Genomic DNA, 114736 nt, shown 5'->3' on the forward strand with positions numbered 1-114736 from the left:
TCTTGGCTCAACCGCTTCCGGCATCTGCTGATTCGCTGGGCCAAAAAACCGGAGAACTACTTGGCCATGCTCCACTTTGCCTGTGCGCGCATTACGTGGTACAATTGTCTTTTTGGCTGACCCTCATTCCCTATTCGGATAGACTCTTAGTGCTGCTGACTGAAACAGATTGCGCCGGATGCTGCTTTTACTAGTGGCATCCGGCGTTTTTTGTGGCCGTTGCCTTACTTGCGCTTCCACTCTGCTCTTAATATGAACGAGTCCCGGCTCCCCACTTCCTCCGCTCCCCAGTATCCCCGCTACGCTATCATCGTGGCCGGGGGCAGCGGCACGCGCATGGGCACCGACCGGCCCAAGCAGTTTCTGGAGCTGGCCGGCGAGCCGGTGCTCCTGCACACGCTGCGGCGGTTTGCGGCCCCGGCCCTGGGCATTCGGGAGTTGATACTGGTGCTACCGGCGGAACAGTTGGGTACCTGGCAGGAGCTATGCGGGCAGTACGGCATCAGTATTCCGCATACCGTGGTGGCGGGTGGGGCAACGCGCTGGGCCTCCGTGCGGGCGGGCCTCAACCAACTGGCTGGGGCGGATCCAGGCGTGGTGGCCGTCCACGACGGCGTACGTCCCCTCACCCCGCCAGGCGTGATTGAGGCCACGTACCAAGCCGCCCGCAACCACGGGGCGGCTGTGGCGGCCGTGGTGCCCAAAGACTCGGTGCGCAACCTCAGCCAGCAGGGCAGCTACGCCCTGAACCGCGCCCGCCTGCGCCTCGTGCAAACGCCCCAGTGCTTCGACCTGGACCTGCTGCGCCGGGCCTACCAGCTGCCGGAGCTGAGTACGTTCACCGATGACGCCAGCGTGGTGGAGGACCTGCACCCCATTTCCCTGGTTGAAGGCGACTACCGCAACCTCAAAATCACAACTCCCGAGGACCTGTTTGTGGCGGAAGCCTTGCTGCGAATGAGGGATTCGGTAACTGATTGAGTTGTTTTTGACCGGATGACTGAGCATGGTGGTTCACCCGCCGGGGGACTGGCCCGGGCAGGTCGGTGGCACTCAGGATGACAGACGGTATATTTACCCACCCATTCACCGAGTTACTCCCTCGCTTTATGTATTCCTGCCTGCTCTACGAAGTGCGCCCCGACGGCGTCGCGACCATTACTCTCAACCGCCCGGACGTATTTAACGCCTTCAACGACGCCCAGAGCTACGAGCTCCAGGACGCGCTCAAGCAGGTGGCCCGCGATGCCAGCGTGCGCGCCGTGGTGCTAACGGGGGCCGGCCGGGCCTTCTGCTCGGGCCAGGACCTGAAGGCCGCCAAGGAGGCTGAAGCCGCCGAGGGGCAGCCCCGCTCCTTCTACGATTCGCTGCACCAGCGCTACAACCCCATCATCCGGGCCATGCGCGCCCTGCCCAAACCCCTGATTGCCCGCCTCAACGGCGTAGCGGCCGGGGCCGGCTGCTCCCTGGCTCTGGCCTGCGACGCCATCGTGGCCTCCTCCGACGCCTCGCTGATTGAAGTGTTCATCAATATTGGGCTGGTGCCGGATTCGGGCTCGTCGTGGTTTCTGCCGCGCCTGGTGGGCACGCTCAAGGCCTTCGAGCTGTGCACGCTGGGCTCCAAGGTAACGGCCGAAGAGGCCTTGCGCCTGGGCCTCGTGAGCCAGGTAGTCGCCCCCGATCAGCTCGATGAGGCCACTTACGGCCTGGCCGCCCGCTACGCCGCCGCGCCCACCAAATCCATCGGCCTCATCAAGCAGATGCTCAACAAAGCCAGCGCCGCCACCCTGGACGAAATGCTGGACTACGAAGCCCACTGCCAGCAGATTGCCGGCGAATCGGACGACTACCGCGAGGGCGTGCAGGCGTTCCTGGAAAAGCGCAAGCCCGAGTTCAAGGGCAAGTAAAAGCGGTCATTCCGACACTCTGCGCACCATGCGCAGAATGTCGGAATGACCGCTTTATAACGATCCGCCTACAGTCGGCGGCCGACCTGGATGGTGCGCGTGACGCCGTTCACCGTGATGGAGGCCAGGTTGTCGCAGGCCTGAGTGCCGGTGGGGTCGTAGTTGAGCAACAGCTCCTTTTCCTTTGAGGTCAGCACTTTCACCGTGCCCGCCACGAAGGTACGGGCGCAGCCCGGCTGAAGCTTCTTGATAAGCGGCTGCTGAATGGTGGCCGTGTAGCTTACGCCCTTGCGGTTGGTGCCCGCCATCTGGCCCGTCACGCTGTACTCATCATCGGCAATGGTGCGGGTGCCGAAGCCGGCGGTGCGGGTGTATAGGCGTTGCGAAGTCCAGCTGTGGGTGCCGGCCGAGGTAGCTACGCTGGCATTCTGCACGTCGAGGCTCCAAGAGCCCTGGCCCAGGTTGCTGATGGTACGGGTGCCGGTGTGCTGGTTATCGTTGCGGAAGTAGTTGACCAGCGTCACGGTTACCGCGCTGCCCTGCTGGCGGTATGGGCCGCTAAATACGGCCACGATTTTACCCCGCCGGGCCACCCCGTTCGGACCCGCGCAATTGGTGGTCCCAAAATCGAGGGTCAGTGTGCGGGTGGGGGCATCGTAGGTGCGGGTGGCGCACCGGCCGGCCACGCGCAGCAGGTCGTCGGATTCGGCGGCGGGGCTCCCGGTTACGGCCGCATCGGTGGGCGAAGCGGCATCGACCAGGTCGGCCACGGTGGCGTTTTCATCCTCCGCCAGGCTCTGGTCTTCGGCCGATACGGCTAGGTCGGCGGCCTGGGGCTGCTCGTTGGTTTTGTCGCAGGAGGCGAGTAGCAGGGAGGAACCGGCCAGGGCGGCCAGGCTCAGGGTGCGGAGTGCAGAGCGTTTCATGGGAAGTGGGGAATGAGCGTGAAGACAAGTGAAGACAGCGGCGGGAAAATCGATTTTCGGGGGTTGGAGGCGGCAGCGGCGGGAGAGTTTAATGAGCATGGGAACTTTTTTTACAAAATGCCCCCCGAACCCCGTCCGGCTAGGCGCGTATAGTTCCGAATAGCTTTTTCCCCTTTCCAATTCCCTGATCCTATGCCTATTTCCTACCGTGCCTGCGCCCTGTTGCTGCTACCCTGGTTGGCCGCCTGCTCGGGGGGCGAAAGCAACAAAGACCCCATCTTCGACGCCAAATTCCAGAACGAAAAGCGAATCGGGCAAGAAAATGTCACGAAGCGCCAGATCAAAGATGCGGAGTTCGTGGTGGAAACGGCCAGTCGCAAAATGGAGCTGCTCGAAATCAGCCAGATTGCCCAGCGCAAAGCCGCCTCAGCCGATGCGCGCTACGCTGCCCAGAACGTCATCAACCAGACCAACGGCCTGCTGACGGTCCTTAAAACCCTGGCACAGCAGAAAAATCTGGTTTTGCCCACCGGGCTGGGCGAAAGTCAGGCTGAGCAGGTAGGCGAACTAACGGCCCTCAACGATACGGCCTTCGACCGGAAATACGACGAGTTGCTGGCCAAGCTGGTCGATCAGGACAGTGACCAGAACGAGAGCATGGCCAAGGATGCCTACGATGGTGATATCCGGCAAGCAGCCACCCGGCAGCTAACCGTTTTGCAGGACCTGAAACGCGCCTCCGAAGCACTGCACGACAAGCTCAACCCATAAAGTCACGCATGCTGTCCCATTCTCCAAAACGTTCTGACTCTATGAAACCTCGCTTTTTCTCCCTCCTTCTTTTTAGCGCCGGCCTCACGCTGGCCAGCTGCAACACCGACCAACGCACCGATGGCACCGCCGGCGAAGCCGTGAGCGACATGAATGCCGCCGCCGCCGACGGGGGCGTTCAGGCTGATGCCGTAGTCATCGACAATGATGCCGGCCCCACCGTGAGCGCCGACGCTGACTCCCTTGCGGCCGCTGACTCCCCTGGGGCTCAGTAGCCAGAACAGCCAACGCCGCCACCGCCCTGCTTTCCCTCTGCCTAACCCCTTCTTTGCCGGTATGAAACGCACGCTTTTGCAGCAGGCGACGGCCGCCGCCCTGCTGACCGCTACCGCCTCCTGCAACAATTCCGATTCGGTGGAGCAGGCCCAGCAGCAGAATGAAGCTCGCGACGACGCGGCTACCGCTGACACCAACATGGGCGACGTAGAGCAGGAAGGCATGGACTTCGATACCGAATTCATAACCCACGCCGCCAGCGGAGGGATGCTGGAGGTTGAACTCGGCACGGCCGTGGCCGCCAATGCGGCTTCGCGCGAGGCCAAGGAATTCGCCAACCAGATGGTCAGTGACCACTCCAAAGCCAACGCCGGATTAAAATCCCTGGCTGCGCAGCAGCATCATTGTACTGCCCACTACCCTCAGCGACGACCATCAGAAGGTGCTCAAAGACGTGACTGAGGAAAAAGGCCTCGATATGGACAAGGAATACCTTAGGAAAATGGTAAAGGACCACGAAGAGGATGTGCAGGAATTCACGGAAGCTTCCGTGAAAGCCTCCGACCCGGCTATCAACGCCTTTGCCACCAAGTAGGTACCCGGGCTGAAGCATCACCTGGAAATGGCCCAGCAAATGAGCGTCTCCCTCAAAAACCGCAAGTGATATTCGGTTTTCCTTGAATAAAGAAAGCGGCCGTGCTGGATAGCACGGCCGCTTTTTAGTGTACATATGCTTCTACGGCCCGTGAGTTGCGGGCTGACTACCCGGCCGGTGGGACGAACGAGCAGAGCCACAACCTACGCCGTTCATGACGCTAACGGTGAACCGTCAGGGCCTCGGCTGGAATGGAAGTGGTGGTTGCCGTCAGGTTTTTCTTCATCGACGCCTGGTTGCCGGCTGCCGGCTGAGCAGGCGTTGTGGGTGGCTGAATAACCGCTTCAGGAGCCAACGCGGTAGCTTTGGAAACGGCCGACTCAGGTGGACCAACGAAAATAGCAATGGCCAGCAAAACCGGGAACACAAGAACTTTCATACGGGAGGGAAATAGGACGAAGGGCTTAAACTACTAAACTCCCGGAGGTTTATCAAGTGCTGAAATCCCCCGGGAGTTAAATTATAGTCGAATCGCCCTATTCTATTATTCCGCAGCTCCGGCGTAGCGGCTCATTTTCAGCTCTTCGGCCAGGAAACGGCTGGTATGGCCCTTACCCGACTTGGCCACCTGCTCGGGCGTGCCCTGAGCTACCACGGAGCCCCCCCCGGCCCCGCCCTCGGGCCCGATATCGATGACGTGGTCGGCTACCTTGATCAGGTCCAGGTTGTGCTCGATGATGAGAACGGAATTGCCTTTATCCACCAGTTTCTGGAGCACCACCGAAAGGTGGTTGATGTCCTCGAAGTGCAGGCCGGTGGTGGGTTCGTCGAGGATGTAGAACGTTTTGCCGGTATCCTTCTTGCTGAGCTCAGTGGCCAGCTTCACGCGCTGGGCCTCCCCGCCCGAAAGCGTGGTAGCCTGCTGGCCCAGGGTGAGGTAGCCCAAGCCTACTTCGTTCAGGGTCTGGATTTTGCGCAGAATGCGGGGCTGGAACTCGAAGAACTCCACGGCCTTTTCCACCGTCATGTCGAGCACGTCGGTAATGGACTTGCCCTTGAAGCGCACTTCCAGGGTTTCGCGGTTGTAGCGGCGGCCTTTGCAGGTTTCGCAGGGCACGTGCACGTCGGGCAGGAAGTTCATCTCGATGCTGCGCATGCCGGCTCCCTCGCAGGTTTCGCAGCGTCCGCCCTTCACGTTAAAGGAGAAGCGCCCCGGCCCGTAGCCCCGAATTTTGGCCTCGGGCAGGTTGGCGAACAGCTGGCGGATTTCGGTGAACACGCCGGTGTAGGTGGCCGGGTTGGAGCGCGGCGTGCGCCCAATCGGCGACTGGTCCACCTCAATTACCTTGTCGATGAAGTCCAGCCCTTCAAGCTTATCGTAGGCCAGCGGCTCGCGCTTGGCGTTGAAGAAGTGTTGGTTGAGAATAGGGTAAAGCGTATCATGAATCAGGCTGGATTTACCCGAGCCCGACACGCCCGTAACGGCCACCAGCTTGCCCAGCGGGAACTTGACGGTCACGTTTTTGAGGTTGTGGCCCTTGGCGCCCTTCAACACCAGCTCGTTGCCTTCGCCGGCCCGCTTCTTCTTGCGCAGCTCAATGTGCTTCTGCCCACTCAGATATTGCGAGGTGAGGGAGCCGGAGGTAAAGATTTCGGCGGGCGTACCCTGGGCCACAATCTGGCCCCCGTGAATGCCCGCGCCGGGACCGATGTCGAGCACGTGGTCGGCGTGCAGAATCATGTCTTTGTCGTGCTCCACCACAATCACCGAGTTGCCCAGGTCGCGCAGGTGTTGCAGGGCCTTGATAAGCCGCTCGTTGTCGCGCTGGTGCAGGCCAATGCTGGGCTCATCCATGATGTAGAGCACGCCCACGAGCTGGGTCCCGATTTGGGTAGCGAGGCGGATGCGCTGGCTTTCGCCGCCCGAAAGCGTCCGCACCGAGCGGTGTAGGTTCAGGTAGTCGAGGCCCACTTCGAGCAGGAAGCCGATGCGCTTGCGGATTTCCTTGAGCAGCTCCCGCGCAATCAGGTTTTGGCGCTCCGAGAGCCGGTCTTCCAGCCCCTCAAACCACACGGCCAGCTCGTTCAGATCCAGCACCGATAGCTGCCCAATGTGTTTGCCGGCAATTTTGAAATGCAGGCTTTCCTTTTTGAGCCGGTAACCGTGGCACTCGGGGCACTCCTGGGCCTGGGTATACTGCTGAATCCACTCCCGGATGTTGTCGGATTCCGATTCCATCTGGCGGCGCAGAAACGGGATGATGCCCTCGAAGGGCTCGGTGTAGTTGGCCTTTTTGGGGTCGGCGTCCTCGTCCTCGGGCACGCCGTAGAGCAGGCGGTTCACCAGTTCGGCGGGCAGCTTCTCGATGGAGGTGCTCAGGGAGGCCTTGTTCTTCTTGAGAATCAGGCCCAGCTGCTGGAAAATCCAGATGTCGCGGTACTCGCCCAGGGGCGCGATACCGCCGCGGCTGATGCTGAGCTTCTTGTCGGGCAGCACCGTTTCCTCCGTTATTTCCTGCACCTGGCCCAGGCCGTTGCAGGTGGGGCAGGCCCCGTAGGGCGAGTTGAAGCTGAACGTGTTGGGGGCCGGGTCATCGTAGGCAATGCCGGTCACTGGGTCCATCAGGAAGCGGGAGAAGAACTGGGTATTATCTTTCTTCTGGTCGGCGTCGAGCACCAGCATGGTGCCTTTGCCCTGGCCGAGGGCGTTCTGCACCGAGCCTGAGAGCCGAAACCGGTCCTCCTCCTTCACCACCAGCCGGTCAATCACGATTTCGATGTCGTGGATTTTATAGCGGTCCACTTGCATCTTGGGCGTGATGTCGAGCAGCTCCCCATCCACGCGTACCTTGGTAAAGCCCAGCTTGGCCACCTGCTGAAACAGCTCACGGTAATGGCCCTTGCGGCCCTTCACCACCGGGGCCAGCACCGCCAGTTTGCGGCCGTCGTACTCTTTGAGGATGTAGTTGATAATCTGGTCGTCGCTCTGCCGGATCATTTTCTGGCCCGTGGCGTAGCTGAAGGCTTCAGCAGTGCGGGCGTAAAGCAGGCGCAGGAAGTCGTAAATCTCAGTGGTGGTGCCCACCGTGGAGCGGGGGTTGCGCGAGGTGGTTTTCTGCTCGATGCTGATCACTGGGGACAGGCCCTCAATCTTGTCCACGTCGGGCCGCTCCAGCCCACCCATAAACGAGCGGGCGTAGGCCGAAAACGTTTCCATGTAGCGGCGCTGGCCCTCGGCGTAAATCGTATCGAACGCCAACGACGACTTGCCCGAGCCCGAGATGCCGGTAAACACCACCAGCCGCCCGCGCGGAATCTTCACCGAGACATTTTTGAGGTTGTGCTCCCGGGCACCATACACCTCAATGTATGGCGCTTCCAGGTCGGCGGGGCCGAGGAGCTGGCCGCTGATGCGGGCCTGATTTTCCAGCACGGCCTCGCTCACCTGCTCGTGGCGCGGCACGGCCTGCACGGCAGCGGTGCTGTGGTGGTTGGTGCCATCGGCCACGGCGGCGGCGGTCGGTTTTGGGCGGGTAGCTGCTTTGGTAGGTTTGGCGGGCTTCGGAGCTTTCGCCGCTGGCTCCGGTTTCGGGTCAGCCAACGCCAGGCCTTCGGCCTTGGGCACCTGGGCGGCTTTGGGAGCAGGAGACGTAGCGGAAGCGGCGGTTGTTTTCTTGGCCATGCGGCAGCGGAGCGGATAAGTCTGCAAAAGTACGTAAAACGCGCCCGGCAGGCTACTCCCAATAGTTTATTTACCAGTTGTTTTAGTGCCAACTGCCTAGGAAGTATACCCGGCCGGAGCGCGAGCAGGTGGCCTGTAACAAGTCTGCCCCCGGAAAGGTCCCGCTGCCCACCCAAGTTGACGCGTAGCCCGCTGCCGGCCGCAGCTGCTCAGCCATTTATGGTTCGGCTTTTGCGTACGGGGCAGGCACACCGCCTTTAGCTCCTGAACTCATGAACACTTTGCTCAAATCGGGTCTGACGCTGGCCCTGGGTCTGCTGCTCTGCGGCAGCGCGGCGCAGGCGCAGGTCGCCGTTTACGCCGGCTCACCCTACCAGGGGCCAGTTGCGCCGCCCAACGTGCAGTACTACTACATTCCGGAAATCGACGGCTACTACGACCTCTACGCGCAGTCCTACCTGTTCTACGATCCGGCCTACGGGGCCTGGGTCAGCTCGCCGGTACTGCCCCGCCCCTACGCCAGCTACGATCCGCGCTTCTTCCACCCTCTGGCCATTCCGTACGTGGGCCGACAGCCCTGGAGCTACCTGCCCGACCACCGCGCTTACTGCGGCCGCTGGGGCGTGCAGCCGGGGCGTTACTACGGCTCCCGGTGGCCCGGCCACGGCTACGCGGTGGCCCCGCACAGCCGCTATGGCCCGGCCTATTACGGCCACCGCCCGGCCTATGGCACCTCCGGCCACGCCCGCCAGCACGATGAGGACCGCGACAACCGGGACGGGAATTATGGCCGCCAGAGCCGCGACGACCGAAACGACTATGATAACCGGCGGGGCAGCAGCAGCCAGGAGGGCCGCCAGGACCAGGGCCGTTCCGAGCAACGGGGCAATGCCGGCTCTGCCGGCAACGGGCAGCCGGAACAACACATTCAAAACAACCGGGGGCAGCAGCCTTACAACGGCCGGCGCGGCCGATAACTTCCAGGCCCCGGCCCCAGCCTAACTAAACCGGCAACGGCGCGTTAAGGGCCGCAGCTGCAACAAGCTGACGGCTCTGCTAATTTTCTCTTCTTACCCCACTTCCCACCATGACTTTACTACCCAAATTCGCCTTTGCGGGCTTGCTCCTGCTGTCCGTAGGTAGCCTCACGCAACCCGTTCAGGCCCAGGTGACCATCAACGTAAACCCGCCTTCCTGGGGACCAGCCGCCCCGGCCGGCACGCAGTATTATTATATCCCGGAAGTAGGGGGCTACTATGATCTGCGCGACCAGCAATACGTTATTCTGCGGGAGGGCAAATGGAAGAAGGCCAAGGTTGTGAGCGGCTACTCCACCAGCGCCTTTCATCCGGTTGTCATCAACTACGTGGGTGCCCAGCCCTGGGTGCTTATCAGGGAGCACAAGGTGAAATATCCGAAGGGCGGCCACCCCCACGGCTTGCCGCCCGGCCAGGCCAAAAAAGCCCGGGTAGTGTATGCTACGCCCGTCGGCCAGCCGGTATATGTGGTGGAAGGCAAAGGCAAGGGCAAGGACCACGACAAAGGCAAAGGGCACGGCAAGGGCAAGCACTAACCGGCCTGCTTCCCCGTAGCAAAGGCGGTTTCTCTTCGTGAGAAACCGCCTTTTTCTTGTTTGTTGCGGCTGCTTTATCCCAGCAGGGCGGCCCAGTGAAGCTTGCGGCGGGCGGCCGTGGGCGTGGGCATCCGGCCGGCGCGTAGCAAGGCTTCGATGACCATCATATCATCGTCGCGGCCCATGGCGGCGGCGGCTACCAGGCGGTTTTGATGGGCATAGAGGGCTAGGAAATTCTGGCGGCGCACGTCGCCGTGGAAGATAATTTCGTCCCACCCGGGGGCGTGGCCCGCGTAACGGAGGCTCTTGCCGTATTGCTGGGTCCAGAAGAACGGCACTTCGGCGAAGGCAGCTTCCTGGCCCAGCATGTTGCGGGCCGCGCAGGCTCCCTGCTGCTGGGCCACCCGCCAGTGCTCGATGCGGTGCTGACCCAGGCCGGCCGCCAGCGGAAAAAGCGCCACATCGCCGGCCGCGTACACGTGCTCGGCCGCGCACAGGCAGGCATCCACGCGCAGGCCACCGTCTTTTTCCAGCTCGAAGGCGTGTTCCAGAAAATCGGTGGCGGGCCGCACGCCCACGCCCAGCACCACCAGATCGGCGGACAGGCGCTGGCCCGAGGCCAGGCGCACGGCCGTTACGCGGCCGTCTTCGCCTTCCAGGGCAGTCACTTCGGCTTCGGCCTTAAAGCGCACCCCGTGGCGGCGGTGCAGGTTGCGGAACATGGCCCCGATTTTCGGCCCCAGCACCCGCTCAAAAGGCTCTTTCCCCTGGGCAATAACGGTGATGTGGCGCTTCCCATCGGCCAGGCTCGCGGCGACTTCCATCCCAATAAAGCTGCTCCCAATGACGACGACCCGCTCCGCTTTGGCAGCCGCCTGCCGGAGCTGGTCGGCATCGGCGGCCGAGCGCAGGGGCAGCACGCCGGTCAGGTCGTGGCCGGGGAGTTTGGGCAGACGGTTGGGTTGGGAGCCGGGGGCCAGCAGCAGCTTGTCGTACTTCAGCGGGTCGCGGCCGCTCAGTTTCAGCTGGCGGGTATGCAGGGTGAGGCCCGTGGCCCGGGTATCGGTCAGGACTTCGATGCGGTGCTGTTCGTAGAAACCAGGCTGGCGCAGTGGTAAAGCACTTTTATCGGCTTTGCCGGCCAGGTAGGCTTTGCTGAGTTTGGTGCGGTCGTAGGGCGCGGCGGCCTCGCTCGTGACCAGCACCAGGCGTCCGCCGAAGCCTTCGGCGCGCAGCGTCTGGGCCGCGAACTGCCCGGCCGCGCCGCCGCCCACCACCACGAACGTGCGCTCGTCGGGGGCGGCGCTGCTGAGAGGCGGCGCGGTGCCGCCCACCAGGGCGGTGGGCGTAGCATCGGGGCTGGCGGCAGCGGCGGCCGGTCTGGCGGGCAGCGTGACCCAGATTCGCCCCTCGGCCACGCGCACCGCGTAGCTGGGCAGGCTGTCGAGGGCCGGGGGCTGGCAGAGGTGGCCATCGGTGACGCGGAAACAGGCATGATGCCAGGGGCAGACGAGCTGGTCGCCGATGAGGCGGCCTTTTTCCAGCGGCGCCCCGTAGTGGGGGCAGTGGGCGGCCAGGGCCAGGTATTGCCCCGCGCGGCGCAGTAGCAATACATCGGTATCGGCGGCGGAATAGGTGCGCATTTCGCCGTCCTGGAGGGCGTCGGCGGGGGCAAGGTCGAATTCGGAAGGCATAAGGCAGAGGGCAGAAACGGGCGTAGCGGATGCTTTGCCAACGCAGACCAGGAAAGCCAGGTTGTGCCGGACCTTCCTGCTGCCAACGCGCCGTATATCCTTTCCGCACTCAATCCGTTCACGCCCGCCTGTCCCAAGTCCGCCATCCACCCATCCGGCTCTCTGGGCCGGCCTGCGCGTGGGCAACCCCTGCGTGTTGGTATACCGGGCGCCCGGCACCTCCGCCGAGTGCCGCGTGCAAGGCGTGGTGGCCGGCCTGCGCCGCCGGGGCCTGGTGGAGTACGTGTGCCTGGCCGACGGCTGCGAACTGCGCCTCGACTGGCTGGTAGCGGGATGAACCGCCCGGAGCGGCGGGCGGGTTGAGCCGCCCGCCGCTCCGGGCGGTTCATCCCGCTGGCTGGTTTGCCCGTAAAACGGTTTTCCACCAATTTCCCCCGCCATGTCTGCTACCTATCAACCCATTAGCTGCTCGTTCTACGACGAGCTGGAGGCCCGCGCCACCAACGGCCAGCCCTGCACGCTCACCTACCGCACCGAGCCCGACACCCCACCCAGCACTTACCACGGCATCATCCAGGACCTCTACATCCAGGAGAAAATAGAATACCTGCGCCTCGCCGACGGTTTCGAGCTGCGCCTGGATAACCTGCTGGCCGTGGATGACAAGGAGTTGCGGAATTACTGTTGAGAGAACATTTTATCTTATAGATTGCTCCCCTCCCTTGGCAGGCTATCTGAATACGCATGAAATATATCTATCTGACCCTCATAGCAATATTTACTCTTTCCTCCTGTTCTGAGCCGCAGCAAAACCGGAAATACCTGTACGATTTGCGGTTGTTAGAACAAGTTCGGTGGTCCGGGGACCATTTAACGCCTATTCCCGACTCTTTTGCCACTCTGGTCACTGTACAAGCAAAGCATGGAGCATCAACACGCTATAGATGGTCGGCCCAGGGCAGAGAAAGGTTTGGCGCACTCATCCAAAATCCTTCTGGCACCTTACCGGTACAATTATCTGACAGCCTTTATTATTTGGTTCAACAGGCTTTTGCTAATATTCCAGCTGATTCGGACGAGCATCTCAAAGCCGTAGTTGAATCATCCGATAACACAGCCCGCAAAATAGAAATCAGCACATTCGATGAGCATACGAAGGCTGCTTTAACAGATGGTAATGCTGGACAACATACCAACGTAATCCTCTTCTTACTCAAACAGTCAAAGAAGCCTGACTTATAAGTTATAACCACAATGGCCACCCCTTCACAGGAGCGGCCATTGTCATAAAGCATCAGCGCAATCAACGCCTAATCAGCGCAAATTCAGTCCTTAAAATTCCGCGCTGCCGGGGAAGCGGGGAAAGGGAATCACGTCGCGGATGTTGGCCATGCCGGTGATGAACAGGATGAGGCGCTCGAAGCCCAGGCCGAAGCCAGCGTGGGGCGCGGTGCCGTACTGGCGCAGCTCCAGGTACCACCACAACTCGTGCTCGGGCACCTGCATGGCCGCCATGCGGGCGCGCAGCTTGGTCAGGTCCTCTTCGCGCTGGGAGCCGCCGATGATTTCGCCGATGCCGGGGAAGAGCACGTCCATGGCCCGCACGGTTTGCCCGTCGTCGTTGAGCTTCATGTAGAAGGCCTTGATATCCTTGGGGTAGTCGGTCAGGATAACGGGCTTCTTGAAGTGCTTTTCTACCAGGTAGCGCTCATGCTCGCTTTGCAGGTCGGTGCCCCAGTCCACGGGGAACTCGAACTTCTGCTTGGCTTTCTTGAGGATTTCCACGGCCTCGGTGTAGGCCAGGCGCTGGAAGTCGTTGTCGACCACGAATTGCAGGCGGGTGAGCAGCTCCTTGTCGTACTGCTCGTTGAGGAATTTGAGGTCGTCCTGGCAGTGAGCCAAAGCGTAGCGCACGAGGCTCTTGAGGAAGTCCTCGGCCAGGTCCATGTTGTCCTGGAGGTCGTTGAAGGCCACTTCGGGCTCAATCATCCAAAACTCGGCCAGGTGGCGGGCGGTGTTCGAGTTTTCGGCCCGGAAGGTGGGGCCGAACGTATACACTTTACCCAGGGCCATGGCGGCCACCTCGGCCTCCAGCTGCCCCGATACGGTGAGGTTGGTTTGCTTGCCGAAGAAATCCTGCGCGTAATCGACGCCCGCCTTGTCCTCCGTCAGGGGTGGGTTCTGGTCGGGTAGGGTCGTCACGCGAAACATCTGGCCCGCGCCCTCGGCATCGGAACCCGTGACGATGGGCGTGTGCACGTAGCAAAAACCGTGGTCGTTGAAGTACTGGTGCACGGCAAAGGCCATGGCGTGCCGGATGCGCAATACCGCCCCGAACGTGTTGGTGCGGGGGCGCAGGTGGGCAATTTCGCGCAGGAATTCGAGCGAGTGGCCCTTCTTCTGCAGTGGGTACGTGGTGGGGTCGGCCGAGCCGTAGACCGTGATTTCGGTGGCCTGGATTTCCACGGCCTGGCCCTTGCCCTGGGAGGCCACCAGCTGGCCGCGTACAGCAATGGCGGCCCCGTTTTCCACGCCTTCGGCCCGCAGCTTTTCTTCCGGAAACTGCTCGGCGTTGGCCACCACTTGAATGGAATTGAAGCCCGAGCCGTCGTTGAGGGCGATGAACTGCACGTATTTGTTGCCGCGGCGGGTGCGCACCCACCCTTTCACCAGCACCTCACGGTCGAGGTCTTGGCTGCGCAGCAGGTCCTGCACGCTGGTTTTTCGGAGGTCAGACATGGAAGTAGTCGTATTTGAACTGTAAAGGTAGGACTGTAGCGCGAACCGCAGAACAGGGAGCACCCTGGGTTTCGGGGCAAACATCCCCACGGCTTCATTCCGGCAGATGCGCGGCCGAGACTTGGCGCTGCTTCCCACACACTTCGGCCCGCGCCCCAACTTTTTCCCCCAAAACCAAGTACAGAAAGGCCTATATTTGACCTAACTTCCCCGTTTCCTAACCCGGCGGGGCGTACCGTTTTTTAGCGTATGCAACGACTGGACATGAAGCAGCTTCTCTCGCAGAAGCTGAGCCCCCAACAGATTCAATTTATCAAGCTGCTCCAGATTCCGACGGCGGAGCTGGAGGCGCGCATTAAAGAGGAACTGGAAGTGAACCCGGCCCTGGAAGAAGGCGAGGAAGAGCCGGAGGATGAGTTCGACGACCTCGATAGCGACGACGGGGACGAGGAGTTCGACGACCCCGATGCCGAACTCGATAACCCCGACAACACCCTGGACGAGGATTTCGACGGGGAGCAAAGTGAGGAGCAGCCCGAAGTAGAGCTGCCCGTGAAGGAGGAAGTACCCGAGGTTGCCGAATCGTCGTCGGAATCCGATGACCTGGATTTGAGCGACTACCTCAACGACGACGAAATCGCGGGCTACAAGATGCAGGGCGACGGCCCGGGCGAGGACGAGGACGATCGGGAAATGCCCTTGGCCGACACCAGCGGCTCGCTCATGGACAGCCTGCTCAGCCAACTGGGCTTCTCCAGCCTCGATGAGTACCAGAAGACCATCGGCCGCCAGCTCATCGGCTCCATCGACGGCGACGGCTACATCCGCCGCGACCTGTCGGCCATTGCCAACGACCTGGCTTTCTCGCAGAACCTGGAAGTAGCGGTACCCGAAATTGAGGGTGTGCTGCGCGTCATCCAGACCTTCGACCCGGCCGGTATTGCCGCCCGCGACTTGCAGGAATGCCTGCTGCTGCAACTGGAGCGCCGCCCCTCCGATGAGACGGTGGAGCACGCCGAGCACATTCTGAACGACACGTTTGAGGAGTTCACCAAGAAGCACTACCAGCGCATTCAGCAGAAGCTGGACCTGGAAGACAACGAGCTAAAGGAGGCCATCGGCCTGATTCTCAAGCTCAACCCCAAGCCCGGCGGCAGCGGGCCGGTGGGTGGGGGCAAGATTCAGTACATCATCCCCGACTTTTTGCTCAGCCACGACAACGGCCAGTTCAACCTCACGCTCAACACCCGCAACGCCCCCGACCTGCGGGTTTCGCCGGCCTACACCGAGATGTTCCGGGCCTACGACAAGGCCTCCAAGAAGGACAAGAAAATGAAGGAGGCCGTTACGTTCGTCAAGCAGAAGCTGGACTCGGCCAAGTGGTTTATTGATGCCATCCGCCAGCGCCAGAACACGCTGCTGCGCACCATGGACGCCATTGTGCGCTACCAGCGCGAGTTTTTCGAGGAGGGCGACGAGAGCAAGCTGCGGCCCATGATTCTGAAAGACATTGCCCTGGAAATCAGCATGGACATCAGTACCGTGAGCCGGGTGGCCAACTCGAAAGCAGTGCAGACGGAGTTCGGAATTTATCCGCTCAAGTACTTCTTCTCCGAAGGCATTGCCACCGACTCGGGTGAGGATGCCAGCTCGCGGGAGGTGAAGTACATCCTGAAGGAAATCATTGAGGGCGAGCAGAAGAAAAAACCGCTTTCCGACGACAAGCTGGAGAAGATGCTCAATGCCCGCGGCTACAACATTGCCCGCCGCACGGTGGCCAAGTACCGCGAGCAGCTCAACATTCCGGTGGCCCGCCTGCGCAAGGAGCTTTAAGGCGACGTACGGCATGTACTTGCGGCGGCCCGGGCTGAAATCCCGGGCCGCTTTGCGTTAGAAGCAAATGCCCTTCGCGGGGTAGCGGCGGCCGTTGGCGGGGGAAGCGGCGACGTTCGGCGAAGTGCCGCGTGGCGGGCAATCCGGCCGGGGAAAGCGGGGCGTAAATTGAAGCCTAACGCCCGCTTTTCACACACCTTGCCCCCCGTGCTCATGTCGCTGCTTCGTACGATTCTCACCGTTTCGCTCTTCTCATTGCTGCTGGCCGTGCTCGGGGGGCCGCTGGTGTTGCGGGCGGCCACGGGGCCAGCCCGGCGGCAGCTGGAAGCCGCCCCGAAAGCCGTTCGCCTGGACGCGGGCAGCCTGCGGCCCTTGGCGGCGGCGCCCGCCCTAGGAGGCCAGCCTTCCTGACCTCGCCGGACCGAATGGGCACCCTGACGTATCTTCGCCAGGTTCCGTCTCTATTTTCCGGCCCCGTGTCCCGATTTCCGGCGACGGTACTGTCCGCGGTGTTTCATCCGCTGCTGGTGCCGTCTTACTTGTTTTACGTGGTGTGCTACCAGCTCCCGGGGGTGCTGATGCAGCCGGCCCTGCCCGAGCGGTGGCTGGTGCTGGCCGTGGCGGGCGGCTTCACGCTGGTACTGCCGGCGCTGGCGACCGGCCTGCTGGTGTACCTGGGCTTGGCCGACTCGGTGGAGCTGCGCGCCCGGGAGCAGCGCGCCTGGCCCCTGTTGCTGGCCGCGCTCAGCTTCGGGGCCGCCGCCTGGCTGCTGCACCGCCCGGCCTTGTTCGACGCCCTGCTGTTTGAGATGATGGCCGGCATGAGCCTGGCGGTACTGCTCACGTTTGGCATCACGCTCCGCTGGAAAATTTCGGCTCACGGCGTGGGCATGGGCGGGGCGCTGGGCCTGCTGGGGCTGCTGCACCTGAGCGGCAGCGCCGGGCTGCCGGGCGTCTGGTGGCTAGTGGGCACGGCCGCGGTGGCCGGAGCCGTGGGTAGTGCCCGGCTGGCGCTAAGCGCCCACACGCCCGCGCAGGTGTGGGCCGGCCTGGCACTGGGGCTGGGGTTGGTGGCCGGCCTGGGCCTGGGCCTGAGTCTGGGCCTGAGTCTGGGGTAGGCGCGGCGGCGCGGCGCAGCGGCCGGCCCCGATTTTTGGGGCCGCCGAAACTACGTTATCTTCCGGCTTCGTAGGTTGCCTGCGCTCCCGCGTACTTGCGGGGGCGGGCCTTTTAGCCGGCCCTGCCGTTCCATCCTTATCCCGCCGCTATGTCTTCCACCGCCTCCACCCCGCCCACGCCCGAATCGTTGGTGGCCGAACTGGAACAGGAGCGCCGGGGCCGGCTGGCGGCCGAGGTGCAGGTCCAGACCTTGCGCCGCCACCTGGTTTCCACCCAGCGCACCGTGGGCCGCCTCACCGACAGCATCACGCGCCTGACCCAGAACCTGCGCGTGGGGGTGCTGGTGGCCCACCAGAACGGGATGGTGGCCCTGCTCAACCAGGAATTCTGTGACCTGTTTGGGGTAGAGGAAATGCCGCCTTTGGGCATGCTCGACCACCCGGTGCAGCCCGTGCTGGAATCCCTCATCGCCCACACCCGCCGGCCCGAGCTGACCCGCCAGCGCCTGGAGAGCATGCGCCAGGCCGATCAGCGGGTGCTAGGCGAAGACCTGGAGCTGGCCGACGGCACCGTGCTGGAGCTGGACTTCATTCCGCTCAACGGCCAGGATGAGCTGGTGGCGGCCGGCTACATGCTCTCCTTCCGCGACGTTACGCAGGCCCGTCGCGCCGAGCAGTACCTGCATTCGCTGTCCCGTCTTCCGGGGCAGAACCCCAACCTGGTGCTGCGCCTGCACGCCGATGGCCGCCTGCTCTACAGTAACCCCGCCGCCGACACCCTGCGCCAGGAATACCTCAACCCCCGGCGCCAGCCCGAACTGGCCGGCCAGCTCTACCAGGCGGCCCTGGAGTCGCTGGCGACCAACCGGCTCACCCAGCGCGAGGTTCAGTTCGTGGACCAGTGGTTCCAGCTGGCCATTACGCCCTTCGAGGATGACCAGTACGTGAACCTGTACTTCACCAACATCACCCCGCTCAAGGAAGCCGAAAAGCGGCTGGTGGAGCAGCAGCAGTTCTACGAAACGGTTCTCAACCAGCTCCCGGCCGACGTGGCCGTATTCGATGCCGGACACCGTTACCGGTTCGTGAACCCGGCCGCCATCGGCAACGCTGAGCTGCGCCAGTGGATTATCGGGCACGATGATTTTGAATACGCCACCTACCGCAACCGCTCCGACAAGATGGCCCGCGACCGGCGTGCCCGCTTCGAGCAGGCCATCCGGCAGCGCACGGTGCTGGCCTGGGAGGAGCGCCTGAAAACCCCCACGGGGGACCGGCTGGCGCTGCGCCACATGCAGGCCGTATTCGACCCCACCACGGACGAGCTGCGCATGGTCATCGGCTACGGTATTGATATTACCGAGCGCCACGCGGCCGAGGAGCGTCTGCGCCAGCGCGAGGCGGAGCTCCAGGAAAACCAGGCCTTCGTGCGGGCCGTGGTCGATACCACGCCCAACATCATCTGGGCCACCGACGGGCGGGGCAAGGTGCTGTTCAGCAACCGCGCCTTCGACGACCTGATCAAGCAAAGTGCCCACCGGGAGCCCGGCATCGCCCCCAACAGCCGGGTGGCCGCCGAAGCCCAAGAGTTCATTATTTCCGACGACTACGTGCTGACGACCGGCCGGGAGCTGGTGAAGGAAACTACTTACACCCTGCGCGACGGCACCGTGCTGGACCTGCAAACGGTGAAGCGCCCGTTGTACCGGGGCGACGGCAGCCTGAATGTGCTGGGCGTGAGCACCGACATCACGGAGATGAAAAAGGCCCGGCAGACCCTGGAAAACAGTGCCAAGCAGTACCGCGACCTGATGCACTACTCCCAGGCCCTGATCTGCACCCACGACTTGAACGGCGTTCTGCTGTCGGTGAACCCGGCGGCGGCCCAGCTGGTGGGCGTGGTACCCGAAATGCTGATTGGCCGAACCCTGCATCAGGTGATGAGCCCCAACCTGCATTCCAAGCTCGACCTGTACCTGCAACAGTCGCGGGAGCAGCAGGCAATAACCGGCCTGATGACGCTCAACGGCCCCGATGGACGGCTGCATCACCTCATCTACGACAACTACCGGGTAGAGGAACCCGGCGAGGAGCCCTACGTGATTGCCTACGGCCAGGAAATAACGGAGCGCATCCAGGCCGAGCAGGAGCTGGTACGGGCCAAGGACGAGGCCGAAAATACGGCCCGGGCCAAGGAAAACTTTCTGGCCAACATGAGCCACGAAATCCGGACGCCCATCAACGGCATTCTGGGCATGGCCGGGCTGCTGGCCAAAACCCCGCTCGACGAGTCGCAGCAGGAGCACCTGCGGATTCTGCGCAACTCCGGCCGCCACCTGCTCACCGTCATCAACGACGTGCTGGACGTGGCCAAGATCGAGGCTGGCAAGCTGGAAATGGAGCGGGTCCCGTTCGATATCTGCCAGTCGATTAAAGAAAGTGTGCAGACGCTGGCCTACCGGGCCGAGGAAAAGGGCATCGACTTCCGCCTCAAGCCCCTGCAACTGCCCCGGCCCATCGTTATCGGCGACCCGGGCCGCCTCAACCAGATTCTGCTCAACCTGCTCAGCAACGCCGTCAAGTTCACCAACCGCGGTTCGGTGGAGCTGGGCGGCCGCCTGCTGCACGAAACCGAGGACGAAATCGGCATCGAGTTCTGCGTGCGCGACACGGGAATCGGCATTTCGGCCGACAAGCAGGAATCCATTTTCGAAAACTTTTCCCAGGCCTACGCCGACACGTCCCGGCGCTTCGGTGGCACGGGCCTGGGCCTGACCATCAGCCGCCGCCTGGTGCAGCAGATGGGCGGGCGCATGTGGGTGGAAAGCGAGGAGGGCCAGGGCAGTACGTTCTTTTTCAGCCTCACCCTGCCCAAAGGGGGCGCCACGCTGCCTACCGTCGTGCCGCTGCCCAAGCCCGATTACACCGTTCTGCACCACAAGCGCGTGCTGCTGGTGGAAGACCACCCCGTGAACCAGCAGCTGGCCGTGCTCATTCTGGCCGGCTGGCAGGTAGAAACCCACGTGGCCTCTGATGGCACCGAAGCGCTGGAGCAGCTCGAAGCTCGCCTCTACGACGTGGTGCTGATGGATATTCAGATGCCCGGCATGAGTGGCCTCGACGTAACCCGGCTGCTGCGCCAGCACCCCGACCCGGCTCGCGCCAACACCCCCGTTATTGCGCTTACGGCCAACGTGATGCGCTCCGACAACGAGATATACCGCGCCGCCGGGCTCGACTATCTGTCGAAGCCCTTCGAGGAAGATGACCTGTTTCGCAAGCTGGAAGCCAACCTGCGGCCGGTGCCGGTGGCCCAGCTGGAACAGCAGCCCCCGGCCCCAACTCCGGCCGCCCAGGTGCCGCTGCCGCTGGCGGCCGAAACCCCGGCCCCGGCACCCGCCGAAGAACCGCTGTTCGACCTGAGCCGCCTGCGCGACATGGCCCACGGCAGCACCATTTTCATGCAGAAAATCATCGGCTCTTTTCGTACCCACACGCCGCTGGTGGTGGCGCAGTTGCAGGAGGCGGCCGCCGCCGCCGACTGGCCTGCGGTGGGCGCCCTGGCCCACAAGCTCCGGCCGTCGTTGCAGTTGCTGGGCATCGAGGCCACCTACGCCGCCGTGGGGGTGCTGGAGCCCTTCTCGCGCCCTGAACCGGCCCCCGCCCCCCGCCCCGATACCGAGCTGCTCGTCCTCACCCAGCAACTAACCACCACCCTGACCGCCGCCGTGGAGCAGCTCGGCAACGCCCGGGTGGAATAGGTGAAATGGTGAGGTGGTGAGTTGATGTTGGAGAGTCCTGACTGCGCCGCTTGCGCAAACAGGACTCTCCAACATCAACTCACCACCTCAGATGCGGTTGAGCTTGCTGAAAAAGGCCTCCTGGTAGGATTTGCCGATGGGCACGTGCTGGCCGCCGGGCACCACAGCCGCCCCGTCCTCAATGGCCTCGATGCGCTTCATGTTGAGAATGTAGGAGCGGTGCACCCGCACGAAATGCTCGAAGGGCAGGCGCGCATCCAGCGACTTCATGGTAGTGTAGACGATGTACTTCTGCTTGTCGGTTACGATGATGACGTAATCCGACAGGGCTTCGATGTAGAGCACCTCATCGAAGTTGATGCGCACCATTTTGCTGTTCACCTTCACAAACAGGTCACTGTCGGCGGGGGCGGGGGCGGGCGCAACGGCGGCGGCAGCTACCGGGGTGGCGTGCTGTTGCAGGGCCCGCTGCACAGCCCGGCTGAAGCGGGCATAATCGAAGGGCTTGACCAGGTAATCCGTCACCCGCAGGTCGAAGGCATCCACGGCGAAATCCTCGTGGGCGGTGGTCAGAATCACGATGGGCGGGTCGGGTAGCACCCGCAGCAGGTCCAGGCCGTTGAGCTGGGGCATCTGGATGTCGAGAAACAGCACGTCGACGCGGTTGCCGGCCCGGAAATAGTTCAGGCCCTGCAAGGCGTCATCCATCGACACCACCATTTCCAGCGAGTCGGTCAGGGAGATATAGTGCTCCAGCGTCAGCCGGTTGATTTCTTCATCATCAATAATAGCACAAGTCAGTAAAGGGCCGGGAGCAGACATAACGGAGCGCGAAAAGTGGAGTAGGATAAGTGGCGGCGGCAAAGCGCGCGCAACCAAACGGAGCGGGAGGGCCAGCGGCCGGCACCAAAGGAGGCAGTTGGCTCGTAGCTAAGCTACTGTTCTGCCCTTTGCCAATCAAATTTAAATAACGGGGGAAGGCAGGGCCTTTCTTTTTGAACCAATCCGCCAGCGTTCGGACGTACGCAGCGCCTATGTTCGCCGGATTGCCCGCCCCGGGTCCCGATCTGGGCCAGCCATTTTTTTCCGGCACACCAGCCGTGGCGGGCGCCTGGCTGGTAGCAGCGGCCCGCCCCCGGCTCAGCGCCGGGCCATTTCCTGGGCCACCAGGTCCTGCACCTCCGGTCGTTGGTAGTCCTGCTCGGTCTGAATGTGGGGCATGAGGCGCTGCATAATCTGTTCCTGGGCCTGCCCGTTGGCCAGGGCCTCGGCGTAGGGCAGGTGCGAAAACGTAACCTGCGAATACAGGGGCAGCCACTTGTCGGGGTACTGGCCCGAAATTTTGCCTTCGATTTTCTTCTGCAACAGAAAGCGCGGATCGGCCACCCGGTCGCGCATCTCCTGGAAATTGTACACGGCCAGGTCGGCCATGGCATCGGCATCGGGCTTGCGCGAGACTTCAAACTCGTGGAAAATCTGCCCCCAGTCGCGGCCGTGCTGTTGCAGCAGTTGGTCGAGCACGGTACAATCCTCGAAGCCCGCGTTCATGCCCTGCCCGTAAAATGGCACAATGGCGTGGGAGGCATCTCCGAGCAGCAGCACGTCGTGCTGGTAAGTCCAGGGGAAGCAGCGCACCGTGACGAGCGAGCTGGTGGGGTTGTCGAAGAACTCGGTTTCCAGCTCCGGCATCAGGGGCACGGCATCCGGGAATACGTCGGCGAAGAAGTCGCGCACTTGGGCCGGCGTCTGGAGGGTGGCGAAGGAAACGGGGCCTTCGTAGGGGAAAAACAGGGTGCAGTTGAACGAGCCGTCGAGGTTGGGCAGCGCAATCATCATATACTGGCCCCGGGGCCAGATGTGGAGCGCATTTTTTTCCAGGGCCCAGGTGTTGTCAGGTCCGGCCGCGATGGTGAGTTCTTTGTAGCCGTAGTCGAGGTAGTGCTGGGAGTAGTTGAAGCGGTCGGTGCGCTGCAACGCACCGCGCACGGCCGAGTAGGCCCCATCGGCCCCGAACAGGCGCTGGTAGGGCACGGTGCGGGCCTGACCGGTGGCCACGTCCAGCATTTCCAGCTCCTGGCGGCGCACATCTACCCGGCGGCACTGCTGGTTGAACTGCACCCGGATGCCCGGCTGCTGCTCGGCTAAATCCAGCATCCGGCGGTTCAGGCCGGCCCGCGACACGGAGTAGATGGCCTGGCCGGCCTGGCCGTAGGGCTGGTGGGTGAGGTTGCCGGCCGGGTCGTGCATCACGCGCCCGTGCATAGGAATGGCCACTTCGCGCACGGCCTCGGCAATGCCCACGCCTTCCAGCGCCCGCCAGCCCCGGTCGGAGAGGGCCAGGTTGATGGAGCGCGCCTCCACGGGTGTTGCGCCCCGGATGTCGGGGCGGCGTTCGAATACGTCCACTTGGTGACCGTGCCGGGTCAGGTAGAGCGCTAACAGGCAGCCAACCAGGCCGCCCCCCATCACGGTAAGCGTTTCGGCGGGCTCGGCAACAGGGGCAGGTGAGGTCATGGCAACGGCGGAAAAATCGGCTAGCAAAGGAACGGTAAGCGGAAAGGCGAATGTAACCCATTCCGCTGGCATCGGTTAGTCGAGCAATACCCCCCGTTAAACGAGTGAATAGCCTATACTGGTGGGCACCCCAAAATAGCCGCCGGACATTGCTGTACTTTGGATTATCGAATGATTCTTCCCCGTTCCGCTTCTCCGGTTCCATGCTGCTCTACCCCGCTACCGATTGGCCGCTCCTGTTCCCGCTCCCCCACCGGGCATCCTCGGGTGCCCTCACCGAAGTATGCAGTCCGGCCGATGCGGAGGCTTGGCCGCGCGTTCGGGAGCCCAACCCGTGGGTGGTAGCCGGTTGGTACGATGAAGGCCGGATATTGCAGATTGGAGACTACCTGATAGGAGATGAAAACTGTTCTTTGCTCTACGGACTACCCATTATCAGGTACTGAGCCCCGAATACCGATTAGCTAAGCAGCGCTTGGAAATAGCCAAACCCATTGAGTAAACACCATTTGCCCCCTTCGCTAAGCCGGGGCAAGCCCCCCGCCGGGCAGTAGGTTATTCGGCATGCCTACTTTATATTTGCAGCCCTCTTCCCTGACCCGGATATTTTTTTCATTTTTTTGCACTTTTTTAGCATGAGAAAACTCTATCGTTTTCTATTTTTCTTCCTGTTGCTGCTGGGCACGGTGCTCACGGGCCAGGCGCAGGAAATGGGCTCCGTTGCGGGCACAGTCCAAACGGAAGCCGGCGAACCCATGCCCGGGGCCACAATTTTTATCCGGGGCACGTTCATCGGCACCAGCACCAACCGCGACGGCCGGTTTACGCTCCGGACCGATTTCAGCGAGGGGCCGGTCACGCTGTCGGTTTCCTTCGTGGGCTATGAGAGCCGCGAGGTAACGCTGACCAAGCCCGACAACGCGGTGAAGGTGCAGCTCAAAGTGAACCCCACCCAGACGAACGAGGTAATTGCCTCGGCCTCCCGCGTAGAGGAGGGCATTTTGCAGGCCCCGGTAACGGTAGAAAAGGTAACCTCCCAGCAGGTGCTGCGCCTGCCCCCGCCCGACGTGCAGGTGGGTCTCAACCACTTCAAGGGCATTGATGTGAACGGGACGAGCATGCTGATGAATTCGCTGAGCACCCGCGGCTTCAACTCGCCCAAATCGGAGCGCCTGATCCAGCTCACCGACTACTTCGATACCCAGTCGCCCTCGCTGAACGTGAATGCCGGCAACCTGACGGGTTTGCCGGAAATCGATATTGAGAGCATCGAAATCATTCACGGTCCGGCTTCGGCCCTCTACGGAGCCAATGCCTTCAACGGGGTACTGCTTCAGAACTCGAAAGACCCCTTCGTGAGCGAGGGCCTGAGCGTGCGCGTGCGCGGCGGCCAGCGCAGCTTTTTTGATGGCCAGCTGCGCTACGCCCAGAAAATCGGCGACAAGTTCGCCTTCAAAATCACGGGCGCCTACCTCACCGCCAACGACTGGCTGGCCAACAGCACGGTGGCCACCAGCAAAAGCGTGGAGTTCCGTAACAATGCCCAGGGCTCGACGCTGGGCTACGAGGCCGTGAACCGCTACGGCGACGTAGCCTTTAAGGTACCGGCCGATTACCCGTTCGCGGACCTACGGCCCAAAACCCTGTTTATGCCGGGCTTCGAGGAGAAAACGTTGGTTGGCAGTGATGACCAGGCGAAGTCGCTCAAAATCCACCCCACGCTTTCCTACCTGGTAACCAACTCGATAAAGATGACGGTAGGTGCCAACTACAACCGCGGCACGGCCAGCTACCAGAGCTCCAGCCGCTACCGCCTCAAAGACTTCGGCACCAACCAATTCCACGGCGAAATTAAAGGGGAACGGTGGTTTGTGCGCGGCCAGTCGGTGCAGGACTACGGTAACAACTCCTACGACCTGAACCTGCTGGGCTCCTTCATTCAGAATTCGCCCATTGCCACGGGCAGCGGCACGACGTACGCCCAGCAGTATTTCAGCACCTACCTGACCACCTACGGCGGCGCACGCCAGGCTGGCCAGACGGATGCCCAGGCTCAGACCACGGCCCTCAACGCGGCCGCCAAATTTCAGATTGATCCCAACTCGGCGGCCTTCCGCAACCTGCGCAGCCAGATTATTGCTGACGCGACGCCCGGTAAAGGCGCCCGCCTCAACCCCAGCTCCCTGCTGAACGAGGGCAACGCCCAGTACAACTTCAAGCTGACCGAAACGGCTGACCTGATCGTGGGCGCGGCCTACCGTAAATTCCGCCTCGGCTCAAATGGCAACCTGTTCAGTGACGAGGAAGGCCGGATTCAGAACCACGAATTAGGGGCTTACAGCCAGCTCACCAAGAAATTGCTGGATGAGCGCCTGAAGCTGGCCCTGGCCGGCCGGGTAGACGACTTCAAGAACTTTAAGCCCGCCTTCTCGCCCCGCGCTTCGGTGGTGTATTCGGCCGACGCGGCCCGTCAGCATAACTTCCGGGCCAGCTACGGCCGGGCCCTGCGCTCGCCCACCCAGCTCGACCAGTATATTCAGCTCGACGTGCGCCAGGTGCTGCTGCTGGGCAACGTGGACAATGGGTTCCAAGGCTATACCCCAGCCAGCATTGGCGCCAATATTCAGCCGGTATCAACCGACATTGCCTCGCTGAAGCTGGAGCGGCTGAGTACGTACGAAGTAGGCTATAAAGGAGCGCTTGGTGACAAGTTGGTGGTGGACGTTAATTACTACCGCAACTACTACAACGACTTTATTGGCGCTCAGCGCTTCATTGGCAACCGCGACGGCAGCCGGCCCACATCGGACCAGCTAACGTTTGAAAGGTCGCGTACGGCTACGAAGGCACCGTTCGGTACGCCGTTTCAGGAAGCCAGTTCCCCGACCCGTGTGTTGCAGGTGTGGACCAACGCCAACCAGGAAGTGCGCACTCAGGGAGCCGCCTTGGGCCTGACCTACGCTTTCGCCCCCTTCTTCAACCTGGCCGCCAACTACACGCTCAACGTGCAGGACCGCTCCGACGTGACGGATGCCGAGTTCCAGACTTATTTCAACACGCCCAAGCACAAGTATAATGTAGGAGCCAGCGGCTCGGTTATCAACCACCTGAGCTACTCGCTGAACTACCGGTGGGCCCAGGGCCACGAGTACGGTACCCCGTTCGCCGTGGGCCAACTCTCGGACTACAGCGCCACGGATGCCTACTTGAGCTACAATTTCGTGCAGACGGGCCTGACGGTGCAGGCCGGGGCCTCCAACCTGTTCGATGCTACCAATGTGCAAGTGTACGGCGGCCCGCAAATCGGCCGGCTCGCGTACCTGGGCTTGCAGCTCGACATCAAGTAAACGGCTCTTACCACCCGTTGGGTCGTACCCGAAAGCGCCCTTCTTCTGCCTGGCAGAGGAAGGGCGCTTTCGGGTACGACCCAACGGGACCCTCTTTTCCCATTAATAGAAACATGTCCGAAGATGGGAACGAGGGCGGCTCATTCGCCCCAGACAAAGGTCGGGTTCACCTGTGTTTCTACACTGTTTGCCGAAAATAATCAGAAGCGCGCGCGGGTGACGCTACGTTTGCAGCCCTGAATTCACACACCTCCGGCATTCGCGCCTCATGACCTCTCTCTACTCATCCTCTCTATTAGCCGCTGCGGCCCTGCTGCCGCAGCTGGCTTTCACCACCCCGCTCCCTGTTCCGGCCCACCCGGCCGCCGCTACCCGCCTCACCACCCCAGACGCGGCCGAAAAAACGCTGGCGGGCAAGGTGCTCACCGACAAAGGCGAAGCTTTGCCCGGAGCCACGGTTTTCATCAAAGGCACCTTCGTTGGCACCAGCACCGACCAACAGGGCAATTTTCAGCTGAATGCCACTTTCGAGAACGGCCCCGTGACGCTGGTGTTTTCCTACGTGGGCTTCGATACCCGCGAAATCCGGCTCCAGGCCCCCGATCAGGCCATCAATGTGGGCCTCTCGCCCAGTGCCACCCTGCTGAACGAAACGATTATATCGGCCTCGCGCATCGAGGAAAGTATTCTGCGCGCCCCGGTTACGGTGGATAAACTTTCGACCCGCCAGATTGAGCGCATCACCACGCCCGAGGTACTCAGCGGCCTGGGCCAGCTCAAGGGCATCGATGTGAGCTCGGCCTCCATGCTGTTTACCAGCGTGAGCACCCGGGGCTTCAACACGGCCAAATCGGAGCGCGTGATTCAGCTGGTCGACTACATGGACACCCAGCTGCCCTCCCTCAACCTGAGCCCCGGCAACCTGGTGGGCATTCCGGAGCTCGATATGGAGAGCATCGAAATTATCCACGGTCCGGCCTCGGCCCTCTACGGGGCCAATGCCCTGAGCGGGGTTATTCTGTTCAACTCCAAAGACCCCTTCGTGTACGAGGGGCTGAGCATGCGCCTGCGGGCCGGCCAGCGGGATCTGCTGGACGGGCAGCTGCGCTACGCCCAGAAAATAACCGACAAGCTGGCCTTCAAGGTGAATGCCAGCGCCTTCCGGGCCAACGACTGGCTGGCCCAGAACTACGGGGCAACCCAGAGCTCGGTAAACCCGGCCGGTTCGTCGTTGGGCTACAATGCCGTAAACCGTTATGGTGAAGGGGGCTATACCTTCAGCCCCTTCCAGAAACTATCGGACGATACGGCCCCCAACAACACCAACGCCAACCCGGAACTGTACGGCAAAACGGCTTACCTGCCCGGCTTCACGGAGCAGCAGCTGATTGCCAACGACAACCGCACGTCGTCGTACCGGCTGCAAGGCATGGTTTCGTACCTGCTGCGCGACGACCTGAAACTGACCGTGGACGTCAAGCACGCCGAGGGCACGGCTACCTACCAGAACCTGAGCCGGTTCCGGGTGAAGGGCCTGGGCTCGAACCAGTACCGCGCCGAGCTCAAGAGCAGCAAAGGCTTCGTACGGGCGTATAGCACCGAGGATTTCTCGGGCAAGTCCTACGAGTTCAACCAGCTGGGCACCCTGATTCAGCAGGCGCCCACGGCTGAGGGTGGTTTCCGGAGCTATCAGGACCGGTTTTACTTTACCTACAACGACGCCTACGGCAAGGCCCGCCAGGCGGGCATGACGCCGGATGCGGCCCTGACAGCGGCCCAGACGGCCGCCAGCGCCACCCAGCTCGCCCCCTCCGACCCGCGCTTCAGTACGCTGCGGGAGCGAATCATTCAGGATAAGAACCCCAGCACCGGGGCCCAGCAGTACTTCAATTCCTACCTGCACGACCTCAGCGCCCAGCGCCAGTTTATGCTCGGCCAGGGTGGCACCAACCTGGTGGTGGGCGGGGCCTACCGCCAGTACCGCCTCGGCTCCGATGGCCTGCTGTTCAGCGACCAGGATGGCAAGCGCATCGTGAACTACGAGTACGGAGCCTACGGGCAGCTCACCCAAACCGTGTTCGAGGAGCGCCTGAAGCTGGCCCTGGCCGGCCGGATCGACGAGTTCAAGAACTTCAAGCCGGCCTTCTCGCCCCGGGCTTCCGCCGTGTACTCGGCCGGCGAAAACAAGCAGCATAACTTCCGGGCCAGCTACGGCCGGGCGTTCCGCTCGCCTTCGCAGCTGGAGCAGTACCTGTACAGCGACATCCGCAGCGGCCTGTTGCTGGGCAACATCGGCAACGGGTTCCAGGGCTACAACACCACCCTGTTCGCTTCGCCCCAAACCCTGGGCGCGGCCTCGGCCGACCCGGCCCGGCTGAAGACCTACGAGTACAACGCCGCGCCGCTGCAACTGGAGCAGGTGAAGACGGCCGAAATTGGCTACAAAGGCGCGCTCATCGCCAACCTGTACGCCGACGTGAGCTACTACCGCAGCCGCTACGACGGCTTCATCGGGGCCCAGCTGTTTGTGGGCAACACCGATGGCAGCCGCCCGACCACGGCCCAGCTGGCCGCCGGCTATCCGACGGCCTACTCCAACCAAAGCCAGCCCACCCGCGTGCTCTACACCTACGTCAACAGCACCCAGGAAGTAAAAACCCAGGGCGTAACGGCCGGCCTGGCCTACTACTTCCGCCGGGCCTTCAACCTGACGGGCAACTACTCGCTCAACGTCCTCGACAAAAGCAACCTGCCCGCCGGCTTCCAGACGTTCTTCAACACGCCCAAGCACAAATACAACGTGGGCGCCAACGGCCAGGCCGGCAACCTGAGCTACTCCGTGAACTACCGCTGGGTGCAGGGCCACTTGCAGGAAATGCCCTTCGCCGTGGGCACCATCCAGGATTACAGCACCACCGATGCCTACCTGGGCTACCTGGTTCCCAAGCTGGGCACCACCTTCCAGGCCGGTATTTCCAACGCCTTCAATGCCAATAACAACCAGGTGTTCGGCGGCCCCCAAATCGGCCGCCTCGGCTACCTGGGCCTGCGCTTCGATTTGCAATAGGCTGCTTAGGACTTAGGACTTAGGACTTAGAAGGTACTGCAACGCCCCCGCGACGGTTGTCGCGGGGGCGTTTTTTACTGGCGGGCGTCTGCTCCGCATGAGCTAAACAATTAGGGGCTAAACAATTTGAAATTGTTTAGCCCCTAATTGTTTAGCTCATGCGGAAGCGGCAACTCCGCTTACCGGGCACTGTCTACCAGCCGGAACGTGAGGTTGAGGCGGGGGCCGACGGGGCGGGCGGTTTTGGGCAGGGCGTGGAGCCAGTTCTGCTGGGTGGGGCCGCGCATCAGCAACAGGCTACCCGAGGTGAGCGGCAGGCTCAGGGCCTCAGCGGCCACGCCGGGGCGGGGCTTGAGACGGAAGGTACGGGTAGCGCCCAGCGTGAGCGAGGCAATAACGGGCGCGGAACCCAGTTCGGGCTCGTCGTCGGCGTGGTAGCCCATGCTATCCTGGCCGCTGCGGTAAAGGTTGAGCAGCACGCTGTTGAAGCGGGTGCCGGCGGCGGCCTCCACGCGCCGACGCAGCTGGAGCAGCGGGGCAGTCCAGGGCAGGGGCTCCAGGCGCAGGCCCGAGTACTGGTAAGTAGCGGCCGGGTCGCCGTACCAGGCCGTGAGCCGGGGCTGCATCACCTGCTTGCCGAACAGCCGGATGGGCTGTTGCTGCCAGGGCACGTCGCAGGTGAGGTGGGCGAGCAGCGCGGCGGCGGCGGCCGGGGCCAGAAAGGCGGCGTCGAGCAGCAGCTCGGCGGCGGGCAGGGGCAGCGGGCGCAGGGGCATTGGCGGGGTGGCGCGGGGTGGCGGCAGACTTGCCTACTCCTTCAGCAAGCGCTCTAGCTGCTTCATCTGCTGCTGCACCTCCGGGGGCTGTTGCTTTTGCAGGTAGGGCATGGCGTATTGCAGGGCCAGCGAAAGCAGGAAGCACACGATGATGGGCAGCAACAAACTGCGGCCCCGGTAATTTTCGGTGGCAATATAACGGGGCCAGAACCAGCGCACATACACCAGAATGGCCGGCACGTTGAACAGGAAGTAGCCGATGATGGGCGACACCCCGCCGCGCACAATCACCAGCATCACCAGATTCAGCATCAGCACGATGTAGGCCAGCACGAACACGACCAGCAAGGCCAGCCCCCGAAACTGCCGCAGGCGTACCAGGTTCAGCCCCAGCAGCACGCCGCCCCCAATCATGGTAGACATGGGCAGGATCGAAAACAGGGCAATGGTACCGGGCGAATACAGGGCGGGGCCGGTAGGCTCGGCGGCTACCACCTCGCCGCGGGCCACACGCCGGGCCTGGTCCTGGTCGGCTACTTCGGCCCGGGCCACCGATTCGCGGCGGTCGGTTTCCTGCTGGCTGGTCTGGAGCGCGGTAGTCAGGGCGACGGCGTTGGGCTCGGGGGTGCCCCGCCGGGCCAGTTCCTCCAGGGCCGCCAGCACGGCTTCCTCCCGGTACTGATACCGATTGTCGACGTAGTCGCGCAGCTCGGCGGCAGTTTTGCGGCTCATTTTCGCCGCGTAGTCTTCGGCCATGATAGTTGTTGGTTGTCAGTGAGGAGTTGCCAGTTGTCAGTTGTCAGTTGTCAGTTGCCAGTTGTTAGTTGCCAGTTGTTAGTTGTCAGCGTTCAGTTGTCAGTTGCCAGTTGTCAGTTGTCAGTTGTCAGTTGTCAGTTGTCAGGATGTTCGATAACTGACAACTGGCAACTGACAACTGACAACTAACAACTGGCTTACTGACGGGACGCCCATTCGGCCAGCACCTCGCCCACCCGGTACACGTCCTCGAAGGTATTGTAGAGCGGCACCGGGGCCAGGCGGATAACGTTGGGCTCGCGCCAGTCGCCGATTACGCCCACGGCCATCAGGTGCTCGAACAGGTCGCGGCCGTTGCGGTGCACCAGCAACGAGAGCTGACAGCCGCGCTGGGCCGGGTCGGCGGGGGTGATGATTTCCAGCTGCTCGCGGCCCAGACCGAGGCGGGTAATGAGGAACTCCAGGTAGCCCGTAAGCAGCTCGCTTTTGCGGCGCAGGGCGGGCATGCCCCCGGCGGCCTCATGCACCTGCAAAGCGGCTTCGTGCACGGCCATCGTGAGCACGGCCCCGTTGGATAGCTGCCAGCCAGCCGCCCCGCGCATGGGCTTGAAACCCTTCTTCATCTGGAAGCGCTCCTTCTCATCGTAGCCCCACCAGCCAGCCAGGCGTAGCAGCTCGGGCTGATCGGCAAACCGCTCGTGCACGAACGCGCCCGATACGCCGCCCGGACTGGAGTTGAGGTACTTATAGGAGCACCAGCAGGCGAAATCCACGTCCCAGTCGTGCAGGTGCAGCTCCACATTGCCGGCCGCGTGGGCCAGGTCGAAGCCCACCCGCGCGCCCACGGCGTGGCCGGCGGCGGTAATAGCGCCCATGTCGTATACCTGGCCGGTGTAGTAGTTGAGCCCGCCCATGATGACGGTGCAGAGCGAGTCGCCGAGCTCCTCGATTTTGGCCAGAATATCCTCCGTGCGCAGGGTGTGCTCGCCGGTCCGGGGCACCAGCTCCACAATGGCCTCGTCGGGCGCGAAGCCGCGCTGCTGCACCTGCGTTTCGAGGGCGTACTGGTCGGAGGGGAATGCGCCGCCTTCCATGAGCACCTTGTAGCGGGTGGCCGTGGGCTGGTAGAAGGTGATGAGCAGCAGGTGCAGGTTGGTGGTCAGGTTGTTCATCACCACCACCTCCACGGGCTTGGCCCCCACAATGCGGGCCGAGGCTCCTTGCAGCCGCTCATGGAACTGCATCCAGGGGGTTTCGCCCTTGAAATGGCCTTCCACGGCCAGGTTCTGCCAGTTATCAAACTGCCGCTCCACGGCGGCGCGGGCCGTGCGGGGTTGCAGGCCCAGGGAGTTGCCGCAGAAGTACAGGCACTCGCCCTGCCCATCGGGGCCGGGCGGAATCAGGAACTGCTGACGGAATTCGCGCAGCGGGTCCTGCGCATCGAGTTGGCGGGCAAAGTCGAGGGTGGGTTCGAAAGTCATTACCAGCAAAGATACCACACCCCGGGCCGGGCACCTAGCCGGCCACCGCCATGATTTTGGCCACCTGCGCCGGGGGCAGGTCCAGCCAGTCGAGGGCGTTGCCGCTCAGCAGGCGGGCCTGCACGTCGGCGGGGTAGCTCAGGGAGCGGATGAGCTGGCCGGGCACGGCCTCGCCCAGCGGGAACGGGTAATCGGTGCCCAGGGCCACTTTATCGGCCCCCAGCGTGCGTACCAGAAAGTCGAGGGCCTGGGGGTCGTGCACGAGCGAATCGACCCAGAAGCGGCCCAGGTACTCGCGGGGGTTGCGGGCGTTATCCACGGCGCACAGGTCGGGGCGCACCTGCCAGCCGTGCTCGATGCGGCCAATGGTAGCCGGAAACGAGCCCCCCCCGTGGGCTACGGCCACCCGCAGCTTCGGCAGCCGCTCCAGTACGCCCCCGAAAATGAGCGAGCACAAGGCCCGGCTGCTCTCGGCGGGCATGCCCACCAGCCAGGGCAGCCAGTATTTGGGCATCTGGCCCTGGCCCATCATGTCCCAGGGATGCACGAACACGCACATACCCAGCTCCTCGGCGGCCTGAAACACCGGGAACAGCTCCGGGGCATCCAGGTTCCAGTCGTTGACGTGGGAGCCGATCTGGACGCCCGCCAGCCCGAGCTGGTGGCACCGTTCCAGTTCCCGTACGGCCAGGTCGGGGGCCTGCAGTGGCAGCGTGCCCAGGCCCACGAACCGGCCGGGGTAGCGCTGCACCACGCCCGCCAGGTGGTCGTTGAGCAGCTGGCTCAGATCCAGCACGTCCAGGGGTTTGGCCCAGTAGCTGAACATCACGGGCACCGTGCTCAGCACCTGCACCTGGGCCCCGAACTGGTCGTACTCGCGCATTCGCACGGCGGGGTCCCAGCAGTTGTCCTGGATTTCGCGGAAGAACTTGTCGTCCTGCATCATGCGGGCGCAGCAGGGCCGGTGATGGTCGAGCCGGATGAAGCCCCCGTAGCCGTACCGTTCCCGCAAATCGGGCCACCGCTCGGGCAGGATGTGGGTATGGATGTCGATGGTGAGCACGGGCGGTGGTGAATGAGGGGGTTAGCGAATAAGTGCAGTTGGTAAAAGAAGGTGTCATCCTGAGCGGAGCGAAGGATCTTCGCACGCTTGAACGGCTATAACAACGACTCTTTCCAACGTGCGAAGATCCTTCGCGCCGCTCAGCATGACACGTTCTTTTACCCGTTCACTCACCCTTGCGCCGCCGGGGCTTCCATATAGGTACCGCAGACGGTGCAGGTGCGCAGCGCGTCGGAGGCCCAGAAGGTACCCATGATGGGCGGGAGCTGGGCCACGATGTCGGTGATTTCGGCGAATTGCTCGTGGAGCTGGTGGCCGCAGTTTTCGCAGTACCACTGGAAGCCGTCCAGCTCGCCGGGGGCGCGGTAGCGTTCCAGCACCAGGCCCACGGAACCGGCCGGGCGGCGGGGCGAGTGGGGCACGCCGGGCGGCAGCAGAAACATGCTGCCGGCCTTAATTTCAATGTCGACGGGCTTCCCGTCCTCGATGATTTTGACCACCATATCGCCCTCCAGCTGCAAAAACAGTTCCTCGCCCTCGTCCACGTGGTAGTCTTTGCGGGCATTGGGGCCGCCCACCACCATCACAATAAAGTCTTTATTGTCTTTAAAAACCTGCTGATTGCCTACGGGCGGCTTGAGCAGATGGCGGTGGTCATCAATCCACTGCTGAAAGTTGAACGGACGGGCGACGGGCATGGCGGAGAATGAGTGAATGAGTGACTCGGTGAAGGAGGCAGTGGGTATAGCACTGATGGCAACCTAAGCAAATAACGGCATTCTCGCCTATCCTCGAAACATCCCGTAATTTCCCCGCTCTACTTCACCGAGTCACTCATTCACTCATTCACTCTCCCATGGATTTTCTTTCCCAACGCGCCCTGGTGGGCGGCAGCACCCAGGGCATCGGGCGGGCCGTGGCCGAGGAGCTGGCCCGGCGCGGAGCCACCGTTACGCTGCTGGCCCGCAACGAAGCCAGCCTGCGCCAAGCCGCCGCCGCCCTGCCCACCCCCGCCAATCAGGTTCACGACTTTATCGTGGCCGATTTCAGCCACCCCGACCAGGTGCGCGCCGGGGTGCAGGCCTACCTCACGGCCCACCCCGCCGGCTTCGATATTCTGGTGAATAATACCGGCGGGCCGGCGGGCGGGCCGCTGCTGGACGCGCCGGTGGAAGCGTTCCGGGCCGCGTTCGAGCAGCACCTGGTGTGCAATCACCTGCTGGCCCAGGCCGTGGTGCCGGCCATGCGGGGCCGGGGGCGGGGCCGCATCCTCAACATCATCAGCACCTCGGTGAAGCAGCCGCTGCCGGGCCTGGGCGTGAGCAACACCATCCGGGCGGCGGTGGGCAACTGGGCCAAAACCCTGGCCAACGAACTGGCCGCCGACGGCATTACGGTGAACAACGTGCTGCCCGGGGCCACCATCACGCAGCGGCACACGTCCCTCATCGAACAGAAAGTAGCCACCACCGGCCAGACCACCGCAGAAGTGGAGGCTGGTCTGCTGGCCCGCATTCCGGCCGGCCGTTTCGGGCAGGCGGCGGAAGTTGCCGCCGCCGTAGCTTTTCTGGCCTCGGAGGCGGCGGCCTACATCACGGGCATCAACGTGCCCGTGGACGGGGGCCGGACGGGAAACCTGTAAACCCGGCGGACTCCAACCGCCGGTATGGCAAAAGTCCGTTGCGCGAGGAGCGGAGCGAGTTCCCACGCGTCAACTGACGCCTGACACTCGCTCCGCTCCTCGCGCAACGGACTTTTGCGGTACGGCGGCGGGCTATTCTGCCCGGGCCAGGGTGATGTCGTCCACGAATACGGGCTGAGAGGAGCCTCCGCGCCAGAGGTAGAAGCGCAGCTCGTGGGTAGGGGCAATATTTTCGGGCATGGTGAAGGTCTTCTTCACTTCCGTCCACTTGTTGAGCGCCTTCACTTCGTCGCCCAGCGCAATGGCCTCCCAGAATACTTTCTGGGAGTCGTCGGCCGGATTTTTCACTTCTATCACCAGCTTGGCTTCGGTTTCCTTGCCCGTTAGCAGCACCCAGGCGCTCAGTTCGAGCTTTTTGAGGCGGGTCGGGCTCACCTTGGCCAGCAGCGCGCCGTAGCCCACGCCGTACTCAATGTCGTTATCCACCCGCATCGAGTAGCGGCCCGAGTGGGCCTTGGCCGTCGTCAGGGCCGGGTTGGCCGGAGCCCAGCCTTCCACCGACTCCAAATCGTTGTGGGCAATTACGTTTTCGGGCAGCACGTCGGTCTTGGAATCGGAGCAGCTTACCAGACCGGCACAGGCGGCGGCGGTCAGAAGGGAGTAGAAGGGCAGCAAACGCATGAGCGGGCCAGGGTATAACGAAAGGTGAGGGCAAAAAGCGGTGCGAAGATAGAGAGGTGAAAGGCCCTGTCCTAGACCCGGCCCGCGCAGTTTTTCAGGGCCGGGGGCCGCCACCAACGGGTTGTGAGCCCTAATCCCTATTTTTACCCCTCCGCTCCTGGTTACCACCCCGGCTCCCGGAGCCCGGCCCCTTTCTTTACGCTAGTCCTGTATGCCTGCTTACCGATTAACGCGCCCGGCCTGGGGCGGCCTCGCCGTGCTGGTGCTCTCGTTGGGCATTTTGATTGCCACCTTCGGCCCCGCCCTGCTGCATCCGGGCCACTACTATTTTCAGGCCGGCGGCGACGGTATTCAGAGCTACTTCGCCACGGCTTACTACGCGCTCTATGATGGCGGGCAGCACTTTTCGGGCATGAACTACCCGGTGGGGGAAAACTTTAACTACCCCAACCTTCAGCCCCTCATTGCCTGGGGTATTCACGTGGCCCAGCAGCTGGGCCTGCCCGCCGCCAAACACGCCATCGGCATCACCAACGCGGCGGCCATGGGCGCACTGCTGCTCACCCCGCTGGTGATCTACCTGATTCTGCGCCGGTTCCGGCTGCCGGTGGTGTATGCCGTGGTGATGGCCCTGCTCATCGGGTTCCTCTCGCCCCAGGTGCAGCGCCTCGGCGACCATATGTCGCTGAGCTACGCCTGCTTCATGCCCCTGCTCTGGTACTGCATCCTGCGCATTCAGGATGCCCCCTACCGGGCCAGGTGGTACGTGCTGTTTGGCACGCTCGCCACCCTAATGGGGCTGATTATGCTTTATTTCCTGGCCTGCGGCTGCATTCTGCTGCTGCTGCACGCCGCCCTGCTGGCCCTGCGCAAGCCCCGGCCCTGGGGCGTGGTGTGGCGCATGGTGGTGGCGGCCCTGGTGCCGCTGGTGCTCACCCGCGGCTGGCTCTGGCTCACCGATACCGTGACCGACCGGCCGCCCAACCCCTACGGCCTGCTGGTGTACGTGGCCACGCCGACCGGCGTGTTCAGCCCCTCGGTGGGGCCGGGCCAGGGCTGGTGGCAGACGCTGTTCCGCACCGAATCGGCCTCCTACGAGGCCATGTCGTACGTGGGCATTGTCACCACCATCACCCTGCTGGTGGTGGGGCTGCTGGCTTTGCGCAAGTTCCTGATCCGACCCACCCTCGGCCCCCGGCTGCTCCCGGCGGGCATCCCCGGCCCGCTGTCCGTTGGGTTGATAGCGAGCGGCCTGCTGCTGCTGATTGCCTTTGGCCTACCCATGAAGTTCCCCGGCCTGAACTGGCTGGTAGATTATCTGGGGCCGTTCAAGCAGTTCCGGGCACTGGGCCGGTTTGCCTGGCCCTTCTACTACGTGGCCACCGTATTCACGGCCTGGCTGCTGTGGCAGCTCTGGCAGCGCCAGCAGCAGGCGGGCCAGACGTGGCTGCTGCGCCTGTGGCTGCCGGCGGTGCTGCTGCTCTGGGCCGGCGAGGCCTGGGTCAACCTCGACACGAAGGCCACTCAGGTGTTGCAGGGAGCCGGCGCGGAGGATTTTTTTAATGCCCGCAACGGCCTGACGGGCCGCCTGAGCTGGACCAACCGCCGCCCCGAGGAGTTTCAGGCCATTCTGCCCCTGCCCTACTTCAACAAAGGCAGCGACAAAATTGACCTCGACGGCTCCGGCGAATCCATGTTTCAGGCCCACCGGCTGGCCGTAACCACGGGCCTGCCGGAGCTGTCGAGCTACGTGTCGCGGCCCTCCATGACGCAGGTAATGCGCCACGTGCAGCTGCTCAGCAGCCCGCTGGTGGCCAAGCCCCTGCTCAACTCCTTCCCCTCGCGCAAGCCCCTGCTGCTGCTCGTGACCTCGCCCTGGCTTTCGCCGGAAGAAGCGCGGCTGGTCGGGCTGGCGCATTTGCTGGTCGATGCGCCCGAGGGTAAGCTCTATGAGTTGTCGCTCGACAGCCTGGCCCGCACCAGCATTCCGCAGGAGCGGGCGCGGTTCCGCCAGCGCTGGCCCACCCTGCCCGCCCGCCCCGGCGGCCTGCGCGCCACTACGGCCAAAGGCGTGCTCTACCAACCCTTCGACGACCGGCCCGACCGCCGGGGCCGCCTCCGGGCCGGCGCTTTCCACGAGCCGAAAGGCATGTTCAGCATCGTCTACGACGGCCCCCTGCCCGCCCCGGCCGATACGGGCCGCTACGAAGTAAGCGCCTGGGTGAATGCCCAGACGGCCCACGGCATCGGCAACATCCAGGTGAAGCAGTACGTGGGCAACGACATGGTAGACCATCAGGTGGTAGACGGTCGCCTGGCCCGGGAAATCATGGGCGACTGGGTCCGGATGGTGGTTCCGCTGCGGGTGCGGCCGGGAGTAACCCGCCTCGAAGTGCTCTACGACAGTAAAGACCTGTTGCTCGACGACCTGCTGATCCGGCCCGCCGATACGGACGTGTACTGGCTGAGCGCCGATAAAACCCCCGTGCTCAACGGATATCCCCTGCGCTAGCGGGTGGGGGCGCACCGCTGGTTTCCAGTTGTATCCCGGCGGTGGAAAGCCCGAAAAAAGGTAACGGCGGCTATTGCGCCTTCCTCAAACGGTACCGCTATGCCTACGAGCAGCAGCACGTGAACCTGGACGTGCTACCCTTCAGCGCCGCCGCCACCCTGGCCCCCGAAACGGTGGTCGTGACCAGCGACCCCACGTACCGGCCCCGGCTGGATTCGTTGTTTCAGACCGTTATCCTGCACGAGGGCGAGTACGGGCAGACACTGCTGCTGCTGCCTCGTCGTCCTTAACTCCTAGCCCCGCCCATCGTGGATCTTTCCGTTATCATCCCCATTTACAACGAAGAAACGAACATTCCGGCCCTCTACGAGCGGCTGGGCGGGGTGCTGGACCCCATGCGCCTGCCCGGCGGCTACGAGTTCATCTTCGTCAACGACGGCTCCCGCGACCAGTCGCTGGCCCTGATTGAGAACCTGGCGGCCCGCGATGAGCGGGTGCGCTTCATCACCTTCAGCCGCAATTTCGGTCACCAGATTGCCGTGACGGCCGGCCTCGACCGGGCCGAGGGTCAGGCCGTGGTGATTATTGATGCCGACTTGCAGGACCCGCCCGAGCTCATTCCGCAGCTCTACCAGAAACTGAGTGAGGGCTACGAGGTGGTGTACGCCAAACGCCGCAGCCGCCAGGGCGAAAGTGCCGCCAAAAAGCTCACGGCCAAACTTTTCTACCGGATTCTGGCCAGCATCACCCACATTTCCATTCCCGTAGATACCGGCGACTTCCGGGTAATTTCGCGCAAGGTGGTGGAGGCCCTGCGCCGGATGCCGGAGCAGAACAAGTTTATCCGGGGCCAGATTTCCTGGATCGGCTACCGCCAAACCCACCTGGAGTACGACCGGGCCGAGCGGGCCGGGGGCGAAACCGGCTACACCTACCGCAAAATGCTCAAGCTGGCCCTGGATGGCATCACGGCCTTCTCCGACGTGCCACTCAAGGCGGCCACGGTCAGCGGTTTCGTAGTGTCGGGCATTGCCTTTCTGGTGATGCTCTACACGCTCTACGCCCGCTTCATCTCCCACGACTACGAACCCGGCTGGGCCTCGCTGATGGTGAGTATCCTGTTCCTGGGCGGGGTGCAGCTCATTGCCGTGGGCATCATCGGCGAGTACATTGCGCGCCTTTCGGCCAACGTCCGCCAGCGTCCCCTCTACATCGTATCCGACAGCAACATCGCGCCGCCGGGTGAGAAGTGAGAAGTGAGAAGTGAGAAGTGAGAAGTGAGAAAAGGTACGTCATCCTGAGCGGAGCGAAGGACCTTATCACGTCGAAACGAGTCGTTGTTACGGTCGTTTCGACGTGATAAGGTCCTTCGCTCCGCTCAGGATGACGTACCTTTTTACCCATTCCCCTCCTCACCCTCCTCACCTTATGCTTCAGCTCCAAAACTTCATCGGCGGCCAACTGGTGCCACCCGCCGCCGACCGCTACCTGCCGCTGCTGGAACCGGCCACCGGGCAGGTATTTGGGCAGGTGCCCGACTCCGACGCGGCCGACGTGGAGGCCGCCGTGCAAGCCGCCGAAGCCGCGCTGCCGGCCTGGCGGGCGCTGCCGGCCGAGGAGCGGGGCCGGCGGCTGGTGCGCCTGGCCGGGCTGATTGAGGAAAACCTCGAACCCCTGGCCCGGGCCGAAAGCCAGGACAACGGCAAGCCCCTGCGCCTGGCCCGTACCCTGGATATCCCAAGGGCGGCCAGCAACTTCGCCTTTTTCGGCACGGCGGCCGGGCATTTCGCCACCGAAGCGCACGTGCAGGACGGCGTGGCGGTCAACTACACCGTGCGGCATCCACTGGGCGTAGTGGCCTGTATTTCGCCCTGGAACCTGCCGCTGTACCTGTTCACCTGGAAAATTGCGCCCGCCCTGGCCGTGGGCTGCTGCGTGGTGGCCAAGCCGTCGGAGCTGACGCCCTACACGGCTTTCCTGCTGAGCGAATTGGTGCAACAGGCGGGCCTGCCGGCGGGGGTGCTCAACATTGTGCACGGCACCGGCCCCCGCGCCGGGCAGGCCCTGGTGGAACACCCGGGCATCCGGGCCATCAGCTTCACGGGCGGCACGGCTACCGGGGCGCACATTGCCCGCACGGCGGCCCCGCAGTTCAAAAAACTGTCGCTGGAGCTGGGCGGCAAAAACCCTAACCTGATTTTTGCCGACTGCGACCTGGCCGACGCCGTGCGCACCAGCGTGCGCAGCAGCTTCGCCAACCAGGGCCAGATCTGCCTCTGCGGCTCCCGCATTTTTGTGGAGCGGAGCATCTATGAAGCTTTCAAAACCGAATTCCTGGCCCAGGTGGCGGCCCTCACCGTGGGCGACCCGCTTGAGGAAGCCACCCACCAGGGTGCTTTGGTGAGCGAGGCCCACCTGCAAAAGGTGCTGCGCTACATCGAGCTGGCCCACGAGGAGGGCGGACGGCTTTTGGCCGGCGGGCAGCGCGTGTACCTGCCGGGCCGCTGCGCCGGGGGCTACTTTCTGCAACCCACCGTGTTCGAGGGCCTCAGCCCCGACTGCCGGGTGAACCAGGAGGAAATCTTCGGGCCGGTGGTTACGCTCACGCCCTTCGATACCGAAGCCGAGGTGCTGGCCTGGGCCAACGGCACCGACTACGGTCTCTCGGCCACCCTCTGGACCCGCGACCTGCACCGGGCCCACCGCCTGGCCCACCAGCTGCACGCCGGCGTGGTGTGGGTGAACACCTGGCTGCACCGCGACCTGCGCACGCCTTTTGGCGGCATGAAGAACTCCGGCGTAGGCCGCGAGGGCGGGCTGGAAGCCCTGCGCTTCTTCACCGAAGCCCAGAACGTGTGCCTGAAGCTGGGCTGACGGACCCGCACAGCCTCCGGGTGCTGCTGCGGGCCGTGGCGCCGAAGCCCAACGGGGTGTTCTCCCGCCTCACCCCCCTTCCCATCCACCGGGACCATACTCCAGACCCCGCGTCGTCTCGTTAGGGCATCACCGTCAGGTGGCGGTAGCTTTGGGTTGGCCCCTGCTGCACCCGCACCTGATAAACGCCGGCGGGCAGGGCGCGCAGGTCGAGCGGGCCGGGGCCGGGCAGCGCTTGCGTGCGCACGAGCCGGCCCAGCATGTCGAACAGCTGCACCTGGGCCGGAGCCGCCCGGGCCAGGCCCACGGTCACCGTCTGGCGGGCGGGGTTGGGGTAGAGGGCCAGCCCCGGCACCGCCTGAGCCGCCCGCACGGCCAGTACCGGCGCACTGGTGCGGGCCACGAACATACCCCACAGGTCGGGGGCCGTGGCAGACCGGGTCCCGAAGGTGAACGTACCCGTCCCGTAGAGCCAGCTAGCCACGGTGGCCTGCCCCAACCCATCGACGGCTAAACGCGGCTGGCGGGCAATGGCCGGGCCGCTGGCCAGCCAGCCCTGCAAGGCCCGGCCCGTGGAGTCGAGGCGCAGCACGCTCACCTGTTGCTGGGCACCGGCGGGGGCCGTGAGCTGCACCGCTCCCCAGCGCACCGCATTGACCAGCGTGACGATGTACAGGTCTTCGTGGGGGCCGAGGGCCAGGCCCCTGGGGCTGAGCGTGCCGGTCGCGCTGCGGCGGATAGTGCCCTCGGGCGTGAGCCGCAGCACGAACGCATTGTCGTTGTTGGGATTGGGCACGGTCTGCGTGCCCAGCGTCAGCGGGTTGGTGCTCATGCCGCCCAGCGCGTACACGTGACCGGCGGCACTCACTTTCACGTCGTCGAAGTAATTGCCCGCTGTAGGGGTAGCCAGGGTGCCGACCAGCACCCACTCCGGTATGTTGGCCGAGGAAATCTTTACTAGAAACCCTGTGCTTCGAGGGGTATTAGTAGGCCCGGCTACGGGTGGCAGATTACCAAACAACAAGGTTGCGTCGAAAACCCAGCCAGCCAAATACACGTCACCCGTCGGAGAAAGGGCCAAGCCATTGTAAAAACGCGCATCGTCGTCGCCCTTGGGCTGTTGGCCCGCCCAGGAGCCAGCCACCTGCCCGGCCGCGTTCACGCGCACCAGAAAAGGCTGCTTGGTATAGGCCACGGGCGAGGTATAGGTTTGCGTGCCTACCGTCAGGGAGCCGCGGTAGGTGCCAAACACCACGCTGTTGCCGGCCGCATCCACCGCCAGCTTCCAGTTGCCCTGGCCATCCGACACCCCGTAGCCAGCTTCTACCACATCACTGGCCCACTGCACTATCCCGGCCGCACTCACCTTGAGCAGGAAAGCCCGAGGCCCCGGCGTTGCCACGACTAGGGCTCCCCCTATCACCAGCCCGCGGTTGCAGTAGCCCAGCGCGTAGAGGTTGCCCGCCGCGTCGGCGGCCACGTCCACCACCCGCCCCCCCTGGCTTTCCAGGTTCAGCGTCCAGTTGAGCTGCCCATCGGCCCGGTACTGGGCCAAAAAACCGTTGGTGTACGTAAAGCCCGTTCGGGGGTCGGGGGGGCGGTTGGTGCCCAGCACCAGCGGGGAGCCCGCAAACCGCAGGTCGGGGTCGAACTCCCCGCCAATCGTCACGTTGCCGGCCGCATCGGCCGCTACCCCGTTCACGAAGCCCGTGCGGTTGCTACCCGCACTCGGGCCGAGTTGGGTAGCCCAGGCCCAGTCAGACGTCGCCCCAACTTGCGCCCAACTCGGCGCGGGGCCGGCCAGCAGCCCCAGCAGTAGCAGTAGTAACAAAAAGCGGGGTAGCATATTGCGCATAGAGGTAGGTAGTTGAGTGGAAGAACCGATAGTGCGGGGCGAATATACCCTTGGCACCCGACCTCTTGCAACGCTTGGCAAAATGAACGTTCGTCCTCTTGTTTTTCTCCCCCTACCCTTGCGGCCCCGAACCAGGGAAAATACCCTTCCCCCAGACGCGCGAGTCTGCGCCGCTCCCCCCTGACCGGTGTGTGGCAGTTGAAATCCGCCGCGCCCGCCGGGGCCGCAAAAAAGCCGCAACCCCCGACACCGTAGTAGCCGACGCCCTCGCCCTTCAGCGGCATGAAGACCTCCGGCGTGGGCCGCGAAGGTGGCCTGGAGGCCCTGCGCTTCTTCACCGAGCCCCGGAACGTGGGCCTGAAAATGGGCTGACGGACCCGCACGGCGCGGGCACTCCGGCGGCCCGCTTCCGCTTATCTTTGCTGTATCCGCGTCTTTTCCTCTTCCGTGTCCGTGCCCCTGCCACCTGCCCAACTGGCTCTTGTTCTGCCCTGCTACCATCCGCCCCTGAGCTGGGCCGGCAATATTCTCACTAGTCTGGCGAAGCTGGAAGCCCTGCTGCCCCCCGCCACAACCGTGCACCTGTACGTGGTGAACGACGGCACCGAAACGGGCGTGACGCCGGCCGACATTGCGTTGCTGACCCAGGCGCTGCCGGGTGCTTTCACTTACCTGGCTTACCCCCTCAACCAGGGCAAGGGCCATGCCCTGCGCACCGGCATTGCCCGGGTGCGGGAGCCCTACTGCATCTTCACCGACATCGACTTTCCTTACCAGGAAACCAGCGTGGCGGCCCTCTACGCCCTGTTGCAAACCGGGGCCGACGTGGCCGTGGGCGTGCGCGACGACGGGTACTACGCCCAGATTCCGCCGGCCCGGCGGCGGGTTTCGCGCCTGCTGCGCCGCCTCACCAAGCACGTACTGCGCCTGCCCGTCGATGACACCCAGTGCGGCCTGAAAGGCTTCAACGAAGCCGGCCGCCGCCTGTTTCTGCGCACCACCACCAAGCGCTACCTCTTCGATCTGGAACTGCTGTTTCTGGCAGCACGCCAGGGCTCCCTCCGGGTGTTGCCGCTAGCCGTGGAGCTCAAGCCCAACGTAGTCTTTTCCCGCCTCAACCCCCGGATTCTGCTCACCGAGAGCCTGAATTTCATCCGGATTCTGGGCCGGCGGCTGGAGCAGGAGTAGCGCTTTGCTTACCGCACATCCCAGCGGTAGAGCCGCAGGGAGCCCGCCTGGGCCAGCAGAGTCATGTGCTGGCGCGCGGGCAAGTCGGCCCCGGCATCAATGATCTTCCTTACTTTGGGCTTCGCGCGCTGGGCCGCCAGCAAGTCCGGGGTCTCGTAGTAGCGCTGGTCGTAGAGCACCAGGAGGGGTTTTTGCGCGGCCCGCAGGCGGCTCCGCAGGGCCGGCGTAGGCCCCTGTGGCATAAAAATGCTCCGGAGCTCCACCAAGTGTTCGGGCGGAGTGCGCGACATTTTACTGGCCATCAGGGGCAGATTGGTGCGCAGGGCCAGTTGGTAGGCGTGCAGGGAATGCGGGTCGTCATCGTCCAGCGTCAGCTCCAGATCTTCGGTACCCACGTGAAAGTAGGGAACGGGGAGAATGGCCTGGTATTGCCCGGGTTGAACGCTTCTAAGCAGTTGACTGATTTCTGGCGTGTACCGGGCGTTGGTCAGGGAGTTGGGCACGGTGTGGCGGTAGTGCTTCACGGCATCACGCGTATCAACAACGACCAGTAGCACCAGGCCCACAGCCACCAGCCAGCGGCCGGTCCAGCGGTTGCTGAGCAGCCAGAAATCCAGGCCCGCGAGCACCAGCAGGTTGGCCGCCCAGAAAAACACCCAGGAAAAGCGGGCGAGCACCCGAAACTGCGTAGTAATGGCGCTTATCTTCTGCGCGTAAAAAAACAGGTTCAGGTAGTTATGAATCGTGTAGGCCCCATTGTTGAGATTGTACACCGTACCCACGGAAATCAGCAGGCTGATAAGGGCGGCCCCCAGCAGCAGACCCAGAAAGGGCCACCAGACGCTCCCTCTCCAGCCAGTCCAGAAGGCGCGGCCGGCGGCCGGGCGCACCGCCCACACGGCCGCGTACAGCGTCAGGGCAAACAGCACAAATGCCCCCAGGTAGGCCCCCGATTCGAAGCTGGGCTGGTCGCGGGCTTCAACCCAGAACCGTACGGCGTTGTACTCCGGCGACCGAAACAGAGCCGACACCTGTAATTTCCAGGGCTCGTAGTTAAAGCCCGTCGCGCCTTTACTACGCAGATGGTAGTACCCATCCACGGCCCGCACAATCAGCAGGCACGTGAGAGCGGGAACCAGGGTGAGTACGGCCCCGGCCAGCGCGAGCGGGCGCCGCGTGAGCCAGCGCCCGCGCGGCAGCAGCCACCACGCGAAAAAACCACCCGTCACGACGGCCAGCAGCGGCAGGTAGTACAAATGAATCAGGCCCGCTAATACGAAGCCGCCGACCAGGCCCGCTACCCAACGGCCAATCGGCCGGCCGGCCCCGGCCCGCTCGTGCAGGTTGAGCACCCCCCAGATAGCCAGTAGTAGCACCCAGCTATACGACAGGTTGAAGTGGCCGAACAGCAGGCGGCTGGCCTGCGGACTGAGCCACGGCAGCGTAACGGCAAACACTACCACCAGCCCCCAGTGGCGCAGCAGGCGGCGCAGAATAGCCGTCAGCAATACCGTACTCAGCAGAAATCCGCTTACCAGCAGCCAGTGGTATACATCCAGGGCGTAGGGGCGCAGATCGGTCAGGTAATGCGACCAGAGCCGGACCGGCACGGCCAGCAGGGGCGTATTATCGGTGTAGAAGAGGTAATCCCCGTAGGGATAGTTCATCATGCTGAACCAGCGCAGCCCATTCGCCCAGGGCTGCTGCACGTAGGCCTGGAAAGTGTAGTAATTCTTTGCCCCGTCGTTAATATCGACCAACAGATGCTGACCGGGCTCCAGCAGCAGCCCTTTGAAAGCCCGCAGAACCAATAGAACCTGCAAGCCCAGAGCCAAGGCGACCAACAGGCCGCGGGAAGGCTGCCAGGAACGGACGGCCGCCAGTGAAAAGCGCATAAGAAGAGTGACGAAGCCGGGACGGCTGTGGCAGATTTCGGACGGCCCCCATTGGTGGGGCGAGCCAAAGATAGCCTGCCGCCCTTAACGGGCGACTTCTACACGGCATAGTCGCCGTTGTCCGCCGGCGCGCAATTCGGCGAAGTAGACGCCCGTTGCCGGGAAACGTTGCAGGTCCAGCCACTGCTCGTGGCGGCCGGCGGTTTGGGTGCTGCCCTGTTGCAGTTCCTGCACCACCCGCCCCTGGATGTCCAGAATGCGTAACCAGACCGCTTCCTGCACCGGCAGCTGGTAGGCCAGCACCCCCGATACCGTCACTGGGTTCGGATAGCAGGGTTCCAGCACCAGCTTGCTCGCGTCGGCTTCGTCCTCGTCCGACGTGGCGGCCGGAGCGGGAGCAGTGGGCCGCAGCACCGTGCCCGTCTGGTGCTTCACCTGCGCGTACTGGCGGCCGATAAACTTCAGATGCTTTTCGTCCCAGGCACCCGGATACCCGGCGGCATCCATCGTCTGGCAGTAGGCCCGGTACACCTGCATTTGCCAGCTCTGCTGGGTTACCGTCAGGTTCGTCGGGTTGCGCATGATGGTGTAGCCGGCGTACTGAAAATAGCGGCACTCCACCTGCCTGGTTGCCTCCAGGGCCAGCAGTCCAGCCAACCGATGGTCGGAATGGTCGATGGGATTGACCCGCTCGTCAGGTTGGGGGCAATGAATGGTCAGCCGCCCCGCCTCCACGGCCTCGTAGGCCAGCAGCGCCCGGATGGTCTGGCTGAGTTCTTCCCAGGAAGTATACGCCGCGCCACCATCCAGCGGCTTGATAGCTTTTCCGGCCTCCCGCAGCTGTTTCAGGCTTTGGCCGCCACCGCGCACGAGGCCCTTGCCATCTACCCCGCCGTCGGGCAGGTGCAGGTAGCAGGAAATGGTATTCTGGTAACGGTGCGTTTCGATGCTATGGCCGTTTACCACGATGGTTGCGGCGGTCGAAACAACAGCTCCCGGGGTGGCCGTCGGACCCAGGTCCACGGCCTTGCGCACCGACGCCAGATGCCCGGCTTCGCGGCCGCGCCAATACGTATCCGATGGTTCGTTGGCCTGCCCGCCGGTCAGGCAGATCAGCACCACCTTACGGCGGCTATGCTGAGCTTCCGCGCAAACGGCCGCCCCCATAAACAACTGCCAGTCATCCGGGTGAGCGGTAATCACAACCGTCCATTTGGTAGCAGGAGACTGGCCTGCACTGGCCCCGCTTCCAGCACCGGAACCAGTTTGAGCGCGGCTGCTCAGCGGACACAGGCCAACCAGGCCAAGCAGGAAAACCCAGAGTAGCAATGCGCGCATTCAGCAGCCAGGAAAGCAGGCGGGAGTACCTGCTTTTCCAAAGTTAGCAGGCTGCCGCAGATAACCGCGCTGGTTATACTTTTCTTAGATAAACCGTTAGTCCAGCCGGCCCAACACGGTTTCCAGATCGGCCAACGATATTTCCGCGAAGCGCAACGTATCGGGCACCACGCCGGGCAGGGGAGCCTGCCGGGCCAGCAAGGGCATCCCGTTCTCGTAGCGCATCCCGATGACGGTGCTCCCGGCCGGGACGGCCATGAACTGGTAGCCGCCGGCCTGGGCATTGGCGGCCAGTACAATGCGCCGGCCTGGCACCAGCACGCGCACGGCGGTTTGGCTGCTAGTCCCGAAGGCCGGCACGAACAACGGGGCCGCCGCGCCCTGCCACGGCCGGCCGGCCGCCAGCCAGCCCAGCCGGGTGGGCCGGAGCGCGTTGGGGGCGGCCGCCAGCTCGTCCGGTTCGCTTGCCTCGTCTTCCCCGGCCGGACTGTCTGGGGCCGGCTCGGGAGCCGTGGCCGCGCCTGGCTGGAACCGGAACCGGATGGGCAGCACCAGCTTCACCTTCACAAAATGACCGTCCTGCTGGCCGGGCGTCCAGTGGCCGGAAGTCTGGCGGAGCACCCGCAGCACCTCGTCGTCGCACCCGTCGCCGAGGCCGCGCACGATGCGGGGCTGCACCACGCGGCCGCTCTCATCCACCACAAACGAGGCGAATACCAGCCCTTCGGTGTGGTTTTCCTGGGCCTGGCGGGGATACCGAATCAGCTTGTTGATATCGGCCGGCCCCTGGCCGTAGCGGGGCATCCGCTGGGCGGTGGTCAGGATTTGCTCGGACACGGCCGGGGCGGCTTCGCCCTCAGCCCAGCGCACCATGGCCCCGCTGCCGGACGCCTGCCCATAAAAGAGGGGCGTATTGCGCGCGCGGCCGGCCAGCTCCAGCTGAAAGCCCCGGCCCTTGGCCAGGCCCAGCTGCTGGCCATTGGCAGTGGCGCGCACCAACACGGCCGCGCTGAGTTCGAGCGGAGCGCCGGCCGCAGTTTCGGTCAGCAGGTTGGAAAGCAGCATCGACGAGCCGGAGTAGCACTCTTTCAGCTCCACCCACACGGCCCCGGTAACGGCCTGCTGGCGGCTGTTGACCAAGGCATTGGCTGGAATCCGGACCACCGTTCCCTGCTGCCCACGCACCTCGGCGGCTTTGGTAGGGTCAATTTCGAAGTACTCGCTGGGTTGCAGCGTCAGGTCCTGGAGGCGGGGCTCGGCCGGCGGGGTGCCGGTGGCCGATGCGGGCGGGCGCATGCTGCGCTTGTACACAACCAGCGGGGCGCGGCGGCTGGTGGGCTTTTCCACCCGGTGCCAGTCGCGCTTCACGGGGGCATTGGCCAGGGGCGTATCGAGCGAGTCGTAGGCCAGCGTATCGGCCAGGGCGGGCGCGGTGGGCGCTGGCGTAGGGGGCTGGGCCGGGCGCTCCTGCTGGCAGGCCGTCAACAGCCCGCCACTCAACAGCACAGGCAACCAACGGCTCGGAAAACGGATAGACATGGGGAAGCGGGGCAAAACGGAGGTAATGGCCGAAATTCGCATTTTTCCGGCAGAAAACCGGACGGAAGCCTGTTTACTTGGCCGCCCCGCGCCGGGTTGCGGTTTGGCACCTACGAAAACGAGACGCCCGGGTGGGCGTCTCGTTGCAGGAATATCCGTTTTTTGGGCCGGCCCCTGGTAGCTTACAGGTTCTGGAGCACGAAATTGGTCATCTGGCGGTAGAGGTGCAGGCGGGTGTTGCCGCCGTAGATGCCGTGGTTGCGGTTGGGGTAGTACAGGGTCTGATAGTCCTTGTTGGCCTTAATCATGGCGTCCACGAAGGCCACCGAGTTCTGGAAATGCACGTTGTCGTCGCCGGTACCGTGCACCAGCAGCAGCTTGCCCGTGAGCTGGCCGGCGAACTGCACGGGCGAGTTGTCGTCGTAGCCCTGGGGGTTTTGCTGGGGCGTTTTCAGGAACCGCTCGGTATACACCGAGTCGTAGTAGCGCCAGTTGGTGACCGGGGCCACGGCCACGCCCATCTTGAACAGGTCGGCGTTTTTGGTGAGGGCCAGCGTGGTCATGTAGCCCCCGAAGCTCCAGCCCCAGATGCCAATGCGCGCCTTATCCACGTAGGGCAGGGTACCGAAGTAGCGGGCCGCCGCCGCCTGGTCCTGGGTTTCAAGCTTGCCCAGGTTGGCGTAGGTACTCTTTTTGAAAGCCGCGCCCCGGGCACCGGTGCCCCGGTTATCCACGCTCACGATGATGTAGCCGCGCTCGGCCAGCAGCTGGTGCCAGAGGTAGTTGGTGAAGGCAATGCCGCCGCCGGCGTCGTCCTTCACCGTTTGGGAGCCCGGGCCGCCGTACACGTATAGCAGCACGGGGTACTTTTTGGCGGGGTCGAAGTTGGCGGGCTTGAGCACCGAGGCGTTCAAGTCCACACCCTCATCCGTTTTGAAGTTGATAAACTCCAGCTTGCCCAAGTTGTATTCCGCGAGCTTCCGGCGCAGCTTGTCGTTGTCTTCGAGCACCTTCACCAGCTGGCCGTTCTGGCCGTTGCGCAGGCTCACCACCTGGGGCTGCCCGGCCTCGGAGTGGTAGTTGAGGTAGTATTTGGTGTCGGGGCTCAGGTTCACCACATCCGTACCGTTGCCGGCTTCGCTGAGCCGGACCTTCTTGCGGCCCTTCAGATCCACGCGGTACAAATGGCGCTGCAAGGGCGAGGCCTCGGTGCTGGTGAAGTACACCTCGCCTTTCTTCTCGTTAAAACCCTCAATACTGGCAATTTCCCAGTTGCCCTTCGTGAGCTGGCGCACCAGCTGGCCCTTCATGTCGTAGAGGTAGAGGTGGCGGTAGCCGTCCTTCTCGCTCGTGAACAGGAACTGCTTGCCGCCTTCGAGGTAGCGCAAATCGTCGTTTACCTCCACATAAGCCGCATCGGTATCGGTCAACACCACGTCGGCTTTGCCGGTGCGGGCGTCGGCATGCAGAATTTCGAGCTGGTTCTGGAGCCGGTTCATGCGCCGGATGCTGAGCAGGTTCGGCGTCTGGGTCCAGAGGATGCGCGGCAGGTACTGGTCGGCTTCGGGGCCCACGTCCATCTGCACGGTCTGGCCGCCGGCCACCTCGTACACGCTCACGCCCACGGTCGAGTTCTTCTCGCCGGCCTTGGGGTACTTGAAGCGGTAATCGGTGGGGTAGAGCGCGCCCCACTCCTGCATGTTGTACTCGGGCACGGCCGTTTCATCGAAGCGGTAAAACGCCACCTGCCGCGAGTCGGGCGACCATTGGAAGCCCTGGGCAAACTCGAATTCCTCCTCGTACACCCAGTCGGTGCCCCCGTTGATAATTTTGTTCAGCGCCCCGTCGGTGGTCACGGCCGTTTCCTGCATCGTGGCCAGGTCGGTCACGAACAGGTTGTTGTCGCGCACGAAGGCCACGCGCTTGCCATCGGGCGAAAATGTGGCGTAGAGCTGCTTGCCAGCCGTTTTGGTCAGGGGCGTGAGGTACTGGGTGGTGCGGTCATAAACGAAGAAGTTCGACTTGCTGCTGCGCCGGTAGATGGGCTCGGTGTCGGTGCTGAACAGGATTTTGGTTTCGTCGGCGTTGAAGCTGTAACCGTCCACCGGCAGGGGCTGGGTCGAGCCGGGCTGCATCAGTTTCTGGCCCGCTACCAGCGTCTGCACGGGCTGGCCGGTGGTCACGTCGTGCTGCACCAGGTCGCCCTTGCTCAGGGAGGAATAGTAGCGGCCGTCCTTCATCCAGTTGAAGCCGGGCACCGATTTGGCGGCGAACGTGCCCTTCTGCCAGATGTCTTCGAGGGTGATACCGGGCTTTTGCTGGGCGAAGGCCGCCGGGGCGGTGGCGGGCAGCAGCACGGGGCTGGCGGTGGTCAGCAGCAGGGCCAGGCCCAGGGAACGTAACTTCATGCGGGGAGTAATGAAATGTCGGCGGGAATCTGGCGTTAAGGTAGGAAATGAGTGGCGCAAGGTTGCACTGGCCGCCGCCCAACTCCTCCGCTTCCCTCCTATCTTTACCCCCCTATGCCCCGCTACCTGCTCCTGCTTCCGGCTTTGGCCGCCCTGCTGCTCACCGCCTGTGAACCGGCCCTCCAGCCCGGCCCCCGCGTAGAATTCGTGGGTAGCACCCGTTTCAACACCACCGACCGCCGCCTGACCACCCCCGGCGACACCGTGGCCAACCGCGTGTACGGCGAGGCCGACGGCAGCGCCCTTGCCCGCCTGCAAATCACGGTCGACTACGAGCCGGTGCCAGAGCCCATCATCTACGACCCCATCAAGACCCCCGACAAGCGCACGTTCACCTACCTGGATATGGCGATACCCGATGCGGGGAAGGAGCAATTTGCTTTCCAGAGCGTGCAGCCCACCCGTACCACGGCCGGCCAGGAGGTCTGGCATTACAAGTTCACGGATGCCGAAGGCCTCACCGGCGTCCGCAGCCTGCGCCTGCGCCTGGGCCGCACCGATTCGGCCGCCGCTTACCATAGCTATACCGTAACGGTGCAGGCTCCCGGAGATAAGCGCCGCCGTTTCCTGGCCCTGCGCGAAGGGCTGACGCTCCCCGATTTCTCCGTTATCGACCTGCCCCAGAACCGGCCGCTGATCGACCTGGTCTACGTTCCGCAAACCGGCACTGCGGCCCCCACTTTCGCCACGGCTACCGACGCCGTGCTGGGGCTGCTATGGCCGAATGCCCGGGCCACGCTCATCCGCAACACCCCCCTCACCAGCGTCGAGTTTGCGGCGGCCGGCACCACGGCCGCCCTCACTACCGCCTTCAACAACGGCACCTCCTTCGCCCCCCGCCCCACCAGCACCGGCGCCCTGAAGGAAGGCCAGGTTATGGCGTTCCTGACGCCCGGTGATAAATACGGCCTCCTGCTGGTGCAAACCATCGTCAGCACCGGCATCCGCTCAGTAGTAGTGCAAGTCAGGATCAGCAAGTAGCCTTCCGGCATAACCCGCCCGGCCCGCCCTCCGAATGCGGAGAGCGGGCCGGGCGGGTTATAGCAGCTGCCGTGCTGTCAGAAGATGAAACCGGCTGTAAGGGTGGTCGTGAACCGGTTGGTGTCTATCTGAATGACGGGCGTTTGGTCGTTGGCCAGCGAATACGGCGTGTAGAGTAGGTTGCCCTTACTATATACGCCGCTGGCATCCAGGAAGAAGTTGTTTTGCCGCAGCCCAACGCCGCCCGTGTAGTAATTGCGGCTCTGGTTGGTAGCGCTGCTCTGGTATGGGCTGCCGTAGTGCGCGTACCCCGCCCGCACCCGAAATATATCCAGCCGCCCCTCAATGCCTGCCCGCAGGTTCAGCGCGTTGGTATACAAAGACCTCACGGCATCGTTATCCGGCCCAAAATCACGGTTGCTCCTTACGTTGCCATTGGTGTTGTTGGCGAGTTGCGCACTGGAATAGTCCACGTACTCCACGTCGCCGCTTAGGAAGCCACTTTTGCCCAGCACGACGGCCACCCCGGCAGTAGCCCGGAAAGGCGTAGTGAGCGTGTAGCTCAGCGGCTCATCATCAATGGCAAAACTTTTCGACATATAGCTTTTACCATCTACCGGTACTGGCTTGTCGAACCGTGCATCCAACGAACTGCTGTACACTTCCTCCAGCTGAAAGTACGTGGGGGTTTGCACCGAGGCCCCGATACGCACCTCGTTAACGGGCTTGTAAATCAGGCCGATCCGGGCATTGATGCCCGAGCCCTTCGTGAGCAGATTATCCCGCAGCGTGAGCGAGGCGAAGGAAGTACCGTCGTCCTGGCTGACGGGCGTTACCGGCTGCGGGTCGGAAGCCGTCAGCACGTTCTCGGAGTTGTACCGGCTCGAAATAATGCCGACTCCACCGCCGATGTACAGCTTGTCCTGGTAGCTCGTGCCGTAGGCCAGGTCGAATTGCGTGTTGGCTCCGGTGCGCCGCACGGTTTCGCCCTGGTTCAGCTGCCCGGTATTGTCGAAATCGATTGGGATGTAGGTTCCCTGGGCATCCTTATCCGTGAGGTAGGTGTTGTAGGCCAGCTCGTCCAGGGCTCCCCCCTGGTTTTCACTGAAGCGCTGGAATATATCCTGCTCCAGATCGGGCTTGCCCTGATAGCGGAAGCTCTGGTTGAAGTCGGCGGTGCGCGTAATGCCAATGGCAAACGAGCCGGCCCGCCAGGGGTTAGCATCATCATCGGGCCGACGGGTAGTAAACACCAGCCCCAGGTTGGCCACGTGCAGGTTACTGCGCGAATCAGCCGTTGTATTGCCAAAGCCCCGGCTATTGGAGCTGAGGTTGGTGAAACCGGGAGAAAACGTGAATTCCGAGCGTTGGTACATGCCCAAACCAGCCGGATTTACGGCCACCGAGCCAAAGTCACCCCCCACGGCGGTACTGGCTCCCCCGATGCCCAGGGTGCGGGCCGTGCCGGCGGGCTGCGTCTGCGAGTAGCGCAGGGCGTCGGTCTGATATTGAGCAAAGGCGTGGCTGGCCGAACCCATCAGGGCGACGGCAAAGCCATATTTCAGCAGTTTCATGGAAGGAAGAGAAGGGGTACCCAACCCGCCGAAACGGGCCAGGTACCAGACCAGATAAGATAAAAGAAGCCAGCTAATCAGGCAACGGAGCGGGCCAAGTTAGCGCCGCCGACTGCCGCCGCCGCTCGAACTGCCCCCGGAGCTACCACTGCCGCTGCCGCTGCTGCTGCCACTACTCCGCGAAGGAGCCGAGTAAGACCCCGAAGACTCGGAGCGGGACGGCTGCGAATACGTCCGCGCGGGTTGTGAGCGGCGAGGCTCGGAGTAAGTAGGCGCAGGCTCCGAAGCGGGAGCCGGAGCACTTTCGAACAACCGCTGCCGACGCGGCTGATCGGCCACCCGGGGCTGGTCGGGCGCGGGCGCGGGGGAGGAAGAAACGCTGCCCGGGTTCCAGTCGGCCCGCCGGCGCCGGCCGTAGTCGTTGTTGGCAGGGTTGTCGGGCTGGCCACCCGGCGTGGGCGTGGCCACGGTACCACCGGCGCTATTGTCCAGCACGCGCCAGCGCCGCCCTTCCGGCCGGGTATCGGGCGTCGGAGCAGGCAATTGCTGGATAGGCTGGTCGGCTTGGTCGACCACCTGCCGGCCCCGGCGACCAGACAGGGTTGTCTCCGGTAATTGCTCCGGCGTTGAAGCAGTGCCTGATGGGGTTGTTGGCTCCTGGACCCGACGGCGGCTGCCGGGTTGGGTTGCCCCGGCCGAAGTTACACCGTTGGTCTGCGGAGCACTAAAGCCGCCCTCCTGCACCCGCCGACGGCCGGTGGTGGTAGCGCCATCTGCGGCGGTAAAGCCCGCGCCGTCCCCCGTCCGGTCGCGCCGGCCGCTGTAGGTAGCCTGGCGGGCGGGGCGGTAGTTGTTAACGCCGGTATAGCCACCGTAACCCCCGTAGCCGTAGCCCCCGTAGCCATAGCCCCCGTAACCACCCCACGGACGGTTGTAATAGTAGTCGTAGGGACTGTAGCCATATCCGTAACCAAAGGGCCGGTACCAGGGCCGACCGATATTAATAATCACGCTCACTCCTCCATAACCGTAGTAAGGCTGGTAGAAGGGGTCGTAATAGCCATAAGGTGAGTAGGGCGAGCCATATCCGTAAGCCGAGCCACCGTACCAGAAGGGGTCGGTGTAGGCAAAGTCATAATACCCCAGGCTCGAACCCCGGTAGGGAGTATGAAAGCGCCGCAGCCGGGAAGCATAGTAGTAATCATCGTCGTAGTACTCGGCCGGGCTGCCGGCAGCGGCAGTGCTGCCGGTATAGTCCGGATTCACCACGTCGCCCGAATTCGCGCCCTGGTCGGCCGGCTGGGCGGCCGCCATGGCCGGGGCCGTCGCTACCACTTTGTCCGACGCGGAATAGTACATTCCGTCGTTTTCGGTGGTAGTCAGATAAGAACTACTGGCGCAGCCCCCCAGCGTAAGCAGGGTGAGGGCAGGCAATAAGGATGGAAGTATCTTTTTCATGGCGGCTACGACGTAAGGTTGGAATCAGAAAGTGGAGGCTGGGTGAAGCCCGGGCGGCGCAGGCCGCTAAAGCCCCGTTCCTCCGGATTTAATAACGTAATTTGGGGCCGAAACGGTGCCCTTTTCCTACTTCAAATCTTGTACCAGAACAAGGAACTTTTTCACTTACTCAAAAGATACTTCGAAAGATGAGCAAAAGTTTGCCCAAGCGTACGGAAGATTATTCCCTGTGGTACAACGAGTTGGTAAAGCGTGCCGGACTGGCCGAAAACTCCTCCGTACGGGGCTGCATGGTGATCAAGCCCTATGGCTACGCTATCTGGGAGAAGATGCAGCGCACCCTGGACGACATGTTCAAGCGCACGGGCCACGAAAACGCGTATTTCCCGCTTTTCGTCCCCAAAAGCCTGTTCGAGGCGGAAGAAAAAAATGCGGAGGGATTTGCCAAGGAGTGCGCCGTAGTCACCCACTACCGCCTCCAGAACGACCCCGATAAGCCCGGCAAGCTGCGCGTCGACCCCAACGCCAAACTCGAAGAAGAGCTCATTGTTCGTCCGACCTCGGAGGCCATTATCTGGAGCACCTATAAAGGCTGGATTCAGAGCTACCGCGACCTGCCGCTGCTCATCAACCAGTGGGCCAACGTGGTGCGCTGGGAAATGCGCACCCGCCTGTTTCTTCGCACCGCCGAGTTCCTCTGGCAGGAAGGCCACACGGCCCACGCCACCGCTGAGGAAGCCCTGGCCGAAACCCGTCAGATGCTGGACGTGTACGCGCAGTTTGCCGAGGAATGGCTGGCCCTGCCGGTGGTGAAGGGCGTGAAAACGGAAAATGAGCGGTTTGCCGGAGCCGTCGAAACGTATTGTATCGAGGGCCTGATGCAGGATGGCAAGGCCCTCCAGGCGGGCACTTCCCACTTCCTGGGCCAGAACTTCGCCAAGGCCTTCGACGTGCAGTTCCAGACCAAAGAAGGGGGTCTTGAGCACGTGTGGGGCACCAGTTGGGGCGTGAGCACCCGCCTGATGGGGGCCCTCGTTATGGCGCACTCCGACGACGAAGGCCTCGTGCTGCCGCCCAAACTGGCTCCCATCCAGGTGGTTATTGTGCCCATTTATAAGGCCGGCCAGCTCGACGAGTTGCGGGAGCGTATCCGCCCCATGCAGATGGGCCTGATTGAGCGCGGTATCTCCGTAAAACTGGACGACCGCGACACGGAGCGCCCCGGCTACAAGTTTGCCGAGTGGGAGCTCAAGGGCGTGCCCGTCCGCATTGCCGTGGGTATGCGCGACCTGGAGGCCGGCACCGTGGAAGTAGCCCGCCGCGATACCAAGGAGAAGATGACCCTGCCCCTGGCCGACATCGTGGCCAGCGTGGATCAGCTGCTGGCCGATATACAGCAGAACATTTACCGCCGGGCCTTGCACTACCGCGAGGAGCACACCACCCGCGTGGAGACCTATGAGGAGTTCAAGCAGGTGCTCGACGGCAAGGGCGGTTTTGTGGTGGCTCACTACGATGGCACGCCCGAAACGGAGGAGCGCATCAAAGACGAAACCAAGGCGACCATCCGGTGCCTGGCCCTCAACGAGCCCGAAGAGGCCGGCATCTGCATCCTCACTGGCCGCCCTTCCACCCGCCGCGCCCACTTCGCCCGGGCCTACTAGGACCACGGACTAGCGCAGATTTTGGGGGCGATAACGCCAGAGCGACGCTTCGCCTCCGGCCAGCCCGCTATGACCTGTCAGTCGCCCAAACGAACCGCCCCGGCCACTTATGGCCGGGGCGGTTCGTTTGGGCGACTAGCTAGCCTCCAGAATTCAATAGGCGATGCTGATGACTTCTACCTCTTCGGTTTTCGACCCCAGTCGCAGGTGCACGCGCTGGCCTAGCCGGGCTCCCTGCACGGCGCGGGCAATGGGCGCGACGAAGGCAATTTTTCCGGCCGCCACATCCGCCTCATCCACCCCTACGATGGCAAACTGGCGCTCCGGCCCCTGGCCCGCTACCGGCCGCAGCGTAACGCAGGCGCCGAACCGGACCTCACGGGCCGGCTGGGCCGCTGGTTCTACTACCCGGGCGCTGGCAATCCGGTCGTTGAGGGCGCTGAGCTGGCCGTTGAGCACCGTGAGGCGGCGGGTGCGGTCGGCGGCGTTGTCGCGGTTGGCCTCGGCGGCGGTGCGGGTGACTTCCAGCTGCGTTAATTCCTGACGCAGCTGCTCCAGGCCGGCGGGCGTGACGTAGTTGGTTGTGCCGGGCGGCAGCGCGGCCCGGGGCGGAATGATGGGAACTTCGAGAGAATCGTCTTCCTTGGTGAATGCTCGGCTCATAGTACCTTGGTTAACGCGGGCAGGGCCGGGGTAGTTATGCGTTTTGTGAGCAGATACGCTCCGGCTACGCAGGCAGGCAGACGGCGGCCCTCCCGGCTCCGGCCGCCCGTGTGGCCTGGGCCAGGTGCCGCTGGGCATGAGCCACCACAAACAGCAGCGCCTCCCCGTTTCGCAGCTTTAGTAGCCGCAGAAATTCGACCGGCACCGCCTTCCGGTTGAGGTCGGACGCCGGAGCTGTCCGGATCAGGCGGGCCAGTTCCACCAGCTGGTTTTCCAGTTCGGCTACTACCGCTGCGGCCGATAACAGGCTGCTAACGGGGTTCATGCGCGGTAGTGTGCGGTGGGGTTGCGCGTTTTCGGGCCGAACCAGCTCGTACGATTTCCTGCCCAGCCAACTAAAACGCACCGGGGCCAGCCGGTGGGCAGGACGGGCGGGGCGGGCCAGGGCCTGACGCAGCGCCGGCAGGTAATGGCGGCCGTAGCGGTTCAGGTGTTCCAGGCACTCCAATGCGCTCCAGCTGCCAGGGGCCGGACGGTGGTTAAGCACCGCTTCGGACTGGGGCCGCAGCTCCGTTGCCAAAGTCACCTGCAAGGCCTGGGTGCGGCGGGCAAGGTCGGCCAGAAAGTCAGCGGCTGATTCCATGAGCGGAAGCGGAAGGGTGAATGCATGGCAAACTTCCCCTTTTTCCAGGCCCGGAATCTTGATCGGGCGCAAGATTTGGGACCTCACCCGGCTCGGCCCGGCCTTCAGCGCAGGCGGCTCAGGGTTTCGGGCGTCATGCGCAGGTAGGAGGCAATGTATTTGTGCGGCACCCGTTGAAAAAGCTGGGGGCTACGCGCCAGCAGCCGCGCGTAGCGGCGGGCGGGTTCGGGAAGCAGCAAATCGATTTCGCGCTCAATCCGGCCCAGCAGGTTGCGCTCCAACTCGGCCCGCCAGAAATGCGCCAGAGCCGGAATCTGGTCCAGACTGCCCATAAACTCCGCCCGTCCGATGCTTAGCAGCTCGCTCCGCCGCAACGCCTGAATGGCGTATTCGGAAGGCTGCTGGCTGATAAACGACGGGAATGAGCAAAGCAGCGTGGCCTCGTACCCAAATCCGACGCAGATGTCCTCGGCTTCGGTTGGGTAACAGATGCGCAGTACCCCCTGGCCCACGAAGTAGAGCCGCTGCTCCACCTGTCCCGGCCGGATCAGAAAGTCGCCGCGCCGGAGCGGGGGCACGGGCTGCCAACGGGCCACGAATGCCGCCGCTTCCGCCGCCGACAGGCCGGGAACGGCGCGGACCAGCTCAAGCAGCCGACCGGCCGGGTTTGGGAGCATAGGGCGCATAGGGTTGGGTATTGCAAAGGAGGTGGCGGGCACAAAATAAAGAAAGGCCGGGGCTTAGCGCCGTAGGTTTGTGTATCTTTTCCCAACCAAACTGCTATGTGTATGGACTGGCTGACGATTGCGCTCCTTCTCTTTTTCGGCCTGGCCTTCCTGGTAGTCGAAGTGATTTTCATTCCCGGCACTACGGTGGTCGGGCTGGTGGGCTTCGGGCTGCTGGCGGCCGGCATCTGGTTCAGCTACCGCGACCTGGGCACCTCTACGGGCCACCTGCTACTCGCGGCCTCGGCCGTATTCATCGGGGCACTGGTCTATGTGGGGCTGCGGCCCCGCAACCTCAACCGCATGGCCCTCACCCAGGAAAACCACGGCCACGTGCTTGATGCACGTCACGCCGACGTGCTGCCCGGCACCGTGGGCCGCACGCTTTCGGCCCTGCGCCCCGCCGGCACGGCCCTCTTCGCCGAGGCCCGCCGCGAAGTCACGACCCGCGGTGAGTTCGTGGCCGCCGGCTCCGACGTGCAGGTCGTCGGCATCGAGCAAAACCGCATCGTCGTGCAGCAAATCGTCTGATTTCAGTGGCCAGTGGCCAGTGTTGAGAACGAACTGGCAACTGAACACGGGCAACTGGACACTGAACACGGGCAACTGAATACTCACCAACTCCCTATTTCGTATGCTGATTAACTCTCCCTTCTTTCCGCTCATTGTGGGCGGTATTGTGCTGCTGGTGTTCCTGTACTTTTTTCCGATCAGCCTCTGGATTACGGCGCTGTTTTCGGGCGTGCGCATCAGCCTGTTCCAGCTCGCGTTTATGCGGGTGCGCAAGGTGCCGCCGTCCCTGATCGTGAACTCCATGATTACCTCCACCAAGGCCGGCCTGGCCCTCACGGCCAACGACCTGGAGACCCACTACCTGGCTGGCGGCAACGTGCCCAGCGTCATCAAGGCCTTGATTTCGGCCGACAAGGCCAACATCCCGCTCACGTTCAAGCAGGCCACCGCCATTGATCTGGCCGGGCGCGACGTATTTGCGGCCGTCACGACGAGCGTAAATCCCAAGGTGATTAACACGCCCAATGTGGCTGCCGTGGCCCAGGATGGCATTCAGCTCATCGCCAAGGCCCGCGTAACGGTGCGCGCCAACATTGCCCAGCTCGTGGGCGGGGCCGGCGAGGAAACCATTCTGGCCCGCGTGGGTGAGGGTATCGTCACCAGCATCGGCTCCTCGCGCTCCCACAAGGAGGTGCTCGAAAACCCCGACAAAATTTCCAAGCTCGTGCTCAGCAAGGGCCTTGACGCGGGCACGGCCTTCGAAATCCTGTCCATCGACATTGCCGACATCGACATCGGGGAAAACATCGGGGCCAAGCTCCAGATTGACCAGGCCACGGCCGACCTCAAGGTGGCCGAAGCCAAAGCCGAAGAGCGCCGGGCCATGGCCGTAGCCGTGGAGCAGGAGAATCGCGCCAAAACCCAGGAAGCCAAGGCCCGCGTAGTCGAGGCCGAAGCCGAAATCCCGAAGGCCATGGCCGAAGCCTTCCGCAACGGCAACCTCGGCATCATGGACTACTACAAAATGCGCAACATCCAGTCTGATACCGATATGCGCGACTCCATCGCCAACCCCGGCAACCAGAACAGCAGCACCAAGCCCGGCCGCGACGAAACCCGGCTAAGCTGATTTTTTGGAGCTGTTAGCTGGGAGCCATTAGCTGTTAGCCTGACCATTCAACGCCCCGACGAAGAAAGGACCTTACTTGACCCGAACGAATCGTTCTGGTTGAGTAAGGTCCTTTTACTTTGTGCCACGGGGTTACCGGGCAGTTGAGCTAACAGCTAATGGCTCTCAGCTAACCGCTTAAAACAAGCCTACTTTTTCGTGATCCGGAACTCGACGCGGCGGTTGAGCTTGCGGGTTTCTTCCTGGTCGTTGCTGGCTACGGGCTTGCTGCCGCCGAAGCCTTCGGTGGTGATGCGGGTGCCGGCAATGCCTTTCTGCACGAGGTATTTCTTTACCTCATTCACGCGGTCGAGGCTCAGCTTTACGTTCAGCAATGGGTCGCCCTGGTTGTCGGTGTGGCCTTCCAGCTTGATTTCAACCTGCGGATAATCTTTCAGAATTTTCACCAGGCGCAGCAGCTCCGGGTAGGAATTTTCGCGTAGGTAATACTTGCTTTGGGCGAAGAAGATGTTGTTGAGCTTGATGGTCTGGCCCACGGCGAAGGGCACCAGATACAAATCCTGGGTTACCTCCGAATACTTCTGGCGGTCAGTTACGTCCAGGTTATCCGATTCGGCCAGGTAGTCCTTGGCTTCGGCCCGGTAGCCATACTGGGTTCCCGAAGGCAGCACGATAGTGTAAGAACCGTCAATCGGACTGGTTTCGGCCACCCCGATTTCCTCGCCGGTCAGCAGGTTTTCGTAGCGGATAGTAGCGGCCACCGGCTTCTTGGAAGCGGCATCCAGCACCCGCCCGCGCACGAGCGTTACTACTTCGGGCCGGAACGTGGGCGTCAGGTTGATGCGGAAGATGTCCTTGGAACCGTCAATGCCCTTGCGGTCCGATACCAGATAAGCATCCTCGCCGGCCGCCGACACCACGTAGTAGGCGTCGAAGTCGGGCGAGTTCACCGTGGAACCCAGGTTGCGGGGCTTGGTCCAGTTGGTCCAGCTGTCGTCGAGGCGCTTGGAGTAGAACACGTCGCTCTTGCCGTAACCGCCGTGGCCCTCGGAGGCGAAGTAGAGGGTTTTGTTGTCGGAGGCCAGGAAGGGGGCAAACTCTGGCTTTTTCGTGTTGATGCTGGTCCCCAGGTTGCGGGGCCGGGTCCAACTCTTACCATCGGGCTTGAGGAAGCAGACGTACAAATCCTGCTCCCCCTGGCCGTCCTTGCGCTGCACGGCCATGAGCATCACCTTGCCCGAAGTAGCCAGGAAGAAGTCCACGTGCTCGGCGTCATCGTTGTAGTAGTCCTCAATTTCCACCTTCTCCGGCTTGGTCCAGCCGGTGGCCGTGCGCCGGGTCATGCTGGGTCCCTTGGGCACGATGGTGCCATCGGGCTGGTACACGCCAATCACCAGCAGCTGCTGGCCGTTGGCCGATACGGAGGCCACGCCATTGGGGTCGTTGGGGGTGTTGATGGGGCTGCCGATGTTTTTGGCTGGGTTCCAGGATTTCTTCTCCGCATTGGCCAGCGTGCTGAACCACACATCCTGCACGTCGCGGGAGCCACCGGTATTCTGGGGGCTTTCCTGGCGGGCAAAGAACAGGGTGCGGCCATCGGGCGAAATGACCGGGTGGGTATCCACGTACTTGGAGTTCACCGTGGGTCCCAGGTTCACCATGGCCGAGTCGAAGCTCACGATACTCTCGTCGTTCTTGAACTCCTTCTTCACCATCGTATCCACCACGTCGGCCACGCCGATAGCGTCAATCTGATTCACGCCGTTCACGGCTTTCGTGTTCATGGTCACCACCACCCCAATGGTGCGGTAGGTACCCGCCGCGAAAGTGACCTGCAGGGTGCGGAACTGCTCGGGAATTGGGCCGGGCGTATTGTTTTCGTATACCGGGTGCTTGTTGCCACGAGTATCAACCAACTCGATGGTGGTGATGGAACCGGGGTTGAAATTCTCCACTACCGTCACCTGCCGGGCAATGACCGACTTCACAAAGCGAATTTCGATGAACTCACTGTTGCCGGATTTTTTCGGAATCCAGGCTTCATTGCTGGCCTGCCCGAGAGGAATGGCGTTGGGTTCCCCCAGCACCTTCTCGGGCGAGAAGGGCTCCTTGCCATCGGTTTTCTGGGACGATACATCTACCACCTTGGCTGCCCACACTGCGTGCTGCGCCTGCCCCATCGTACTCATCCCCGCTACCAGTCCCCACAACAACACTATCTTTTTACTATTCATAGACCAAGGTCAAAGCAAGGCTTGCGGGAGGAATTACGTGTCGGCTGACGTGCTGGCTGACACACTTACGAACTCTGAAGACGTCCTAACGCGGGTGGAAGTTTCGCGCTCCGGCGAAAGGCATCCGGCCGGGGCGCGCGCGTTGAAGGTTCCATTGCCTGCTAAAGCACTTTCAGGCACTTCGCCAAAAGCCACTGTCAGGCACACGGCCAAAGTGGTGCGCAACAGCCGGTGCTAAAAGTACCGCTTCCCGGGGGAGCAGCCCGTGAAGGCGGGCCAAGAAAGGGGAAAAATCCAGTATGATGGGCGTTGTAGCCGCTGAACAGGCCAAATCACTCGGTTAAAGTTCGATTTGACCCTGTTACGAATTGTAGTTTGCCCGGCATAGAACCTATGGACGTAAATTCGGCTTCTGCTGTTGCACTTCGCGCCCTGCTTTGCTGACCCGTGCGCGACAGCACTGGTTTTTGAGTAACTTGCGCCGTACGCACTTTCCCCCCACCAGTACACTTTTTAGCATTCCGATGGAAGATAAATTGCTGGACGCTATTCCGTCCCTCGACCTGGCTGATTTCCGCTCCGGCGACTCCGAGCGCAAGGCCCGCTTCGTGCAGGCCCTGGGCCAGGCTTACCAGAGCATCGGCTTCGTGGCCCTCAAAAACCACGGCCTCAGCAACGACCAGACCGACAAGCTCTACGCCGACGTAAAATCCTTCTTCACGCTGCCCGACGACGTGAAGCAGCAGTACGAAAAGCCGGAGCTGGCCGGCCAGCGCGGCTACGTGAGCAAGGGCAAGGAGCACGCCAAGGGCCGCAATACCGGCGACCTGAAGGAGTTCTACCACGTGGGCCAGGAGGTCGACGACGCCAACGACCCCATCGGGGCCGAATACCCGGACAACATCTGGCCCTCGGAAGTAGCCAGCTTTGCCGACACGTCCCGCCTGACCTACCGCACCCTGGAGGCGGCCGGCAAGGACGTGCTGCGCGCCATTGCCCTCTACCTGGAGCTGCCCGAAAACTACTTCGACGACAAGGTGCGCAACGGCAACTCCATCCTGCGCCCCATCCATTACTACCCCATCGAGAACCCCGATGAGGTGCCGGCCGACGCCGTACGCGCCGCCGAGCACGGCGACATCAACCTGATTACCCTGCTCATGGGCGCTTCGGCCGACGGCCTGCAAGTGAAGCGCCGCGACGGCAAGTGGATTGCCATCACGGCCCTGCCCGACCAGATTGTGGTGAACGTGGGCGACATGCTCCAGCGCCTGACCAACGGGGTGCTCAAGAGCACCATTCACCGGGTAGTGAACCCGGCCCGCGAGAAGATGAACTCCTCACGCTACAGCATCCCGTTCTTCATGCACCCGCGCTCAGAAATGAGCCTGGCGGCCCTCGACAGCTGCGTAACGGCCGAAAACCCCAAGCAGGAAGCCGACATCACGGCCGGCGAATTCCTCAATGAGCGCCTCATTGAGTTGGGCCTCAAGAAGAAATAACCCAAACGCTTCCACTCGCAGTGACGACACCAAGAAAGCCCGTTCCGGTTCGGAACGGGCTTTCTTGCGTTATATTTTCGCTTTATCCGCGTGAAAGTGCAACCCGCCAGCAGTTGAATCAGTGCGCAACCTGTATCTTGTTACGCCCCTACCTTCCGCTTCGTGCTCCCGGACTTGACCGCGCTGCCCCCCGACGATATTCAGCTAACTCCGCCGCCGCGCCGCAGCCCGCAGGTGAAGCGGGTGCGCAACGTTATCTTCCTTAAAGATGTGGCGGCGCTGGGCCTGACGGCCTTCGGCGGCCCGCAGGCTCACCTGGCCATGATGCTGCGGCTGCTGGTGGATAAGCGCCGCTACCTGACGGCCCCCGAGCTGCTGGAGCTCATGGCGCTCTGCCAGATTCTGCCCGGCCCCACTTCCACCCAAACCATCACGGCCATCGGTTTCCGGCTCGGCGGCCCCAATCTGGCCTACCTCACCCTGCTGATCTGGATGCTGCCGGCCGTGTGCATCATGACGGTGGCCGGCCTCTCCATCAGCTACCTCGATAAGGACCTGGTGATGCGGCTGGTGCAGTACGTGCAGCCGGTGGCGGTGGGCTTCGTGGCGTATTCGGCCTACAAGATTGCCCAGAAAGTTATTCATACCAAAACCTCGGTGGGCCTGATGGTAGCGGCGGCCCTGCTGGTGTACTGGGTGCAGGTGCCCTGGCTGATGCCCCTGTTGCTGGTAGCCGGCGGCCTGACGACGGCTTTCCGCTACGGCAAAATACCTCAGCAGGACAAGCTCCCGCTGCAAATAGAGTGGGCCAACTTCGTGCTCTGGCTGGGCGTGCTGATTGGGGCGGCCGTATTGGGCCAGTACACCCAGTCGCTGCCGGTGCGGCTGTTCGAGAATTTCTACCGCAACGGCAGCCTCGTGTTCGGGGGCGGGCAGGTGCTGGCCCCGCTGCTCTACACCGAGTTCGTCGAGTTCAAGCACTACCTCACGTCGGAGGAGTTCCTGTCGGGTCTGGGACTCGTGCAAGCACTGCCGGGGCCCAATTTCTCGTTTGCGGCCTACATTGGGGCGCTGGCCATGCGGCCCGAGCACCAGGGCCTGAGCGGGCAACTGCTGGGCGCCCTGGTGGGGTCGGTCGGCATTTTTATGCCCGGCACGCTGCTTATCTTCTTCCTGATCCGGTTCTGGGACCAGCTCAAGCGTTACCGGGTGGTGCAGGCCTCGCTGGAGGGCATCAACGCCGTATCGGCCGGGCTGGTCTGGGCGGCCACCTTCCTGCTCTACCACCCGCTGCCCGATACGCCCGTCAACCTGGCCCTCGTCGGGGCCACTTTCCTGCTCCTGCTCTGGGACAAGCTCCCCTCCTACCTCATCGTGGGCGCCGCGCTGGCGGCGGGAGTGATTTGGTAAGGTGGTAGAAAAGAACGGTCATTCTGAGCGAAGGCGGAGCCGAAGTCGAAGAATCTCGCGTGCAATGCTAACTCCTGACGACAGGATTACTTTAGCACGCGAGATTCTTCGACTTCGGCTCCGCCTTCGCTCAGAATGACCGTTCTTTTACCACTTCACCGCTTACATCAGCAGCTGTTCGGGCAGGCGCATGAGGTAGTCGCCGTAGCCGCTTTTGCGCAACGGCTCGGCAATGGTGCGCAGCTGGTCGGCGTCGATGAAGCCCTGGCGGTAGGCCACTTCTTCAATCGAGCCCACCTTCAGGCCCTGGCGCTGTTCCAATACCCGCACAAACTCACCGGCCTGCATCAGGCTCTCAAAGGTGCCCGTATCGAGCCAGGCAGTACCGCGGCCCAGGATGCCCACTTTGAGCTTGCCCCGACGCAGGTATTCCTGGTTGACATCGGTGATTTCGTACTCGCCGCGGGAACTGGGCTTCAGGTCGCGGGCAATCTGCACTACGTCGTTGTCGTAAAAGTACAGGCCCGGCACGGCGTAGTTGCTCTTGGGCTTTTCCGGCTTCTCCTCGATGCTAAGAGCCTTGTTGTTGGCATCGAACTCGACCACGCCATAGCGCTCGGGGTCGTGCACGTGGTAGGCGTACACCACGCCGCCCTGGGGGTCGTTGTTGCTCTTGAGCAGCTCCTCCATGCCTTCGCCGTGGAAGATGTTGTCGCCGAGCACCAGCGCTACCTTGTCGGAGCCGATGAAATCGGCACCCAGCACGAAGGCCTGGGCCAGCCCGTTGGGCACTTCCTGCACCACGTACTCGAACCGGCAGCCCAGCTTCGAGCCGTCGCCCAACAGCTTTTTGAACTGGTCCTGATCGTGGGGCGTGGTGATGATGAGGATTTCGCGGATGCCCGCCATCATCAGAATCGACAGCGGGTAGTACACCATCGGCTTGTCGTACACGGGCATCATCTGCTTGGAGACGGCCAGCGTAAGCGGGTGCAATCGGGTGCCGGAACCGCCGGCAAGGATGATACCTTTCATAGTAGTGGTGTTGGGGTCTGTTGATCTTGAATAACAGCCTGTCATCCTGAGTGGAGCGAAGAATCTTATACCCAGTAAACAACAATCGTTATAACGACTCGTGCTGGCCTGATAAGATCCTTCGCTCCGCTCAGGATGACAAACGGACTAGTTCCGCTCGGCAATGAACTCCTGGTGGGTCTTGAACCAGTCCAGCGTCTTCTGCAAGCCTTCCTGAATCCGCACTTTCGGCTCGTAGCCGAGCAGGTTTTTCGCCTTGCTGATATCGGCCAGCGAGTCGCGGATGTCGCCGGCGCGGTCGGGGCCGTACTCGGGCACGATGTCGGAGCCGGCTTCGGCTTTGAGGATGTTGAACAGGTCGTTGAGGGACGTGCGGTCGGCCACGGCCACGTTGTAGACCTGGTTTACGGCCTCCTTGCTGTCAACCAGCGCGGCCTTGATGTTGGCCTGCACGCAGTTTTCCACGAACGTGAAGTCGCGGGTCTGGCCGCCGTCGCCGTTCATGCGGGGCGGGCGGCCCTCCAGCACGGCATCAATGAAGAGCGGAATAACGGCCGCGTAGGCCCCATTCGGGTCCTGGCGCGGGCCGAAAATGTTGAAGTAGCGCAGGCCGATGATTTCCATGCCGTAGGTCTTGCCGAACACGTCGGCGTACAGCTCGTTGGCGTACTTGGTGACGGCGTAGGGCGACAGGGGCTTACCGATGCGGTCCTCCACCTTGGGCAAAGCCTGGTGGTCGCCGTAAGTGGAGCTAGAGGCTGCGTACACAAACCGCTTCACGCCGGCCTCTTTAGCACCTACCAGCATGTTCACGAAGCCGCCCACGTTCACGTCGTTGCTCGTAATCGGGTCGTTGATGGAGCGTGGCACGGAGCCCAGCGCGGCCTGGTGCAGCACCACGTCAATTCCCTGGCAGGCATCAATGCAAACCTGCCGGTCGCGGATGTCGCCCTCAATTACGCGCAGGGCGGGGTTACTTTCAAACAGGGCTACATTCTTGCGGAAGCCATTGGAGAAGTTGTCGAGCACGCGCACCTCTTTGGCACCGTACTTCAACAGATATTCCACCAGGTTCGAGCCGATGAAGCCGGCCCCGCCGGTGACGAGGAAGCTGAGGTTATCGAGCGGCCGGTCGTGAAAAGGAGTTTCGTACATTTTATAATTCTGAATTATGAATTATGAATTTTGAATTATGGCTTGGTCCAGGCCGATAACTCAGAGCAATTCATAATTCAAAATTCATAATTCAGAATTACTCAGCTCCTTAGCGCTGAGCGTATTGTTTCTGGTAATAGTCCTGGTAAGCGCCGCTGGTGACGTTGTTGAGCCAGGTTTCGTTTTCCAGGTACCAGTCTACGGTCAGGCCCAGGCCTTGTTCGAAGGTCACAGACGGTTTCCAGCCCAGCTCGTTCATGATTTTGCTGCTGTCGATGGCGTAACGCAGGTCGTGACCGGCGCGGTCGGTGACGAACTTGATGAGCTGGCGGGAGGTGCCTTTCTCCTTGCCGGTTTTCTCATCCAGCGTGTCGCAGAGCAGGTGGATGAGCTCCAGGTTGGCCCACTCGTTCACGCCGCCGATGTTGTAGGTTTCGCCCACCGTGCCCTTGTGGAACACGGCGTCGATGGCGGTGGCGTGGTCTTTCACGAACAGCCAGTCGCGCACGTTTTCGCCCTTGCCGTACACCGGAATGGCCTCGCCGTGCTGGATGCGGTGGATGGCCAGCGGAATGAGCTTTTCAGGGAAGTGGTTGGGGCCGTAGTTATTCGAGCAGTTGCTCAGCTTAATCGGCATGTGGTAGGTGTGGTGCCAGGCCCGCACGAAGTGGTCGGACGCCGCCTTGCTGGCCGAATAGGGCGAGCGGGGGTCGTAGCTGGTGTCCTCCGTGAACATCTCGGGGCCGAAGTCCAGCGAGCCGTACACCTCGTCGGTGCTCACGTGGTAGAACACTTTGCCCTCGTAGCCCAGCGGCTTCCACAGGTTTTTGGCGGCATTCAGCAGGTGCACCGTGCCCAGCACGTTGGTCTTCACGAAGGCCAGCGGGTCGGTAATGCTGCGGTCCACGTGGCTTTCGGCGGCCAAATGAATCACCGCGTCGGGCTCCTCGCGAGCAAACAACTCGTCCACGAAAGCCTGATCCGTAATATCGCCCTTCACCAGCCGGTAGTTAGGTGCCGATTCCACGTCGCGCAGGTTTTCCAGATTGCCGGCATACGTCAGCGCATCCAGGTTCAGAATCTGATACTCCGGATACTTGGTCACGAACAGGCGCACCACGTGCGACCCAATGAAGCCGGCTCCGCCGGTGATGATGATTTTCATTTTCTTGAGCTTTTAGCTGACAGCTGTTAGCTGTTAGCTTTCTGTTGAATAGTCTGTTTGAACGTAGAGCTGTCAGCGAACAGCTATTGGCTATCAGCTTACGAATCAGCTAAGGAAAGCTGCCACTTCCAGGCGCTGCCCAGGGCTTCTTCCAGCGAAGAAGACGTTTGGAAGCCCAGCTGCTGCACCGATTTGGTGACGTCGGCGTAGATGGCGGGCACGTCGCCGGGGCGGGGCGGGCCTATTTTATAGTTGAGCTTGACGCCGGTGGCGCGCTCGAAGGCCTGCACCACTTCCAGCACCGAGTTGCCGCGGCCGGTGCCTACGTTGAAGGTTTCTACCAGCTCGCCGGTGCCGGCTAACAAGCGCTGCACGGCCACTACGTGGGCCTTAGCCAGGTCCACCACGTGCACGTAGTCGCGGATGTTGGTACCGTCGGGCGTGTCGTACGTGTCGCCGTTGATGGTGAGCTGCTCGCGGATGCCGGCCGCCGTCTGGGTCACGTACGGAATCAGGTTCTGGGGCACGCCCAACGGCAGCTCGCCGATTTTGGCCGACGCATGGGCTCCGATCGGGTTGAAGTAGCGCAGCAGAATGGTGCGCAGCGTGTTGCCCGGCGCGGCGGCTACGTCGCGCAGGATGTCCTCGCCCATCTGCTTGGTAGCGCCGTAGGGCGAGTTGGCCTGCTTGGTGGGCGTCTGCTCGGTTACGGGCAGCACATCGGGCGTGCCGTACACGGTACAGGAAGATGAAAATACCAGCGCCGCCACCCCAAACTCGCGCATCACCGTCAGCAGCGTCAGCAACGAGCCCACGTTGTTCTGGTAGTACTCCAGCGGCTTCTGCAACGACTCGCCCACCGCTTTATAGGCCGCAAAGTGAATCACGCCGCGCAGGCTGCCTTCCTCGGCAAACACGGCCCGCAGCGCCTCGGCGTCGTTGCAGTCGATGCGGTGCAGTGGCACCTTCACGCCCAGAATGCTTTCCACCCCATGCAGCGCCGACTCCTGCGAATTGGCGAAGTTATCAATGATAACCGGCTGAAAACCGGCCTGATACAACTCCACCACCGCGTGCGAACCAATGTAGCCCGCTCCGCCCGTTACCAGTATCTTCTGCATCTTTTTTAGCTGTTAGCTGAGCGCTGGTAGCTGGTAGCTTATCAACCGGGCTTCCCAACGGAAGCTACCAGCTAACAGCGCTCAGCTAACAGCTAAGTATTTACAGGCTCCAGTATTGCATTTGCTTCACCTTGCCGCGGAACAGGCCTTTGATGTCGACCAGCACCGCATCGTCGCCGGTGATGGACTGGAAATAGGCCTCGTCGTGCTCGGTGTAGGGCTGATGGCTCACGGCTACCACTACGGCGTCGTAGTCGGTACGCACCTGGTCGGCGGGGGTCAGGCGGAAGCCGTACTCGTGGTGCAGCTCTTCGGAGTCGGCGTGGGGGTCCACGATGTCCACGTTCACCGAGAAGTTCTTCAGCTCCTGAATCACGTCGGCGACTTTAGAGTTGCGGATGTCCTCCACGTTTTCCTTGAAGGTGGCCCCCATTACCAGCACGCGGCTTTTGGCCACGTCCTTGCCTTTTTTGATCATCATCTGCACAGTTTTGCGCGCGATGTAGGCCCCCATGTTGTCGTTGGTGGTCCGGCCGCTCAGAATTACCTTGGCATCGTAGCCCAGCTCCTTGGCCTTATAGGTGAGGTAGTAGGGGTCGACGCCGATGCAGTGGCCACCCACCAGACCGGGCGAGAACTTGAGGAAGTTCCACTTGGTGCCGGCCGCTTCCAGCACCTCATAGGTGTTGATGTTCATGCGGTCGAAAATCATCGATAGCTCGTTCATCAGCGCAATATTTACGTCGCGCTGGGTATTTTCGATGATTTTGGCCGCCTCGGCCACCTTGATGCTGCTGGCCCGGTGCACGCCGGCCTTCACCACCAGCTCGTAGGTCTGGGCAATTTCCTCCAGCGACTCGGCATCACAACCAGCCACCACCTTCACGATGCTGCTGAGCGTGTGCTCCTTGTCGCCGGGGTTGATGCGCTCGGGCGAATAGCCCACCTTGAAGTCGCCAGCGGCGAAGCTCAGGCCCGAGTGCTTTTCCATCACCGGAATGCAGTCATCCTCGGTGCAGCCGGGATACACGGTGCTTTCGAACACCACGTAGTCGCCTTTCTTGAGCACTTTACCCACCGACGACGAGGCGCCGAGCAAGGGCTTGAGGTCGGGCTGGGCGTGCTCGTCGATGGGCGTGGGCACGGCCACCACGAAGAACGTGGCCGCGCGCAGCACTTCCAGCGAGTCGGTGAACTCGATGTCGCAGCCCACGAAATCCTCGGCCGTCAGCTCCCCGCTGGGGTCCACGTGGCCGCGCATCATTTCGACGCGCTTGGCATTGATATCGAACCCAATAACCTTGATTTTGCGGGCGAATTCGAGGGCAATCGGCAGGCCTACGTAGCCGAGGCCGATAACGGCCAGCGTGGCCTCTTTCTGAACTAGTTGGTCGTACACGATTAGGGTCTTAGAGACTGGAGGACTTGGGGTCTGAGAATACTAGAGGCAAGTATTCGACTTGCTAACGGGTTGCGAGGAGCTTCCCGACGCTTCGGGGCTGATACGGGAAACGCAGCCGTCGGTTAGCTGGTACTGGTCGCGGCTTTCGGGACAAGTGGCGTGGCCGGCCGCGTCGAAGGCGAGCTGGTGGCCGTGGGCGCTCATCCAGCCCTGGGGCCGGGCGGGGTTGCCGTACACCAGGGAGTAGGCCAGCACGTCGCGCGTAACCACCGAGCCAGCCCCCACAAAGGCGAACTCGCCCAGCGTCACGCCGCACACGATGGTACTGTTGGCCCCGATGCTTACCCCCCGGCCCAGGCGGGTAGGCAGGTAATGGGCATCGCCGCGGCGGGGCACGGCGGCGCGGGGGTTGCGCACGTTGGTAAACACCACCGAGGGTCCCAGGAAGACGTCATCGGCGCATTCCACGCCGGCGTACAGGCTCACGTTGTTCTGCACTTTCACGTTGCGGCCCAGCATCACGCCATCAGCCACAAACACGTTCTGCCCCAGGTTGCAGCCCTCGCCCAACACCGCATGGCTACTCACGTGCGAGAAATGCCAGATCCGGCAGCCGGCTCCCACGCGGCAGCCCTCATCGAGGACGGCAGTTGGGTGGGCGTAGTAACCGGAAGCGTCGGACATGCGAGAGGGGTAAGTGGGCCTTGATTGAGCCAGCAAAGGTAAGGATTTTGATAGTGTGGTGGGAAGTTGAAGTTTGTGGCCGGCTGACAATTGGTGGGGCAACCGCGCTATGGCCGGGGCAATGCGGCTCACTCCCGCCACCAGCCCCCTGTTATCTTTTCGTTAGGCCCCTTTCGGCAGGCCCGGCCACGTGGCCCGCACCATCCGGGGCCGGTCGAATATATCAGCGTGCGTAACGGCTCCGCCGTAGCCCAGTTCCTGCAACAGAGCCAAGGTTTCGGAGGCAAACTGCTCATTGATTTCAAAGTACAGCGTGCCGCCGGGTTTCAGCAGCTTCCGGCCCAGCCCGGCAATGCGGCGGTAGAAGAGCAGCGGGTCGTGGTCGGGCACGAACAGGGCGGTGGCGGGTTCGAAGGCCAGCACGTTGGGGCGCATCAGGGGGCGCTCATTTTCCAGTACGTAGGGCGGGTTGCTCACCAGCACGTCCAGCGGCCCGGCCAGTTGAGGAGTCTCCCTTAGAATATCCAGTTGCTGAAAATCAACGGTCACCTCATAGCGGGCGGCATTGCGCCGGGCCACGGCCAGGGCTTCCCCCGAAATATCCACGGCCGTGAGCTGGCAGCCGGGCAGGCGTTCGGCCAGGGCCAGCGGAATGCAGCCCGAGCCGGTGCCCACGTCCAGCACCCGCAGGCCGGCGCGGCCGCGCTGCTCGCGGGCAATCAGGGCCACCAGCTCCTCGGTTTCGGGCCGCGGAATGAGGGTGGCGGGCGTTACGTCCAGCTCCAGCCCGGCAAAGTGGGCCACGCCCAGCACGTACTGCAACGGCTCGTGGCCCAGCAGCCGGGCCTGAATTCCGGGCAGCCCGGCCAGGCGCTCATCCGCCCCCACTTCCTCCTGCCCCTGTATTAATCGTTGTAGAGGTGTCAGGGCCAGCAGATGTTCTAGTACCTGCGTGGCTATGGCCTCGGCTTCGGGGGTATCGTAGAGGGCTTGCAGAGCGGTGCTGAGGTCGGTGGTAAGCTGGCGGAGTGTGGGCATGCGGGCAAAAGTACGGCCGAAAGCGGCCTGTTTGGGCGGGGCGCGTATCTTCGCTGGCAACCGCCCCGTTCCATCGCCCCTCCCGCTGGGCCGGTGCAACAAGCCCTACCCTACCCCACCTACTCATGCCCTTCACCGCTTCCGAATTCGACCTGCTGATGATGCGCCGCGCCCTCGATCTGGCCCGGCTCGGCACCGGCTACGCCCGGCCTAACCCGCTGGTGGGCTGCGTTATCACCCACGAAGGCCGCGTTATCGGGGAAGGCTGGCACCGGCAGTATGGCGGCCCCCACGCCGAAGTCAACGCCATCAACAGCGTTACGGAGCCGGAACTGCTGCCCCGCAGCCGGGTCTACGTGACGCTGGAGCCCTGCGCCCACCACGGCCAAACGCCCCCCTGCGCCGATTTGCTCATTGAGAAGCAAGTAGCCGATGTCATCATCTGCAACCTCGACCCCAACCCGCTGGTGGCCGGCCGGGGCCTACAGAGGCTGCGCGACGCGGGCATAACAGTGGAAACGGGGGTACTGGAGGCCGAGGGCCGCTGGCTGAACCGGCGCTTCTTCACGTTTCAGGAGCAGCAGCGACCCTACGTGGTGCTCAAGTGGGCCGAAACCGCCGACGGCTACCTGGCCGGACCCTACTTTCAGCCGGTGCCCATCAGCGGGGAGCTGGCCCGGGTGGCGGTGCACCAGTGGCGGGCCGAGGAGCACGCCATCCTGGTAGGCACCCGCACTGCCCTGCACGACAACCCCCGCCTGAACGTGCGCGAGTGGCCCGGCCAAAATCCCGTCCGCCTCGTCATCGATAAGAACCTGAGCCTGCCGCCCACCCATTACCTCTTCGATGGCTCCCAGCCTACGCTCGTTTTCACTTACCGCGAACGGGCGGGCAAGCACAACGTGGAGTACGTGACGCTACCCGAAGCCGACGACCTGTTTCCGCGCATCCTGCGGCATTTGCACGAGCAGAAAGTTCAGTCGGTGCTGGTGGAAGGCGGCCCCACCGTGCTCAATTCCCTGCTCCGGGATGGCCTCTGGGATGAGGCGCGGGTTATTCGCGCGCCCAAGGTCCTTGGCGGCGGCGTACCGGCCCCCACGCTAGGCCTCACCGGCCTCCAGGAGCAGTTCCGCCTGGGCGAAGACGAAGTATTCATCTATAAAAGAGCCATTGGCGCATAGCTACTGGCCGATAGCCTGCTCGTATACTCACTGGCGGGCTCCAGCACAAAAGCTCCCGCCGGCTCTTTCCCTGATGCAGGAAAGAGCCGGCGGGAGCTTCGCCGTAGAACGAAAGCCCGCAGCCGGTGGCTGTTGGCTAACCGCTCAAAAACTACTCGGCCGCCGAAGCGTTGGCCGACGTGTGTACTTCCGAAGCCTCTACGGCAGCGGCTACTACCGACACGAACGAACGGTCTTTGCGGCCCTTGCGGAACTGCACCGTGCCGTCGATCATGGCAAACAGGGTGTGGTCCTTGCCCATTCCCACGTTCTGGCCGGGGTGGTGCTTGGTGCCGCGCTGCCGCACGATGATGTTGCCGGAAATGATGGACTGACCGCCGAAGATCTTCACGCCCAAGCGCTTGGATTCCGATTCGCGGCCGTTATTAGAGCTACCTACGCCTTTCTTGTGTGCCATTTTATTGGAGCTGTTAGCTGATAGCGGTTAGCTATTAGCTTTTTGTGAGAGCAAGCCAGTTGAACGGAGAGCTAACAGCTAACAGCCATCAGCTAACAGCTTATTCAACTAGGCGATGCTGTTGATCATTACTTTGGTGAACTGCTGACGGTGGCCGTTCAGCTTCTTGTAACCCTTGCGGCGCTTCTTCTTGAACACGAGCACCTTATCACCCTTCACGTGAGCGAGGATGGTACCGGTCACGGTCACGTCCAGCAGCGGCGAACCGATGGTGAGCGTCCCGTTATCATCGGTCAGCAGGGCCTTGCCCAGCTGCACCTCGTCGCCGACGTTGCCAGCCAAACGGTGGGCATATACAAATTTATTGGCTTCGACCTTGGTCTGCTTCCCGGCTATGTTGACAATTGCGTACATCGGCGTCTTGGCGGTTTCTGAAAAATGGAAGGCAAAAGTAGAAGTATCCGCTCACATATGCAAACCCTAACTCATTAAACCTCATCACTCCTGCCTTTAGAGCCCCTGAAAGCCTTTATGCAGGAACGCGCCGGCGGGTACGCGAATAGTTTTTTTGTGGATAACTGCAATTGTCCACACCACAAATGTGGATAACTTTTTTATTTTTTTGCTTTCCGCCGCCAAATAGGGCCTGCTCAACCAATTCGACCAATGCTCAGCAGCTTAGCGGCATAGGCAAAACTTAACACGGAAAAAATGCCGGACCCAGGTCCTCGTTCCCGACTGCGCGGTTTATCTTTGACATTCGGCCACCCCCGCCGGCCGGGCAAACTTTGCCGGCGGACTTGGGTTAGGCTAACACTGCCCCCCCGGCGGCGCAAAGCCGGACTGATCTTACGTATTTTACCCCTGCTGCCATGGAACCGCTACTCACCGAGAACCCGAACCGCTTCGTTCTTTTCCCCATTCAGCACGACGACGTGTGGCAGTTCTACAAGAAGGCCGAGGCCTCGTTCTGGACGGCCGAGGAAATTGACCTGAGCCAGGACCAGAAGGACTGGGACAACCTCAACGACGGCGAGCGGCACTTCATTTCCCACGTGCTGGCCTTCTTCGCGGCCTCCGACGGCATTGTGAACGAGAACCTGGCCATCAACTTCATGCAGGAAGTGCAGATGGCCGAGGCCCGCTGCTTCTACGGCTTCCAGGTGATGATGGAAAACATCCACTCCGAAACGTATTCGCTGCTGATTGACACCTACATCAAAGACCCCAAGCAAAAGGACTACCTCTTCAACGCCCTCGAAACGGTACCCTGCGTGAAGAAAAAAGGCGACTGGGCCATTAAGTGGATCAACTCGGAGAACTTCACCGAGCGCCTAATTGCTTTCGCGGCCGTGGAAGGCATCTTCTTCTCCGGCTCGTTCTGCTCTATTTTCTGGCTCAAGAAGCGCGGCCTCATGCCCGGCCTCACCTTCAGCAACGAGCTGATTTCCCGCGACGAGGGCCTGCACTGCGACTTCGCCTGCCTGCTCTACAAGGACCACCTCCAGAACAAGCTGCCCGAAGCCCGGGTCCAGGAAATCATCCGCGACGCGGTGGAAATCGAGCAGGAATTCGTGACCGACGCGCTGCCCGTGAACCTGATTGGGATGAACGCCAAGAGCATGAACCAGTACATCGAGTTCGTAGCCGACCGCCTGCTCGAATCGTTGGGGTACAGCCGCATCTACAACGCTACCAACCCCTTCGATTTCATGGAAATGATTTCGCTCCAGGGTAAAACCAACTTCTTCGAGAAGCGCGTGGCCGAGTACCAAAAGGCCGGCGTAATGAGCGAGCGGACCGAAAACGCCTTCTCCCTCGACGAGGACTTTTAAGCGTCCGGCATTGCTGGCGAAATGCAAAGCCCCGATTCCGCGCCTGCGGAGTCGGGGCTTTGTGCTGGATTACCGCTGGGTTACCATTGCCCGTCTCACCGTATGAAGCGCGAAGGCCAAACGAGAATTGTTGGGGGCGGTTGCGCCAGAAGCATGCCCGGCAACGAGACAGGAAGCCCGCCACGAAAGCCGTAGAACTCATTTGAATTCTGCACCAATCCATGATCCAGCCCCGCAACCAGTGGCCTCTCCCGGGCCAAACCGACCCCAGCCGGACGTCCTGCGCCTTCTGCCGCCGTCGGCTACGCATCAAGGGGCAGCCCGTTTTTCAGAACTGTTCCTGCAAGGCTTTTGGGCCAGACATAACCATTGCGGCGCTAGTGGCCGGGGCGGTGCTGGTGGCAGTTGGCGGGTGGCTCTGGTGGCGTAAGCACTAAAACAGCCCTACCCTGCTGCCTGTCTGCCCGGCCCTTAGTTCACCACCAAGCGCTGGACCCGCGAGAAGTTGTGGCTGCGCAGTTGCAGGAAGTAGATGCCCGCCGCCAGCGGCCGGCGCACCAGGGGCAGGCGGTGCCAGCCAGCCGCCATGAAGCCCTCCTGGAGGCGGGTTACTTCCTGCCCAATCCCGTTGAGCACCCGCAACTGCACGGTGGCGGCAGCGGGCAGAAAAAACTCCACCGTCGCGTCCTGTTGCAGGGGGTTCGGGCTGACGGGATACAGAACCGGACTGGCTTCGGGCGACCGGCGCAGCACGTAAGTGTCGACCAGCTGACGAGTGCGGGTGAAGAACTGGAACGTGAGGCTGTCGGGGGTGGCGTTGAGGAGCATGGCCCCGTAGTTGCCGTTGAAAATGGCCTTGCTCTCGGGTAGTTGGGGCCGGTAGGTGCGCACGCTCCGGCCCCCGAGGCCGTTCACGAAATACGGCAGCCCGTCAACCAGCAGCCGCTCGTAGTGGTGGTCGTGGCCGGCCAGCACCACCGACGCGCCCCACTCCCGGAAGGGCCATTGCAGCTTTTTATCGGAGCCGTGCAGGCCCGAGGAGTAGGGCGCGTGGTGCAGGTAGACCACCTTCCAGCGGGCCCGCGAGGCCGCCAGCCGGGTGCGCAGCCACTGGCCCTGCCGGGAGTCGGCCGTGATGCCGTCGGGCTCGGCCGGGTCGCTGTCGAGGGCGAAGAAGTGGACGTCGCCGCGCACGAACTCATAGTAGCGGCCGTTGCCGGGCAGCGTGAAATAGTCGCGGTAGGCCTCGCCGTTGCGGGTGTAGTAGTCGTGGTTGCCCAGAGACGGGAAGAACCGGTCGGTGGAGGTCCGCGGCCCGTAGCGGCCCCGGTAGTTGCGGATATACTCGTGGTAATACTGCCCGATGTTCTGGTCGATGGTCATGGAATCACCCAAATCGTAGTTGTTGTCGCCCAGCGTGATAATGCACTCCGGGTCCCAGCTCTTTACCAGTTGGGCCACGTCGCGCTCCGCGGAGCCGGCGAAACCGTAGTCGCCGATGGCGGCGAAGCGCTGCGCCAGTAACGGAGTGGTGAACAGGAGCCCCAGTAGCAGCAACAGCGGGCGTTGCCAGGTACAGATTCCGGCGCAAAGACGAGCAAACATGGCACTTTTCAAATAAATAATAAAGCCCGATAAAGAACATTGGTACCCGCTATCCAACCGGGCAACTTTCTGCCTTATTTCGCGCTCCGAACGTAGAAATCTATGCTGCATTCCCGACCAATGGGTGGCCGGCCATGCGCACCACAAAATGCCCACCCGGCCGACCAGGCGCTGATTGGGAAGCTTAAAACTACTGTCTTTACAGCGAAGATTCAGCTGCCGGCCATTACTTATTTTTTGTTTTTATCCCCCTTAACGTCATGCCTTTCTATCAGACTTTTCCTATGTATTATCCTATTAGCAGTTCTTTCCTTCCCTGGGCTCTCCGGTCCTTCTGATCTTTTCCTGCCGCTCCGGCATCCGCGTCCGGATGCTCGCGGGATTCCGGGCGTCGCTGACGCCGGCCAACAGCTCCCGCCACGGGGCGGCCGAACAACGTCACGTTCTACTCATTCCTTATTTTCTTCCTAACTGTCTCATGCCTCGAATTGCTACTGCTTTATTGTGCCTGGCCCTGAGTGGGTCGTTGCTAAGCCCCCGCTCCGCTACTGCCGACACGCTGACTATTGCGCCCACGTTTTATCACATTGATCAGCAGAAACACCTTATCCTCATCAACCGCAAGCCAACCGACCTCAATGCCGGGGGCACCCAGAAAACCCATCTGGACCTAAACGAAACCTACACCTTCAGCCAGCCGCTGACCACCATTACCACCGACCTAGCCTACCAGGCCGAGCACGACGGCACCCGCTTCTCGGTGTACTTCACGGAGCTGCCGGTGGTCAGTATTACAGCCCGCAAGCCCATCCAGGATACGCCCAGCATCTACGCCCGGCTCAGCCTGGCCGAACCAGCCGGCACCGTGACCGAGTCGGCGCTGGGCATCGAGTTCCGGGGCGGTTATTCCCAGACCTACCCGAAGAAATCCTACGAGCTGAGCTTCTGGAAAGACAGCACCGGGGCCGCCTCCCGCGACGTGCAGCTGCTGGGCATGCGCACCGACAACAAGTACAACCTCCAGGCCATGTACAACGAGCCGCTGCGGGTTCGCAACAAGGTCAGCTTCGAGCTTTGGCAGGAAATTCACGAGCCCTACTACCGCACCCAGGAGCCGGAGGCCAAAAGTGGCATTGCCATCCAGTACGTGGAGCTGTTTCTGAACGGGACCTACCAGGGCGTGTACGCCCTCACCGAACGGATTGACCGCAAGCAGCTCAAGCTGAAAAAGTACAGCAACGGCATTACGGGCGAGCTGTACAAAGGCGCCGACTGGGGTCCGGCCGTGACGTTCAGCGGCGCGCTGCCGGCCTTCGATAACGCCTCCAAAACCTGGGGCGGTTTCGAGTACAAGCACCCCGAAGAGCAAACCGACTGGAGCAGCCTCTACAACTTCGCCGATTTTGTGCGCAACAGTTCCGACCAGGAGTTCTTCAGCACCGTCCAGCAGAAGTTCAACCTGCGCAACGCCGTGGATTACTACCTGTTCCTGAACCTGACCCGGGCCACCGACAACACCGGCAAAAACCTCTACATCGCCAAGTACAAGAAGGGCGAGCCGTACTTCTACGTGCCCTGGGACCTGGATGGCGTGTTCGGCACCGACTGGACCGGCAACCCCGCCAACGTCACGAACGACCTGCTCACCAACGGCTTCTACGACCGGCTCTGGCAGGACTGCTCCGCCACGGGCTTCCGGGCCGCGCTGCGCACCCGCTGGGCTGAGCTGCGCCGCAGCACCCTCACCGAAGACCACATTCTGGCCAAGTTCCGGACCCATAACAACTACCTGACCCAGAACAACGTGTACGAGCGGGAGCAGCTGGCCTGGGCCGACTTCCACCCCGTGCCCGACCAGCTGACCTACACCGCCACCTGGCTCGGCAACCGCCTCCGCTACCTCGATACGGCCTTCGGTGCCTCGTGCAACGTGCTGACGGCCAACGCGGCCCCGGCCACCAACGCGGTGCAGCTGTTCCCCAACCCCACCACCGACTACCTGAGCATCCGGACCACGGCCACGGCCACTGACCTCTGCCTGCGCGACCTGCGCGGCCAGGTGGTGCTGCAAGCGGCCCTGCGCGGCCCCCTCAACCAACTCGACCTGCGCCACCTGCCCAAGGGCCTCTACCTGGCTACCCTGCGCGATGAGCAGCGCACCACCACGCTGCGGGTGGTGCTCCACTAACCGGCCGCCGCCCGTCGGTACCTCCCGCAAAGAGCCCCGCCTTCCGCTTCGGAGGACGGGGCTTTTTGCGGGCGTCGGCTCCCCTGCAATACCACTTCCGCCGCAATCCGCCAACCCGATTTTGCGGGGCCGATTACGAAACATAGCGCTATTCAATTATCGAAAAACCGCCTGAACTACACCGTTTTAAGCCTATGTGGAAAACTTCTGAAAAGAAGGTTTGTCCTAAAGGCCAGATAGAAATATCTTCCGGTATCAATGACCGCGCTTTGGCCTCCGGAGCCGCGTTCCGAACCTGATATACGCGCCTCGGCGGGCCGCCTGCAACGGCCCGCCGGGGCCTTTCTCTACTACCTCCCTTCCTCAACCCGCATCGCTTATGTTGGTAATCAAACGCGACGGCCGCCGCGAATCCGTGAAATTCGATAAAGTCACGGCCCGCATCGAAAAGCTCTGCTACGGGCTCAACATGAACTTCGTGTCGCCGATTGAGGTGGCCAAAAAGGTGATTGACGGCATTTACGACGGCGTAACCACGATTGAGCTCGACAACCTGGCCGCCGAAACGGCCGCCTCGCTCACCACCAAGCACCCCGACTACGCCATTCTGGCCGCCCGCATTGCCGTGAGCAACCTGCACAAGGTCACCAGCAAGTCGTTCAGCAGCACCATGAAGCGGCTGCACACCTACGAGGACCCGAAAACGGGCGAAAACGCCTCGCTCGTGGCCCAGGACGTGTGGGAAATCGTGCACCAGCACGCCGCCACCCTCGATTCGGCCATCATCTACGACCGCGACTACAACTACGACTACTTCGGCTTCAAAACCCTGGAACGCAGCTACCTGCTGCGCCTTGATGGCAAGGTGGTGGAGCGGCCCCAGCACATGCTCATGCGCGTGGCCGTGGGCATTCATAAGCAGGATATTGCCTCCGCCATTGAGACCTACGAGCTGATGAGCGAGCGGTGGTTTACCCACGCCACGCCCACGCTCTTCAACGCCGGCACGCCCAAGCCCCAGCTCAGCTCCTGCTTCCTGCTCACGATGAAGGACGACTCCATCGAAGGCATTTACGACACGCTGAAGAACTGCGCCCTGATTTCGCAGAGCGCCGGCGGCATCGGGCTGGCCGTGCACAACGTGCGGGCCACCGGCACCTACATCAAAGGCACCAACGGCACCTCCAACGGCCTCGTGCCCATGCTGAAGGTGTTCAACGACACGGCCCGCTACGTGGACCAGGGCGGCGGGAAGCGCAAGGGCGCTTTCGCCATTTACCTGGAGCCCTGGCACGCCGACATCTTCGACTTCTTGGATCTGAAAAAGAACCACGGCAAGGAGGAGATGCGCGCCCGCGACCTGTTTTTTGCCCTCTGGACGCCCGATTTGTTCATGAAGCGGGTGGAAGCCAACGGCGACTGGACGCTGATGTGTCCCCACGAGTGCCCGGGCCTCGACACCAGCCACGGCGCCGAGTTCGAGAAGCTCTACCTCAAGTACGAGCGCGAAGGCAAGGGCCGCCGCACCATCAAGGCCCAGGAATTGTGGTTCGCCATCCTGGAAAGCCAGACCGAGACCGGCACGCCCTACATGCTGTTCAAGGACGCCGCCAACGGCAAGAGCAACCAGCAGAACCTCGGTACCATCAAGAGCTCCAACCTCTGCACCGAGATTATGGAGTACACCGACGAAAACGAAATTGCGGTCTGCAACCTCGCCTCGCTGGCCCTGCCCCGCTACGTGCGCCCCGACGAGGCCGGCAACCTGTTCTTCGACCACCAGAAGCTCTATGACGTTACCTACCACGCCACGCTGAACCTGAACAAGGTTATCGACATCAACTACTACCCCGTTATCGAGGCCGAGCGTAGCAACCGTCGCCACCGCCCCATCGGGCTGGGCGTGCAGGGGCTGGCCGATACGTTTATTGCCCTGCGCATGCCCTTCGAGAGCGACGAAGCCAGCGGCCTGAACAAGGACATCTTCGAGACGCTGTACTTCGCGGCCATGACGGCCTCCAAGGACCTGGCCCAGCGCGACGGCCACTACGAAACCTTCCCCGGCTCGCCCCTGAGCGAGGGCAAGTTCCAGTTCGACCTCTGGGGCGTAACGCCCGACTCGGGCCGCTGGGACTGGGACACGCTGCGGGCCCAGGTAATGGAGCACGGCGCGCGCAACTCGCTGCTGGTGGCCCCCATGCCCACGGCCAGTACCGCCCAGATTCTGGGCAACAACGAGTCGTTTGAGCCCTACACGAGCAACATTTACGTGCGCCGGGTGCTCAGCGGCGAGTTTATGGTGGTGAATAAGCACCTGCTCAAGGACCTCATCAAGCTCGGCCTCTGGAACGAGCAGATGAAGACGGCTATCATTGCCGCCAACGGCTCGGTGCAGGACATTGCCAGCATCCCGCAAAACATCAAGGACCTGTACAAAACGGTGTGGGAGATTTCCCAGCGCCGCATCATCGACATGTCGGCCGACCGGGGCGCGTACATCTGCCAGAGCCAGAGCCTGAACCTGCACGTGCTGAACGTGAACTTCGGCAAGCTCACCAGCATGCACTTCCACAGCTGGAAGCGGGGCCTGAAAACGGGCATGTACTACCTGCGCACCAAAGCCGCCGCCGACGCCATCAAGTTCACGGTGCAGAAGCAGGCCGCCGAAACCCTGGAGCCGCTCAACGTAGCCGCCCAAAACGCCTCGGACATGTCCTGCTCACTGGACGACCCGGAAGGCTGCGAGGCCTGCGGGTCGTAGGAAGTAGAACAACTAATCATATGAAAAGGGGGCTGCCAAACAAGGCAGCCCCCTTTTCATATGATTAGTTGTTCATTGCTGATAGTTGGTTAATTCTGGTGTCACCTTGAGTTGGTGTCAAAATAGCTGCCCGCTCTAGCTCCTGCTCTCGCCAGTAGCTTTCAAGAGCTATTTGACCACAACGTTCTTGAAATTGAGCAGGAGTTTCTTTTTTAAAATCTTGCCGTTCGATATATTCGATCATGGCCGCAAATTCACTGTCGTAACCATCTAAGATGCGTGAAGCCATAATTCTCATGTCCTCCGGTTCCATATAGCCCAATTCAATGGCCTTGTCAATTCTACCTGGCCGAGTAGAAATAACTTCACTAGCTCCGTCAGCAGCTTTACCAGGAATACCAAGTGCGCTATCAATTTTCGATAAGTCATTAGCTGTGATGATAGTAAAGATTCCACCAGCTTTTTCAATACCATCTAAACAATTAAGTAGGCAGTCAAATGTGAGAGGAGCCAAGGGGCCGTTTTGGGTGTTGTTCTCTTCACCCTCTTCTGTATTTGAAGATTGGACGAATGGCATAAAACCTACAGAACGACGGGAAACATTTTCTCGGCCGTGAAAAACATTGTCCATGTCCTCAATCAATGCAATGCAAGGAGTGTTAACCTGCATCTTTGCCCAAGCCTTCATCAAACCAGCATTGTCTAACTGAGCTAAACTGAATACATAAATTGGCAAATGCATGTCCTCCGCGAAAGCCCTAGCTAATGCTGTCTTTCCTGTGCCAGGAAGCCCATACAGTAACCACCCCCTTTTCCAAGGAATATTCTTGCTCTGGTACCATTCTTTGCTTTTATTCCAGCGCTCAATTTCTCCTATCAAGTCTTTAATCCTCTTAGGAAATATCAAATTATCCAGCGCTTTACCCGTGGAGACAGAAGCTCTTCCAAGAGCGTTGGAATCAATACCTACTAACCGATATTTTGCTTGCTCATACCAAGGTAATCCGTCAGAGGTTGGGGTATACTCATCTTGGGTTTCGCGCTTTTCTGGTACGTAGTAAATAGTGAAGCGAGATTCTTCAATTCCATCTTGGCTGATACGCCAAGTCGCATCGTTCTTGGCTTTGCATGCTGCGGTGATGATAAAATCTACGTTAAGAGTGCCACGCAGGAATGTAATGGTCGTAGTAGAAGAATTGTGCTCGTAAACATGATCATGATGAGAATCTTGGTTCTTACCATCATTGTTCTGATTATTAGAAAACCAAAAAGGCCATTTACCATTCCAAAAGATTATGGAGCGCTGCCCATACAATTCATATGGAGTTAAACCATACCGTCCATCTCTACGACTCTCGTTTACAGCACCGTAAACCTTGTCGTATACTCTAGAAAATTTATAATTATTGATTAAGTAGGTAGTAAGAGCTGCCTGCATTCCGGCTGTTGGAATTTCTACTTGTTGAATAAAGAGACTGACTATACGCCATAAGACTGCTTTAATTTTATCCCAAAAGCCTACAACAGCGCTTAGAATGGCGCCGCCAGCAAAGTATTTTGTAAAATCCATAAACAAAGGTTAATTTATACGTGATTTCACCATAATTGCGCCAAAAACGATGCAGTGACATAATGGCACCAGCCGCTGCCGCCCCCGGTAGCGGCTGGTTGGCGTTTGGGGGCGTTGCACCGGATGACGTCGGGCGCATATCCACCTAGAATCAGTACTTTAGTTCTATGTCTGACCTGCTCGCCCGCATCACCGTCAATCCTGCCATCTGCCACGGCCAGCCTACCGTGCGGGGGCTGCGCTACCCGGTGCAGAACGTGCTGGAACTGCTGGCCTCCGGGATGACGGACGCGGAGATTCTGGCGGATTATGAGGACCTAGAAGCCGCCGACCTCCGCGCTTGCCAGGCCTACGCGGCGGAGCTGCTCAAAACCAAAACCTTCTACCGTCTGGCTTCCTGATGACGCCCTCGCTGGTGAAGGTGCTGGTAGATGCCCAGTTGCCCCGGCATCTGGCGCGCTGGCTGGCCCATGAGGCGGGCTTCGACGCCCTGCACACCTTCGACCTGCCCGCCGCCAACAACACAGCCGACGAGAGCATCAACGACTTATCGGTGCGTGAAAGCCGGGTCGTGATTACCAAGGACGCTGATTTCGTCAACTCATTTATCCTGCACGGCCGGCCCTACAAGCTGCTGCTGGTTTCGACGGGCAACATGCGCACCGACGACTTGGTGAACCTGTTTCGTCAGTACTTACCCCAGCTGACCAAGGCGCCACAGTGGCACAGCTACCTGGAATTATCGCGGGAGCAGTTACTGATTCATCGGTAGAAGCAGTCGGGTAATCCTCTGTCACCTGGAAGCATTGATTCCGTTCTGGGAAACCGTCCCTCTGCGGTGGCGTCTGTTTTTGAAGCTCCCAGCCGCTGCCGCCCCCGGTAGCGGCTGGTGGGCGTTTGGGGCGTTTGCTGCTACCTTGCCGCCGTGCGCTACCGAACTGCTTCCGCTTCGTCTTACCCCTGGCCCGTGCGGGTGGTGCTGGCCATCTACTCCGCTTGCTTCCTGATTGGGACCTACACCCACGCGGCGGGTATTTTGCGGCGGGGGCTGCTGGCCTCGCCGGTGCCGGTGGGCATTGGGGTGTTCTGGGATGCCCTGACGCTGCTCGACCCGCTGGCGGCGGTGCTGGTGTGGTGGCGGCCGCGCCTGGGCCTACCGCTGGCCGTGGCTATTATGGCGGCCGATATCAGCGTGAACAGCTACGTGTATGTGGCCGGCTACTTCGGGCCGCCGGCAGCGGGGCTGGTGCCGCTGAGTTTGTTGGAGCAGGCGCTGTTCGGGGTGTTCGTATTCGTAACCGCCCCAGGGGTGTATGGGCGGAATCCATCTGACGCGAGTTTAGCGAAGCACGACTCGTGACCAACCTCAAGGTAGAGGCTGTCCTGCTCCTGCCGCCGTGCGGCAAGCCGGAACCGCGCCGCCAGGAGAAATCCGGGCGGCATTTTTCGTTCGGACAAGGGAGGCCTAACCTCCCGGGAGGCGTACCCACTTCAGGAAGTGTATAGGCCCGGGGGTGCAGGCCTTAATACCTGCGTTTCGGCGACCCGGAAGTACCGCGCCAGTTAGCCAACAGGGGGGTATGGGACAGAGTAGGTATGGGACAAAGATTTTTGTCCCATACCTACTCTGTCCCATACCCCCCTCCCCATGCGTGCCATCGGCCCCCGCCCATCCTCGGGGCCGCCCCTGCGTGGCTGCCTGGATATTGGATCAGGACTTACGCACTGGGCGTTTGTCATTGGCGGAACTGCTCCATAGTTACCTCCTACCCCTGAGGGGCCGAACGCGGCTCCGGTTGCTAAATCCCGTACCGGGCAGCGGCCCACCAGCGCCGGGCCGCTGGCCGCACTGGCCACCAACGCCGCCCGCGCCTGGGCCGCCTCCGAGCTACTGCCCTGCTCTGGCTCTCCAAGGCCGAGCTGACGGCCCTGGCCGCCGCTTTCGCCCAGGGCCGCGACGCTGCCGATGCCGCCGGCGACCAGCGCACGCCCCAGTCGCGCCGGCTCCAGGAGCTGGACCGGCAGCTCGGTAAGAGCCTCAAGTACGTGAAGGGCTACCTGGCCGAGGAGCACGAGGACGATGCGGGCCGCGCCTGCTTCCCCGAGTTTGGGATTGAGCGCGAAAATGAGAGCTACCGCCTGCCCGCCACCCGCCCCGAGCGTCTAAAAGCCGTGCAGCAACTGCTGGCTGCCCTCCCCACCCACGGCTTCTACCAGAAGAAGTACGGCACCGCCTACTAGCATCCGCGACGCGACGAGCGAAGCGCGTACCGTATAGAAGGCTATCCGACTAGCGGTTTTGTCATTCCGACGCAGGAGGAATCTGGGTAAAATCGTTGAACTGCCTGTTCGATGACTCTACTCAGATTCCTCCTGCGTCGGAATGACAAAACCGCTAGTCGGGCAACGGATTTGCGCGGTACTGCTTCCTCTGGGGCGGGGGCCTGGGGGCTGCTCAACGGGCCTTACTGCCGCTACCGCATCGGGCCTCAGCCGTCCCACCCCGCCCGGTGCCAGCCGACGGGCCGGGCAACGAACGGGGTGGCGTTAGTAGCCGAGGTTGGTCAGGATGCCCTCGGTGATGGTGGCGGTGTCGGGGGCGCTGGCCGGGCCGAAAACCTTGTTGCCCACGAAGCGAAAGGTGCCCGAAAACCGATGGGTGGCGGCGTTAACGACCGTAATAACCAGGGTGCCTTCGGTAGCACTCCCGGTCCGGATGTAGTTGGAGGAATATGGTACGGCATCGGGGCCGGTGTAGCGGGCCGAGTTTTCGGGCGTTACCAGCGAGTAGGTGCCGACCACGGGAACCAGACCATCGAGCAGCAGCTGAATAGTGCGCTCATTCGGGCCGCCGGGGTCAGCCAGCACCGTAATAATGCGGCTGTCGCTCAGCACCTGCGTGGAATAGAACGTGGTGGAAACGGCCACCCCGTTGGCCCGGTAGGTGATGCCGGCGGGCAGCGCCGCCAGCGTGGTGGTGCCCGCGTTGGTGCCACTGGCCCCGAGCGTCACGGTGGCCGGGGCGGGCGCGGCGTACCCCGGCGCGGGCTCAAACGTGAGCGTGTAGGCCCCGGTGGGCAGGCCCGGAAAGGCATAAGCCCCGGTACCGGCATCGGGCGCAACCCGCGTGGCTTGGCCCCCGGCGGCGGTTGCCGTTACCGCTACCGCCGCCCCCGCAGGCCCCACCATACCGCTGAGCGTAGCCGTGCGGGTAGCCACCACCGGATCGGTGGCTTTGTCGCCGCAGGCCGACAACAGGGGCACAGTGGCCGCCAGGGCCATAAAAACGATACTTGGCAGATACTTTTTCATCTTATTGATTGGGCACCGTCAGGCATAACGAGGTGGCAAGATACCCCGACGGCCGGAAAGCGTGGGCATCCGCTCAGGACGTACACTACCAGGCAAGATGAACGGGGGCGGCCAGCGTTATCGTTGACGAAGGCGCTCCGGCGGCAATCGTTCCAGGGCCGGAAAGCGCGCTTTATAGCTGCCCGGAGCGCGGGCGGCGTGGCGGTAGCAAGAGTGAGGGGCATCCGCTGGCCAGTAGCGCGTCTGCCAGCGGGCAATCTGCTCTTCAAGGGCGGGGTTGAGCGGCTCTTAGCGCAAATTTCAGGCTGATGAACGGGTAGTAGAGACGCGACACTTCGTGTCTCCACGTTGAACATCAACCCGACAACAAGCAAACCCGAAGTGTCGCGTCTCTCCAGCCCGCTCACGCATTCAAAAACCGCTGTAGGGGGCCTGGGTAAGGGTACCTTCGAGGCGACGCTCGGGTCCGTTTTGGTCGGGGTGTTGGTTGATACCGAGCATGGCGCGCGCGGTTGCGGATGGATCCGTCCGGTACGAAGTGCCCATACGGCAGCTTTTGTCCCTGGCTACCCGCGCTGCTCCTGGAGCCAGGCCACGGCCGCGCCCTCGTCGCCAAAAAATGCCACCGCGTGCGCTTTGCCCGCATAGTCTTTGGCGGGCACGAAATCGGGGGCTGCTACAATCTGTTCCAGCAGGGCGGGACCGGTGAGGTAGGCTACCCGTAGGCGGCCGTTGAGGCGGCGGGCCATGTCGGGGAAGTATTCGGCCAGCAGCCAGCGGGTAATAGCGGGGTCGTTGGCGGCGCGGCGGCGAATGTCCTGGAGCCAGTAGGAGCAGCCGGATTCCAGGGCCCGGGCGGTGAGCAGCTCGTAGGCGGCGGGCAGCAGCGCCGGGTCGGGCTGGTAGCTCCAGCGGCCCACCAGCAGGTCGAGGTCGGGGCGGTAGGTGAGCTGAAGAAGGTCGGAAGCTTGGCCGGCGGTCATGGGGCAGAATAGGCGACAAAAATACGCAAAGTTTGCCGCCGGCCGGCGGAGGCTTCGGCCACAGCCCGCGCCGGACTCGTTGCTAGCCGGTAGCCTTTCGGCCGGCACCTGCGTAGATAGTCCGGTATTCCGGCGGCCGGCTCTACCGGCCGCTTTTGCTCCTCCTTTTTTCGCTGCCTCATGAACCTACGTCCCCTGTTACTGGCCAGTGCTACCGCCCTGAGCCTGCTGGCCGCCTGCTCCCAGGAGCAGCCCGCCACCACCGCGCCTCCCGCCGCCGAAACCCCCATGGAACGCGCCGAAGACCTGGCCCCCGGCACCACCATCAAAGGCGCCGACGGCAGCAAAATCGTGAAGCAGGCCGATGGCGACATCAAAGTAAAGGATGCCAACGGCAACGTAGTAAAGCGCGACGCCGACGACGGCACCGTGAAAATGAAGTCGGAGGACGGCACCAAAACCGTTATCAAGTAGGCCCGGCACCGTCCGTTGGCCCCGCAAAAACGCCGCCCTGGCTCAATCGAGCCGGGGCGGCGTTTGTATGATGCAGGCTCAGCTGATGTCGGCGGGCCGGCTACTGGCGGTTGCTGCGCCCACGCTTGCGCAAGGGCCGGGTCGTGGGGGCCGGCGTAGCGGGCTGCACCTGCACCGAATCGACGATTACCTGGCCTGAGGGCATATAGGGCATAGCCAGCCGGGCATTGGGCTCCACTACGGGCACCGGCAGCGGCTCGGCCGCCGCCTGGCTCGCGCCGGTGGGCAGCACCACACCGGGCACCGGACTAATGCGCTCGGCCGGCTGGTGGCGGGTAGGCGTAACGGGGGCGCGGTTCTGGGCCAGGGCCGCGCCGGCACTCAGGCCGGTTAGCAGCAGGGCAAGGGTCAGGAATCGGAACATGAAGCAGGGAGTCAGGGTGGAAAAAGAAGCCCGCGCAGGGTGCCCAAAAGCACTCCGGCCAGCCGTATCATTAGGTACGACTGGCCGGGGGGTATAGTTGGTTGAGTAGGGTGGTTGAGTAGGGTGGTTGGGGTAAAGGAACTGTCATCCTGAGCTTGCGAAGGATCTTTTTACGCCAGCACAGCCAGAACAACGACTTGTGCAGACGTGAGAAGATCCTTCGCAAGCTCAGGATGACAGTTCCTTTACTCCACTCCTTTTACCTGCTCCCCTGCTAATGCTTGGGCATCAGCTCGGCCGAGCTGAGCTTGTACACGTCGTGGCGGCGGTTGCGCAGGTTTTGCACGCTGCCCTGCTGGCGGAGCTTGTCGAGGATGGACAGGTCCACGTCGGTGACCAGAATCATTTCGGTGTTGGGCGTGGCCTCGCTTTTCACGCCGGTGTTGGGGAAGGCGAAGTCGCAGGGCGTGAGCACGGCCGACTGGGCGTACTGGATGTCCATGTTTTTTACCCGGGGCAGGTTGCCCACCGAGCCGGCAATGGCCACGTAGCACTCGTTTTCGATGGCCCGGGCCTGGGCGCAGTGTCGTACCCGCGAGTAAGCCGTCTGGGTATCGGTCAGGAAGGGTACGAACAGGATGTCCATGCCCTGGTCGGCCAGCAGGCGGGCCAGCTCCGGGAACTCCGAGTCGTAGCAGATCAGCACGCCCACCCGGCCGCTGTCGGTGTCGAAGGTCTGGAGGCGGGAGCCGCCCTTCAAAGCCCAGTACTTGGCCTCGTTGGGGGTCACGTGGATTTTCTCGTAGCGCTCGGTGGTGCCGTTGCGGCGGCAGAGGTAGCCCACGTTCATCAGCTGGCCATCGGCGGCCAGTTCGGGCATCGAGCCGGTGATGATGTTGATGTGGTACTTGACGGCCAGCTGGGTGAAGCGGCGCAGAATTTCGGGCGAGAACTGGCTGAGCTTACGGATGGCGTCGATTTCGCTCAGCTCGTTGGTTTCGGCCATCAGCGGGCCGTGAAACAGCTCCGGGAACAGGGCGAAGTCGGCGCGGTAGGCCGCCAGCGCATCCACGAAGTACTCCACCTGCTGAAACAGGTCATCGAGGCCGTCGTAGAGGCGCATCTGCCACTGCACCAGGCCCAGGCGCACCTGGGTTTTGGGGGCCGCGGCACTGGCCGGCCGGTCGTGGTAGAGCATGTTGTCCCACTCCATGAGCAGGGCATAGTCGCCGGAAGCATCGTCGCCGGGCAGGTAGTTGCGGATCACGCGCACCGGATGAAAATCGTTGGCTAGCTGAAAGTTGAGGGCCGGGTCCACGATTTCGCGGTTCTTCACCTTCTGCACGTACTCCTTGGGCGAGAGCGTGCTCTGATGTTCGTGGTAGCCGGCAATACGGGCGCCAAACGTAATGGCGCGCAGGTTGAGCCGCTCGCAGAGCTCCTTGCGGGCCTCGTAGAGGCGGCGGGCCAGCCGCCGGCCCCGGTACTCGGGGTCTACAAACACTTCAATGCCGTAGAGGGTGTCGCCGGTAGGCGTGTGGGTGCTGAAAGTATATTTACCGGTAATCTGCTCGTAGGTGTGCTCGTCGGAAAACTTGGCCCGCTCCACTACGATGGATAGGGCGGCAGCCACCACCTTATCGTTCACCGTTACCACCATTTGGCCCTCGGGAAACAAATCCAGCAGCCGCGTAATCGACTCCTCGCGCCAGTACGAGCCCATCCGGGGGTAGGCCCGCAGCATGGCGGCTTTCATGGCTTCGTAATCCTGGGGGCGCAGATGGCGGATTTCGATGATTTCATTCATAAACAATGGGTAAGGGACAAGAGGGTTGACAACAAAAAAGGCAGTCCGGCCGATCAGACGCACCAAATCCGGCCGCTGACGGGCAGCAGTCGGAACCAGGGAAACCTCGTGACGGATGGACCAGATGGCGCGCCAACGCGGCCGGACTCCTTAATATAACGCGGAGCAGGGCTTTTAGTTAGTAAGCAGTGCCTGCCCGTAGAAACGACCGAAGCCGCTCCCGGCAACGGGAGCGGCTTCGGTCGTTTCTACGGGCAGGCACCGGACAGCACGTTATTTCTTCGTGCTACGAACCGGCGCGCCTACTTTCACGCTGGGTACGCGGTTGCTCCGGCGCTTTTTGGCTTTGAGGTAGAGTTTCCAGCGGCGAACAGGGCCAAGCTTTTTGAGTTTGTGGCGGCTGTTGCCCCGGTAAGCGGCGTAATTGGGGCGTCCGCGCTTGGCACTACGCCGAAACAGGGAAGCCGTGGTGAGGGCCTCCGCCCCGACCGAAGTAGCAGCCGGGCGGCCCGAATGGGTGGCCAGGGCGTCTTCGGGCACCAGCAACATCGTAAAAGCCAAAATCAGCAAGAGTAATTTTTTGAACATAAGGAAGGAAATTAAGAGAACAGAGGATGAACAACACCGCTAATACCGCCCGCCGAACTCAGGGGTATTTAACTAGTAATGAATGTATACCAAAGGTATCAAAGATAAAAATTGAACTTTCCAGGAATAGTTTGCACATCAAATATTCACCATAAACAATTGTTCTATTCCACTATAATACCATGTAGCTACTCATGATTTATTGAAATAGTTAAACATATTATAAACACAATACTTTGAGCAGCACACCGGAAAAACCTCAAGCATAAAAAATCCTTCACCACCAACGTGGCAAAGGATAGCAAGTAGCAACCAGCGAAGTGCTTACCGCCGCGAGCAAAGCCAGCGAACGGCTTCTCCTTCATCGGTAAACTGGTTCAGCGAGCAATAGACGCCGTGGGTATGGGGCAGGGCGGGCAGGCTCTCGTCGCGCACATCATCGAGCTGGTAAGGGGCTACCAGAAACGCCAGGTACACGTGCCCCTGGAGGTGGCGGCGCAGGGTGGGATAAAATTCGTCGGTCAGCCAATGCACGTCGCGGGAGTCCACTTCCACCCGGCGGCGCGAGTCAATCAGCCAGCAGCAGCATGTGTCGCAGGTGCTGGCGTAGCGCAGCAGCTCCTGGTAGCCGGCCCGCAACTCGTGCGAAGCCGTGGGCCGCAACCAACGGGCCGTCATGATGCCCAGATCGGGGCGGTGGGAGAGGTCGAGGAAATCGGCAAGCGTGGTTGAAGTCATGCAAGCAGCAGCTAAGGGGCTCCGCCGGAGCGCGGGGCAGCTAGTATACCCCATACGGTCCTCATCAAAATTGCGTTGGTTGGCCAGGAAACACTGCCACTTTTATCGCCTGATGCTCAGGCATTTTCCTCTACACATAATTGTATCTGACTCCTCTCCGACCGAAGAATTCAGGCGAGTCATCCGGGTACCGTGCGCGTGCCGGGGCTCAGGGCCGGGCGGGCGGGGTTGGGGGAGTGGGGGTTTCTACCGGCCGGATGTCGTAGCGGCGGTTGAATTCGGCTACGGCTTCGGAGCCCACGTTGCGCTTGGTCACCACGATCATCACGCCCTCGGCGGCCGTAGCCCCGAAGATACGGACGGCTTCCGGGCCTTTCACCACGTTGACGGAGGCAATGGTGCGGCGGTTGAGCTGGTTGATGGTTTGCTGATCGGAGGCTTGCCCGTCGAGGAAGTACAGGCTGGGGCCGGTAGTCTGGCGGGTGGGTGCGGCGGGCGCGTTCTGGGCTTTGGCGCTGGGCGCGGCCAGCCCCAGCAGCAAAAGCAGGCTGGTGCCGAAGGCCGTGTGACGGAAGGAAGGGAAGGAGAGCATGGCCGCCGCAGCTCACAAAGTTTGTGCCGCAACCACCCAAAAAGGGCCGGTGACCGGCGGTAATCGACCCTTTTTATCCTGATTGTCTCGTCCGGGTATATGTTGACACTTTTCCCAAAAGGTGTCAACATATACCCGGACGAGACACTGAACGCAACAAGGCCGCCTACGTGGAGTAGGCGGCCTTTCTATTTGTGTGAGAAGTTTATGCAGTGTGCAAAGAGGCCCTTCGGATAGCGCTCAACGTCAGGTTGCCGCAGAGGTGCGCAGAGGGAAACGCAGAGGCCCGCAGTGTTCTGATAGCACAGTGCACAGCATCCACACTCCTCAACCTACCAGATGCGGGCGCGCTGGTTTTCGGCGCGCACCATCTTGCCTTGCTCCTGGCAGCCGAAGGCCTCGTAGAACTCGGGCATGTTCATGAGCGGGCCGTTGGTGCGGAACTGGGCCGGGGAGTGCGGGTCGGTGAGCACCTGCTGGCGCAGGTATTCGGGGCGGGCGTTGGTGCGCCACACCTGGGCCCAGGCCAAAAAGAAGCGCTGCTCGGGCGTGAAGCCGTCGTAGCGGGGCGGCGGGGTGCTGCCGTACTTCTGCTGGAGCTGCTTTTCGAGGGCCGAGTAGGCCAGGGCCAGCCCGCCGAAGTCGGCCAGGTTCTCGCCCATGGTCAGCTTGCCATTCACGAACACCGAATCCAGGGGCTGGAAGGCCGAGTACTGGGCGCCCACCATGTCGGCGCGCTTCGTGAACTCGGTGGCGTCGTCCTTGGTCCACCAGTCGCGCAGGTTGCCCTGGGCATCCGACTGGCGGCCGCGGTCGTCGAAGCCGTGGGTGATTTCGTGGCCGATGACCGCGCCCATACCGCCGTAGTTCACCGCGTCATCGGCGTTCGGGTCGAAGAACGGGGGCTGCATGATGCCGGCCGGGAACACGATTTCGTTGAGCGAGGAGTTGTAGTAGGCGTTTACCGTGGGCGGCGTCATGCCCCAGACCGAGCGGTCAATCGGCTTGCCGTAGCGGCTCACGTTGTCCTTGCCCTCCCACTCGCGGGCGGCCAGCATGTTTTTCAGGTACGACTCGCGCGAAATATTCAGAGCCGAATAGTCCTTCCACTTGTCGGGGTAGCCGATTTTGACGGTGAACGAGTTGAGCTTCTTCATGGCTTCTTCCTTGGTCACCGGGCTCATCCACTCCAGCCCCTTGATGTGCTCACCCATGGCCTCCTTGATATTGGCCACCATCTGCTGGGCCTTCACCTTGGTTTCGGGCTTGAAGGCTTTGTCCACGTACAGCTGCCCGAAGGCCTCGCCCAGCGAGCCGTCGGTGGCGCGCAGCATCCGCTTCCAGCGCGGCTGCTGCTGCTTGGCCCCGCTCAGGACCTGCTGAAAACGGAACGACTCCTCCACGTAAGCTTTCGGCAAAGCCGAAGAAACCGACGACACGAGGTGCCAGCGCAAGTAGGTCTTCCAGTCGCCCAACGGTTCCTGCTTGAGGGCGGCATTGGCTTCCTTGAGGAACTCCGGCTGGCCCACAATCACCTCTTTAGCCGAAGCCAGATCAAGGGCGGGCAGCATGGCGGGCAGGTTCAGGTTGGGAAACTGCTGGCTGGCCTCGGCCACCGTCATCTTGTTGTAGTTGGTGTAGGGGTCGCGCAGGGCCACGCGGTCCTTGCTGGCCTTGGCCAACCGGGTTTCGAGGCGCATCACGGTCACGGCGTTTTTGGCGGCCATGGCCGGGTTGTCGCCCAGCATTTTAAAGGTGTTGGTGAGGTAGGTGGTGTACGCAGCCCGGATGGTTTTCGAGCGGGCATCGTCCTTGAGGTAGTAGTCGCGGTCGGGCAATGTCAGGCCGCCCTGGCTCAGGTACAGCGCGTACTCGTCGCTTTTCTTGCGGTCCTGGGCCACGCCCAACCCGAACACCGAGCGGGTCTGCACCTGCTGGGCGCGCACGAGGCCGTTCTGCAGGTCCTTCAGGTTTTTGATGCCGTTGATGCGGTTCAGCTCGGGCTGCAGGTACTTCAAACCGGCCTTCTCAATGGCCATCGAGTCCATGGCCGTGGCGTAGTAGTCGCCCACCTTTTGCAGGTTCGAGCCCCGCGCCGCCGTGGTATTGGCCGCCGACTCCTCCAGAATCTGGCGCATCACGGCCTCGTTCTGGTTGATGAGGCCGTTCCAGGAGCTCCAGCGCGACTCGGCCGCCGGAATCGGGTTGTTCTTGAGCCAGGTACCCGAAGCGTACTGGAAAAAGTCGTCGCAGGCCGACACCGACTGGTCGATGTTCGCCGGATCGAGGCCCACGCCGGGCATTATGGCCCCGAGTTGGGCGGTAGGCTCGGCCATCGGGGCGGTGGTGGTCGTTGTGGCCGGCGCGCTGGCCGCGCAACCGCCCAAAGCCAGGCCGGTAGCGGTGCCCAGGGTAAGCAGGAAGGTACGTTGAGTGGTCATAGGTGGGAAGGGAAATGTGGAGTGTGGGTTGATGTTTTTAGAGCTAGCTCCCCTCCTTGGAAAGGAGGGGTTGGGGGTGGTTGACGACGTGTGAACGTCAACTAGCCACTAGTTTTAGAACTAGCAACCGTTCCTCCATCATCAACCACCCCCAACCCCTCCTCATCTGAGGAGGGGAGCTAGTTTTTAGCTTCTGTTCATTACCAGATAACCGCCCGGTCGGCATCGGTCCTAACCATTTTCTGGCCGGGTTGGCAGCCGAAGGCCTGGTAGAACTCAGGCATGTTCATGAGCGGGCCGATGGTGCGGTACTGGCCGGGCGAGTGGGGGTCGGTGAGGATTTGCTGGCGCAGGGCCTCGGGGCGGATATTGGTGCGCCGCAACTGGGCCCAGCTCAGGAAAAAGCGCTGCTCGGGCGTGAAGCCGTCGATAAGCGGGCGCTTGCCCTTGCCGTACTGCTGGTCGAGCTGCTTTTGCAAAGCGGCGTACACGATGGTGAGGCCGGCGAAATCGGCCAGGTTCTCGCCCATCGTGAGCTTGCCGTTCACGTTCACCGAATCGAGGGGCGAGAAGGCCGAGTACTGAGTGCCCACCACGCCAGCGCGCTTCGTGAACTCGGCCGCGTCGGCCGGCGTCCACCAGTCGCGCAGGTTGCCCTGCGAATCGTACTGCCGGCCCGAGTCGTCGAAGCCGTGGGTCATTTCGTGGCCCATTACCCCCCCGATGGCTCCGTAGTTTACGGCGTCGTCGGCTTCGGGGTCGAAGAAGGGCGGTTGGAGGTAGCCAGCCGGGAACACGATTTCGTTCATCGGCGGGCTATAGTAGGCGTTGATGGTGGGCGGGGTCATGCTCCACTCGGTGCGGTCAATCGGCCCGCCGTATTTCTTGATGTTCTGCTGATAGCTCCACTGCCGCGCGGCCAGCACGTTTTTCAGGTACGATTCGCGGCTGATGGTGAGGTCCGAATAGTCCTTCCACTGGTCGGGATACCCGATTTTCACGCGCAGCGCGGCCAGCTTTTTCAGGGCTTCCTGCTTGGTGGGCTCGCTCATCCAGGTGTTGGTCTGGATGTGCTCGGCCATCGACTCGCGGATGTTGGCCAGCATCGTCAGGGCCTTCTGCTTGGCGGCGGGCGGAAAGGCTTTGTCGACGTAGAGTTGCCCGAAAGCCTCGCCCAGCGTGCCGTCGGTGGCACCCAGCATCCGTTTCCAGCGGGTGGGCTGCTGCTTGGCCCCACTCTGCACCTGGGCAAACCGGAACGCCTCGTCGCTGAATGCCTTGGGCAGCGCCGTGGGCACCGACGACACCAACTGCCAGCTGAGGTACGTTTTGAGGTCGGCCAGCGGCGTCTGTTTCAGCACGTTGCTGAGTTCCTTGAAGAACTCCGGCTGACCCACAATCACCTCCTGGGCCGCACCCAGGCCGTTGCGCTTAAGCAGCGTGGGCAGGGCCATGTTCGGGAACTGCTTGTCGGCCTCGGCCACCGTCATCTTGTTGTAGCTGGCGTAGGGGTCGCGCAACGAAACGCGGTCCTTGCTGGCCGCGGCCAGCCTGGTTTCCAGGCGTAGCACGGCCTTAGCCTTGGCGCTGGCGGCGGTTTCGCTCTCGCCCAGCAGCTTAAACGTGTTGGTTAGATACTGCACGTAGGCCGTGCGCACGGCCAGCGAGCGGGCATCGTCTTTCAGGTAGTAATCCCGGTCGGGCATGCTCAGGCCGCCCTGGCTCATGCTCACGGCGTACTGGGCGCTGTTTTTACGGTCGGGTGATACGCCGGCCCGGAAGAAGGCCCCGGTGCCCATCGTCTGCTGGCGGGCCATTTCAGCCTGCACGTCGGCCAGGCTTTTCAGGCCGTTGATGCGGGCCAGTTCAGGCTTGAGGTACTTGAGGCCCGCCTGCTCCAGGCCCACCGAGTCCATGCCGGAGGCGTAGTAGTTGCCTACTTTCTGGCGGTTGCTGCCGGGCGTGGCGCTGGGGTCGGCGGCCGCATCTTCGAGCAAGGCCCGCAGCGTGGCCTGGGTGCGGTCGTTCAGCAGGTTGCGCGGACCCCAACTAGAGGCGTAGCCCGGCACCGGGTTGTTGCGCAGCCAGTTGCCGCCCGAAAACTGGAAGAAGTCCTCGCAGGGCGACACCGAGCGGTCGATATCGGCCAGGTTGATGCTGCGGCCCGGCCCCAACTCCTGGGGAGCGGCCGGGGCAGCGGTGGCGGCGGTGGCGGGGTTAGTAGTGGCAACGGGCTGCGAGGTGGCGCAGCCGGCCAGGGTCAGCAGCAGCGCTGCCGCCCCGGCCCGGTGAGGAGCGGAAAGGTTTTTCATTCAGAAAGATAGAGCGTACGGTCTTGCCGTAACGTCGCACTCCGCTGTAGAAAGGTTGCATGTTGGGCATTGGCGAAGCTGGAACCCGCCAATTGCTACCAAACAACGTCGGGGCGGGGACAAGCCCCCGCCTGCCGCCAGAACCAAACCGTTGACCTGGTACGAACGACGGGCGGGGGTAACCGCAGGACAGCGAAGCGAAGCCCCGCCCCGACGTCGTTCTACCGCTTCGCCCGTGCGTACTGCTTGGGCCACTCCACCTCAACGCCCAGTTCCTGGGCGGCGTGGAGCGGGAAGTAGGGGTCGCGGAGCGATTCACGGGCCAGCAGCACCACATCGGCCTGGCCGGCAGCCAGGATGTCTTCGGCCTGCTGGGCTTCGGTAATCAGGCCCACGGCCCCGGTGGGCAGGCCGGTTTCGCGGCGTACCTGCTCGGCGAAGCGCACCTGGTAGCCGGGAGCTACCGGAATATCGGCCTGGGCCACGTTCCCGCCGGTCGAGCAGTCGAGCAAGTCCACGCCGGCCTCCTTTAACAGTGCGGCCAGGCGCACCGAATCGTCGCCGGTCCAGCCGCCTTCGGTCCAGTCGGTGGCCGAGATGCGCACCCAGAGCGGCAGCTCCCCGGGCATTTCGGCACGGGTGGCCGCCACCACTTCCAGCAGCAGCCGGACGCGGTTTTCGAACGAGCCGCCGTACTGGTCGGTGCGCTCGTTGCTCAGGGGCGACATGAATTCGTGGAGCAGGTAGCCGTGGGCCGCGTGCACCTCAATCACCTCGAACCCCGCCGCCACCGACCGGCGGGTGGCCTGCCGGAAATCCTCGATTACCTGCCGGATACCCGCTTCATCGAGGGCCTGGGGCGTCGGCTCAGCGGGGGTGAAGGGCAGGGCGCTGGGGCCTACGGTGCGCCAGCCGCCCGCTGCCGGGGTCAGGGCCTGGCTGCCTTTCCAGGTGCTGGCGTGGCTGGCCTTGCGGCCGGCGTGGGCCAGCTGGATGCCGGCTACGCAGCCCTGGTCGCGCATGAAATCGGTGATGCGGCGCAGGCCGGCCACGTGCTCATCCTGCCAGATGCCGAGGTCGTCGGGGGTGATGCGGCCCTCGGGCGACACGGCGGCCGCTTCGAGCAGCACTAACCCAGCTCCGCCCACGGCCCGGGAGCCCAGGTGTACCAGGTGCCAGTCGGTGCTGAAGCCGCCGGGGCTGCTGTACTGGCACATGGGCGAAATAATAATGCGGTTGCGGAGCGTGATGCCGCGCTGGGTGAAGGGCTGAAAAAGATGGATCATTCGTGTTGAGTGTTCAGTTATCTTATCGGTTTTGAGTGGTCAGTTGACCGCTGTCATACATGACGGTATCGAACCGGAAGGGTTCATAACAAAAGCGGCGGCCGATGTTTTGGTTACCTCGTTAACCTTACTGGCAACTGACAATCAACAGCCGACAACTACTACACCCCCAATATGCGCACCATCAAAGCCCTGCACCAGGCCCAGAACGCCCCCATAGCCGACCTGACGACTTACCGCGCCCTGCCCACCAGCTCGGTCGGCCACCTCGACCCGTTTCTGTTTCTCAACCACCACGGCCCGCAGGTGTACCCGGCCCACAACCAGGGCCTGCCTTTCGGTCCCCACCCCCACCGGGGCTTCGAAACCGTTACATTCATTCTGGCCGGCGACATCATGCACCAGGATTCAGGCGGCCACCAGAGCGTGATTGAAGCGGGCGGCATCCAGTGGATGACGGCCGGCCGGGGCCTGATTCATTCCGAAATTTCTTCCGACGAGTTCAAACGCGCCGGCGGGCCACTCGAAATCCTGCAGCTCTGGGTGAACCTGCCTGCCCGCCTGAAGATGACGGAGCCCAACTATATCGGGATCCAGGAGGCTGACATTCCGGCCGTTGCCCTCGATGAGGGGCGCGTAACTATTCATGCCGTTTCCGGCGAGTGGGGCGGCACCGTCGGGGCTGTGCGGCCGCTCACGGATATGAGCCTGGCCACCATCAACTTCCATCAGGGTGGCCGCCTGAACCTCACGATTCCGGCCGAGCGCACCATTTTCTGCTACCTCATCCGGGGCCGCCTGCGCATCAACGGCCAGGAAACGCGGATGCGCCGCCTCGTGGAGTTCAACGCCGACGGCGACGAGTTTCAGGCCGAAGCCCTGACCAACGATGCCGTGCTACTGCTGGGCCACGCCACGCCGTTCAACGAGCCCATCGTTTCCTACGGGCCTTTCGTGATGAACTCCGAGGCCGAAATCCGGCAGTCCTACGCCGATTACCAGGCCGGCAAGTTCGGCACCTGGCAGGAATAGCGGAAACGAGCCGCCCGGGGTAGGGGCGGGCACAAGCCCCTACCCCGGGCACCAATAAATCCCGGGGTCTGTAAGGTATTTCGGGCGATGAATCGTCGGCGAGGGGGTGTGGCACTGATGCTGCGCCCCTTTTCTATGGCGTACTCCTACCCTTATTTTCAGGCGGACCAAAACAAAACGGTTGCACACAACCTTTATAGTACGTACCTTTGTAACCGCTTCTGTTACTTACCAGCTCATGAACACGCGTTTCGCCGTTGCAACCCACATTCTGGCCTACCTGGCGCATGCCCAGGGGCAGCCGGTTTCGTCGGAGGTGCTGGCCGGCAGTGCGGGCACCCACCCGGTGGTGGTGCGCCGCCTGGTGGGCACGCTGCGCGAAGCCGGGCTGGTGCAGAGCCAGCGGGGCGCGGGCGGCGGCACGCTGCTGGCCCGGCCGGCCACCGACATCACCCTGCTCGACGTGTTCCGGGCCATGCAGGATACCGAACCCGATCTGTTTCAGGTGGGCAGCACCAACCCCAATGCCCACTGCGACCTGGGACGGGTGATGCAGGAAACCCTGGAAGGCCTGTTCGGGCCGGCCATTGAGGCCATGCGTACCGCCTTGGCGGCCGTTTCGGTGGCCCAGGTGGCCCAGGAGCTAAGCCAGCGCCTGGCGGGCTGCCCCGGAAACCCGGGTTAGCCTTTTCATTTCTTCCGAAATGTAACCAAATTGGTTACTGTCTGTTTTTCACCGCTTTTCGCCCCGCGCTTTCCTTATGCGGCGGAAACTCCTGGCCGGCCCTCCTACTGGCGACCAACCCGGCCCAGCCGATTTCTTTCTCATGAAAAAACTACTTGGCGTAACGCTTGTCGTTTTCGTCGCGGTCAGCAGTGCCATACTGCCTCTCTGGCTAACGCCCACCGCCGTACTGGCAGATTCAGACGCGACCCTGGGCTCCCAGCTCCGCCCCCTCATTCACGCGCCAAATGCTGCCCCGGCGGTTGGGTCGCCCGTTTTCGCCGGCCAGGCCGGCCGGGTGCACGAGGTGTACGTGCACGAGGGCCAGCAGGTGCGCCAAGGACAGGTGCTGCTCAAGCTGCTGGAAAAAATTCCGAGCGTGCAACAGCAGCAGCAACGCGCCCGACTCAGCCGGCAGCAGCGGGCCTACGCGGCCTTACTGGCCCGGCAGCCCGCCGCGTCGGCCGCCGCGCTGATCGCTGCCCGCCAGCAGCTGGCCACCACTCAGGCCCATTTGGCCCGCCTGGTACCGATGCTCAGCTTCGTGTTCGTAACGGCCCCCGCCGACGGACTTGTTACCCGCTCAACGGCCCGCCCCGGCGACCAGCTCACGCCCCAGACTCCGGTGGCCACCCTGGCAACCGGCACGCCCCCGGATACTACAGTGCTACTCCCCAGCGTTGAGTAATTTCTGTTTGCAGGATTCACCCCGCTTTTCTTTTGTTTCTGCTTTTTTTTCGCACTTATGGAACAGCTCATTCGCTACCAGGTTGAGCGGATGCTTCATCGGAAGCGCCGCAACCCCGCCGTCGTCATCACTCCCGCCACCCGCTTGCAGGAGGATATCGGAGTGGATTCCATCGACCTCGTGGAACTGGCCATCAACCTCGAACACCGCTTTCACATTGAAATTACGGACGCCGAAATGGAAGCCATGCGCACCGTCGGCGATGTGCTGGCCTGCGTCGACCACCACCTCAGCCTGCTCGAAGCCCAGCCCGTAACGGCGCGCTAGGCCCACCGCCCTTGCGCGGATCGGGGGCGGGCCGGGGCAACGAGCACGGCGAGGGACCAGTAGCATAGCCGCGCCGTTCTACCCTCGCCTCCAACGCGCCGGGCGGGGAAGAGGGGCGTAATTGCGACCAACCGCGTATCTTTTTTCCATGATTCCACTCATCACCTATACTCCCCGGCTCACGCTGGTTGCCGCCAGCCGGGCCCTGCTCATCGCCGAAACCACAAAGCCTCAGTATTTTCCGGTGCTGTTGGGAGCCCAGTTGCCGGCTCACTGGCCACCCGGCGAATACGATGCGGAAGCCCAGCAGTATTTCCTGGATCGGCTCACGGCCGGCGGCCGCGACGCGGCGGGTTGGTACGGCTGGTACGCGCTGCTCCGGGCCGGCGCGGAAGTCTCCGCCAACACGCTCGTCGGGGCCGGCGGCTTCCACGGCCCGCCAGTGGACGACACGGCCGAAATCGGGTTTTCGATGGCCCAGGACTGGCATGGCCGGGGCCTGGGCACCGAGCTGGTGGCCGGCCTGGTACGCCACGCCGCCGATACGGATATGGTGCGCTACCTCACGGCGCGTACCACGCCCGCCAACTCGGTAGCCCGGCGCGTACTGGAGCGCAATGGCTTCCGCCAGATCAGCGAAGCCCTGGACGCCGAGGGTCGCCAGCTTTTCGGCCGCGACGTCGGCGAAGCCGATAAGAACGAGAAGAAGGCCTGATGGCCTGATGCTCAGTCCGGATTACCCCCGTTATCCTGAATGCAAAGCAGGACCCGAAAAGAGGCTGGCTGGCCGCTTCTTGCCGGGTCCTGCTTTGCATTCAGGATGACATTTTCTGTTTCATCACCTTGCCCTTCGGGTACTGCGGGTTGAGGGCGACTAGGGCGTCGCGCAGGGTTTGGGCGACAACATAGGCTTTGTACCAATTCTGGTCGGCGGGCACGATGTGCCAGGGGCAGCTGGCGGGGCTGCACTGGCGGAACACGTCCTCGTACACCTGGCGGTAGGCGGGCCACTGGCCGGCCTTTTTTTCGTCGCCGGCTTCGTATTTCCAGTGCTTGGCGGGGTCCGTCACGCGTTCTGCCAGCCGCTCCCGCTGCTCCTTTTCCGACACGTGCAGGTAGAACTTGAGCACCGTGGTACCGGCCTGCTGGAGCAGCTCCTCGAAGGCATTGATGGCACTGAAGCGCTGCCGGGCCGTTTTGTCGTCAATCAGCCCTTCTACCCGGGTAATGAGCACGTCCTCGTAGTGAGAGCGGTTGAAGACCTGCATCATGCCCCGGGCGGGGGTCTGCTGATGAATGCGCCAGAGGAAGTCGTGGGCCAGCTCGCGCTCGGTGGGCTCCTTGAACGAGTACACCCGCACGCCCTGGGGGTTGATGCCGCTGAACACCCGCCGGATCAGGCCATCCTTGCCGCTGGCATCCATGCCCTGCAAAACGATGAGCACGCTGTGGCCGTTAGCGGCGTAGAAGCGGTTCTGAAGCTCAATGAGCTCCTGGCGGATTTTTTTCAGCTCGCGCTTGATGCTGGCTTTGTGAAACTCCTTGGGGGCGCGGCTGGGCAGCTGGGTCAGGTCGAAATCAGGCATGGGATACACGGTTGAGGTCCGGGTAGTATCATACGACAGATTTTGCTGGTTTTGTTCGGCTGAGCGGGCCGAAGGCCGCAGCCGGCGTTGTACTTTGCACCCCCACCTGCTGCTGCCTGCCTATGCCCCTGCCTGCCGACACGCCCCTTACGTACCGCCCCGAGCTGAACGGCGTGCGGGCCCTGGCCGTGTGGGTGGTGGTGGTGCAGCACTGGGCCATGCCGCCCATTATGATGGGCGAAATGGGCCGCATGACCTTTTTCGTGCTCAGCGGCTACCTGATTGCGGGCATCGTGTGGCGGCAGCAGGTGTACCCGGGGGCTCCGGGGGCCTGGCACCGGCGGCTGGGCACCTTCTACCTGCGCCGGGTACTGCGCATCATTCCGCCTTACTACTGCGCCCTGGCGTTGGGGGCATTGCTGCCGCTGGCTACCATCCGGGAGCATCCGCTCTGGTTTCTGCTGCCGGCGGCCAATCAGCTTTTCTACTCCCTCGGCCGCTGGGGTGAAGGGTGCGGCCACCTCTGGACGCTCGCCGTGGACGAGCAGTTTTACCTGCTCTGGCCCGCCCTGCTGGCAGTAACGGGCCAGCGCGTCCGGTGGCTGCTGGCGTTGGTGGCGGCCGGCCTGGCCTTCCGCGTGGGCTGGGGCCTGCTCGTACCAGCGGGCGCCGGCCTGATTCTGTTACCCGCCTCGCTCGACCTGTTTGCCGCCGGTACGCTGCTGCGCCTGCTGGAGCACACGCCGGCCCTGGGCCGGGTGGCCCGGGGCCGTTACGTGCTGCTGGCCTGGGCCGGGTGGTGGGCGCTCTGGGCCGGGCTGCACTCGCTGCGCGGCGGCGACATCTGGGTGATGGTGTTTCCAACGGTTGGGGCCGGGGCGGCTTTTCTCTCGTTGGCCTGGCTGCTCCACAACCCCGGGGCCGCCCGGCGGCTTGGACTGCTGCACCCGCTGCTGCTGTGGCTGGGCCAGCGCAGCTTCGGCGTGTACCTCTACCACCTGATGCTGCCGGTATTCTGGCAGCGGGTGGTGTATTTCCTGTGGCCGGCCGGGTCGTCGTGGCGCCTCACGCTGCTCGGCCCGCTTCCCACGTTGCTCGTGCTCACGCCAGTGCTGCTGCTGCTCAGCGCGGCCTCCTGGCACTTCATCGAGTTTCCGCTCAACCGCCTGAAACGCCATTTGCGCTACGCGGCTTAAACGTCTGAACAACTCGGGAAGCATCCTGGGAATGACCGTCTAGCAGCTCTCGGCCTGTGAAAAGACTTATTTTCCCACCGTGCCCAGGGCGGCCAGCGTGAGCGGACCTTCCGACACATACCGCAGCTGGGCTTTCAGGCCGGCATCCTGCATATCCTGGAGCAGGGCCTCGCCGGTTGCTTCGGGCGTAAAGGCCTCCGTGGTCGTGGAAATCAGCGTTACCGGCCGTTCGGGCAAGCCCACCAGCGTGGCCCGGCGGTCGATGGTGGGCGGGAAGATGGAGGCGTAGAGCAGCAGCCGGTCGTAGCGGGTGCGGCCGCCGGCCAGCCAGCGGCAGGCCGCTGCGGCCCCGTGGCCGTAGCCGAACACCGTTACGGGCACGCCCTCGGGGCACTGGGCCAGCACCTGGGCGGCCAGCTCGTCGAGATAAGTCGTCAGGTCGGACAGGTCGGCCAGCAACGAGTCGGGGGCAAACCAAGTGGCGGCGGTAGTGGGCGTAGCGGCAATGGGAGCCGGCAGGGCGTAGCGCGAGAGGCCTTCGGGCAGAATCAGCAGCCGCTCCGGCGTATCGAAGTTGACCAGCTGGGCCGCGAAATCGCCCAGCGGCTGGCCCTCGCCGTGCAGGCAGAACCACACGTGCTGAATATCGGCCCCGGGTTCGCCCAGACTGATGTAGCGGGCCGTGCGGGTGGTGTGGAAAGGGCGGGGTATCATGGGAGCAGATAGTAGAAGTTGTGCGAATACGGCGGGGTACGGCAACACCCGTTTCTCCGCCGATACGGCCCCTGCACAAGGCAAGACCGGTCCAAAGCAGACATTATGACGGTTTCAGCAGGCAAGGTAGCACCTGCTCCCGACTTTCTGACACAGCCCCCTGTTTGGGTGCCTTACCGTGGGTCTGGTACGGCTTTTGAAATACCGCCGCTACCTTACCCACAGAAAGGACCACTAGTTATGAACCTGATCAGCAAAGAATTCATCCGTACCATCGCCCCGCAACTCAACCTGCTTAATACGCTGGGAGGAGGCACCGCGCAGGCCCGGTTACGCATTGATAAGCGCGAGAAAGGGGTGATTATCCGCGTAGCCGCCCCTTCGGTTTCGCCCGACAACCTGCATGTGGTCCTCAACGAGGACCAGCTTACCATATTCGCCGAATTCCGGCACCAGTCCGGCGACAAGCTCGCGGCCCCGCTCTTCACGCGCACCCTGCAACTGCCCGCCGGCCTCAACGCCGCCCGCATTGATGCCGTGTTTGAGGGGGAGGAACTGCTGGTGCGCATTCCGTACGCGGCCAACGACGAGCCCCGCGAAATCGACATCCGGCAGCGCTAGCCGCCGCTACTCCATACTGCCGGGACCGACCGGCTCCTGTTTCACCCGCCACTGCGTTGCCGCAGTGGCTTTTTTACGCCCCTCGCCTCAGGACAGCAGCGGCCACAGCAGCACAAAGCCCATAAGCAGCGCCAGGTAGAACCACCCCATCAGCTGCCCCCGGAACCGCCGCGGCAGCCGGTTGCTGAGCAGCAGCACACCTGCTACGATCAGCGTGAGGTGGAGCAGCAGGAACACCACCGTTTTCACCCAGTTGCTCACAATGGTATTTTCGGGCTGCATCTGGTCGGCCATGCCCAGGCCCGAGGTGGCGAAGCGCAGCAGGTAGTATGCCCCCGTCTCGAAGAGCAGAAACAAGCCTGTCCCTCCCAGCACCGCCAGCGGCCCCGTTTTTTCGCGTACGTCAGCCATAAGAAAGAAGGAGAGAGTGCAGGGGAAGGCGATAAGGCAGCGGCTGGTTGGACAGGGCCGTTTTTTTTCCTTCGCCTGACTGCTCAACTACCCGGTCAGCTACCGCTTGCCCAGCACCTCGGCCGTGCGGGTCTGGACGTAGAGGTCCTCGACTTTGGTGCGGGCCCAGGGCATGCGGCGCAGGAAGGTAAGGCTGGACTTGATGCTCGGGTCCACGGAGAAGCAGTTGATCGGGATGCGGCGGTCCAGCTCCGGCCAGCCGTAGGCCGCCACCAGGTACTCCAGAATCTGGGCCAGCTTGATGCCGTGCAGCTCCCGGATCAGGTGGCCCGACTCGTCACGGGCTTCGTTGGCGGAGGGCTGGGCAGAGTCGGGCATAGGGAAAAGGTATTTCGACTGTAAACTTGCAAAAAACCGGGGGCATTCTCCGCTTTTGGGTTGCGTTTTCCGGGCCAACCGGGTACCAGGGAGCCGGGCAGGGGCGTTACCTTTACTGCTCACGAACCCGGCCACATGCCTCCCGCTTCCCGTTCCCGTCCGGTTTACCGCTCCGGCACAGCGCGTCGGTGGCTGCCTTGGCTGCTGCTGGCCGTGCTGCTGGCCGGCGCCGTGGGCTACGGCCGCTACCAGCGGCAGCTCAACCGCTACGCCCGCCGCGCCTACGCCACCTTTCGCAGCCGCTACCTCACGGGCCACGAGCAAACACCCCTGCTGGCCGGCTACTCCGTCCACGGCATCGACGTATCGGCCTACCAGGGGCATATCGAATGGCCGCTGGTGGCTGGCCATCAGGTGCGGTTCGCGTTTATCAAGGCTACTGAGGGCATCACGCTGCGCGACAGTCGGTTCCGGCGCAACTGGCGCGGGGCCCGCGCCGCCGGTATCTACCGCGGGGCCTACCACTATTTCCACCCCGACTACGACGCTGCGCAACAAGCCAACCTGTTCACGCGCACCGTGCCCCTGGCCGCCGGCGACCTGCCGCCTGTGCTCGACGTGGAGCACGCCCAGTTTCATGATGTGGCCCGGATGCGCCGGGGCGTGGCCATCTGGCTGCGGCTGGTTGAGCGCCACTACGGCGTGCGGCCCATCCTGTACTCCAACTACAGCTTCTACCAGCGCCACCTGGCCGGGCACTTCGACGACTACCCGCTCTGGCTGGCCCATTATGAGGTTGACCAGCCCCGCCTGCCCCCGGGCAAGTGGCTCATCTGGCAGCACTCCGACGAGGCCTACGTGCCCGGCATCCGGGGCACCGTGGATTTCAACGTATTCCAGGGCAGTTTCCAGCGGCTCGCCGCCCTGCGGATTCCGGCCAGCCATAAAAAACCGGCACGCCATTGAGCCTTCTGCCGGTGCGGTAAGGCCGGCCTTGTTGCTGCCCCCTTCTACCTTCCCGCCTCATGCTGCTCGGGCTTGCCCGCCAACCTTCTGCTACGGCTGTCGTTTCTGTCATCTATGCCTGGTTTCTTCCGATTGATTTTTGGTACCGCTGCGGGCCTGCTGGTGGCGGTTTTACTTACCGGCTGCGCGGGCAGCGGGGCTTTCACCCAAACGGGCAAAGCCTCTTACTACGCCGATAAATTCAACGGCCGCGAAACGGCCAGCGGCACTATTTACCGGCCCGGCAAGCTCACGGCGGCCCACAACACCCTGCCCTTCGGCACTCAGGTACGCGTGACCAACCCACGCAACCACCGTTCTGTCAAGGTCGTCGTTACCGACCGGGGGCCGCACGCCAAGGGCCGCATCATCGACCTCTCGAAAAAGGCCGCCCGTAAAATCGACATCATTGACGCCGGCGTAGCTCCGGTGGAGTTGAAAGTCATCCGCAAAGCCCGCTAAACCGGCTTTCAACTGCTCCTTTTTCCCTTCCTGACCTACGTTTCCCGCTATGCGCATCCGCAAAAAAGTTCAGTGGACCCTTCCCACCGAAGCCGACCGCTTCGGCCAACTCAGCGCTTTCATCCGGGCAGCAGAGGCTCAGAGCTGGACCGAAACCGAAATTCAGTTCGTGATGGATGAGGTTGTGGAAGCGGCGGATGAGGCCGAAGTAGCGCTCATTTTTCAGGACTACACCCAACACGCCCGCCGCTAACCCCAGCACCCGGGCACCGCAGCAGCGCCCTCACACCAAAAAGGCTGGCGTGAGGGCGCTGTGTCGGTTGGCGGGCAGTAAGAGATGTTGTTACTTGCGGCGCTTGCCCTTCATCTTCTCCATTTGCAGATTCCGCAGGCTGTCCTGCTCCATCTTCATGGCCATGGTGGTCATGCGGCCCGTCAGCGACATATAATCACCTTCCTTGAGCATGATGCGGGCACCGTCGGCCATGGTCACGGTACCATCGGCCCCGACTTTAGTGCCGTTTACCAGCGTGGCATCCGTGCTCAGGTTGCCCGTGTGGGCGTCGCGGGTTTCCAGCACTTTGCCATCTTTCATCAGGTAGCCATCCTTCATGGTGGCCGCGTTGACCGTCACCCGGGGCTTGGGTTGCGCGCCCCGGCGTACGGGGGCTTTCGTCTGGGCCTCGGCCTGGAGGGCGGTGGCCGCCACGAGCAGAAAAGTGGCCGCCAAGGTAGCACGAATGTTCATACTAATAGGAGGTTGGGTGGGTGATAAATAAGCTCCGAAAGCAAGGATAGCCGAAAATACGGGTTTTCCCGGATTGCAACTTACCGTGAGTAGGGCAGTAACCCCACGCGGTTTGGTTTCGTTTCAAAATCATTCCCGATCCGGCTCCGCCCATTGGGCTACATTTCTCTCCCGCTTTTCGCCCGACGACAACCGTGGATTACAAAGATTACTACCAGGTGCTGGGCGTCGAGAAGACGGCCACCAAGGACCAGATTAAGAAGGCCTACCGCAAGCTGGCCCGCCAACATCACCCCGATGTGAATCCGGGCAACGAAGAGGCGGAGCGCAAGTTCAAGGAGGCTAACGAAGCCCAGGAAGTGCTCAGCGACGATGAGAAGCGCCGCAAGTACGACCAATTGGGGGCCGACTGGCAGCGCTACCAGCAAACCGGCGGGGCGCGCGGTGGCCAAAGCCAGGGCGGCGGCTTCGACTGGTCGCAGTATGCCCAGGGGGGCGGAGCAGGCGGCGGCGAAGACCCATTCGGCGGAGCCGATTTTTCGGACTTTTTCAGCTCCATGTTTGGGGGCGTGGGCGGCCAGGGCGGCGGGCGGCCCCGCACCGGCCAGGATTACCAGGCTGAGCTGGAGCTCTCCCTCGAAGATGCTTACCAGGGCGGCCCGCGCACGCTCACGGTGAACGGCAAGAACCTGCGCCTCACCATTCAGCCCGGCGCAGAGGACGGGCAGGTTATCCGGTTGCGCGACCAGGGTGGCCCCGGACGCAGCGGCGGCCCCGCCGGCTCGCTCTACATCACCCTCCGCATCCGGCCCGATGCCCGCTACTCGCGCACCGGCCACGACCTGACGATGGATGTGCCCATCGACATGTACACGACCTTGCTGGGCGGCGAGAAAACCGTAGAAACTCTGTCGGGGGCCGTAAAAATCACCATCAAGCCCGAAACCCCGAACGGCACCCGCCTGCGCCTGCGCGGCAAGGGCTTCCCGGTATACCGCCAGCCTGGTCAGTTCGGCGACCTGTACCTGCGCCTCTCCCTCACGCTGCCCCAACACCTGACCGACGAGGAAAAAACCCTGTTCCGTCAGCTGGCCGCCCTACGCCAATAACGGCGGCCTTCATTTCTGTACCCTGTACCCGCTACCAGTAACTGCCTGCTGCCATGGAAGCTTCTATTGTCACCATCACTTTCCACGACTGTGTTACGCGTTACGGTCTGAGCGAGGCCGATGTGCGCGAGTTTGTGGAACTGGGCCTGCTGCACGCCGCCCCCAACACGCCCGACGCCCTGCGCGAGGAACCCGCCCACGTAGCCCGCCTGGCCCGCCTGCACCACGATCTGGGCCTGAGCAAGGAAGGGCTGGAAGTGGTGCTGGTCCTGCGCCAACAGCTGGATCAGCTCCAGCAGGAAGTGCGGCAGCAACGGGCGCGGGTGCGGCAGTTGGAGGTGTTTTTGAGCGGCTCAGCCCCGCTGCTGGACATTGACTTAACATGATGACGGCTGATTTTCGTCCATCTTCCGCCGGCTCTGTGTTTGCCAGAACCATAAAAAGTTCCCGGCTTCGTTGTAAGGTTATGGTTTTGGTACAACCCTTTTCGCGTTAGGCAGTATAGATAGCCAATTCCGCTTTGCCGGATAGTCCTCCCCAGCCACTTTTTCTCCCTTCCTATGCTTCCACGCATCCCCTTTTCCAAGGTGCTGGCGTTGGGTATCACCGCCTGTACACTGGCGCCCCAACTCTCCCACGCCCAAACGTCGGACCGCAAGACGAACATCAGCGTGTATTACAACTGGCTGCAATACCACGGCGACCTGGGGTCGGAGTGGTTCAAGCACGACAAGGTAGAATATGGCCTGGGCCTGACGGTGAGCCGCTACGTAGCCAAAGGCCTGGATGTGGGCCTGGACCTGAGCTACGGCGACATGAAGTTCTCGGCTCCCTACCCCAAGAACGTGCAGAATCCCTATCACCGCTTCGATGCCAACGTGGTGAACGTGGGCATTCCCATCAAGCTCAAGCTCAACAATGGCTGGGCTCTCAAAGAGGAGGCCTTTATCGCCCCCTACCTGGTGGTGCAGCCCGGTGTATTCTTCGCCAGCCCTGACCTGTACACGGCTCAAAACCAGCGGCAGGTGGCCAAAAACTCCGACGTGTACGCCTTCGATATTCAGGCGGCTGCGGGTATCAAGTTTCAGTTCTCGCCCAGCGTAGCGGCCTTCGTACAGACGGGCCAGCATTATATGTTTACCGACCAGGTAGACGGCATTGCCAACAAGGGCAACATCAACGACCGGTACCTGCAACACAAGTTCGGCTTGTCCTTCAATCTGGGCAAAGCGGCGGATGAGGACGGTGACGGCGTTTCGGATAAGAAGGATAAGTGCCCCGGCACTCCCGCCGGCGTAGCCGTGGACCTGCCCGGTTGCCCACTTGATGGCGACGGCGACGGCGTTCCGGATTACCAGGATAAGTGCCCGACCGAAAAAGGGCTGGCCTCGCTCGAAGGCTGCCCCGACCGCGACGGTGACGGCATCCGCGACAGCGAAGACAAATGCCCCGACACCCCCGGCAAGGCCGAACTCCAGGGCTGCCCCGATGCCGATAACGACGGCGTGATTGACCAGAATGACAAGTGCCCCAACACTCCCGGCGGCGTGAAAGTGGATGCCACTGGCTGCCCGCTTGATGCCGATGGCGACGGTGTTCCCGATTACCAGGACCGCTGCCCCAACCGCCCCGGCCCGGCCTCGAACAAAGGCTGCCCCGAGATGAAGCTGGAAGAGAAGAAGCGCCTCCAGGAAGCCACCAAGTACATCCAGTTCGAGTTCAACAAGGCAGCGCTGAAGCCTTCATCGTACCCCACCTTGGATCTGCTGGTGAAGATCATGAACGATTACCCGGATTACTACCTGGGCATCTCGGCTCACGCCGACAGCAAGGGCGACAACGCCTACAACCTGCGCCTGTCGGATGAGCGTGCGGCTTCGGCCCGCGAGTACATGCTCCGCAAAGGGGTATCAGCCGACCGCATTGTGGCGCATGGCTACGGCGAATCGAAGCCGATTGCCACCAACGACACGGACGCTGGCCGTGCCCTGAACCGTCGCGTAGAGTTCGATGTATACCTGCCCGGCGACCAGAATCCTGCCGAGGTGAAGTACGGTCCGGCCCCGGAAATTCCGGCTCAGGCTCCCGAAGCCCCCAAGCAGCCGGTGCGCAAAGTGGCCCCCCGGAAAGTAACGGGTCAGCGGAAGTAATTCCACTCCGGCTCCGTCGGTAATGCCAAAGCGGCCTGCTCAGTTGAGCGGGCCGCTTTTTTTATTAGCATCCAAGGCCATCCATCAGCAACGGTCCGGTCGGCATTGGAATACGGTTTACGACCATGCAACAGTACCTAGCCAACAGCACCTAACGACGGAGAACCAAACTTACCACTCCAGGCGAGGCCTGGGAAGGCTGCAGGCAGTGGCAAGTACCTTGTTTAGAAGTGTTCGTGGACAGTTGAGGCAGCAGTTTTTACCCCACCCCCACCCTCTACGCCGCCTGATGGGGGGAGCGAGCCTCACTCACTCACTCACTCACTCACTCACTCACTCACTCACTCACTCACTCACTCACTCACTTACCCTACGGCCAGGGCCAGCAACAGGCCCGCCAGCGTAGCCAGCATCTTGCGGATGTTGAGGCGGTGGTCGGGGCTGGTTTCGAAGAGAATGGTAGTGGACACATGGAGGAAATTACCCGCCACCAGCCCCAACAGGGCCGCGTAGAAGCCGCCCGTCAGGAGTTGCTCCAGCACCACGAAGTTGCTGACCACGACACCCGCCGGGCCGGCCACCGCAAACAGCAGCAGGTAGGGCACGGCACGGCGGAAGGAACCCAGACGCAGCAGCAACGCAGCCATCAGGGCAAAGGCAGCCGGAATATGGTGCAGGGCCACGCCGGTCAGGATGGCGTAGAAGTTCTGGCTGACGTCGCCGGCGGCCGGGGTTTTCACCAGAATGCTGCCCTCCAGAAACGAATGCAGCACCAGCGAAAAAAGCAGCAGAAAGGGCACCCGGTCGGCGTGTTCGGTATGCTGATGCACGTGCCCGTGCTCCACCCCCTGCGAGAATACCTCCAGCACCATCTGCCCGAAAAAGCCCGCCAGCACGAAGTAGCCCACCCGATGCCCGGGCAACATTTGCAGGGCTTCGGGCAGCAGGTGCGTAACGGTGAGCGTGAACAGGTAGGCCCCACTGAACGCCAGCAGGGGTTTCATCCAGGTGGTGCGGGCCGTGGGTACCAGCCGGGTGAGCCAACCGGCTCCCAACACCGTCAG

The 114736-nt window shown here is 62.5% G+C and carries 102 protein-coding genes and 2 pseudogenes (1 of these 104 cut by a window edge); 53 read left to right on the plus strand and 51 right to left on the minus strand.

The genetic code is table 11. The annotated features are described in order from the left end of the window. From D0T11_RS06795 to D0T11_RS06805, 3 genes and pseudogenes are all read left to right on the plus strand, one after another. Positions 1-120 (plus strand): annotated as a pseudogene (locus tag D0T11_RS06795) (IS5/IS1182 family transposase); the annotation flags it as partial. A 132-nt stretch (positions 121-252) separates the two neighbouring features. After that, complete coding sequence (locus D0T11_RS06800) at positions 253-981, plus strand: 2-C-methyl-D-erythritol 4-phosphate cytidylyltransferase (RefSeq protein ID WP_119655030.1); 729 nt, start codon at positions 253-255, stop codon at positions 979-981. Between the two features lie 128 nt (positions 982-1109). After that, on the plus strand, positions 1110-1907 hold the full coding sequence (locus D0T11_RS06805) for an enoyl-CoA hydratase-related protein (protein WP_119655031.1): 798 nt from the start codon (positions 1110-1112) through the stop codon (positions 1905-1907). Between the two features lie 68 nt (positions 1908-1975). On the opposite strand, the gene D0T11_RS06810 is transcribed toward D0T11_RS06805, so the two are convergent. Further along, positions 1976-2833: a hypothetical protein gene (locus D0T11_RS06810; protein WP_119655032.1), complete on the minus strand. Its 858-nt coding sequence runs from the start codon at positions 2831-2833 to the stop codon at positions 1976-1978. A gap of 192 nt (positions 2834-3025) precedes the next feature. Here D0T11_RS06810 and D0T11_RS06815 point away from each other — a divergent pair, with 192 nt between their 5' ends. The 4 genes from D0T11_RS06815 to D0T11_RS23555 all read left to right on the plus strand — a co-directional run bounded on the left by D0T11_RS06815 (position 3026) and on the right by D0T11_RS23555 (position 4475). Then, entirely contained in the window at positions 3026-3604 is a 579-nt protein-coding gene (locus D0T11_RS06815) for a DUF4142 domain-containing protein (protein ID WP_119655033.1), read from the plus strand. A gap of 41 nt (positions 3605-3645) precedes the next feature. Further along, entirely contained in the window at positions 3646-3879 is a 234-nt protein-coding gene (locus D0T11_RS06820; RefSeq protein WP_119655034.1) for a hypothetical protein, read from the plus strand. 61 nt (positions 3880-3940) lie between these two features. Beyond that, positions 3941-4342, plus strand: coding sequence for a DUF4142 domain-containing protein (locus D0T11_RS23550; RefSeq protein ID WP_119655035.1), 402 nt, complete (start codon positions 3941-3943; stop codon positions 4340-4342). Continuing rightward, positions 4335-4475, plus strand: coding sequence for a DUF4142 domain-containing protein (locus D0T11_RS23555; protein ID WP_380284218.1), 141 nt, complete (start codon positions 4335-4337; stop codon positions 4473-4475). The genes D0T11_RS23550 and D0T11_RS23555 overlap by 8 nt, the downstream gene beginning before the upstream one ends. Positions 4476-4695: 220 nt before the next feature. Here the strand turns inward: D0T11_RS23555 and D0T11_RS22040 are convergent, their stop codons facing one another. Next, positions 4696-4914, minus strand: coding sequence for a hypothetical protein (locus D0T11_RS22040; RefSeq protein WP_147374556.1), 219 nt, complete (start codon positions 4912-4914; stop codon positions 4696-4698). Positions 4915-5019: 105 nt separating this feature from the next. Further along, positions 5020-8157 (minus strand): excinuclease ABC subunit UvrA, encoded by a 3138-nt coding sequence (uvrA, locus tag D0T11_RS06835; RefSeq protein ID WP_245990662.1) that lies wholly within the window; start codon positions 8155-8157, stop codon positions 5020-5022. A gap of 272 nt (positions 8158-8429) precedes the next feature. Here uvrA and D0T11_RS06840 point away from each other — a divergent pair, with 272 nt between their 5' ends. Then, positions 8430-9134, plus strand: coding sequence for a hypothetical protein (locus D0T11_RS06840; protein ID WP_119655037.1), 705 nt, complete (start codon positions 8430-8432; stop codon positions 9132-9134). 110 nt (positions 9135-9244) lie between these two features. Continuing rightward, on the plus strand, positions 9245-9730 hold the full coding sequence (locus tag D0T11_RS06845; protein ID WP_119655038.1) for a hypothetical protein: 486 nt from the start codon (positions 9245-9247) through the stop codon (positions 9728-9730). Between the two features lie 74 nt (positions 9731-9804). On the opposite strand, the gene D0T11_RS06850 is transcribed toward D0T11_RS06845, so the two are convergent. Further along, positions 9805-11424 carry an FAD-dependent oxidoreductase gene (locus D0T11_RS06850; protein WP_182888281.1) on the minus strand — a complete coding sequence of 540 codons (1620 nt, stop codon included), beginning with the start codon at positions 11422-11424 and terminating at the stop codon, positions 9805-9807. Between the two features lie 193 nt (positions 11425-11617). Between D0T11_RS06850 and D0T11_RS22475 the strand changes: the two genes are divergently transcribed. The 3 genes from D0T11_RS22475 to D0T11_RS22045 all read left to right on the plus strand — a co-directional run bounded on the left by D0T11_RS22475 (position 11618) and on the right by D0T11_RS22045 (position 12666). Beyond that, positions 11618-11761, plus strand: a complete 144-nt coding sequence (locus D0T11_RS22475) for a hypothetical protein (protein WP_182888282.1) — start codon at positions 11618-11620, stop codon at positions 11759-11761. 102 nt (positions 11762-11863) lie between these two features. Further along, entirely contained in the window at positions 11864-12112 is a 249-nt protein-coding gene (locus tag D0T11_RS06855; protein WP_119655040.1) for a hypothetical protein, read from the plus strand. A 56-nt stretch (positions 12113-12168) separates the two neighbouring features. Further along, positions 12169-12666 (plus strand): hypothetical protein, encoded by a 498-nt coding sequence (locus D0T11_RS22045; RefSeq protein WP_147374557.1) that lies wholly within the window; start codon positions 12169-12171, stop codon positions 12664-12666. Positions 12667-12756: 90 nt separating this feature from the next. Here the strand turns inward: D0T11_RS22045 and asnS are convergent, their stop codons facing one another. Further along, complete coding sequence (gene asnS / locus D0T11_RS06860) at positions 12757-14163, minus strand: asparagine--tRNA ligase (RefSeq protein ID WP_119655041.1); 1407 nt, start codon at positions 14161-14163, stop codon at positions 12757-12759. 249 nt (positions 14164-14412) lie between these two features. On the opposite strand from asnS, the gene rpoN reads away from it, so the two are divergent. From rpoN to D0T11_RS06880, 4 genes are all read left to right on the plus strand, one after another. Further along, a complete protein-coding gene (gene rpoN / locus D0T11_RS06865; RefSeq protein WP_119655042.1) occupies positions 14413-15996 on the plus strand; it encodes an RNA polymerase factor sigma-54 in 1584 nt (527 codons plus the stop codon). Between the two features lie 213 nt (positions 15997-16209). Continuing rightward, positions 16210-16407 (plus strand): hypothetical protein, encoded by a 198-nt coding sequence (locus tag D0T11_RS06870; protein WP_119655043.1) that lies wholly within the window; start codon positions 16210-16212, stop codon positions 16405-16407. Between the two features lie 65 nt (positions 16408-16472). Further along, on the plus strand, positions 16473-17114 hold the full coding sequence (locus D0T11_RS06875) for a hypothetical protein (protein ID WP_147374558.1): 642 nt from the start codon (positions 16473-16475) through the stop codon (positions 17112-17114). A 149-nt stretch (positions 17115-17263) separates the two neighbouring features. Beyond that, on the plus strand, positions 17264-20875 hold the full coding sequence (locus tag D0T11_RS06880) for a PAS domain S-box protein (RefSeq protein WP_119655045.1): 3612 nt from the start codon (positions 17264-17266) through the stop codon (positions 20873-20875). Between the two features lie 87 nt (positions 20876-20962). Here the strand turns inward: D0T11_RS06880 and D0T11_RS06885 are convergent, their stop codons facing one another. Together D0T11_RS06885 and D0T11_RS06890 are read right to left on the minus strand one after the other, a co-directional pair. Further along, on the minus strand, positions 20963-21697 hold the full coding sequence (locus D0T11_RS06885) for a LytR/AlgR family response regulator transcription factor (RefSeq protein WP_119655046.1): 735 nt from the start codon (positions 21695-21697) through the stop codon (positions 20963-20965). Positions 21698-22015: 318 nt separating this feature from the next. Beyond that, entirely contained in the window at positions 22016-23389 is a 1374-nt protein-coding gene (locus D0T11_RS06890; protein WP_182888283.1) for an FAD-dependent oxidoreductase, read from the minus strand. A gap of 635 nt (positions 23390-24024) precedes the next feature. Here D0T11_RS06890 and D0T11_RS06900 point away from each other — a divergent pair. Together D0T11_RS06900 and D0T11_RS06905 are read left to right on the plus strand one after the other, a co-directional pair. Beyond that, positions 24025-26736 (plus strand): TonB-dependent receptor, encoded by a 2712-nt coding sequence (locus D0T11_RS06900; RefSeq protein WP_119655049.1) that lies wholly within the window; start codon positions 24025-24027, stop codon positions 26734-26736. A 268-nt stretch (positions 26737-27004) separates the two neighbouring features. After that, complete coding sequence (locus D0T11_RS06905; RefSeq protein ID WP_119655050.1) at positions 27005-29803, plus strand: TonB-dependent receptor; 2799 nt, start codon at positions 27005-27007, stop codon at positions 29801-29803. Positions 29804-29982: 179 nt separating this feature from the next. Here D0T11_RS06905 and D0T11_RS06910 read toward each other — a convergent pair whose 3' ends face one another. From D0T11_RS06910 to D0T11_RS06930, 5 genes are all read right to left on the minus strand, one after another. Then, entirely contained in the window at positions 29983-30579 is a 597-nt protein-coding gene (locus tag D0T11_RS06910; RefSeq protein ID WP_119655051.1) for an alpha-ketoglutarate-dependent dioxygenase AlkB family protein, read from the minus strand. A gap of 33 nt (positions 30580-30612) precedes the next feature. After that, a complete protein-coding gene (locus D0T11_RS06915; RefSeq protein WP_119655052.1) occupies positions 30613-31335 on the minus strand; it encodes a hypothetical protein in 723 nt (240 codons plus the stop codon). A 197-nt stretch (positions 31336-31532) separates the two neighbouring features. After that, entirely contained in the window at positions 31533-32816 is a 1284-nt protein-coding gene (kynU, locus tag D0T11_RS06920; protein ID WP_119655053.1) for a kynureninase, read from the minus strand. Between the two features lie 34 nt (positions 32817-32850). Further along, entirely contained in the window at positions 32851-33879 is a 1029-nt protein-coding gene (locus D0T11_RS06925) for an amidohydrolase family protein (RefSeq protein WP_119655054.1), read from the minus strand. 170 nt (positions 33880-34049) lie between these two features. Then, positions 34050-34577, minus strand: coding sequence for a 3-hydroxyanthranilate 3,4-dioxygenase (locus D0T11_RS06930; protein ID WP_119655055.1), 528 nt, complete (start codon positions 34575-34577; stop codon positions 34050-34052). A 158-nt stretch (positions 34578-34735) separates the two neighbouring features. On the opposite strand from D0T11_RS06930, the gene D0T11_RS06935 reads away from it, so the two are divergent. Beyond that, positions 34736-35521, plus strand: coding sequence for an SDR family oxidoreductase (locus tag D0T11_RS06935; protein WP_119655056.1), 786 nt, complete (start codon positions 34736-34738; stop codon positions 35519-35521). A 132-nt stretch (positions 35522-35653) separates the two neighbouring features. Here the strand turns inward: D0T11_RS06935 and D0T11_RS06940 are convergent, their stop codons facing one another. Beyond that, positions 35654-36202 carry a carbohydrate binding domain-containing protein gene (locus tag D0T11_RS06940; RefSeq protein WP_119655057.1) on the minus strand — a complete coding sequence of 183 codons (549 nt, stop codon included), beginning with the start codon at positions 36200-36202 and terminating at the stop codon, positions 35654-35656. Between the two features lie 211 nt (positions 36203-36413). Here D0T11_RS06940 and D0T11_RS22480 point away from each other — a divergent pair, with 211 nt between their 5' ends. The 4 genes from D0T11_RS22480 (at position 36414) to D0T11_RS06960 (ending at position 41588) form a co-directional block, all read left to right on the plus strand. Further along, complete coding sequence (locus D0T11_RS22480) at positions 36414-38714, plus strand: hypothetical protein (protein WP_182888284.1); 2301 nt, start codon at positions 36414-36416, stop codon at positions 38712-38714. Positions 38715-38755: 41 nt separating this feature from the next. After that, entirely contained in the window at positions 38756-39004 is a 249-nt protein-coding gene (locus tag D0T11_RS06950) for a hypothetical protein (RefSeq protein ID WP_119655058.1), read from the plus strand. Positions 39005-39022: 18 nt separating this feature from the next. Beyond that, positions 39023-39967 carry a glycosyltransferase family 2 protein gene (locus tag D0T11_RS06955; protein WP_220473705.1) on the plus strand — a complete coding sequence of 315 codons (945 nt, stop codon included), beginning with the start codon at positions 39023-39025 and terminating at the stop codon, positions 39965-39967. Positions 39968-40142: 175 nt separating this feature from the next. Continuing rightward, positions 40143-41588 (plus strand): aldehyde dehydrogenase, encoded by a 1446-nt coding sequence (locus D0T11_RS06960; RefSeq protein ID WP_119655060.1) that lies wholly within the window; start codon positions 40143-40145, stop codon positions 41586-41588. Between the two features lie 121 nt (positions 41589-41709). Here D0T11_RS06960 and D0T11_RS06965 read toward each other — a convergent pair whose 3' ends face one another. After that, entirely contained in the window at positions 41710-43443 is a 1734-nt protein-coding gene (locus D0T11_RS06965; protein WP_119655061.1) for a T9SS type A sorting domain-containing protein, read from the minus strand. A gap of 279 nt (positions 43444-43722) precedes the next feature. Here D0T11_RS06965 and D0T11_RS06970 point away from each other — a divergent pair. Together D0T11_RS06970 and D0T11_RS06975 are read left to right on the plus strand one after the other, a co-directional pair. After that, positions 43723-43815: pseudogene (locus D0T11_RS06970) on the plus strand (hypothetical protein); the annotation flags it as partial. 75 nt (positions 43816-43890) lie between these two features. Further along, complete coding sequence (locus tag D0T11_RS06975; RefSeq protein ID WP_182888285.1) at positions 43891-44631, plus strand: glycosyltransferase; 741 nt, start codon at positions 43891-43893, stop codon at positions 44629-44631. Positions 44632-44639: 8 nt separating this feature from the next. Here the strand turns inward: D0T11_RS06975 and D0T11_RS06980 are convergent, their stop codons facing one another. From D0T11_RS06980 to D0T11_RS06995, 4 genes are all read right to left on the minus strand, one after another. After that, positions 44640-46526, minus strand: coding sequence for a hypothetical protein (locus D0T11_RS06980; protein WP_119655063.1), 1887 nt, complete (start codon positions 46524-46526; stop codon positions 44640-44642). 84 nt (positions 46527-46610) lie between these two features. Then, on the minus strand, positions 46611-47729 hold the full coding sequence (locus tag D0T11_RS06985; protein WP_182888286.1) for a PIG-L family deacetylase: 1119 nt from the start codon (positions 47727-47729) through the stop codon (positions 46611-46613). A gap of 231 nt (positions 47730-47960) precedes the next feature. Beyond that, positions 47961-49403, minus strand: coding sequence for an energy transducer TonB (locus tag D0T11_RS06990; protein WP_182888287.1), 1443 nt, complete (start codon positions 49401-49403; stop codon positions 47961-47963). Positions 49404-49585: 182 nt separating this feature from the next. After that, positions 49586-51811, minus strand: coding sequence for a S9 family peptidase (locus D0T11_RS06995; protein ID WP_119655066.1), 2226 nt, complete (start codon positions 51809-51811; stop codon positions 49586-49588). A gap of 114 nt (positions 51812-51925) precedes the next feature. Here D0T11_RS06995 and D0T11_RS07000 point away from each other — a divergent pair, with 114 nt between their 5' ends. Then, the gene (locus tag D0T11_RS07000) at positions 51926-52852 is read left to right on the plus strand and encodes a hypothetical protein (RefSeq protein ID WP_119655067.1); all 927 of its coding nucleotides are present in this window, start codon (positions 51926-51928) and stop codon (positions 52850-52852) included. A gap of 77 nt (positions 52853-52929) precedes the next feature. Here D0T11_RS07000 and D0T11_RS07005 read toward each other — a convergent pair whose 3' ends face one another. Continuing rightward, positions 52930-54426, minus strand: coding sequence for an OmpP1/FadL family transporter (locus D0T11_RS07005; RefSeq protein ID WP_119655068.1), 1497 nt, complete (start codon positions 54424-54426; stop codon positions 52930-52932). A gap of 99 nt (positions 54427-54525) precedes the next feature. Further along, on the minus strand, positions 54526-55884 hold the full coding sequence (locus D0T11_RS07010; protein ID WP_147374559.1) for a hypothetical protein: 1359 nt from the start codon (positions 55882-55884) through the stop codon (positions 54526-54528). A 188-nt stretch (positions 55885-56072) separates the two neighbouring features. On the opposite strand from D0T11_RS07010, the gene proS reads away from it, so the two are divergent. After that, the gene (gene proS, locus D0T11_RS07015; RefSeq protein ID WP_119655070.1) at positions 56073-57548 is read left to right on the plus strand and encodes a proline--tRNA ligase; all 1476 of its coding nucleotides are present in this window, start codon (positions 56073-56075) and stop codon (positions 57546-57548) included. 153 nt (positions 57549-57701) lie between these two features. Here proS and D0T11_RS07020 read toward each other — a convergent pair whose 3' ends face one another. From D0T11_RS07020 to D0T11_RS07030, 3 genes are all read right to left on the minus strand, one after another. Next, the gene (locus D0T11_RS07020) at positions 57702-58211 is read right to left on the minus strand and encodes a GreA/GreB family elongation factor (protein ID WP_119655071.1); all 510 of its coding nucleotides are present in this window, start codon (positions 58209-58211) and stop codon (positions 57702-57704) included. A gap of 64 nt (positions 58212-58275) precedes the next feature. Further along, a complete protein-coding gene (locus D0T11_RS07025; RefSeq protein WP_119655072.1) occupies positions 58276-58854 on the minus strand; it encodes a DinB family protein in 579 nt (192 codons plus the stop codon). Positions 58855-58958: 104 nt separating this feature from the next. Next, positions 58959-59531, minus strand: a complete 573-nt coding sequence (locus D0T11_RS07030) for a Crp/Fnr family transcriptional regulator (protein ID WP_182888288.1) — start codon at positions 59529-59531, stop codon at positions 58959-58961. Positions 59532-59642: 111 nt separating this feature from the next. Here D0T11_RS07030 and D0T11_RS07035 point away from each other — a divergent pair, with 111 nt between their 5' ends. Then, positions 59643-60110, plus strand: a complete 468-nt coding sequence (locus D0T11_RS07035) for an NfeD family protein (RefSeq protein WP_182888289.1) — start codon at positions 59643-59645, stop codon at positions 60108-60110. Positions 60111-60213: 103 nt separating this feature from the next. Next, on the plus strand, positions 60214-61221 hold the full coding sequence (floA, locus tag D0T11_RS07040) for a flotillin-like protein FloA (RefSeq protein WP_119655075.1): 1008 nt from the start codon (positions 60214-60216) through the stop codon (positions 61219-61221). Positions 61222-61409: 188 nt separating this feature from the next. Here the strand turns inward: floA and D0T11_RS07045 are convergent, their stop codons facing one another. Next, positions 61410-63455, minus strand: coding sequence for an OmpA family protein (locus D0T11_RS07045; RefSeq protein WP_119655076.1), 2046 nt, complete (start codon positions 63453-63455; stop codon positions 61410-61412). A 524-nt stretch (positions 63456-63979) separates the two neighbouring features. Here D0T11_RS07045 and D0T11_RS07050 point away from each other — a divergent pair. Beyond that, the gene (locus D0T11_RS07050) at positions 63980-64957 is read left to right on the plus strand and encodes an isopenicillin N synthase family dioxygenase (protein ID WP_119655077.1); all 978 of its coding nucleotides are present in this window, start codon (positions 63980-63982) and stop codon (positions 64955-64957) included. Between the two features lie 183 nt (positions 64958-65140). Then, the gene (gene chrA, locus D0T11_RS07055; protein WP_380282981.1) at positions 65141-66367 is read left to right on the plus strand and encodes a chromate efflux transporter; all 1227 of its coding nucleotides are present in this window, start codon (positions 65141-65143) and stop codon (positions 66365-66367) included. A gap of 162 nt (positions 66368-66529) precedes the next feature. Here chrA and rfbA read toward each other — a convergent pair whose 3' ends face one another. The 7 genes from rfbA to prmC form a co-directional block, all read right to left on the minus strand. Continuing rightward, positions 66530-67402 carry a glucose-1-phosphate thymidylyltransferase RfbA gene (gene rfbA / locus D0T11_RS07060; RefSeq protein WP_119655079.1) on the minus strand — a complete coding sequence of 291 codons (873 nt, stop codon included), beginning with the start codon at positions 67400-67402 and terminating at the stop codon, positions 66530-66532. 147 nt (positions 67403-67549) lie between these two features. Then, positions 67550-68557, minus strand: a complete 1008-nt coding sequence (locus D0T11_RS07065) for an SDR family oxidoreductase (protein WP_119655080.1) — start codon at positions 68555-68557, stop codon at positions 67550-67552. 109 nt (positions 68558-68666) lie between these two features. Continuing rightward, complete coding sequence (gene rfbB, locus D0T11_RS07070) at positions 68667-69722, minus strand: dTDP-glucose 4,6-dehydratase (protein WP_119655081.1); 1056 nt, start codon at positions 69720-69722, stop codon at positions 68667-68669. A 98-nt stretch (positions 69723-69820) separates the two neighbouring features. Further along, a complete protein-coding gene (gene galE / locus D0T11_RS07075) occupies positions 69821-70843 on the minus strand; it encodes a UDP-glucose 4-epimerase GalE (protein WP_119655082.1) in 1023 nt (340 codons plus the stop codon). Between the two features lie 100 nt (positions 70844-70943). Continuing rightward, complete coding sequence (locus D0T11_RS07080) at positions 70944-72242, minus strand: nucleotide sugar dehydrogenase (protein ID WP_119655083.1); 1299 nt, start codon at positions 72240-72242, stop codon at positions 70944-70946. Between the two features lie 42 nt (positions 72243-72284). Continuing rightward, on the minus strand, positions 72285-72929 hold the full coding sequence (locus D0T11_RS07085) for an acyltransferase (protein WP_119655084.1): 645 nt from the start codon (positions 72927-72929) through the stop codon (positions 72285-72287). A gap of 162 nt (positions 72930-73091) precedes the next feature. Then, a complete protein-coding gene (gene prmC / locus D0T11_RS07090; RefSeq protein ID WP_119655085.1) occupies positions 73092-73967 on the minus strand; it encodes a peptide chain release factor N(5)-glutamine methyltransferase in 876 nt (291 codons plus the stop codon). Positions 73968-74092: 125 nt separating this feature from the next. On the opposite strand from prmC, the gene ribD reads away from it, so the two are divergent. Then, positions 74093-75148, plus strand: a complete 1056-nt coding sequence (ribD, locus tag D0T11_RS07095; RefSeq protein WP_119655086.1) for a bifunctional diaminohydroxyphosphoribosylaminopyrimidine deaminase/5-amino-6-(5-phosphoribosylamino)uracil reductase RibD — start codon at positions 74093-74095, stop codon at positions 75146-75148. A 151-nt stretch (positions 75149-75299) separates the two neighbouring features. Here ribD and rpmA read toward each other — a convergent pair whose 3' ends face one another. Together rpmA and rplU are read right to left on the minus strand one after the other, a co-directional pair. Beyond that, a complete protein-coding gene (gene rpmA / locus D0T11_RS07100; protein WP_119655087.1) occupies positions 75300-75605 on the minus strand; it encodes a 50S ribosomal protein L27 in 306 nt (101 codons plus the stop codon). A 108-nt stretch (positions 75606-75713) separates the two neighbouring features. Continuing rightward, positions 75714-76019: a 50S ribosomal protein L21 gene (gene rplU / locus D0T11_RS07105; protein WP_088462851.1), complete on the minus strand. Its 306-nt coding sequence runs from the start codon at positions 76017-76019 to the stop codon at positions 75714-75716. 458 nt (positions 76020-76477) lie between these two features. On the opposite strand from rplU, the gene D0T11_RS07110 reads away from it, so the two are divergent. Next, complete coding sequence (locus D0T11_RS07110; RefSeq protein ID WP_119655088.1) at positions 76478-77440, plus strand: ribonucleoside-diphosphate reductase small subunit; 963 nt, start codon at positions 76478-76480, stop codon at positions 77438-77440. A 471-nt stretch (positions 77441-77911) separates the two neighbouring features. Here D0T11_RS07110 and D0T11_RS07115 read toward each other — a convergent pair whose 3' ends face one another. Then, entirely contained in the window at positions 77912-79045 is a 1134-nt protein-coding gene (locus tag D0T11_RS07115) for a metallophosphoesterase (protein ID WP_182888290.1), read from the minus strand. Positions 79046-79523: 478 nt separating this feature from the next. Between D0T11_RS07115 and D0T11_RS07120 the strand changes: the two genes are divergently transcribed. Both D0T11_RS07120 and D0T11_RS07125 read left to right on the plus strand, forming a co-directional pair. Next, positions 79524-81233: a CotH kinase family protein gene (locus D0T11_RS07120; RefSeq protein ID WP_182888291.1), complete on the plus strand. Its 1710-nt coding sequence runs from the start codon at positions 79524-79526 to the stop codon at positions 81231-81233. A 379-nt stretch (positions 81234-81612) separates the two neighbouring features. Continuing rightward, entirely contained in the window at positions 81613-83994 is a 2382-nt protein-coding gene (locus tag D0T11_RS07125; protein ID WP_119655091.1) for a ribonucleoside-diphosphate reductase subunit alpha, read from the plus strand. A 64-nt stretch (positions 83995-84058) separates the two neighbouring features. Here the strand turns inward: D0T11_RS07125 and D0T11_RS07130 are convergent, their stop codons facing one another. Continuing rightward, positions 84059-85564, minus strand: a complete 1506-nt coding sequence (locus D0T11_RS07130; RefSeq protein WP_119655092.1) for an AAA family ATPase — start codon at positions 85562-85564, stop codon at positions 84059-84061. Between the two features lie 167 nt (positions 85565-85731). Between D0T11_RS07130 and D0T11_RS07135 the strand changes: the two genes are divergently transcribed. The 4 genes from D0T11_RS07135 (at position 85732) to D0T11_RS07150 (ending at position 87805) form a co-directional block, all read left to right on the plus strand. After that, complete coding sequence (locus D0T11_RS07135) at positions 85732-85965, plus strand: DUF433 domain-containing protein (RefSeq protein WP_119655093.1); 234 nt, start codon at positions 85732-85734, stop codon at positions 85963-85965. Continuing rightward, on the plus strand, positions 85965-86336 hold the full coding sequence (locus tag D0T11_RS07140; protein ID WP_220473707.1) for a DUF5615 family PIN-like protein: 372 nt from the start codon (positions 85965-85967) through the stop codon (positions 86334-86336). The genes D0T11_RS07135 and D0T11_RS07140 overlap by 1 nt, the downstream gene beginning before the upstream one ends. A gap of 153 nt (positions 86337-86489) precedes the next feature. After that, a complete protein-coding gene (locus tag D0T11_RS07145; RefSeq protein ID WP_147374560.1) occupies positions 86490-86924 on the plus strand; it encodes a hypothetical protein in 435 nt (144 codons plus the stop codon). A gap of 686 nt (positions 86925-87610) precedes the next feature. After that, positions 87611-87805 carry a hypothetical protein gene (locus tag D0T11_RS07150; RefSeq protein ID WP_119655095.1) on the plus strand — a complete coding sequence of 65 codons (195 nt, stop codon included), beginning with the start codon at positions 87611-87613 and terminating at the stop codon, positions 87803-87805. A 306-nt stretch (positions 87806-88111) separates the two neighbouring features. Here the strand turns inward: D0T11_RS07150 and D0T11_RS07155 are convergent, their stop codons facing one another. Both D0T11_RS07155 and D0T11_RS07160 read right to left on the minus strand, forming a co-directional pair. Next, positions 88112-88876: a DUF6252 family protein gene (locus D0T11_RS07155; protein WP_147374561.1), complete on the minus strand. Its 765-nt coding sequence runs from the start codon at positions 88874-88876 to the stop codon at positions 88112-88114. A gap of 566 nt (positions 88877-89442) precedes the next feature. After that, on the minus strand, positions 89443-89859 hold the full coding sequence (locus D0T11_RS07160) for a hypothetical protein (protein ID WP_119655097.1): 417 nt from the start codon (positions 89857-89859) through the stop codon (positions 89443-89445). Positions 89860-90039: 180 nt separating this feature from the next. Between D0T11_RS07160 and D0T11_RS07165 the strand changes: the two genes are divergently transcribed. Then, the gene (locus D0T11_RS07165) at positions 90040-90333 is read left to right on the plus strand and encodes a hypothetical protein (protein WP_119655098.1); all 294 of its coding nucleotides are present in this window, start codon (positions 90040-90042) and stop codon (positions 90331-90333) included. A 100-nt stretch (positions 90334-90433) separates the two neighbouring features. Here the strand turns inward: D0T11_RS07165 and D0T11_RS07170 are convergent, their stop codons facing one another. The 8 genes from D0T11_RS07170 to D0T11_RS07205 form a co-directional block, all read right to left on the minus strand. Continuing rightward, positions 90434-90757 (minus strand): hypothetical protein, encoded by a 324-nt coding sequence (locus D0T11_RS07170; protein WP_119655099.1) that lies wholly within the window; start codon positions 90755-90757, stop codon positions 90434-90436. Positions 90758-91031: 274 nt separating this feature from the next. Then, positions 91032-92564: a bifunctional GNAT family N-acetyltransferase/carbon-nitrogen hydrolase family protein gene (locus D0T11_RS07175; RefSeq protein WP_119655100.1), complete on the minus strand. Its 1533-nt coding sequence runs from the start codon at positions 92562-92564 to the stop codon at positions 91032-91034. 273 nt (positions 92565-92837) lie between these two features. Next, the gene (locus tag D0T11_RS07180; protein WP_119655101.1) at positions 92838-93152 is read right to left on the minus strand and encodes a hypothetical protein; all 315 of its coding nucleotides are present in this window, start codon (positions 93150-93152) and stop codon (positions 92838-92840) included. A 324-nt stretch (positions 93153-93476) separates the two neighbouring features. Further along, positions 93477-93890, minus strand: a complete 414-nt coding sequence (locus D0T11_RS07185) for a hypothetical protein (protein ID WP_119655102.1) — start codon at positions 93888-93890, stop codon at positions 93477-93479. 208 nt (positions 93891-94098) lie between these two features. Next, the gene (locus D0T11_RS07190) at positions 94099-94482 is read right to left on the minus strand and encodes a hypothetical protein (RefSeq protein WP_119655103.1); all 384 of its coding nucleotides are present in this window, start codon (positions 94480-94482) and stop codon (positions 94099-94101) included. 332 nt (positions 94483-94814) lie between these two features. After that, positions 94815-96923, minus strand: a complete 2109-nt coding sequence (locus D0T11_RS07195) for a M13 family metallopeptidase (protein ID WP_119655104.1) — start codon at positions 96921-96923, stop codon at positions 94815-94817. 200 nt (positions 96924-97123) lie between these two features. Next, a complete protein-coding gene (locus tag D0T11_RS07200) occupies positions 97124-99235 on the minus strand; it encodes a M13 family metallopeptidase (RefSeq protein WP_119655105.1) in 2112 nt (703 codons plus the stop codon). Between the two features lie 221 nt (positions 99236-99456). Then, entirely contained in the window at positions 99457-100521 is a 1065-nt protein-coding gene (locus tag D0T11_RS07205; protein WP_119655106.1) for an NADH:flavin oxidoreductase/NADH oxidase, read from the minus strand. 174 nt (positions 100522-100695) lie between these two features. Between D0T11_RS07205 and D0T11_RS07210 the strand changes: the two genes are divergently transcribed. The 5 genes from D0T11_RS07210 to D0T11_RS07230 all read left to right on the plus strand — a co-directional run bounded on the left by D0T11_RS07210 (position 100696) and on the right by D0T11_RS07230 (position 104007). Beyond that, entirely contained in the window at positions 100696-101553 is an 858-nt protein-coding gene (locus D0T11_RS07210) for a pirin family protein (protein WP_119655107.1), read from the plus strand. Between the two features lie 238 nt (positions 101554-101791). Continuing rightward, on the plus strand, positions 101792-102238 hold the full coding sequence (locus D0T11_RS07215; RefSeq protein WP_119655108.1) for an Rrf2 family transcriptional regulator: 447 nt from the start codon (positions 101792-101794) through the stop codon (positions 102236-102238). 142 nt (positions 102239-102380) lie between these two features. Further along, a complete protein-coding gene (locus D0T11_RS07220) occupies positions 102381-102965 on the plus strand; it encodes a biotin/lipoyl-binding protein (protein ID WP_182888292.1) in 585 nt (194 codons plus the stop codon). Between the two features lie 57 nt (positions 102966-103022). Next, positions 103023-103292 (plus strand): phosphopantetheine-binding protein, encoded by a 270-nt coding sequence (locus D0T11_RS07225; RefSeq protein WP_119655110.1) that lies wholly within the window; start codon positions 103023-103025, stop codon positions 103290-103292. A gap of 148 nt (positions 103293-103440) precedes the next feature. After that, positions 103441-104007: a GNAT family N-acetyltransferase gene (locus tag D0T11_RS07230; RefSeq protein WP_119655111.1), complete on the plus strand. Its 567-nt coding sequence runs from the start codon at positions 103441-103443 to the stop codon at positions 104005-104007. Positions 104008-104107: 100 nt separating this feature from the next. Here D0T11_RS07230 and D0T11_RS07235 read toward each other — a convergent pair whose 3' ends face one another. Continuing rightward, positions 104108-104878, minus strand: coding sequence for a PPK2 family polyphosphate kinase (locus tag D0T11_RS07235; RefSeq protein WP_119655112.1), 771 nt, complete (start codon positions 104876-104878; stop codon positions 104108-104110). A gap of 122 nt (positions 104879-105000) precedes the next feature. Between D0T11_RS07235 and D0T11_RS07240 the strand changes: the two genes are divergently transcribed. After that, on the plus strand, positions 105001-106074 hold the full coding sequence (locus tag D0T11_RS07240) for an acyltransferase family protein (RefSeq protein ID WP_119655113.1): 1074 nt from the start codon (positions 105001-105003) through the stop codon (positions 106072-106074). Between the two features lie 66 nt (positions 106075-106140). On the opposite strand, the gene D0T11_RS07245 is transcribed toward D0T11_RS07240, so the two are convergent. Next, a complete protein-coding gene (locus tag D0T11_RS07245) occupies positions 106141-106788 on the minus strand; it encodes a phospholipase (RefSeq protein ID WP_119655114.1) in 648 nt (215 codons plus the stop codon). Between the two features lie 240 nt (positions 106789-107028). On the opposite strand from D0T11_RS07245, the gene D0T11_RS07250 reads away from it, so the two are divergent. Continuing rightward, positions 107029-107409 (plus strand): Hsp20/alpha crystallin family protein, encoded by a 381-nt coding sequence (locus tag D0T11_RS07250; protein WP_182888293.1) that lies wholly within the window; start codon positions 107029-107031, stop codon positions 107407-107409. An 87-nt stretch (positions 107410-107496) separates the two neighbouring features. Here D0T11_RS07250 and D0T11_RS07255 read toward each other — a convergent pair whose 3' ends face one another. Then, the gene (locus tag D0T11_RS07255) at positions 107497-107820 is read right to left on the minus strand and encodes a hypothetical protein (protein WP_119655116.1); all 324 of its coding nucleotides are present in this window, start codon (positions 107818-107820) and stop codon (positions 107497-107499) included. A gap of 99 nt (positions 107821-107919) precedes the next feature. Next, positions 107920-108198 carry a VF530 family protein gene (locus D0T11_RS07260; protein ID WP_119655117.1) on the minus strand — a complete coding sequence of 93 codons (279 nt, stop codon included), beginning with the start codon at positions 108196-108198 and terminating at the stop codon, positions 107920-107922. Positions 108199-108333: 135 nt separating this feature from the next. Between D0T11_RS07260 and D0T11_RS07265 the strand changes: the two genes are divergently transcribed. The 3 genes from D0T11_RS07265 (at position 108334) to D0T11_RS07275 (ending at position 109918) form a co-directional block, all read left to right on the plus strand. Beyond that, entirely contained in the window at positions 108334-109164 is an 831-nt protein-coding gene (locus D0T11_RS07265) for a glycoside hydrolase family 25 protein (protein ID WP_119655118.1), read from the plus strand. 114 nt (positions 109165-109278) lie between these two features. Further along, positions 109279-109665, plus strand: a complete 387-nt coding sequence (locus D0T11_RS07270) for a septal ring lytic transglycosylase RlpA family protein (protein ID WP_119655119.1) — start codon at positions 109279-109281, stop codon at positions 109663-109665. Between the two features lie 49 nt (positions 109666-109714). Beyond that, positions 109715-109918 carry a hypothetical protein gene (locus D0T11_RS07275; RefSeq protein ID WP_119655120.1) on the plus strand — a complete coding sequence of 68 codons (204 nt, stop codon included), beginning with the start codon at positions 109715-109717 and terminating at the stop codon, positions 109916-109918. 90 nt (positions 109919-110008) lie between these two features. Here D0T11_RS07275 and D0T11_RS07280 read toward each other — a convergent pair whose 3' ends face one another. Then, a complete protein-coding gene (locus tag D0T11_RS07280; RefSeq protein WP_119655121.1) occupies positions 110009-110413 on the minus strand; it encodes a DUF6799 domain-containing protein in 405 nt (134 codons plus the stop codon). Positions 110414-110607: 194 nt separating this feature from the next. Between D0T11_RS07280 and D0T11_RS07285 the strand changes: the two genes are divergently transcribed. The 3 genes from D0T11_RS07285 (at position 110608) to D0T11_RS07295 (ending at position 113672) form a co-directional block, all read left to right on the plus strand. Then, positions 110608-111522 carry a DnaJ C-terminal domain-containing protein gene (locus D0T11_RS07285; RefSeq protein ID WP_119655122.1) on the plus strand — a complete coding sequence of 305 codons (915 nt, stop codon included), beginning with the start codon at positions 110608-110610 and terminating at the stop codon, positions 111520-111522. Positions 111523-111575: 53 nt separating this feature from the next. Continuing rightward, positions 111576-111908, plus strand: a complete 333-nt coding sequence (locus tag D0T11_RS07290; RefSeq protein WP_119655123.1) for a chaperone modulator CbpM — start codon at positions 111576-111578, stop codon at positions 111906-111908. 174 nt (positions 111909-112082) lie between these two features. Next, positions 112083-113672, plus strand: a complete 1590-nt coding sequence (locus tag D0T11_RS07295; RefSeq protein WP_119655124.1) for a DUF6089 family protein — start codon at positions 112083-112085, stop codon at positions 113670-113672. A 365-nt stretch (positions 113673-114037) separates the two neighbouring features. Here D0T11_RS07295 and D0T11_RS07300 read toward each other — a convergent pair whose 3' ends face one another. Continuing rightward, positions 114038-114736, minus strand: partial view of a ZIP family metal transporter gene (locus tag D0T11_RS07300; protein ID WP_119655125.1) — the 3' portion only. 27 nt of this gene lie beyond the right edge of the window; 699 of the gene's 726 nt are visible here — the last part of the coding sequence; its start codon lies beyond the right edge, outside the window — the gene reads right to left on this strand; the stop codon is at positions 114038-114040.

Source organism: Hymenobacter rubripertinctus (assembly GCF_003583925.1).
Lineage (GTDB): Bacteria > Bacteroidota > Bacteroidia > Cytophagales > Hymenobacteraceae > Hymenobacter > Hymenobacter rubripertinctus.

Coding starts and splice junctions, on each gene's coding strand:
- D0T11_RS07235 (WP_119655112.1), bottom strand. CDS start 104,878: ATGCCTGATTTCGACCTGACCCAGCTGCCCAGCCGCGCCCCCAAGGAG.
- D0T11_RS06855 (WP_119655040.1), top strand. CDS start 11,864: ATGTCTGCTACCTATCAACCCATTAGCTGCTCGTTCTACGACGAGCTG.
- D0T11_RS06800 (WP_119655030.1), top strand. CDS start 253: ATGAACGAGTCCCGGCTCCCCACTTCCTCCGCTCCCCAGTATCCCCGC.
- D0T11_RS07000 (WP_119655067.1), top strand. CDS start 51,926: ATGCCCCGCTACCTGCTCCTGCTTCCGGCTTTGGCCGCCCTGCTGCTC.
- D0T11_RS07120 (WP_182888291.1), top strand. CDS start 79,524: ATGCCTCGAATTGCTACTGCTTTATTGTGCCTGGCCCTGAGTGGGTCG.
- D0T11_RS07135 (WP_119655093.1), top strand. CDS start 85,732: ATGTCTGACCTGCTCGCCCGCATCACCGTCAATCCTGCCATCTGCCAC.
- D0T11_RS06820 (WP_119655034.1), top strand. CDS start 3,646: ATGAAACCTCGCTTTTTCTCCCTCCTTCTTTTTAGCGCCGGCCTCACG.
- rplU (WP_088462851.1), bottom strand. CDS start 76,019: ATGTACGCAATTGTCAACATAGCCGGGAAGCAGACCAAGGTCGAAGCC.
- D0T11_RS06915 (WP_119655052.1), bottom strand. CDS start 31,335: ATGGCCGAAGACTACGCGGCGAAAATGAGCCGCAAAACTGCCGCCGAG.
- D0T11_RS07155 (WP_147374561.1), bottom strand. CDS start 88,876: ATGAAAAAGTATCTGCCAAGTATCGTTTTTATGGCCCTGGCGGCCACT.
- D0T11_RS07170 (WP_119655099.1), bottom strand. CDS start 90,757: ATGTTCCGATTCCTGACCCTTGCCCTGCTGCTAACCGGCCTGAGTGCC.
- D0T11_RS06900 (WP_119655049.1), top strand. CDS start 24,025: ATGAGAAAACTCTATCGTTTTCTATTTTTCTTCCTGTTGCTGCTGGGC.
- D0T11_RS07065 (WP_119655080.1), bottom strand. CDS start 68,557: ATGTACGAAACTCCTTTTCACGACCGGCCGCTCGATAACCTCAGCTTC.
- D0T11_RS07275 (WP_119655120.1), top strand. CDS start 109,715: ATGCGCATCCGCAAAAAAGTTCAGTGGACCCTTCCCACCGAAGCCGAC.
- D0T11_RS22045 (WP_147374557.1), top strand. CDS start 12,169: ATGAAATATATCTATCTGACCCTCATAGCAATATTTACTCTTTCCTCC.
- D0T11_RS07260 (WP_119655117.1), bottom strand. CDS start 108,198: ATGCCCGACTCTGCCCAGCCCTCCGCCAACGAAGCCCGTGACGAGTCG.
- D0T11_RS07160 (WP_119655097.1), bottom strand. CDS start 89,859: ATGACCGCCGGCCAAGCTTCCGACCTTCTTCAGCTCACCTACCGCCCC.
- floA (WP_119655075.1), top strand. CDS start 60,214: ATGCTGATTAACTCTCCCTTCTTTCCGCTCATTGTGGGCGGTATTGTG.
- D0T11_RS07280 (WP_119655121.1), bottom strand. CDS start 110,413: ATGAACATTCGTGCTACCTTGGCGGCCACTTTTCTGCTCGTGGCGGCC.
- D0T11_RS07165 (WP_119655098.1), top strand. CDS start 90,040: ATGAACCTACGTCCCCTGTTACTGGCCAGTGCTACCGCCCTGAGCCTG.
- D0T11_RS07290 (WP_119655123.1), top strand. CDS start 111,576: ATGGAAGCTTCTATTGTCACCATCACTTTCCACGACTGTGTTACGCGT.
- D0T11_RS06935 (WP_119655056.1), top strand. CDS start 34,736: ATGGATTTTCTTTCCCAACGCGCCCTGGTGGGCGGCAGCACCCAGGGC.
- galE (WP_119655082.1), bottom strand. CDS start 70,843: ATGCAGAAGATACTGGTAACGGGCGGAGCGGGCTACATTGGTTCGCAC.
- D0T11_RS07265 (WP_119655118.1), top strand. CDS start 108,334: ATGCCTCCCGCTTCCCGTTCCCGTCCGGTTTACCGCTCCGGCACAGCG.
- D0T11_RS06870 (WP_119655043.1), top strand. CDS start 16,210: ATGTCGCTGCTTCGTACGATTCTCACCGTTTCGCTCTTCTCATTGCTG.
- D0T11_RS07245 (WP_119655114.1), bottom strand. CDS start 106,788: ATGATACCCCGCCCTTTCCACACCACCCGCACGGCCCGCTACATCAGT.
- D0T11_RS07020 (WP_119655071.1), bottom strand. CDS start 58,211: ATGAGCCGAGCATTCACCAAGGAAGACGATTCTCTCGAAGTTCCCATC.
- D0T11_RS07210 (WP_119655107.1), top strand. CDS start 100,696: ATGCGCACCATCAAAGCCCTGCACCAGGCCCAGAACGCCCCCATAGCC.
- kynU (WP_119655053.1), bottom strand. CDS start 32,816: ATGACTTTCGAACCCACCCTCGACTTTGCCCGCCAACTCGATGCGCAG.
- D0T11_RS07240 (WP_119655113.1), top strand. CDS start 105,001: ATGCCCCTGCCTGCCGACACGCCCCTTACGTACCGCCCCGAGCTGAAC.
- D0T11_RS06980 (WP_119655063.1), bottom strand. CDS start 46,526: ATGCGCTTTTCACTGGCGGCCGTCCGTTCCTGGCAGCCTTCCCGCGGC.
- D0T11_RS07270 (WP_119655119.1), top strand. CDS start 109,279: ATGCCTGGTTTCTTCCGATTGATTTTTGGTACCGCTGCGGGCCTGCTG.
- uvrA (WP_245990662.1), bottom strand. CDS start 8,157: ATGGCCAAGAAAACAACCGCCGCTTCCGCTACGTCTCCTGCTCCCAAA.
- D0T11_RS22040 (WP_147374556.1), bottom strand. CDS start 4,914: ATGAAAGTTCTTGTGTTCCCGGTTTTGCTGGCCATTGCTATTTTCGTT.
- D0T11_RS07295 (WP_119655124.1), top strand. CDS start 112,083: ATGCTTCCACGCATCCCCTTTTCCAAGGTGCTGGCGTTGGGTATCACC.
- D0T11_RS07205 (WP_119655106.1), bottom strand. CDS start 100,521: ATGATCCATCTTTTTCAGCCCTTCACCCAGCGCGGCATCACGCTCCGC.
- D0T11_RS07140 (WP_220473707.1), top strand. CDS start 85,965: ATGACGCCCTCGCTGGTGAAGGTGCTGGTAGATGCCCAGTTGCCCCGG.
- D0T11_RS07085 (WP_119655084.1), bottom strand. CDS start 72,929: ATGTCCGACGCTTCCGGTTACTACGCCCACCCAACTGCCGTCCTCGAT.
- D0T11_RS07175 (WP_119655100.1), bottom strand. CDS start 92,564: ATGAATGAAATCATCGAAATCCGCCATCTGCGCCCCCAGGATTACGAA.
- D0T11_RS07050 (WP_119655077.1), top strand. CDS start 63,980: ATGGAAGATAAATTGCTGGACGCTATTCCGTCCCTCGACCTGGCTGAT.
- rpoN (WP_119655042.1), top strand. CDS start 14,413: ATGCAACGACTGGACATGAAGCAGCTTCTCTCGCAGAAGCTGAGCCCC.
- D0T11_RS06965 (WP_119655061.1), bottom strand. CDS start 43,443: ATGCGCAATATGCTACCCCGCTTTTTGTTACTACTGCTACTGCTGGGG.
- D0T11_RS06810 (WP_119655032.1), bottom strand. CDS start 2,833: ATGAAACGCTCTGCACTCCGCACCCTGAGCCTGGCCGCCCTGGCCGGT.
- D0T11_RS06960 (WP_119655060.1), top strand. CDS start 40,143: ATGCTTCAGCTCCAAAACTTCATCGGCGGCCAACTGGTGCCACCCGCC.
- D0T11_RS06840 (WP_119655037.1), top strand. CDS start 8,430: ATGAACACTTTGCTCAAATCGGGTCTGACGCTGGCCCTGGGTCTGCTG.
- ribD (WP_119655086.1), top strand. CDS start 74,093: ATGCCCTTCACCGCTTCCGAATTCGACCTGCTGATGATGCGCCGCGCC.
- D0T11_RS07195 (WP_119655104.1), bottom strand. CDS start 96,923: ATGACCACTCAACGTACCTTCCTGCTTACCCTGGGCACCGCTACCGGC.
- D0T11_RS06885 (WP_119655046.1), bottom strand. CDS start 21,697: ATGTCTGCTCCCGGCCCTTTACTGACTTGTGCTATTATTGATGATGAA.
- D0T11_RS22480 (WP_182888284.1), top strand. CDS start 36,414: ATGCCTGCTTACCGATTAACGCGCCCGGCCTGGGGCGGCCTCGCCGTG.
- D0T11_RS07200 (WP_119655105.1), bottom strand. CDS start 99,235: ATGAAAAACCTTTCCGCTCCTCACCGGGCCGGGGCGGCAGCGCTGCTG.
- D0T11_RS07005 (WP_119655068.1), bottom strand. CDS start 54,426: ATGAAACTGCTGAAATATGGCTTTGCCGTCGCCCTGATGGGTTCGGCC.
- proS (WP_119655070.1), top strand. CDS start 56,073: ATGAGCAAAAGTTTGCCCAAGCGTACGGAAGATTATTCCCTGTGGTAC.
- D0T11_RS07190 (WP_119655103.1), bottom strand. CDS start 94,482: ATGCTCTCCTTCCCTTCCTTCCGTCACACGGCCTTCGGCACCAGCCTG.
- D0T11_RS06850 (WP_182888281.1), bottom strand. CDS start 11,424: ATGCCTTCCGAATTCGACCTTGCCCCCGCCGACGCCCTCCAGGACGGC.
- D0T11_RS07220 (WP_182888292.1), top strand. CDS start 102,381: ATGAAAAAACTACTTGGCGTAACGCTTGTCGTTTTCGTCGCGGTCAGC.
- D0T11_RS07035 (WP_182888289.1), top strand. CDS start 59,643: ATGGACTGGCTGACGATTGCGCTCCTTCTCTTTTTCGGCCTGGCCTTC.
- D0T11_RS06990 (WP_182888287.1), bottom strand. CDS start 49,403: ATGTCTATCCGTTTTCCGAGCCGTTGGTTGCCTGTGCTGTTGAGTGGC.
- D0T11_RS07180 (WP_119655101.1), bottom strand. CDS start 93,152: ATGTTCAAAAAATTACTCTTGCTGATTTTGGCTTTTACGATGTTGCTG.
- D0T11_RS07250 (WP_182888293.1), top strand. CDS start 107,029: ATGAACCTGATCAGCAAAGAATTCATCCGTACCATCGCCCCGCAACTC.
- D0T11_RS07115 (WP_182888290.1), bottom strand. CDS start 79,045: ATGTTTGCTCGTCTTTGCGCCGGAATCTGTACCTGGCAACGCCCGCTG.
- D0T11_RS07130 (WP_119655092.1), bottom strand. CDS start 85,564: ATGGATTTTACAAAATACTTTGCTGGCGGCGCCATTCTAAGCGCTGTT.
- D0T11_RS07185 (WP_119655102.1), bottom strand. CDS start 93,890: ATGACTTCAACCACGCTTGCCGATTTCCTCGACCTCTCCCACCGCCCC.
- D0T11_RS06910 (WP_119655051.1), bottom strand. CDS start 30,579: ATGCCCCTGCGCCCGCTGCCCCTGCCCGCCGCCGAGCTGCTGCTCGAC.
- D0T11_RS07255 (WP_119655116.1), bottom strand. CDS start 107,820: ATGGCTGACGTACGCGAAAAAACGGGGCCGCTGGCGGTGCTGGGAGGG.
- D0T11_RS07125 (WP_119655091.1), top strand. CDS start 81,613: ATGTTGGTAATCAAACGCGACGGCCGCCGCGAATCCGTGAAATTCGAT.
- prmC (WP_119655085.1), bottom strand. CDS start 73,967: ATGCCCACACTCCGCCAGCTTACCACCGACCTCAGCACCGCTCTGCAA.
- rfbA (WP_119655079.1), bottom strand. CDS start 67,402: ATGAAAGGTATCATCCTTGCCGGCGGTTCCGGCACCCGATTGCACCCG.
- D0T11_RS06880 (WP_119655045.1), top strand. CDS start 17,264: ATGTCTTCCACCGCCTCCACCCCGCCCACGCCCGAATCGTTGGTGGCC.
- D0T11_RS07025 (WP_119655072.1), bottom strand. CDS start 58,854: ATGGAATCAGCCGCTGACTTTCTGGCCGACCTTGCCCGCCGCACCCAG.
- D0T11_RS07230 (WP_119655111.1), top strand. CDS start 103,441: ATGATTCCACTCATCACCTATACTCCCCGGCTCACGCTGGTTGCCGCC.
- D0T11_RS06805 (WP_119655031.1), top strand. CDS start 1,110: ATGTATTCCTGCCTGCTCTACGAAGTGCGCCCCGACGGCGTCGCGACC.
- D0T11_RS06890 (WP_182888283.1), bottom strand. CDS start 23,389: ATGACCTCACCTGCCCCTGTTGCCGAGCCCGCCGAAACGCTTACCGTG.
- rfbB (WP_119655081.1), bottom strand. CDS start 69,722: ATGAAAATCATCATCACCGGCGGAGCCGGCTTCATTGGGTCGCACGTG.
- D0T11_RS07110 (WP_119655088.1), top strand. CDS start 76,478: ATGGAACCGCTACTCACCGAGAACCCGAACCGCTTCGTTCTTTTCCCC.
- D0T11_RS06815 (WP_119655033.1), top strand. CDS start 3,026: ATGCCTATTTCCTACCGTGCCTGCGCCCTGTTGCTGCTACCCTGGTTG.
- D0T11_RS07045 (WP_119655076.1), bottom strand. CDS start 63,455: ATGAATAGTAAAAAGATAGTGTTGTTGTGGGGACTGGTAGCGGGGATG.
- asnS (WP_119655041.1), bottom strand. CDS start 14,163: ATGTCTGACCTCCGAAAAACCAGCGTGCAGGACCTGCTGCGCAGCCAA.
- D0T11_RS07010 (WP_147374559.1), bottom strand. CDS start 55,884: ATGAAAAAGATACTTCCATCCTTATTGCCTGCCCTCACCCTGCTTACG.
- D0T11_RS06845 (WP_119655038.1), top strand. CDS start 9,245: ATGACTTTACTACCCAAATTCGCCTTTGCGGGCTTGCTCCTGCTGTCC.
- D0T11_RS23550 (WP_119655035.1), top strand. CDS start 3,941: ATGAAACGCACGCTTTTGCAGCAGGCGACGGCCGCCGCCCTGCTGACC.
- D0T11_RS07215 (WP_119655108.1), top strand. CDS start 101,792: ATGAACACGCGTTTCGCCGTTGCAACCCACATTCTGGCCTACCTGGCG.
- D0T11_RS06995 (WP_119655066.1), bottom strand. CDS start 51,811: ATGAAGTTACGTTCCCTGGGCCTGGCCCTGCTGCTGACCACCGCCAGC.
- D0T11_RS06905 (WP_119655050.1), top strand. CDS start 27,005: ATGACCTCTCTCTACTCATCCTCTCTATTAGCCGCTGCGGCCCTGCTG.
- D0T11_RS06930 (WP_119655055.1), bottom strand. CDS start 34,577: ATGCCCGTCGCCCGTCCGTTCAACTTTCAGCAGTGGATTGATGACCAC.
- D0T11_RS07225 (WP_119655110.1), top strand. CDS start 103,023: ATGGAACAGCTCATTCGCTACCAGGTTGAGCGGATGCTTCATCGGAAG.
- D0T11_RS06940 (WP_119655057.1), bottom strand. CDS start 36,202: ATGCGTTTGCTGCCCTTCTACTCCCTTCTGACCGCCGCCGCCTGTGCC.
- rpmA (WP_119655087.1), bottom strand. CDS start 75,605: ATGGCACACAAGAAAGGCGTAGGTAGCTCTAATAACGGCCGCGAATCG.
- D0T11_RS07030 (WP_182888288.1), bottom strand. CDS start 59,531: ATGCTCCCAAACCCGGCCGGTCGGCTGCTTGAGCTGGTCCGCGCCGTT.